Origin of the sequence: Planctopirus limnophila DSM 3776, assembly GCF_000092105.1 — a bacterium.
GTDB lineage: Bacteria > Planctomycetota > Planctomycetia > Planctomycetales > Planctomycetaceae > Planctopirus > Planctopirus limnophila.
In genome coordinates this window covers 2,825,071-2,940,413 of the sequence record NC_014148.1, presented here as the reverse complement: position 1 = coordinate 2,940,413, position 115,343 = coordinate 2,825,071, and the positions used below count along the sequence as shown (strand labels likewise).

Below are 115,343 nucleotides of genomic sequence, written 5' to 3'. Positions count from 1 at the left end.
TTTCCCATCGCTTTGTTTTAAAAAAACGAAGCAGACATCTGGCACACGTGCATACGGTATCATAGCAGTGCCATCGATCCGTTGGCACCCAGGCGCAATCAGATTGGGCGAAGCGGTCACAGCTTCGGGAAATGCCGGGCCGTCGAAGACTCGAAACCCGTTTATCTGGGACGAGACAGTGTCAAACTGCCAATGACTGGAAAAGGTTCGTCATCCAGATCGAGTTTGACAGTAATCTCTTCACCATCGATATCGAGAATAGTCATGACACAGTTTTCGAGGCGAATGACATCGCCAACTGCGACTTCCATTTCGCAATAGTGCACCACGAGTTCTCCGAAGAGCGGGGCTCTGCCCATGCCGCTGGCAGGTTCGAAATTCTCCAGCTTTGAGAGAATATAGCCACCTGGTGATTTTTCACCAATCCCTCTTCTCAATCTCTGGAATTGCTATCAGTAAACCGGCAGGGGCTCACTGATTTATGAGAGAATCGTGATTCCTTCGTGAAGTGAGATCAACAAGTCTGGTTAACCATAATTGACTCGTGAAATGCACTCGTGAAGCAGCAATTCCAGCTTCTGCAATCGTTCGGGATCATTGATTTTCTGATGACGCCTGTCGGTGATGTAAAACACATCGACCACCTGATCCAGATGCGTGGAAATTTTGGCCAGCACAATCGAGAGTTCAAGCTCAAACAGCTGGCGACTGATCGAGTAGAGCAGCCCGGGGCGATCATGAGCGAAGATATCTACAATCGTACATCGCTCAGACGATTCATTATCGATCAACACCTGCTCAGGAAGATCGGAAAACTGGCCCGCGATCAGTGGCCTGGAAAAGATCATGCGCCGCCGGCGTTCAACAAGCTGATTGACATTGGTTTCACCCGTCAGCACACCCCGGATTGTGCGGCAGACTTCATCAAGGCGGAACTGGGGAACTTCATTTGAGTGATCAATATCATTCACCCGGAAGCTGTCGATGATCACGCCTTCCGTTGTAGTCGAGATCTGGGCAGAAAGAATTTCCATGCGCTGGGAAGTCAAGGCCCCGGTAATCTTATGGAAACATCCTTCGGCAACACTTTCCCGAGTGATAATTCGATACTCGACGGAGTTGGTTTCGGGTTCATAACGGCCTGAGATATGAATTTCGTCAGGTCTGCGCTCCATGACGATTCTCAGATCCGATGAAATTCTCTCGACCGAATTTCCCTGCAGATAATGGCGCGGAAGAGTGGTAAAGAGTTGCTTGACCACTTTGGCAATTCGCTCTTTTTCTTCCCCTGTTGTCGGACGGGAAAGTTCATCCACCACCGCTGAGAGAACTCTCGACTGGAGATCAATCATTTGCGGCATATCGCTGTTGCCGGAAAGTGCCTGCATCGCACCACTGAAAAGGTTATCCAGCAGTTCGGCCTTCCACTCGTTCCAGACTCCGGGGCCAACTCCCGTGATATCTGCCGCCGTCAAGACATAGAGCATTCTCAGACGATCGACGGTACCCACATCATGAGTGAAACGGAGCAGAACATCGGGGTCAGTGGTGTCCCGCCGAAAGGCCAGATGCGCCATCATCAAATGTTTGTGGACGAGAAAGACCACCGTATCCCGATGATACGAGGCCATGCGAAACCGCTGAGCCGCTTCGATGGCCAGTCGTCTGCCAACTTCCGAGTGATCTTCTTCGTATCCTTTGCCGGCATCGTGCAGCAGCAGTGCAAGAAACAGGACATCACGATGTCGAATTTCACGAAAGGCTTCTCCAAGCGGCGATTGTAACTCGGCGAAGGACTCTGCAGCTTCGATGGCCCTCAACGTGTGTTCATCAACAGTAAAGTGGTGGTACTGATTGAACTGTAACAGGCATCTGACATGCCGGAAGCAGGGCAGTACCAGTTCAAGCACGCCTGTTCGATACATGCTCCGCAAGATTCGGCTCACGCAGCGAGAACGGCTTAAAATATCGAGGAAAATCCTGCCCGCTTCGACCGTCAATGTTTCGGGGAGTTCGCGGGTTCTGGTACTGACAAACTCTTCGAGATCGTCAGCAAAGGGGACCTTGTACATTGCGGCCGACCAGTAGAGCCTGAGAAGGTCTTCCAGCGAAGCCAACTGGTTGCGAAAACGCCGGGGAACATCGATCTGGTCCGGGCTGATGCGATAAATCGTGTCGACCCGGTGAGTGACGACAGGTCTCCAGAGGACATCCTGCCAGCGCGAGGGCAAATGCTTTCTCACCAGTCGTGTGGCCAGCTCAGAGACAGTACTCGTGTGTCGGAAATACTCCTGCATGAATTTTTCGACGGCGAGCTGCCCACCACTGGCCTCGATGCCGCGATCCTGGGCAATTCGTACCTGCTCGCTACGGGTGAGGACATCGTTGGCCCGTCCGGCAGCTAAATGCAGTGTCAGTCGAATCGAGAGCAGATAGTCATAGGCTGTTACGAGTCTTAAAAGTTCATCTCGCGTCATTAAACCAGCTAGACGCAAGGCTTCCGGGTCACTTGAACCAGTTCTCAACTGGCTGAGCCAGCGAATGAGATGGATATCCCTCAGACCACCGGGAGAGCGTTTCACATCAGGTTCGAGTTCCTGGTTGGTGGCACCATGTGCGGCCTGTTCTTTGTCTCTTTCGGCAATCGATGAAGAGAGTATGGTGTGCAGCCGACCTCGAACGACATTCCATTGGAATTTCCGCATCAGGTCATCGAAGAGTGGTTTGTGGCCGACAAGCAATCGGGCTTCCAGCAGTGAGGTGGCAAACTGAGTGTCGTCCCGGGCCATGCGAATGGCATCGGGGATCGAGCGGGTGCTGTGGCCCAGTTTGAGTCCGGCATCCCAGCAATCTCTCACAAATTGTGCGGCAAATTCATGCCACCTCTCACCTCCCGCAGTGCGATGCACAATCAGCAAATCGATATCCGAATAGGGGGCCAGATCGCCGCGTCCGGTTCCTCCCACTGCGATCAGGGCAATTGCGGAGGATAATTCCGCACGAAACTCAGTCGGGTATTCTGTGAGGATGCCGTTCCAGAGTTGGTTGAGGAGATCATCCACCTGCTCGGAAAACCAACTGGTGATCTGCAGGCCCGTAGAGTGCTGGGCAATTCGTATGGAGATCTGCTGTCTGAGTTCGTCCAGCCGTTGCCGGGCAGCCGGCAGGCGAAGTGCACGCTCAGTAGGCAGAGTTTTGCAGGAGGCTGTAGTCATGAAGCGTCAGTGGCAGCAGTTGTTTCGTCAAAGTTGATGTTCAGGGAAAGCCTGATAATCGTCACAGAAGAACCATCGAGTATTCTCGACAATAGGGAATTTAGCACAAGTGAAGATCGCTCTGACGAAATCGGCCGATTTCAATGCGAGAAAAATAGAAATTGGAGGACGACGAATCGCTGGAATCGATTCTGTCCAGCAGGCAGAGACTCAAGAGCCAATAAAAACAGCGGCGTAATGATTGTGAATACCAATCATTCGCCGCTGTTGACGGTGATCAATGCATGATCGCGGATGGCTCGATCGGAGGCTAGATCGCTTCCGGTCCGGTTTCGCCTGTACGAATTCGCACAACTTCGGCCAGTGAGGTCACGAAGATTTTTCCATCACCAATTTGCCCGGTTCGAGCCACATTCGTAATGGTCTCAATGGCCTTGGCAACTTCAGTGTCAGAAACAACAACTTCGAGTTTGACCTTGGGGAGGAAATCGACGGTGTATTCGGCGCCGCGGTAAGTTTCCTTGTGGCCGCGCTGACGACCGAAGCCTCGAACTTCAGTCACGGTCATCCCCTGGATTCCGATCTGAGTGAGGGCGTTCTTGACGTCTTCAAGCTTGTAGTGACGCAGCACTGCTTCAATCTTCTTCATGCGACCAATGCCTTCCTCTGAAAGAACGGAAGCCGGCAAATCCACCCGCACTGGTGGAGTGCCCCGGCGTTTCGGACAATAGGTCCGAATGTGACGACTGCTCAGCGACTGATAGCCATTTTTGCGGTGAGCAGCCAACGTCCGCAAAACTGACAGATATCAGCGAGATTCGTCACTCCCGCCGACTATACACATAACTCAGCAGGTTTTGTGCCCGATTTTAGTCCAAATTTTGAAAGAGGGTAGAACTTGATGGCGATTTGGGGGGCTTCGCATCAACTGGCTGCACTGAGAGGGTTGGCCCGCAACGATTCAGTTGAAGACTTGTCAGACTGCTTCGTCACCCATTTCCCCAGTGCGAATTCGAATCATTTCATCGATATTGGTGACGAAAATCTTGCCGTCGCCAATCTGGCCCGTCTGTGCCGCAGCGATAATCGTACTGACAACCTTCGGCTCCTGATCATCAGAAACCACGATCTCCAGCTTGACCTTCGGCAGAAAATCCACTGTGTATTCCGCTCCACGAAACGTTTCCCGATGACCTTTCTGTCGCCCGAAGCCACGAACTTCACTGGCGGTGATGCCCTTCACACCCACTTCGGTCAATGCCTCTTTAATCTCCTCGACCTTGAAATGGCGAACAATGGCTTCAATTTTTTTCACAAGACCATTCCTTCACGTGGAAATCAGGGCAGGGAGATCTGCAAACAAACAATCAAATTCAGCAACTAAAGACTGCTGAACTGCTGGGATCACGAGCAAACAAGAATTGCTTGCTGCTTGGACGGATTTCGATAAGGATCGAGCATGAATTGATCCACTTCGAGTCCTCAATCGCTGATTTGCACTGAAAAATGCGTGCCGCTGAATCAGAAGGCCGTGTTTTGACGCTGATCACCGTCCTAAGTGAGGCTCAGTGTTGGTGAGGTTTCAGTGGAAGATGTAGCCTTCCTCGCCATGCTCTGCGATATCCAGTCCCTGGAGTTCTGCCTGTTGAGAGACGCGTAATCCCAGGCTGGAATCGATGATCTTCAGTAAAATGACCGAAATGAATGCTGCATAAAAGGCCGTCACCAGGGCCGCAATCACCTGATAGAGAATCTGCTCGGGATTTCCATCAATCAGTCCCAGGGGTTCTGTGCCTCCTTTCATCATGCGGGTCGCGAAAACACCCGTCAGAATGGCACCCAGCAGACCTCCCACGCCGTGAATTCCGAAAGCGTCCAGCGAGTCATCGTACTGGAAGGCATTTTTCAGGCGGGTACAGGCGAGGTAACAAACGGCTCCTCCCATGATTCCCATCAGTAATGCACTTAATGGAGAGCAGGTACCACAGGCGGGAGTGATCACGACTAATCCAGCGACAGCACCTGAGCATGCTCCCAGCAAAGTCACTCGGCCATGGCTCAACCACTCCATGAAAGACCACCCGAGAAGACCGGAAGCTGCGGCCATGTGAGTGGCTGTAAATGCTGCCACAGCAAGGGGATTCGCTGCGAGGGCACTGCCGGCATTAAAGCCAAACCAACCCAGCCATAACAACATCGCGCCCAGGGCGGTGTATGTCAGATTGTGGGGGGGCATGGGCTCCTGACGAAACCCCAACCGGTTGCCAATTATAATAGCACAGATGAGTGCTGAGACCCCGGAAGTGACATGCACTACGGTTCCACCCGCAAAATCGAAGGCTTTGCACCATGGGTTCGTGGTATTGAACTCACTGAACCAGCCGGTATCTGACCAGATCCAATGGGCAACCGGGCAATACACGAATGTGCCCCATAACACAGAGAACCAGCAGACCGATGCAAATCGCAATCTTTCGGCAAAAGCACCACAAATCAGCGTGGGTGTAATGATGAAAAACATCATTTGAAACATGAAATGAGACATCCGCGGGATGGTTCCGACGGCAGGAATCGTCTGGCCAGATTCACCATTTGTCGGCAGAACTCCATTCATGGCGACGAAATCGAAGCCCCCAACGAATCCGAACGAGTAGGGGAGATCGGGGGCAAAAACGAGACTGTAGCCATAGAGCAGCCAGATCACTGACATCAGTCCGGTCAGACTGACGCATTGCATCATGATGCTGAGAATGTTCTTCCGGCGAACCAGACCTCCGTAAAAGAGAGCCAATCCGGGAATGGCCATTGCCAGGACCATGGCCGTGGCAATCAGTACAAACGCAATGTCTGCTGCGACAAATGGTTGCGTCGTTGGTGCAGGTGTGACATCATTTGCGGGCACACTTCGGGAACCCCCGATCATCAAGGCCAGAATTGTGATTATTGTTAATCGTGCTGACCATGGGCCCTTTTTTTGTGCAGTCATCGACACGACAACCCTTCTAGCGAGATTTTTTTGAGGTTTTTCAGCGAAACACAAAGCCAACATTTGATGAGTTTAACCTGTTGCTTTGAATTTGGGCAGTAAGTGCCACACTTTCAGTCATGGTGAAGCAACACTCAGGGTGTTGTTCAGTCGGCAGCTGATCTGCTGGAGTGACAGTAACGACCTAACCATAAATCGACCGAGAAACTTTTGATGACTTCGTTGGCACTCATTCCCGTCGCGATCCTCGCAAGTTTTATTTCCGGGCAACTCGCTTTGCGGGAAGCGGCACTATGGGGAATTTCCCTATCGAAACCGATTTCGAAGCAGTCGGCTTTCCTGTGGGGGTTGCTCTTCTGGGTGGGTGCTGCCGGATTGTGTATCAGTGAAACCTGGGGAGCAGGAATCAGTAGATCTCCCCAGCAGCTCGCGGTCGAGGGGCATGGGAATCGTGAGAGCGTTGAGCTCGCCAGCGGTAATCTAGAAGCCGATCTAAAGAGAGAATTTTCACAGAGAGTTCACCGGTTCCTGATCGGGGGAATCACTCCTGCCGATGTGATTGCGATTGGATTTGTAACGCTCATTGTCATTTCCATGCGTGTCGATCTGGCAACGATGACCATCCCGGATCTGATCACTGTGCCGGGGGTGATTGCCGGGTTCGCCTTCGCTCTCGTATTTCCACTGGTTGAACTGGTGCCTGTCTGGGGAGTGTCGTCTCTCGATTCAACGTCAGCGTCATTTGCTGCCTTAACAAGTCAGAGTTCTTTTTTCGGCGAACAGGGAAGGGCGATACTGCGATGGTTCGCTGGGGTTGTTTGCGGGGCGGGAGTGATCTGGCTGATACGACTTGGCGCTGGCTGGTCTCTGCGAACAGAGGCCTTGGGATTTGGTGATGTCACTTTGATGGCGGCAGTGGGCGGGTTTTTAGGGTGGCAGGCCACTCTATTATCACTGATGCTTTCCCCCGTCATCGGTATCGGACATGCCGGGGTCGCCCGCTGTTTTGGAAAAACCGTGCTGATTCCCTTTGGCCCCAGCCTGGGAATGGCCGCTTTTGTGATCGCCTGGAACTGGAGTTGGGTCTGGCCATGGGCCTCGACTTATTTGAATGACCCAGTGATGCTGCTTGTCCTGGGAGGCATGTCTCTGGGGGGATTTGCTGCCGGTATGCTGTTGCTGAGAGTCGAAAAAACGCCTCTCGAACATCCGGAAAAGTCGCGTGCTAAATCGAGAAAGTCAAAGCGCCGCCGAAAATGAGTTTGGATCTAACTCTGGCGAAACTGGCATTAATCCAATGCGCGGTCACTTAGTGCTGCCTGAAATCGGGATCATCGATCCAGTTTTTGACCCGCTGCGGATCATCGAGCAGATCCTGAAGCTCATCGACTTCTTGCTCCCATCGAGTTCGTTCGAGGGCAGGATCAATTTCGTAATTGGCAGGCGTTTCAGGTGCAGAGGCTCCAGGCTTTTCTTCGGGAGGAAGAAACCTGCTCTCAGAGATCTCTTTAGGCAACTCACGGAGAATCTGGCGTGGATCGACGTTTTCAAACTCATCGAGCCAGAATTCAAGATCTTTCTGCTGACCGATCGTGGCTGGAGGTGATTGTTCGTCCGCATGTGGCTCATGCTCGCGCATCAGTTCACGCTGGGTATAGACACGAAGAAACTCTTCACTATCAATCGAGCGTCCATGACGTCGTTTGACAGCCCGCTGCAATCGGTGATCACTCGATACCAGCAACAGTTGTCGGCTGGCCGAATGATTGGAGATCAAGATCTCAATATGGTCATCGGCTTCGGTTCCAGGGTCAGCAAATTCGACATTCATACCACGATAGATGTGCCGACGAATACTTCCCGGCGGTGCTTCACGGGCATCGAATACAACGGTGGCTCGTTGCCGTTCGTCTTCGGTCAGGAGTTCGCTCACCCTGAGCAGCAAGCGGTTTCTGCAGCGTTCAAGATCGCCTCTGGCATACCGGACACGCGCAATTCCTGCGGCGTGCATCAGGTTGTAGCCATCAATCAGATGGTAGTATCGTGCCATGACAAATCATCCGCGTGCTCACAAACTCTCTGGCACACAATTCATATTGAATTGATGCACTTAGAGCCTGCACATGAATTATTGGCGCGAGAATCGAACTTCACCAGCAACGATGGTCTTCATGACGCGACTTCTCAGAGTTTTTCCCTTAAAAGGAGTGTTATGACCTCGTGAATAGAATTGTCTGGTATCAACAATCCAGTGAGCTGCGGGATCAATCAGTGCCAGGTCTGCTGGCCGCCCGATATCCAGCGTCCCCGCTTCAATCCCCAGGATTTTGGCAGGATTCACAGTCAACAGCCGTAAGAGATCGGGCCAGTCGAGGAGTCCCCCATCCACCAGAACAGTGGCCACCACAGCCAGTGCCGTCTCGATCGAACTGACGCCAAATGGCACCTGATCGAACTCGCGACTCTTCTTCTCAGAAGCAAACGGTCGATGATCCGAACTGATCGAATCGATGGTTCCATCCCGCAAACCTTCAATTAATGCATCGACATGCTCCTGGCTGCGTAGTGGAGGTAGAACCTTCAGATTCGTATCGTAGGTCACCAGTGAAGCATCGGTCATTGCCAGATGATGCGGTGTCACATCGGCTGTGACGCGAATTCCCATCCCTTTCGCCCGTTTGAGTTCTTCGACACTGTTTCTTGTCGAGATGTTCATGAGATGGACATGTCCGCCGGTCAGTTCTGCTAAAGCGATATCCCGGCCTACAATAATCTCTTCGGCAGCGGCAGGTATTCCACGTAAGCCGAGGACCGTGGAGTAATAACCTTCATGCATCAAGCCACCCGCCGAGAGCGTGGCATCTTGAGGAACAGCAAAGATCGGACGATTCAACATGCGGGCATATTCCAGAGCCCGCCGCATAATCTCGGCACTTTGAACGGCTCGATTCGCATCCGTAAAGCCGCCAGCACCGCCCGCAGCGAGTTGTCCCAGATCGGCGAGTTCTTCTCCTTGATGATTACGGGTAATAGCACCTAAGGGCACCACCCGGCAATAGCCCGCTCTTTCGGCCTGGAGAATGACAAATTCAGCACTGGCCCGGTTATCAACGACCGGGTTCGTATCGGGAAGGGCCGCAATCGTCGTAAAACCACCAGCCAGGGCGGCTTTTGTTCCTGATGCCGTTCCCTCGTCTTCTTCACCACCGGGATCTCTCAAGGCCACATGCAGGTCGACCAGTCCTGGCGAGACAATCATGCCTTGAGCCATGATGACTTCATCGGTCCTGGGGATCCCGGTTGTGATTTCTGCAATCACACCATCTTCGATCACAAGATTCAGCAACTGATCAAGTTGATTGGCGGGGTCGATCACGCGGCCCCCTTGAATCAGCATTGTGGCCATGAATGACTCCGGGGATCTCTTACCAACAGGCTCAAAATTCAGTGATGGCACTATACAGCGTGGCTCATTTCTCGATGCCACCTTGCTTTTTTCGACTTATGTAGAAGTCAGGGCTTGTTCTCTCGCAAGTTGCATCAGATACAAAGTGGCCATGCGCACAAACAGACCATTTGTCACCTGATCGAGAATCACGCTGTGCGGGCCATCGGCTACATCAGGCGTCAGTTCGACGCCACGGTTGATGGGGCCAGGTGCGAGTATGAGAACATCACTCTTCGCGCGGGCAATTCGCTCAGATGTCATCCCATAGAACTGGGCATATTCATAAATCGAAGGAAAAAACGCGCCACGCTGTCTTTCGAATTGAATTCGTAACAGATTGATTACGTCCGTCTGTTCCAGAATCTCATCGAGCCGATAACTTACTTCGACTCCGAGTTGCCGAATTTCAGCCGGGATCAAGGTGGCTGGGCCGCAAACGATGACTTTAGCACCGAGTTTTTTCAGCCCCCAGATGTTCGATCGGGCCACTCGACTGTGCAGGATATCTCCCACCAGTGCGACCGTTAAACCTTCGATACGGCCCCGCTGTTCACGAATTGTGAATAGATCCAGCAGACCTTGTGTCGGGTGTTCGTGAGTGCCATCACCGGCATTGACCACACCAGTACCAAGATGTTTGGTCAGCAAAAATGGTGTGCCTGAAGTGCTGTGGCGAACCACCATGTGGTCAACACCCATGGCCTCGATGTTTCGAGCCGTGTCAATGAAGGTTTCGCCCTTCGAGAGACTGCTCGCTGCTGCGGTAAAGTCTACGGTATCGGCACCGAGCCGACGCGCTGCCAGGTTGAAACTTGTTTTCGTGCGTGTGGATGGCTCAAAAAAGAGGTTACAGATCGTCACTCCTTTCAGCAGGGAATGCCGTGCTTCTCCATGACGGGCCATCTCTTTAAAACGGGCCGCTTCATCGAGAATGGTGGTAATCTCGGCTGCGGAAAGATCTTCCAGCCCCAGCACATGACGCCGCGACCAAGTTGCTTTCATGAGGTTTCAACTATCCTGAATGACTGGAAACTCGAAGCAGAACGCAGCCCCAACCGCTAGAGACTATTCGCCGGAATCAGTTGTTTGTTCATCTCCGAGAGTAGACGTTTCGGGAGGGTTGGCCTGATCTGCGGGTATGTCTTCGACCTGTGCTTTCGGCTCGATATCAAGCTTCTCCTCGATTGTTTCCTGGCAGAGATCGGCGGGAATGCGTGCCATCGACGCGACGCGATCGCCTTCAGTCAGCTTAATAACTCGCACTCCCTGTGTGTTACGACCGATTTCGCTGATTTCCGCTGCTCGCACACGTTGAATCTTGCCGCCCGCTGTCACGATCAGCACGTGGTCACCCTCCTGGACTGCCAGAATCTTGACCACTTTCCCATTGCGTGGGATGACTCGAATATCCCGGACACCCAGACCGCCACGTCGTTGACGCCTGTAGGAACGGGATGAAGAGCTTGATTCGTCGCCCTCTTCGCCAGCTGCCTCTTCAGTATCGGTCTCTTCGGGCAAGGCTTCGGCGATCTCTTCGTCGGCCACAACGCCATCTTCTCCGGGGATCACGTCTTCGACGACGGGAGCTGATTCGATGAAGCCGAACGGAGTTCTCTTTCCGTAGCCTTTTTCGCACATCGTCAGGAGAGTCATCGCCGGGTCAGCGACAACCATCCCGATTACTTCGTCGTCTTTTCGGAGTTTGATACCGCGAACGCCACTCGTGTTGCGACCCATGGCCCGGGCATCTGCCTGAGAAAACCGGATGGCCATCCCGTTGGCTGTGGACAGAAGAATATCTTCCTGAGCCGATAGAATGCGGGCCTCGATCAGTGCATCCCCATCCTTCAGGTTGATGGCAATGATCCCCCCCTTGGTGGGACGTTTGTAAGCATCCAGCGAGGTCTTTTTGACAATCCCTGCCCGGGTAGCCATGACGAGATAACGATTTTCTTCAAACGTGCGCGTATTGACACATGTGGCGACCTGCTCACCTTCCTGAAGCGAAAGCAGGTTGACCAGAGCGCGGCCTTTACTTGTGCGGCTCTGCAGGGGCAGATCGTAGACTTTCTGCCAGAATACGCGTCCTTTATCCGTAAAGAACAGCAGCCAGTCGTGGGTGCTGGAAATGAAAAGATCCTGGATGGCGTCTTCATCATCGGCTTTCGCGCCCATGATTCCGCGTCCACCGCGATTCTGCGCCTGGTAAGTGTGAATTGGCAGACGTTTGATGTACCCGCGCTGGGACAACGTGACGACCATCATCTCTTCCGGGATGAGATCTTCCTTATCGACGTCGCTGAGTTCATCTTCAGAGATCTCTGTCCGGCGGGCGTTGCCGTACTTGTCGCCAAGTTTCTGCATTTCCTCACGAATGACAGCTCGAATATGAGCTTCATCACTCAGCAGATGGAGATAGCCGAAAATGTCTTCGATCAGCCTTTGGTGTTCACCGCGCAGCTTCTCCTGCTCCAGATTGGCGAGCGAGCCCAGCTGCATCGACACAATGGCTTCCGTCTGGTTGGCGGAGAGTGAATAGGTTTCACGCACTCCCTGTTCAGACTGGAATTCCATAAAACCGGCATCGCCCAGAGCACGGGCGACCATGGCGGATGGAACAAGTATCGCTTGCAATCGTTCTTTCGCTTCAGCCCGGGAGCCTGAAGATCGAATCGTCTGGATGACTTCGTCGATGTTCAACTGGGCAATGAGCAAGCCTTCGATGGTGTGCTTACGCTTGCGGGCTTCTGCCAGTTGAAATTCGGTTTTGCGGCGAATGACAGTGATTCGATGCCGGATGAATTCTCCAATGAGTTCCTTGATGTTCATCGTCTTGGGACGATTTCCCGACAAGGCCAGGAGAATCACGCTGAAAGTCGATTGCAGCGGTGAATACTGGAAGAGCTGATTGAGAATCACTTCTTTGTCAGCATCCCGCTTGAGCACAATATGCAGGCAAACCTGCCACGCCGGTGTGGTGCGGTCTGTCAGATCGACAATGCGGGAAATCCCTTTGATTTTGTCGTCGCGCACGAGTTGTTCGAGTTTCTCTCGAATACGGTCGCGGGTTTCGAGATAAGGGATCTCGGTCACTTCAATAATGTCGGTGTTTTTCTCTGTGAGAAAGCGGGTTTTTGCCCGGAGTGTCAACGTGCTGCGGCCTGTCAGATATCCCTGACGAATGCCGTACCTGCCACAGATGATCCCTCCTGTGGGGAAATCCGGGCCAGGGAGAACTTCCATCAGTTCATCAATGGAAGTCTCAGGGTCTTCGAGCAGGCGAATGACGGCCTGAGAAACCTCAGCCAGATTATGTGGTGGAATGCTCGTGGCCATACCCACTGCAATACCGCTGGAACCATTCACCAGCAGGTTCGGAAATCTCGAAGGAAGCACCACTGGTTCGCGGTTGCGCTGATCGTATGTCAGCACATAGTCCACGGTGTCTCGCTTCAGGTCGTCCAGCATCTCGGAGGCCACAGCTGAGAGCCTGGCTTCAGTGTATCGCATGGCGGCAGGTGGCAGACCAGCCAGCGAACCAAAGTTCCCCTGCTTATCGATCAGCGTTTCCCGCATGTTCCAGTTCTGTGCCAGACGAACCAGTGTCGGGTAGATGGAGCCATCGCCGTGGGGGTGATAGTTGCCGCTCGTATCACCACAGATTTTTGCGCATTTGACTCGCCCGGAGTTTGGCCCCAGATTCAAATCGTTCATGGCCACAAGAATGCGGCGCTGAGAGGGCTTGAGTCCATCACGCGCATCAGGAAGTGCCCGGCTAATGATCACGCTCATCGCGTAAGTGACATAGCTGGTTCGCATTTCTCCCTCGATAGCCACTGGGAGAATTCGATCCGGTTGCGGCGTAAAACTGGCCGACGGCACGTCCCCGTTTGACAATGCAAACACTCCTGAAATGAGCACAGTGATGCCGAACTCTGTCCGGCGCTTTCAGTGTCGTCGTAACCCCATGCAGGATATTTGGTTATGGAATCCTGCAGAAGAGTTGAATACACTGCTTCAATGAACCTAAAAGGATACCATGTCGGGACTTTCGTCACAATTAACTCAGCAGCTCAAAAAGCGAATGTTCCATTGACCTGCTGCGGAGAGAAAATGAGAGCCTGATGGCTGGGGCAGATTCACCAAAGCCATCGCTGAGGCTTTTCTTTAGAAAGCCAGAATGTCAGGCTGAAGAGACGTGATTTCAGGCATTCATCCTGATGGCAGAAACGTGGACTTCAATCAGTGCTTGAAGAACGAGTCTTGAGTGGGAACCAACAAATTCCTGAGCGCTCAATTGGTGTTCGGTCAATCTGATCAGTCATTGAGATTTCTTGTGGATGGAATCACATGTCGAATCAATCAGAAGGAACTTCAGCGCCTCGATCAGATTCGACGACCGCACCGTCTGACGAGAATCACTTGAGCAAAACTTCCGCGCTACCTGTTAACGAGGAGGAGTTGGGTGAGACTCTTGTACAGAATTCAGAACTGCTTCAGAAAAGCTGCTGGTTGAGTGAACAACTCATCGATGCTCAGGCGTTGATCGCTCCTGCTGCAGTACCGGGTTTTCGGATTCTCGAAAAGCTCGGAGAAGGGAAGTTCGGCTCGGTCTGGCTGGCCAGAGAGACCAATACAGGCAAGCAAGTCGCCATCAAGTTCTACACCAATCGCCGAAACATCGATTGGGCACTTCTCTCGCGGGAAGTGGAAAAGCTGGCGGTTCTCTACACCTCCCGGCAGATTGTCGGATTGCTGGAAGTCGGGTGGGATTATGATCCGCCTTACTATGTGATGGAGTATTTGCCAAACGGCTCATTGGCCATGTTGCTGGAAGAGGGGCCACTCCGTCCGGCAGAAGCCGTTCACATGGCGAAGCAGATTGCCAGGGGGCTCGTGCATGCTCACGGCAGTGGAATTCTGCATTGCGATCTGAAGCCCGCCAATATTCTGCTCGATCAGGATCTCGAACCAAGACTTTGCGATTTTGGACAATCGCGACTGGTCGAAGAACAAAGCCATGCCCTGGGGACACTCTTCTACATGGCTCCCGAGCAGGCAGATCTCAAGGCCATTCCTGATGCACGTTGGGATGTCTACGCCCTGGGTGCGATGTTTTATCACATGCTGGTTGGTGAGCCCCCTTATCGGTCAGACGAATTTGAGAGCTTGCTCAAGCAACAAACGTCACTTGAGGGACGGCTGGCAGCATACCGGCAATTTGTAAGGGAACATCCAGCACCCAATCGACATCGGACAGTTCCGGGTGTTGATCGCCAATTGGCCGACATCATCGATCGATCTCTGGCCATTGATCCCGCACGTCGATTTCCAAACGCTCAGGCATTCCTTGATCAACTCCAGATCCGAGAGACGCAACGCTCTCGACGACCTTTATTTCTATTAGGGATTTTGCTGCCAGTCATTCTCTTGCTGTGCATGGCACCTTTGGCAGTTGAGGCCATTCGGGTCTCTGTCACCACAGCCCGTGTGAGACTGACCGATCGGGCACTGGAAAGTGATGTGGTTTCCGCGAATTTGCTCTCCCGTTCGATCGAACGGGAGATCCTGGATCGTTTTGATGAACTGCTGCGAATTGCCCAGTATCCACGGGTCCAAAGAACAGTGGCGATGCTGGCTGATATGCCACCCGCTGAGAGAGGTGAGCTCAATGAATTAATGACATCACTGAAAATGGAAGTTGATGATCGTCATCGGGCGGAAGGGCGCCAGTTGGACGATAGCTGGTTTCTGCAGAATACCACAGGAGTTCAGATCTGGAGGGAACCGGCCAGCGACGTCAGCCTCGATGAAAACTTCGCTCATCGAGATTATTTTCACGGTCTGGGCGAAGAGTTTTCTCCCGGGCAACTACCGGATGATCTTCAGCCAATCTCGAAACCCCATCTTTCGATGGTCTACACCAGTGCTACGACTGGCCGGTACAAAGTCGCACTCTCAGTGCCGATCTTCGATTATGACAAGCCCGATCAAGTGATTGGCGTGCTCGCCCGCTCGATTTATCTGGGAGAGTTACTCGTTGAATACGATGATCTCTTGCGGGATCAGTACGCCAATGGTGTCAGTCGAGTGATTGCACTGGTCGATCATCGCGAATGGAAATTGCTGGCTCACCCGTGGATGGATGATGAGCATCTGTCGAAACTGACACTCCAGCAGTTTTTATCGCTCTCGCTCGATCCGGATGCGAGAAATCGGCTTCAATCATTACTCAAACTTAATCCCGGCTCGATTGAAGCAGCTCAGTTTGATCGAACACAGGATTATGTCGATCCTGTTTCTCAGTTTGATCCCGAGCAGTATGGCGGTGACTGGCTGGCAGCCTTCAGTCCCGTCGCCAGCACGAACTGGATCGCCGTTGTTCAGGAACGAAAAACCGATGTGAATGCTCCTGTTGAGGAAATGCGTACGCGATTGTTTCAACTGGCTTACTGGGGAGTGGTGCTGGTTTTCGGAATCGTCGTGACCACCTGGTTGACTCTCATCATGGCGCTATCCGAAAGACCGGCCAAACGCCGCCGATTATCAAAGTTCGGGTTGTCTGGACTGAGTTTCCACTCATCGAACTCTTTAACGTCTGAAAGTTCAAAAGATGCGAAATCATCCGGGCCTGTCTCAGGATGAAGACAGATCCCTTTGAAACTCATCGCGGCCTATCCACGAATTGTTGTCTGGAGTTGGTGCAGGCGAGGGTGGTTAATTGATGCTGGATTGGGCTTGAGGCTGGGTAAGATTTGAGGGCAGGGATGTACGAAGTCATCGCAACGAATGCTGAGGGGCACCTGTGGGGGCGATTTTCTTTGCCAGCGAACAGGCCGCTGATTGTTGGGCGGGCTCCGGAATGTGACATATCCATCCCGCATGATCGTTACGTTTCTCGGAAGCAGGCCACACTCCAACTGCAGAGTGATCATGTCGTTGTCCGTCGGCTCATGGAAGCCACCAATCCTGTTTTTTTTCAAGGCAAGGAGATCGATGTCTGCCGGGTCGAGATCGGCCAATGTGTGGTCGTAGGCAGTACGGTCCTGCAGGTTGTCGCACTGCAGGAGAACGAGGCGGTTCAAGGCCTCACACCCTCAGCCGCAGAGCCAGCTGTCTCGCAGGTCAACTTCAGTTCACAAGCACTGAAGAAAGTTCGTTACCCGGATGCGGAAAATCGAATTGAAGTATTGACGCATTTGCCTGAAGTCATTGCTGGTGCACGGACAGAAGCCGAACTTTTTGTCAGGCTGTGCAAACTGCTGTTGCGAGGGATCGTCAATGCTGAAGCGGCAGGGATTGTTGAGCTGACAAGAGATGATACGGTGCGTTTATTGCACTGGGATCGTCGTCGTGAAACGGCTGGCGAGTTTCGACCCAGCCGTCGTCTGGTGCAGGAGGCTCTGGCTTCGAGCCAGCCCCACAGCGTGCTCCAGGTCTGGGATCCCCAGCAGACGACTCAACTGGATCATACTTTCACTGTGGATTTCGATTGGGCAAGTTGTACTCCTGTCGAAGGGCTTTCACTGCAGAGGACTGGGTTTTATCTGGCAGGCCAGCGAAATCTACCAGTCAATGAAACGGCATTCGATCTGGATCGCACTCATCTCGATGCCGACGTCAAGTTCACAGAACTTGTCTCACAAATCATTGGTGCAGTTCTGAAATCGAGGCGCTGGGAGAGACAGCGATCTGGACTGAGACAGTTTTTTGCTCCTCCGATTCTGGCAGCACTGGGCGATGATCTTGATACTGCGCTCCTTGAACCGTGCGAATGTGATGTCACGGTGATGTTTTGTGATTTAAGGGGCTTTTCGCAAAAAGCGGAAGGTGCCAGTGATGATCTTCTCGGGTTACTTGATCGTGTCAGTCGGGCTTTAGGAGTGATGACGCAGCAGATTCTTTCGCATGGCGGAGTGACGGGTGATTTTCAGGGAGATGCCACCTTAGGATTTTGGGGATGGCCATTCCCTTCGACCGATCTGGCTGTGAATGCCTGCCGGGCCGCCCTGGCCATTCGCTGCGAATTTGACAGTAAACGGGGCCGAAAAGACCACCCGCTCTCAGATTTTGCCATGGGAATTGGCCTGGCTCATGGGCGGGCCGTGGCAGGAAAAATCGGGACCCTCGAACAGGTGAAAGTGACCGTTTTCGGGCCTGTGGTCAATCTGGCCAGCCGGCTCGAAGGGCTGACGAAACAGCTCAGAGTTCCGATTTTGCTCGACGATCCGACAGCACAACTGATCAGACAACGATTACCTCCGGAAATCGGGCGGCTGCGCAAGCTGGCCCGCGTATTGCCATATGGCATGGATCGACCTGTGGTCGTCCACGAGCTTTTACCCGGAGAAAAGGATTATCCACTCCTTTCTGATAGCCAGATTCAGACTTACGAACTCGGCGTCGAAAAGTTTATCGCAGGGGATTGGGAGGAAGCGTACCGGTGCCTGCATTCCATGCCCAGCAGTGACCGGGCACAGGATTTTCTGATTCATCAGATCGCGATGAATAATCGTCAACCTCCCAAAGATTGGGATGGAACTATTCGGTTCCCCGGAAAGTGATGAGTTAAAAGACGTTGTCGTCGATTGTTGTCTGCACGCTCGCTCAGCAGATGTGCCATTGAGGCCGGGCTCGACTTTTTGGTGATTTGTCATGAACCTGAATTTTGTTTTGAGCCAGCTATACTGGGGACCACTGGACTAGCCAGCAGAATCGATACAGATCGTCAACTGGCGATGTTGCACCGCGAAGACATCCCGGGATTTGTGGAAAAAAGTCAACTCAAGGCCGGACGCTGGCCGTTCGTGTTGTAGGATTACACAAGCACTTCCTGATCCTGTCGTGCCGAGTGTCTGTCATCATGGGTGATACTCCAGACTGATAGCCATTCGAATCGAGTTGAACTTCCCCATTCCATCATTTTTTGGGTGCATTGCTTTCGATGAATGAGCTCCCATCGAACGACCGCCCGCGCGTTCTGGTGATCGATGACGATCCTTTGTTTCGCAGTCTGATTACGACTTTACTTCGCAAAGAGTATTTCGTGGCTGTGGCAGCTGATGGAGCCGAAGGTTTCTACAAGGCTGCCGAACATCCACCTGATATCGTCCTGATCGATGTCCAGATGCCCGGTTGGGATGGAATCAAGACTCTCAAGCATTTCCGAGGGCACCCCAGCCTGTCCCATGTCTCACTGGTCATGCTGACTTCGGATAGTACGCGCGACACGGTGATGGCAGCGATCCAGGCCGGGGCGCAGGATTACATCGTCAAAACCAGCTTTTCAAAGGAAGATCTTTTCAACAAGCTGGCCAGGCTCGATCCGCGGCGAAAAATGGTCATGCAGAGAGTCGAAGCTCAAGCGGCGGCCGCTCTTGGTGTTTCCCGCGCGACAACAGCCTCACCGGCCACTGGCTTCGCTGCCCAGAGGCCAATCACACCGGTCGCTCAGGCTGCAAACATTCCGGTTTCGCCGCTCTCAGCAACTACTCCTATGGCGACGCAGACAGCGGTCAATTCGCGAACAGTTCCCCCTCCCAGTCATCGCGAGGCCTTCGGTGTCACAGCTCGAATGTCTGAATCTCAGGCTTCACGACCTGAGGTCACCAGCGGGGCCTCGGCTCTCGTCACTGCTCACACAGAGATGGGAGCACCGGCTCGAACTGGTGAACATTCGGGTGCTGTTGCCGCTTCTGCAAAGCCGGCTGCTGAAGACCAGAACCGAGAGACGCTGCTTCGCGATCTGATCGATAACTGGGAATGACACAGTCACCCCTGAATCCCACGCGGGATGATCGTGTAGACTGGCCGGGCACCATCGTGTCCTGTCGCTTATGCGCGATCATGCACGTTCTTCGATCGGCTTAAACAGCCACGCTGCATCGCTCAGCTCCCTTTCCCCGATGAATTTCATTACCATCGCAGGCTGGCTTTCGCATACGATACTTTATGGTCTTCAGGCATTTCTGCTGGTCAGAGTGGAATTGCAGAGCGACAGTAACTTTGTGTGATCTTTCGAAACGGACGGATCACCCAAGATGACATTTTGAATTATGGTTCAGATCGTGGGAACGAGCATGAATTTGTCGGATCAGCCTGTCTCAATCAGCCGTTGCCATTTCCGGCTTCTGGGATACCTGGGAGCTTTGTTTCTCACCATTTCGGGCTGTGGTGCGGCCGCATATGAAAATCGAGTCGAAGAAACCGCCAAGTATTTCCGTTACCTGGAAATTCTCGATCAGAACCTCGGGCCTCTCTGGCGTGATTCCGGCATTGAGCTCAGGGTTCCCAAACAGTTTCAACTCATGCCAAAGCCACAAGTCCCTAAGGCTGAAGAGGGCAAACCCGCACCCGTCGTGATTGATCATCGACAACCGGATTACATGAACTTTGAGTTTCCAGGATTGATCGGTGCCTGGCAGACAAAAGTGAATGCCACCGTGAATGGGGCTGCTGCAGAGCGCAAAGCCTACATCTATGTGATCAGCAATTACTCGATGTTTTCACAGGCCAATCAGATTGCGAAGGCCCCTGAATTTTCGCAGAGTTTTCTGGATCGATTCTGGCAGTCATTATCGATTCCAGAAGATCAAAGACGTGCCCTTCAGGAAAAGTATCCGAAGGTGCAGGGCTATCAGCCCGAGAAGAACTTTACTGTCATCAACCTCAGGCCCAGCCAGCCAATTGATGGTGTTCAGTACCTGTTTGATGTCTACCTGATTCAGCAGCAGGACGTTCAGGTGGCTGTGATTGTGGCGACACCTGCGGATTCGGATGCCAATATCTTCCTGGGCAAAGGCATACCGCTCATGCTGGAAACGATGGCCCTGACTGGTGAAAAGCCACGTGCTGGCGGTAAACCCGCAGCTCCCCAGTCAAACGCATTTTAGATCGATGGAAAAGGCCACGATTTCAATTGGAAATCGTGGCCTCTCGTCAGGCGAAAATCCTGTTTAAGAGCGAACTACAGCACCGTGGTGCTCCAGACAGGAATTCATCACGTTCTTCTGGATTTCATCGACCTCTTCACTGGTTAATGTCCGTTCAAAAGAGCGATAGACCAGTGTTGCCAGATAGGACTTTTGTCCTTCTCCCAGTTGTTTACCACGGTATTGACCGCTGAAGCGGACGGCTTCCAACAGTGGCCCAGCTGCCAGCTGGATGGTCTTTTCAAGATCAATCCATTGGACTTCTTCAGCCAGTGAAAAATTCAGATCGCGAATCATGGACTGATACTGCGGAATCGCACGGAACTGCGGAGCTGCCTGAAACAGTGCCTCCAAAAGTCCCATATCGACTTCTGCAACAGTCACCTGATCTTTCATGCCTGCGTGCTGGACAATCTCCGGATGCAGCTCTCCGCACCAGCCCCATCGCTTACCATTCAGCCACAGTTCAGCACCTCGATAAGGGGCAAATGACTCAAGTGAGGATTCGGTTGTCTCCAGGCGAATATCTGATCGGCAGGCCATAGCGACTGCTGCCAGAATCCCCTTGAGATCCAGAAATGGCAGACCACTGACACAGCCTAAAACTGCGGGTTGCTGAGCACAATCCGCAGTGATTTCGCTTCCCAGATAGACACGGGCAATTTCGAAGAGATGCGCGTCATGATTTCCACGGCGGATATTCTCCCGCCGGACGTTGAGGAGCGAGGGGACGAGACTTTGCCGCAATAAATTCTCGTTGCGCCGCCGCGAGTGATCGACCATTAATGAGGTTGTCACACTCCGGGGAGCAAACCAGTTCTGCTGAGATTCGCTGGTGAAGGCTACTGTCATGGCCTCGAAAAAACCAGATCCCACCAATGTGCGACGAACCTTCTCTGCCACTCGATCTGCTGTCGTTTTACGGCTGGAGCAGAGGGGCACAGGCACATTTTCGGGGATGTTTTCGTACCCGTAAATCCGGGCCACTTCTTCAATCAGATCAATTTCCCGAACTAAGTCCCGGCGGAACGACGGCGCCAGCACAGTGATTGTCTGGGGCGTACTGGAACTGATCTGGCAACCCAGAAGCTGCAGAATTTGCGAAACTTCCGTGGATGGAACTTCGATCCCTAGAATTTCGGGAATACGGGAGAATCTCAGCTCAATCGGCTTTCCAAATGCAGAGGCAAGTTCACCCGCAATGACTTCTCCAGAAAGAACTTCGCCACCCGCCAGCTCCTGGATCAGCGAAGCGCAGCGAGCATTCGCCCAGGCAACCCCATGCTGATCAAGTGCTCTTTCAAATCGATAGGACGAAGGGCTGAAAAGTTCGAGAGAGCGAGAGGTGTTTCGCACGCTCAAAGAGTTGAAACTGGCGGATTCCAGCAGGATTGTCGTCGTTTCGTGAGATATTTCGCTCTCAAAGCCACCCATGACCCCTGCCACAGCAACGGGGCCTCGCTGGTCGGCAATCACACCCATTGTGGAAGTCAGCCGGTACTCGCGCTGATCGATGGCTTTAATCGTTTCACCGTCGCGAGCCTTGCGGACGGTCACTTGTGAACCAGCCAGTTTCTGGAAATCGAAGGCATGCAAAGGCTGGGCACACTCGAACATCACATAGTTTGTGGCATCGACCACGTTGTTAATGGTGGCGATCCCGAGACTTTTCAAACGATCAACCAGCCATGCCGGACTGGGCCCGACTTTGACGCCACGAATCACACGGGCGACGTAGACGGGGCAAAACTGTTGATCCTCGATCGAGATTTGAATGTGGTCGGCGGCTTTATCAGCACATTCTTGCAGCTTGATTTCGGGCTGGCACATCCCTTGCTTGGTAATGGCCGCAATTTCACGAGCCACACCGAGGTGTCCCAGGCAATCGGGCCGATTGCTGGTGACTTCCAGATCGATCACCGTCTGAGAATCACGCTGCTCAATAAACTCGAGGTTAAGCCCGGCATGTGTCAGGCGATCCCCGAGTTCTTCAGGTGAAAGGCTGATATTCACGTAGTCTTTGAGCCAATCCAGATTCACCAGCATCCAATTCGCCTCTCGCAGATGTCGATCACTCGATGAACAACTCGATCGACTCACAGCCAGTTCGAGTCATCATAATGTGTGCAGACTTCCGTAGAGTCTAACTTTTGATCGTCTGGCTGCCCAGCTTGCAGGATCAAGAGGGGCTCGCTTCGTCTTCAGGCTTCGTTGTGGCAACGCTTGTCGCTGGCTTTTCCAGCCGTTGAGAAGCGAGCAGATTCCGAGCCTCGATTTTTCGTTCGGATTCTGTCACACAGGCGGCGATGACGAGGTCGCCAGCAACGTTCACTGTCGTGCGGGACATATCGAGAATTCGATCGACACCCATGATAATGCCAATCGCCGAGCCCGGGATGCCGACCGATTGCATGACCACCACAATTAAAGGGAGCGAACCGCCGGGAACACCCGCGGTACCAATTCCGGCAAGGACCGACATCATGACGACTTGAATCTGCTGTGCCAGGCTGAGTTCCACACCCATCACCTGGGCCAGAAACAAGACGACGACCCCTTCAAAAAGTGCGGTTCCATTCTGGTTTCCTGTGGCCCCCACGGTCAGCACGAAGTTCGACACTCGCGGAGGAAAACCCAGATCATCGGTCGCGACTCGCATGGCCGTTGGTAAAGTGGCACTGGAGGAAGATGTTCCGAAAGCTGTCAATAAAGCTTCTGCTGAGCCTCGAAAAAACGTCACTGGTGACATGCGGGCAAAGACAATCAGCACAATCGAATATGTCACAAAAAGATGCAGAGCCAGACCAGCGAGTGCTGTCAGCACAAAACTGGCCAGCACTCGGAGGATGTCGAAACCTAAAGTCGAGGTGATCGCAAAGACCAGGCATCCTGCACCGACAGGAGCCAGCTTCATGGCAAAATTGATGACGACCGAACTGACCAGTTGAAGCCCTTCGAGCCAGCCGATAAATCCTGCTGCCTGTTGGGGATTGGTCGTAAAGGCCATACCACAAACGAGTGCAAACACCATGACGGCCAGCATGCCGTCCCCTTTGGACGAACCATCCACAGCCCCCACCATTTCCTGAAGTGGATTTTCTGGAAACAGGTCAATCAGGACATCACGGATGGGCTTGGTCTGCTGAGATTGCTTCACTCGCTTCTCAGCATCTGTCGAGTACTTCTCAGAGAGTGCGATTCTCTGCTCTTCGCTGATGGCTTTGCCAGGTTGGAATGTGTTGACCAGAGTCAGGCCAATCAGCACTGCTGAGACCGAAAGAATGGCAGTAAATCCGAGTGTCCTCAGCCCCATACTACCCAGCTTTTTCAGATCGCCAATTTCCACAACGGCGAGAGTCAGGGCCGAGAAGACCAGCGGGAGCACAATCATGAACATCAGGCGGAGAAAGAGTTTCCCGAAACCTTCGGCCCAATAGACAGCCGCCTGGCTCCAGAACAGCACTCTCGATTGAAACAGGTTAGGGGCGGCTCGATCGGCAGCGGGAACCAGAACCAGTGTTGCGTAGTAGAGCAGCAATCCTGCCACAATCCCGACCAATAACCCAATCAGAATCCGCCAATGGGATCCGCTTTCTGAGTGGTGTTCCGGTTTGGCAGCATTCACGGACTCTGCGGGAGACGTCAAGAAATCACCTTCGATTCTGTATGGACGGATTTCGAGCCGTCGTTAACAAAAATGTTCAGTTTGGCTTGAGCGCGCCTTCGGAGATTCGGGGAGTCTCCATGACCATCGACCATTTGGAGCGTATCAAAAAATGGTGTCATGAATGCCAAACTAAACTCAGGAATGTGAGATGTAAATTCGCGGCAGGAAACAAAGTTTCAAAAAACTGATTCCAGTGCGAATCTGGGCTGGTGGCGAAGAGTTCTCTTTGTAAGGATGCAGCATAAGTCAGTAAGACATTGCCGTGAGAATTGTCGCTCATAGAAACACTTCACGAAATCGACGCGTGTATTTGTTTCCTGGACACAAATTCTTGAACAGTCATTCAGGGAAGATCTACGTCATGGTTGACGTTCGTTCACAATGGTCTGTTGTTGGGGATTTCGTGCCGACCCATGCCAACTCTCACAAGGATGGTCTGGCCTCCGGAACACTCATGGAGTTCCCTGCCGATCCGATTGCCTGTATGCAGAGGCTGTTCCGGGAGCAGGGCGATTATGCAACTTTGCATGGTGATGGGCAGAAGCTGAGTTTTGTCTTTTGTGCCGAGGGGAATCACCAGGTCTTGAGTGATCCCGTCAACTTCCACTCCCGATTCTTTGCCTTGCGGGGTGGCCGCAACTCTCCTCAGCGTCGACTTTCGAGCGGCTTGCTGAGCATGAATGGCGAAGAGCATCGTCGGAATCGCCGCCTGGTCATGGACGCATTCAGTAAACGGGCAGTACCGCTTTATGCCTCGACGATTGTTAATCTGACAGAAGAACTGCTTTCCAAATGGGAACCCGGTCAGACGGTTGATATCAATCACGAAATGACAGAGTTCATGCTGCGTGTGACTTCGTCGATTCTGTTTGGTGTCGACAATCCGGAAATGGCCTACCGGATTGGTCGTATGACGGATCAGTGGGTTCGTATGAATCATGAAGCCGGGATTGGAGCGATGATTTCCAGCCCGGAAACAGCCGAGCGCTACAATGAACTCCTGGGTTTTGCTGCCGAATTAGATGCCGAAATTGCGGCGATGATTGATCTCCGTCGCCATAAAAAGACCTCCAGCCATGATGCACTCTCGATGTTACTGGCGGCTCATGACGGCGAAGGCTCCATCACCGATGAGCAGTTGATTGGCCATACAGCCTTGTTGTTTGCCGCTTCCCATTTAACGACAGCCCACACGTTTGCCTGGACGATTTTTCTGCTTTCGCAACATCCTCGGGTCATGACAGACCTTCATCGCGAACTGGAAACGTTAGAAGGTGCCGCTCCTCTTGGGGCAGCACTTGATCGACTCGACCTGACAGAGCGGGTGATTAAAGAAAGCATGCGGTGCCTGCCCGCTTCTGCCTATTCCCAAAGGTTCTCGACCTGCCAGCAGAAGCTCGGAAATCTGGAACTCTGCACGGGTGAGACAGTCATTTTCAGTCAGTTTATGACTCATCATCGAAGTGATCTGTATGTCGATCCCTACGCATTTCAGCCAGATCGCTGGAAGACCATCAGTCCGAGTCCCTACGCTTATCTTCCTTTTGGTGCCGGTCCAAGAATGTGTATCGGGGCCGCACTCGGCATGCTGATACTCAAAACCGTCATGCCCATGCTCTTGTCGCGATTCAAATTCCAGCTTCAGCCCTATGCGGAAATCAGCGGGAAAGTTATTTCGACAATGCTCGGGCCGATTACACCAGTCCCCATGACTATTGAAGCACAGGACGGAAAGTTTGAATCTGTCCCCGTGCGTGGAAACATTGGTGAACTGGTCGATCTCAATGACTATGCATCAAACCAGAGTCAGGCTGCGTAGACTTGATATTTAAGACGAGCAGACTTGTCAGAAGTTTTCCAGAAATGCTGACTGTCCGTAGCAAAAAAACTCCGGGAGCAATTGCTCCCGGAGTTTTTTGATTGATCAACCTTCCATCGATGAGGAGACTCTCCCCTCGGAAATCGCCTGGTAGTTTTCATCGAACAGTTGCTTAAGCTTCCTGGCGGCGGTTTCGTAGGCCACCTCATCGTTCCAGATCCGCCGGGGTGTCAGCAGTTCGTCAGGCAGTCCTTCAATCTGCGTGACAGCCTGGATCCCAAAGAACGGATCTGCAGCAGTGGGGGCATTGTTCAAGCTGCCATCATGAATCGAATCAATGATTTTTCGAGTGTAGGCCAGCTTGATTCTTTTGCCGACGCCATAGCCTCCACCGGCCCAGCCTGTGTTGACGAGCCAGACCTTCACGGAATGCTTGCGGATCTTATCAGCCAGAAGTTCGGCATAACGAGCAGGCTTCCAGACGAGGAAAGGCCCGCCAAAGCAGGGCGAGAATGTCGCCTGGGGTTCTTTGACGCCCATTTCCGTACCAGCCACCTTGGCCGTGTAGCCACTGACAAAATGGTACATCGCCTCTTCTGTGGTCAGCTTGCTGACAGGAGGCATCACACCGAAGGCATCACAGGTCAGGAAGATGACGTGCTCGGGATGCCCACTCATCGCGGGGATCTTGGCCCCTTCAATGTATTCGAGAGGGTAAGCACCGCGGGTGTTCTGAGTGATGCTGGCATTGTCGAAGTCGACATGCCGGTGCGCATCGTCGTAAACGACGTTTTCGAGCACAGCCCCAAAGCGCAAGGCCTGAAAGATTTCGGGTTCACTCTCTTTTGAAAGGTAAATGGCTTTCGCGTAGCACCCACCCTCGATATTGAAAATTCCCTTGTCGCCCCAGCCATGTTCATCATCGCCAATCAGCAGACGCTTGGGGTCTGCTGAGAGTGTTGTTTTTCCCGTGCCAGAGAGACCAAAGAGGACAGAGGAACTCCCCGTCTTTTTGTCTTCAGTGGCTGAGCAATGCATGGAAAGCACACCCCGCCTGGGGAGCAGATAGTTCATGACTGTGAAAACGCCTTTTTTCATTTCACCGGCGTATTCCGTACCGAGAATGACGATTTCGCCACGTTCGAGGCTCAGGTCAACGCTTGTCCGACTCGTCATGCCGGTGGTGAAGCGATTGGCAGGGAATCGCCCGGAGTTGTAGATCACGAAATCGGGAGTACCAAAGGTCTCAAGCTCTTCGTCAGTCGGCCGAATGAGCATGGTGTGCATGAACAAGGCATGGTACGGCCGCGAACAGATGACGCGAATTTTCAGTCGTTGCCGGGGATCCCAGCCCGCATAGGCATCGACAACATAAAGCCTCGACTGGGTGTTCAGATAATCGATGGCTCGCTCTCGATTGATCAGATAGGCCCGCTCTTCCAGAGCAAAATTGACCGGGCCCCACCAGACATCCGCTTCCGATTGCGGGTGCTTGACGATTCGCTTGTCTTGCGGAGACCGACCGGTTTTATCTCCGGAGTAAGCCATCAGCGCGCCAGTGCTGCTGATGGATGTTCCCGGGTCAAAGCGTATTGCCTCTTCGTACAAGCGAGACGGACTGGCATTTCGGATCACCGTTTTGACAGTAATCCCATGGTGTGAAAGATCCATGTTCTCAATGGTCATCGAAGACATATCGAATCCTGAAAAGGCCGATGAATTAAGCGTTTTCGTCTGTAGACAAAGGCTTTTGTTCCATCGGTAGATCGCCTGAAGCTAACTGGGGCGCCACAGCGGCCAGGCCAACAACGGGGTAAGTCTCTCGTGGTTTCAGCCCGCGGTCAAAGACCTCCGGGCTGTCTGCAGGCATCGCGTCGACAAACTGACGGATGGAAAGCGTCCATCCGGTTAATACTGTCCAGAACACAGCGAGGAAGATCGCGTTATTGACAATCAGCAATCCGAATGACAACGTCTGCTCCCAGGTGGTCGAGACGCCAGTTGCCGTTGCGGGTGTTGCCCAGGCCGTGCCTGCAGTCATTGCGCTGGAGAGCAGAAACTGGATGCAAAACAGCACGATCCAGGCAATGATGACAGCGAGCAGGCCCATAAGTACTGCCGGGAAAAAGCCGGTTGTCAGATAACTGACAGAGCGGCTGATCGCTCCAAATCCGTCACAATCATCGGCAGCCCAGCATGTTGCCAGAATCGGCCAGGCATATGCGACGAGGAGCAGGACACCACCGGCAATCAGGCTGACAGCAATGGTTAAAGGCGATTCCAGGGCAGAAATCGTTGCTCCCGCCACCGGGATTCTGGTCATGACAGCCAGTCCGGAGAGTCCCAGTTGGCAGGCGAAGTATGTCAACAACAGCAGACTGATAGCCCCAAAGAGTGTCCACCAGCCTCGGGCCGCTTCTTGTAAAAGCGGGATGAATCCCACTTCGCGAAGTGCCAGCGTTCGAGAGGTCGATCTGGCAATCATCAGTCCTGTGAAACCGGATATCCCCCAGTTCAAAAAAACTCCCACCCATGCCAACCATGAGGATGGATCTGGCCACAAGAGTGGATAGGCCAGGGGAGGAAACGTAATCTCGAAAGCGTTCCATGCCAGGAAGTTCGATGTATCCTGTGGAGTGGCGTTGTTTTGAAGTTTCGTAATATCCTCTCGGTACACCGCAGCCTCAGTGATGCTTTGAGGAAGATTTCGCGCCGGAATAAGGGGTAGCTTTTGCCGGCTCTCCAAAGACAAAGATCCCGGGGTCTTCTGCTGAGGCGGAGCGGACAGACTGAGTGAGAAGCCTTGCAATATCAGGCTCGCAACGAGCGCAATTGCCAGGATATTGGGATGAAACGCAATTCCAGCCACAGAGGGGAGGAAGCGAATTGCAAACACAACCCGATCAATCCAATCTCCGGTACTTTGAAAATTTCGCGTTGCCAATCGTCCTGATTCCAATGGCCCCATGAGGCCCTCGCGAGATTTTGAATCTTCAAGTAAAACTCTATTGGTTTTTGAAATGCAATTCTCCGGAAGGTACTGAAAAACCGGCAGCAATACAAAGCTGGACCAAACTCAATTTCAAAGCTGGAAGCAACTTGTTGATTTTCCAGATTCAGCCTGTCGATTTGTTACCAGAAGGTTCTGGTCATGGTAAACTTTTGAATGTCCATGTTTTTGGGGGGAGCTGAGTTTCTCAGTCGGTGAGATGGGAATTGGTCACAAGACATTCTCCCTCGCTGGACAGTTCAATGATGTTCAATTCACGTCAGTTATGATTTGCGAAATCTCTGCAGGGTTGAGGCGGGAAGCATGTCGGAACATCCAGCGGTTGCCCAGAGTGTCGTCCATTTTTCTGCACAGGAAGTGGCTCAATTGGCACAAGAGGACCAGGCGGCAGGTCGGCTTGTCGGCCAACTGCTGGGAGGTTTCTTTGTGATTCTGGTTGCCATGATGGTGGGCTGTGCCTGGTGGACTGCATGGCATTTGCCCCCCTCTTCTGACCCGCAATCTGGGTTGCGAGAGGTTGTGATGCCTGCTGCTGGAAACTGAGTTTTTCATCAGAAAACATCCTCCCATGCAGCCTCAGCAGGCTGCTGTTGACGAATTCGGCAAACTCGCCGACGATCATGACTCCATGAAAAGTGGCTATGTCGCGTAAGTTAGTCTGATGGATTTATGAGCGGGGTCAGGGATGATTCGGCCTCACATGCTCGCCTGCTCTACCTGCCTGGTCTGCTGGCTGGCAGGTTTGTTTCCCATGGTGCTGCGCGGCGATGATTGGAAGTCTCGTCATGAAGCGGGGGATCTCTCCATTTTCGCTGAGTTTCCCTTGAGAGATGTGCAGGGGCTCGTGGATGAATTGGCTGCACTCCAGGGAGAGATCGAAGCGACGTTAAGGCTCAAGGCCAATGATCAGCCGATTGAGATCTATCTTTTTGCCAGTCGCGGGTCGTACGTGAATCACGTTTCGGTCCGAGTTCCGAATGCCGTCAATCGTCGGGCATTGTACGTGCAAGGAAAAGACGCCGGACGAATCTATGCCTATCGTCATCGAGAGATGGATATCGATGTGAGGCATGAGGCCACGCATGCTATTTTGCACAATTGTTTGCCATTTGTACCTCTCTGGCTGGATGAGGGATTAGCGGAGTATTTTGAAGTCAGGCAAGCGGAACGCAAGTCGCAGAATCCTCACCACTCATCGACAAAATGGGTTCGCCGATTTGGTGGACGTCCTGATCTGGTCGCTCTGGAAAAGAAGAGAAATCTCACGGACTTTGATGGAGGGGATTATCGAGACGCGTGGTCTGTTGTGCACTTCATGCTCCACGGGCCACCCGCAGCCCGCAAGATTCTCGATGAGTACTTTGAGACCATCAGTGAAGGGGGCGTACCCCAGTCTTTCAGTCAGGCATTTCCAGCTCAGCTTGGCAATTGGGGCAGCTTATATGCTCAGCATTTCCGTTGATCGCCGATGAAACTCCAGGTCAACGCCATGTGTGCCACTCACAATTGGTAGATACAAAAGTCCATTTTCGTCAGGTGCTCATCCCTGTTCAATATGACCAAACCGAAATCGACAAACCGCATTTCGCGGCACTCTTCGTCGAAACTTCGATTGCCCAAAATCCTCTGAGCGTATAACGTGCCAATAGGACTGATATTGTGGAAATTGCAAGGCTGCAATTTCCACCACGGAGGGATTGGCATGTGGTTGGTTATCGATAGACCGTCGGGCGCTCGTTTTGTCAGGGCCAGTCTGCTGACTGGCTGTATTGGATTACTTTTGCTGGCAGTTTCAGGCCAGACTCTGGCACAGCAAGCCCCGGCGGCAGTCAATACCGCAGCAGAAATCAGTGAAGCCCACCCTCTGGCACCTGCCTTAAAGCTCGCTTATGAATCTCGCGAAGCGCTGAAGGATGTGGTTGATTACGACGCGACATTCAGCAAGCGGGAATTGATTAACGGAAAACTGAAGCCACAAGTCTGCTATGTTCGCATTCGCAAGCAGCCTTTCAGTGTCTACATGAAGTTCATCAAGCCCAATGAAGGGCGTGAGGTGATCTTTGTCGAGGGGCAGAACAAGAATATGCTGCAGGGCCATGAGACGGGCGTCCTGTCGATGATCGGGACGGTTTCACTCCCGATTGATGGCCCCGACGCCATGGCTGAAAATCGCTATCCCATTACCATGCTCGGCATTCATAGCCTGCTGGATCAGGTCATCAAGCAGTGGGAGAGTGAAGCCCGATACGGTGAGGTCGAGGTGAATTTCTATCGGAATGCCAAACTGGGCAAAGACATCAATGTGGAGGTGATCGAGTCCACGCACCCCAAGCCTCGGAATCAGTTTCGATTTCACATGACGAGGCTGTTTCTCGATAAAGCCACCAGGCTGCCACTTCGAGTCGAGCAGTATGGGTTTCCCCAGTCGGGCGATCAGTCTCCACCGCTGGTCGAAGAGTATTCTTATGTTTCGTTGAGAACGAATCTGGGGCTGAAAAACATCGATTTTTCGGTGGATAATCCGCAGTACAAATTCAAGTGATCTCCAGTTGGCGTAATCCCGGTTTGCGTCATCCTGAGAGTTCATGGATTTGCCAGCAAGTATGCTGTACCAGCAGCTCTCGTCGAGTGGAAGCAACCACCAATCAAGTTCAGGAAGGCGATCAGTGAGGGTTGTCGAGACGATTGCCGAATGTCGCAAGGAGTTATCTAAGCTGCGGCAATTTGGAGGACGAACCGGGTTTGTACCCACCATGGGAGCGCTCCATGCCGGCCATGTCAGCTTGATGGAGATCTGTCGCCCACAGGTGGAGATTTCAGTCGCCAGTATCTTCGTCAATCCGACCCAGTTTGCACCCACGGAAGATTTGAGTCGTTATCCGCGACCCCTGGAACATGATCTGGAATTGTGTCGAGCAAGTGGTGTGGATCTGGTCTTTGTGCCGACTGTGGCAGAAATGTATCCGCCACTCGCTCAGACCACGGTGTCGGTCTCCACTCTAACCACTCTCTGGGAAGGGCAATTGCGGCCCACACATTTTCAGGGTGTGACCACGGTCGTGACAAAACTCTTCAATATTGTTCAGCCCCAAGTCGCTTTCTTTGGACAGAAGGATTATCAGCAGCAGGCGATTCTCCGGAGGATGGTGCAGGATCTGGATCAGCCTGTCAAAATCCGCACTTGCAGCACGATTCGAGAATCTGATGGCCTGGCAATGAGCAGTCGCAATGCTTATCTGACCAGCGAGCAGCGATCTCAGGCCACTCAGATTTTTCGTGGTCTCGCGAAATCGGAAAGCCTCTGGCAGGCTGGTGAGCGATCCCCAGCCGTGCTGGAACATGCCATTAAAACAACAATTGCTGAAGTCTCGGCACTCGACATCGATTATGTCGCTATTGTCGATCCCGAAACATTAAAACTACTGGATACGATTGATACTGGAGCTGTGGCCCTGGTGGCCTGCCGATTAGGAACCACCCGGCTAATTGATAATCTGCTCCTGGGGAATGCGAGACAGATTGTTGAGAGTGATTGACACAATTTCCGCCACTCCTCCATTCGATTCTGCCAAGAACGTCCAGGCCTTCTGAAAGATGAACCATGCTCCAGGTCTTGTTCCGTATCCCCTGGGATCATCTGACGATTGGGGGCGTGGAGATTCCCACCTTTGGGTTGGGGATTGTGCTCTTCGCCTGGGCCTTATTGGGAACGGCTATTGTTGGTCGCATGGCGTGGCAAGGCCGGGTCTCTGACCTGCTTCGAGATCCACTGGCAGTGGGAATCTGGGGAGCAGCGGGAGTGGCGATCTGGATGGCTCCCACGATTGGGCCGAAGTTTGCGCCAGAGGGGATCCCGTTTTTTGGTTACGGGCTGATGCTGTTTATCGGCTTTACGACGGCCGTTTTTCTGGCAACCAGGCGAGCGGCAGAGCAGGGGTTACCACCTGAAAAAATCTGGGATCTGGCTGTGGCGATTTTTATTCCCGGGTTAATTGGTGCCCGTCTGTTCTTTGCTGTCCAGTATCCCGAGAAGGTTTTTACGGGTCGTACGCTGCTGGAAAATGTGCTGTCGTTTGTGAATTTATCCCAGGGAGGAATTGTCCTCTTTGGCGGGTTATTGATGGGCACAGTCGCCTATTTTGTGTTCTGTTACTGGAACCGGATTGATCCACTTCGGCTGGCTGACATCATCACACCATCGATTTTTGTGGGCGTCGGTTTTGGTCGCATTGGCTGTCTGCTCAATGGTTGCTGTTACGGAGACGTCTGTCATCTCCCCTTTGCCATTCAGTTTCCAGGCTCGAGTGTTACCTACAGTGAATTCGTGTACCGGGGTGTCATCAGTCCTGTTGAATTGGCCACTCCCTGGCTGCAACCAACGCAAATCTACAGTGCGATTGATGGATTTATTATCGCTTTGGCAGCGTATTTGTACTATCCGTACCGCACCCGGCATGGCGCCGTCTTTGGCCTGGCGGTGCTGACGTATTCCATCACACGCTATCTGATTGAACTCCTGCGAAGCGACGAAGAGGGGCAATTTTCGACCTCGCTGACGATTTCGCAATGGGTAAGTTTAGGTGTGGGAATTTGTGTTTGTGCACTTTTGGTATATGTGTTCTTCTGTGCACAAAAGTTGCAGCGAAAAAGACTCACGGAGTCAGTTCCCGGTTGAGTTTTTATCAAGTTGCCTAAATCGTGCGGCCACGAGTGGTTTCGCTGGAACTTCTCCGGGGAAAATCAAGACTCACATTCCAGACAAGCGGAGTCCTCTGCTATGTCGCGATCGGTAATGACGACTGCTCCAGTTCCTTTCTGGATTGATTGAGTTCCGTGCAGACGCTCACTGACGAAGAATTGATTCAAGCCGCACAAACCGGTCATACGGAGGGTTTTACCCTCCTTGTGAGGCGGTACGAGCAGCGTCTATTCCGGTCGATGACGCGGATTTCGGGCTCTCCGGAGGATGCTGAAGATATTTGTCAGGAAGCATTTACGCGCGCCTGGCGAGCGATCTCCAAATTCCGTGGTGAATCGCAGTTTTATTCGTGGGTTTTTCGAATTGCCTTGAATCTGTTGCGGTCATCGAAAAGGCAATTGAAGGCTTCGGTCTCGCTGGATGCCGTGCGGGATGCGATCGGCGATGATCTGGAAGATCAACGTGCGGATGTCGATCCGAGCCATAGCCTGCAGGTGAGAGATCAACAGCGGGTCGTGCAGGAAGCCATGGACGCCATGGAAGAGTCGTTTCGAACAGTGCTGGTGCTCACCGATCTGGAAGAGATGAGCTATGAAGAAATCGCTCGTGTCGTGGATTGCCCGGTAGGGACAGTCCGCAGCCGGATTCATCGGGCAAGACAAGAATTTCGAGGTCGAATGGAGCGGCTGTTAAGGCAGGAACAAAGAGCCTGTTAAAACTGGCAGTTGGGTTGGAAACAGAAGCATGTTGAGACCGGAAGAAACTGAAGCAATCTCCGCCTGGGTGGATGGTGAATCCTCCTCCATGGAGTCGTTGGAAATCGAGAAGCTGTTGAGCAGTTCGGCCGAAGCACGCGACCTGGCTGAAGTCTTTCGTCACCAGAAGTCGCTCCTCAAGGACGATGCGATCCTTCAGGGCAAAAAGTTTCAGTGGAAGCCGCAATTCTCGACAGCCTCGTTGAAGCAGTCGGGTTGGTCGCGCGAAGCATGGGCGGCCCTGTGTGCGTCGCTGGCGACTGCGGCTGTGTTCGCAATTGGATTTCGGCCAACGGGTCCGGGATCTTCATTTCTTGCCGAAGGGGTGATCGCCGATAACCAGGTTTCTCCTGCGTCTTCCGGCTTTTTGGATAGACTTGAAGGTCAATGGATCAAAGGTGATTCAGAGTCATTGGCCCGTGGCGGGGTGGGAAGACTGGAATCATTTTCCGTAGAAGTCGGGTCGGCCAAACCTGTCGACCAAAATGTTCCTGCCACCAGTCGAAAGCAGGATCAATTCGCCCATGCCCCGGCACCTGTACCCGGTGCGATTACACCGCCTTTGGTTGCTGCCAGAAACTCGACCGGTGCATCGGACTCGTTTTTCATGGATCAGCAGGCCGCTCGAAAAGCGGGAGAATCCAACCCGGTAATAACGCATGATTCTCAGGTTCGTGTCCCGGCCAATCGGGTTTCCATAGGTGATCTGGTGCCCTATCTCGCTGCTGCTCCCCGGATGGTGGCAGTGCTGGAAGTTGATGCCAGGCAACCGGAAGCCATGTCACTGAAAGTTTTAGATCGGCTGGCTGAGAACTCGATTGTTGTTGGTGATTCGGCTGCAGAGATCAGGCAGAACCAGATGATCATGCATCAGCCGGTGCATGCCTCAAATGCCGACCATCAGTCACCGTCAGGTGGCAGCGAGAATTTTGCAACGAATACATCTCCAGGTATGGCAGCAGATGCGAAAGTGCTCGACAAGCCGGTGCAGAATGCGCGCCCCTACCGAGTTCTTGTTGAATCTCAGGAAGTTTCGCCAGTCAATGAAAACTCGAGTGCGATCGTGGCCATTTATCTCGATGTGACCAAATCGAGCCTGGCTCGAGTGTTGACTGAACTCGAACAGGACGGATTACTCGCCGAGGCTCGACTCCGCTCACCTTTAGAGTTGGAGCCAACCTTGGAACTGACCAGGAGTGTGCGAACACCGGCGGCCACCGATTTTGTTGCTGATTTGAAGCCAGCAACACCCGTTGCGCCAGGTGAATCCAACCCTCAGATTTCTGCTGAAGCTGTGATTGCCATGGGAACTCCTGCAAGAGCAGGGCAGCCCCTTGAAACCGAGAATGTCCAGAAGTCACTGAGTGAGATGCAACCTGCTCAAGAAGAGCATTTTCAAGCGGGTCTTCTGAATCTGACGGAGCGCTGGTTTACTCAGCAATCTGGTGGATCTCCAGAGCATGGCCTCGCTCTTGCAGTCACCGAGAATCAATCCGCACAGACAACCAATTCCATGAAATCTGCAAACTCTCCAGAGCGCATGCTTCGACATGTTCAGAACGATATCACGGAAGATCAGAAACTTGAGCAAGAACGCGTTCATCCTCCTCTGATGGTTGAGGCAGTACCGATCCCGCTTCCTCAATTGAATTACTCGACTGGGCCAGAGTCTGGGATTGCTCCAGAGAGTCACGCCGGTTTGACTCGTCAAATCGCAGGAATGGCGGCGCCAAATCAGCCATCGCTGGCGAAGAGGAATGATCCCCAACATCTGGCTGAAAGCCCGGTGGCTGCTAAAGAACAATCTCCATCAGAAGCCAATCTGAACACCTCTTCGAATGGAGTTTTGAACGATCAGACGACGCGGCGAACTTCTGCTCTACCAAAGTCACCACAAATGGATTCAGGGTATGCGTATCGGCAAGCTGTTGAATTTCGCATGCCAGAACCCGGGTCGGACGTGTATCGGACTTTATCAGAGAACCACGCCCAGCGTTCAAGAAACTCTACAACGATGAATTTTCACGCTGAGCCGTCAGCAGGTCAATTGCCTGGGCCAAATGCCCCGATGGCAGCGGCATTGCCTGTCCCTTTAGCGACTCCGCCGGCTGCGGGGAGCATTTCCGAAACCATCAGCGCTCTAACTCCCGAGAACCGCACGATCGTCACGGCAGACCAGTCTGCGGAAGATTCGCGGTCGAGAGAGATGGAGACGACATTGCCACAGGACGTTTCTGATCCTGATCGTGTCCGTTTATTGCTCATTCTCAAGAATCAATCGGCCAAACCATAAAACGCCAGGGCGTTGTCATGGAACAAGCGTCGTTGCTGTTCGATGGGACGAAGAGCGACAATTTCCTTAAGAGCTGATATCCATCGCTTAAGAGACGATCTGGTCGTGCAGACGGGCCAGTCACTGGCAAACATGACCCGATGAATGCCAAAAGTTTCTACTGTGGTCTCAATGACTGGTTTCAGGTCGGCAGGTCTCCAGTTTTCATCTTGAGTACTCGCGACGATTCCTGAAATCTTGCAGACGACGTTTTCCTGATCGGCAAGAGCTTTAAGGCCATCCTGCCAGAGGCTTCGCAACTCTGGGCTCCCTCCGTGGACGGGCATGTTGCCACAGTGATCGAGGATAAAACGAGTGCCGGGACACGCTTTGGCGACCAACGCCGCATCCTTCAATTCACCGGGTCGAATACAAAAGTCGAAGCTCAGGTTGTGCTGACCCAGTTGCTGCATGCTGCGAATAAACTCAGGTTGAGTGCAGGTTCCTTGCGGCGTGTCATCCGCATGCAAGACTCTGCGCACCCCCTTGATCCAGCGGTTCTTGCTCAAATAGGAAGCCCATTTTTCAAAGCCCGGTGTGCCTGGGCAACCAGAGACGACAGCGCCACACATCAGATTTTGCGGGTCTTCGCACAGCGTAGTGACATACTCGACTTCCCTCGTTTGCTGCTCAAAGACGACATCGACTTCCATGTAAACGCTTTTGACGATCCCTAAGCCTTCAGCCGCTGCCTGATAATCGTGCGGTCGATGGCTCTTCCCGAGCGGTTGTGTTGCGGCTGAAGCCTCTGGATCGGTTTTCAACCATCGCAGCTTAAACAAATCGAGATCCCACAGGTGCTGGTGCGTATCGATGATCGGGAAATCAATGTCGGTAGAAGTCGAGCTCGCAACCATTATTTCAAGAACTCCATAAAGAGGCTCTGGTCGAGGTGATGTTGTTCTGATCGGAGGAGTGGGAAAAATTCATGTCCGAGAACGAACACCTTGTCCGAGACATCAAAATACTCAGCACCAACGATCGTTGCAGCCATAAGGCGTTTCCCCAAATCTCCCGGGATCATGAAAACGGCAGTTTTTGCTGCCAGAGATCAGGTCTGGGAGCTGGCTTTTCCCGTGTGACGTTCCGGTTAGGTAAACTTTAACGGTCACTCTTCAAATTCTCTTCGTAACGGTTGTGACTTCAGCAATCAGTTGTTGGTCTGCGTGCCGATTCCCCTCTCAGGCAACGAGGAGGACTTTATGACGGCTGCGACGACAACACTTCAATCTTCGGTGGATATCACTGTTCAGCCACCGGTTCCCGTGCCCACCATCCGGCTGGCTCTGTTGGCTTTTCTCGTTCTCGGTGCGGGAGCAACGCTGACTGCCGGTTTAGATCTGATGGAGTCCAAGCATTGCCAGGGGGCGCTTGAAGCACAGATTTCGGTGGTACGTGCCGAACGTTCTGCACAGATTTCGCAAGTACACGTCACGCCGGGGGCTGTGGTTGCCGTTGGTCAACCATTGATCACTGTGCTTGATCCGCATGTGATTGAGCGAATTGCAACTCTTGAGCAGCAACTGACTGAGGCCAAAGCCGAAGTTGAGCGCTCAAAGGCGGAAGCGGCTGTCGATCTCGAATGGCGTCGAAGAGAACTCAAAGCTGCGGAGTTCGATGCTCAATTGCGAGCCGCCGAGCTTCTGCAATCTCAGTTTCAAAAGCAGGTGGAGCATGTGGCCTGGCAGGATTACCTGAAGCGATTGAATCCGGTGACCACGTTAGTGAGTCTGAAGGCCGAAGCCGGGTCGATCATTTTTGACAAATCGCTTCCTGATGAGGAACGTCTCCGGGCACTGGTGGCTCAGGATGCCGCAGCGACCACTGTGGAGGCCATTTCTGTTCAATTGCAGATCTGTGAGAAGCGTTTAATCGATCTCAAAGAGCTGGATAAGGATCTGGTTCAGTTAATCCAAAAAGCTCATGGTGTGGAAGTCGCGAAGGCTAAAGTTCAACGAATTGAGTTTGAACTCTCGGATCTCAATGCGAAAAAGCAGGGAGTCACCATTCTCAGTGAGAATTATGGCACAGTCAGTGATTTGAATCTTAAGGCGGGAGATCTCGTGACTGCGGGCCAGAAATTGCTGGATCTCGTTGATCAGGATCGCAGATATCTGCTCGCATCGATTCCATCAAAAGATATCTCACAGGTTTCGAAGGGGAGCAAAGTCGAGCTGATCTTCCCCGGCAACCAGATGCGACAAGGAACTGTTGTCGATATTCCTTTAAGAGCCGAAAGCGTCGTGGCGAGCTCTGTGCATGATGTACCGATCGATGTGCGGGTGGAAGCCAGTGGACGCGAATGGCCTGACCTTCCCCTGGGGACGCGAGTGCGTGTGAATTTTGGTCGGAAGCTGTAGATCGCGAGAAGTTCGAATTGGCGTTCCAAACGTGAGCACGGCGTCGAACAAGAACTCAAGGACCGACGGATTGTCTTCAGAAAATCAGTCGACTTTGCATCTAAAAAAGTCAGCGAATGGCCCGAGAGAAATCTCGGGCTTTTTCATTTTTGATAAACTGTCTTTACAGAAAAGCAAGATTTGTTTTTTATCTTCGAAGATCGATCTCGAAGGTGGAGTAAGGCCTGAATCTGCATTTTTGTAGCGTGGGCCCCGGGAGTCAGGAATGCAGATATCTAACCAGGTTGTACTGGTCACGGGTGGAGGAAAAGGGATTGGCGAGGCTCTGGCGATTAAAGCCTCCCAGCAATCCCCTCGTGTGGTGATCGTGGCAGATCGAGACCAGAGTTTTGCCGAATCTGTTGCGGCACGTTGTGAGTCCGTCGCTGAAGCGATCTGCTGTGATGTCTGCGTACCCACCGATTTGGCAAAACTGACGAATCACATCACCGAGAAATACGGTTCGATCGATATCGTTTTTTCCAATGCCGGCGCAACAGCTAAGGGTGGGCTTGAAACCTCTCTGGAAGACTGGAACAAGCTCTGGCAGATCAATGTGCTCTCGCATGTCGAGCTGGCACGATTGACGATTCTTCACATGGCTCAAAAGGGGAGTGGTGCATTTATTGTGACCGCTTCAGCCGCTGGAGTTTTGACGGAAATTGGTTCATTGGCATACTCCGTCACCAAGCATGGCAGTCTTGCCATTGCCGAATGGCTTTCAGTCCATTACCGACGACAAGGGGTGCAGCTTCATTGCCTTTGTCCTGCGGGAGTTGCGACGGATTTTCTGGACCTGGATGACCCGATTCATCAGTTCCTGCACATGAGTGCCTTGACCGCTGAGCAGGTCGCTGAGGCCGCTTTTGAAGCGATCGAGCTCAATCGCTTTCTCGTATTACCGCACAAGGAAGTTCTGGAATTCTTCCAGTTCAAAACGCAGGACTACGACCGCTGGCTGCATAACTTTTCGCGGGTGCAGGAGCGGCTAGCCAAACTGGCTTCTAAAAATCAGAGTTAGACTTCGGCTGAAGAGAGTGGTTTGCGGCCGCCAAAAGCGGCAAACGAGACATTCTTATGCAGAATTTCCAATGACTCAAAGCCGACAGCACTCAGCTTGAAAAGCTGATCGACGACAGGTTTGGGCGTATCTTCTTTGGCGATGTAGTCGAACACGTGCTGGCAATAGGCAGCATCTTTAAGCTGGGTGAGATAATCGCCGTAGATCGACTTCATGACGAGTTCGATTTCGCTGGTTGAACTGGCGACCAGATCAAAAATCCAGAACCAGCCGCCGGGCTGCATCGCTTCATAGATTTTGCGGAAGACGAGGGTCCACTCGTCATCAGTTCGTAAATGATGCAGGACGGCCGCAGCGACCACGAGATCAAATTTTTGTGGAGGAAGCTTCAGCTCTCGAATATCGCCCTGGATGGAAGAGATCGTTTTAGCGGTGGAGGTTTCCAGTCGAGAGCGTGCCCGGTGGAGCATGGGTTCGCTCAGGTCGATTAAAGTTACGTTCATCGTTGGGATTGCCTGGAGCAACTTCAACGAAAAGTTACCGGCCCCACAGCCAATATCCAGCAGCTCTTGAGCACCCGGTATGGTTGCTTGAGTGGCTCTTGCAATCAGATCGAGGCAATATGCCGCATCAATGGTAGACGTCTGGCCTGTCTCAAGATTTGAGAATCGCTCGACATCATGATCGAAGCGATTCCGGATCTCTTCAACTGTGGATTTGCTGGCTGCAGGATGCATGGCTTAATCCTGTTCATCATGGGCGCTGGCAGGGCCGGCATCAAAATCCTGCTCGCCATCATAGAGCGTTTCTTCATCTTCGAAATCATCGACTTCGGAATCGAAGACTTCCTGCATTTCGTTGCGGTCATCCTGGTTTTGCGGCTTAATGCGACCAGCCGAATCTGTCTCTCGACTGCGGAAATACAGCTTGATAGGAACTTCCTTGAAGGGGAGCTCTTCTCGGAAGACGCCCAGCAGGTAACGCTTCCAACTGTCGTCCAGCAGGTTGGCATCATTACATTTTAAGACGATGGTGGGGGGCTCAGCAGCCACTTGAGTCGCATAGTACAGCTTAACGTTACGATTCTGCCGCATCGGTGGCGGCCAGTTCTTGACCGCTTTTTTGACCAGCCGATTGAGTTCGCCTGTGCCAATACGCATCAATGCCTGTTTGAAGATTGACTGTGCAAGATTGATCAGCTTTTTGACGTTCTTCCCGGTCATCCCGGTAATGAAGGCCAGAGGGACATGCCGCATGCTGGCAAAGTTCTGCAGCAGGTACTCATTCCAGGCTTCCATTTCCTGGTCGCCATGCAGATCCCATTTATTGACCACAAAAATACAGGGTTTGTGATACTCGTAGATTTCATGCACCAGTTGTTTATCGACGCGTGAGATGGGCTGCGTGCAATCGAAGAACATGAGCACGACGTTCGCGCGCCGGATACTGCGCTTGGCTCTGGCCAGGCCATACCACTCGATATCGTTCGCCAGAGACTTTCGCTTGCGAACCCCGGGTGTATCAATCGCGACGAACGATTTCCCATCGAGTTCAAATCGCACATCGACACTGTCGCGCGTTGTACCGGGAATTTCGCTGACGATCATTCGCTCCGTCTCAGCCAGCGAATTCACGAAGGTGCTTTTCCCCACATTACGGCGACCAACAATGGCCAGTTTCAATTCGGGTTCGGCTGTATCCTGTTCCCCATCCTGCTGCTCGTCGGCATTGGCATCAGGAAGATTTTCCAGGATGGCAGCCATCAGGTCATTGCGATTTCGGTTTCCTTTAACACTCGTGACCACAATCGGGCCATCGGCCAGAGCGTAGAAGGGCCCCAACTCAAGATCGAGCTTCGGTGAATCGCACTTGTTAACCACCACCAGCTTGCGTGTGGAAATCGGGCGCAGCCTTCGTGACACTTCGAGGTCGAGTGCCGTTAAACCGGCTGAACCATCGACGACAAACAGGATCAGATCCGCTTCCTGAATCCCTACGTTGATCTGATAGTCGATCTCGTTACTGAGGTCGTCAACATCAACAATGCCAATTCCGCCGGTATCCACCAGTTCAAAATAACGATCCCCTTCATGCATCAGATACATGACTCGATCACGAGTGACACCAGCGGTGGGGTCGACCACCGAGATTCTCTTCTGAGCCAGCCAATTGAGAATTGAGCTTTTGCCGACATTGGGTCGACCGACGATAGCAACTTTGGGAATCGACATAAAACAGTTTCACTTCGAGCACTTAAGCAGACAAATTCTGGAAATCGCGTGAGCACTTCCCGCAGGAGTGGGGTCTCGACAAACCAATCGTCGAGTCTTCAAGCGGCTATCTGATTTCGTGGCCGCTTTCGTAACGATTTGTGCATTATCGTCTGATCCAACGGGAGAAGTTGCAATCAATGCAATGGTGAATCAGACAACTCATTTTCGCTAAGAATAACGAATCGATACGAATTTCGCATCTGCCGGGCTGATTTGTGATTCGGTTCAATCGAAGTCAGAATCTCGTTTGGGTTTGCGGTTCTGCCGGCTATTCGTGCCATCCTTTCAACCCGGATTGAATCAGCAAGAGCGGTTGGTGGAAAACTCAGCGCTCAGGTCGAAGAGCGAATTTTCCTTTTAGGTGGACGATTTATGCCTGAGAGTAGGGAACGGTGGCGATCTTTTGCCGAAGAGATCAGGGAGTGGGGGCCTCAGGGTTCCCGAAGCGCCTGTACTTTGGCTGAGGCGGAGAGCTATTGTCGAAAGCTGGCCACGGGCCATTATGAGAATTTCCCGCTCGTTTCGCTGCTGTTACCTAAAAAGCTGCATCAGCCATTTTTTAATGTTTATGCCTTTTGCCGCTGGTCTGATGATCTCGGAGACGAAATCAACGATCCCGTTCGATCACTGCAGCTGCTCCAGTGGTGGCGCGAGCAGATGGTCTTATGTCACCAGGCGGCCAGCAGTCAGGAGTTATCCGGGGAAATCTCTCTCGCACATCCAGTGATGATTGCTCTGCAAAAGACCATTCAAGAATTCGGAATTCCTTTACAGCCGTTTGTTGATCTGATTTCCGCGTTCGAGCAGGATCAGTGCCAGACGAGATATGAGACTTTTGAGGATCTGCTGAATTATTGTGAGAGGAGTGCGAATCCTGTTGGGAGACTCGTGTTGTACCTCGGCCGGGATGTTTCGGAGCAGAATGTCTTCTGGTCAGATGCGATTTGTACGGGATTGCAACTGGCAAATTTCTGGCAGGATGTCGCGCGAGACTATCTGATTGGCAGGATCTACCTTCCCTTGGCAGAGATGAAGGAGTTTGGTGTTTCTGAGGAGACGATTCGAGAGAGAATTTCGACCGAAGCGTTTCAAAAGTTGATGACTTTTCAAGTGGAGCGAACGCGTCTCTTCTTTGAAAAGGGAAAGCCACTTGTGAACCATGTCACCAACGATTTGAGGCTGGACGTCGATTTGTTTATTCGCGGCGGAGAATGCATTCTCGATAAGATTGCCAGGATCAAATATCGAGTTCTGGAAACCAGGCCCAAAGTCACCAAGTGGGATGGCGGACGATTGCTGATCATGGCGCTGGGGCGAAGTCTTCGGAAAAGGTTTTTTGGCTGATTTCAGGTAAGGGTAGCGACATGTGCGTTCGTTCTCCTGAACAGCACTCATTCCAAGAAGTCAGCACGCAACAATCGAGAGACATGTTAGATCCCAAAGGCTAATCCCCAGCGCAGAAACAAAATTCCATTTGTTTTTCTCTTTGGTGATCGTATTGATTAGTGAAACAGTCTGCGGAAATCCAGAGGTCTTATGGCTCCTGCCCCTGCATCCGAGAGTTTACCGCAGTCTGCTCGCCAGCTCAGCGTGGCGGAATCGTTCCAGTGGGCCGAAGAGGTCACCAGGCGATCCCGATCCAATTTTCGCTGGTCTTTTTTCACACTGGATCGTCAGCGGCGGCAGGCTATGGAAGCCTTATACAGCTTCATGCGACTGACTGATGACCTGGGGGATAACGAGGGGCTATCGATCTCTGAGCGAACTGAGCAACTGATCGCCTGGCGAAAAATGCTGGACGCTGCCCTGGCTGGCGAGAGTCAGCCACATCCTTTAATGCCGGCTCTGGTGGATACGATTTCCAGGTACCAGATCCCAGCCTGTTATCTGCATGATGTGATCACTGGAGTCGAGATGGATTTACATCCAGTTCAACTCAAGAGCTGGGCCGAACTGGAAAAGTATGCCTATCATGTCGCGGGAGCTGTGGGGCTGTGCTGTATTCACATCTGGGGATTTCAAGAGGATCAAGCACAGGCCCGGGCACTCGCCTGTGGCAGAGCCATGCAGTACACGAACATCCTGCGCGATGTGAACAGTGATCTTGCTCTGGGGAGAGTTTACCTACCAGAAGAATTACTGCGTCAGCATCGATACTCTCTTGATGACTTGCGGCAAAGGGCGTACACGGCACCGTTTGTCAGTGCGATGCGAGAGTTTGCCGAGGTGACCAGGGCTAACTACAGGGAGGCAGCACTGCTGGTGAGTGAACTGGAGCCACCGGGCAGGCCGATTCTTCGGGTGATGCTCGATACTTACCAGACTTTGCTGGAACGGATTGAACATGCAGAGTTCCGTGTTTTCGAACAGCGAATTCGTGTTCCGGTCTGGCAGAAACTCTGGTTTGTAGGCCGCACCTTCCTGCCAGGTGGATTTCGCAGGCCGTGATTCGGTTGCCATGATGGAACAGCTCTTGTGTCGCATGCATGCGCCGAGCCAGACATGATTTTGATTTGGTTCAAAACAAAAAAAGCCCTGCAAGGATCAAAATCCGTGCAGGGCTTTTTTGAAAACAAATAGCGAGAAACAATCAGCGAGTGAGTTCGCTGGCGTCTCTCAGTTGAATTGGCGAATGACACCGACCAGCACGCCCAGAACTTCGACTCGATTCGAGTAGATCGGCTTCATGGTGCTATTGGCAGGTTCAAGACGAATTCGAGTTGGTTCACGATAGAACCGCTTGAGTGTGGCATCCACGCCATCAACAAGGGCCACTACGATTTCGCCATCACGGGCATCGGCTTGGCGCTTGATGACCACGTAATCGCCTTCAGCAATCTGATCTTCGATCATGGAGTCACCTTTGACTCGCAGACAGAAATGATCTTCTGAATCGAAGAGATGGCTGAAATCGACTCGTTCTTCCTGCTGTTCTGCCAATACAGGGATACCGGCAGCAATCTGGCCCGCCATGGGAAGAGTCATACGGGAAGCTGGGCTGTCAGCCAGTTGAATCGCCCGCGACATATGAGATTCACGAGAGATCAGCCCTTTTCGTTCGAGGGCCTTCAAGTGACACATCACCCCGTTGGGAGAACGAATACCAAAGTGAGTCCCGATTTCTCTGACAGTCGGACCGTATCCTCGATTCATAATCTTGTCGCGGAGAAAATCGTAAATCTCTTTTTGCCGCGTCGTCAGATTGACCTTCATGCTCATGCCATCCTGTGTTTAGGCATTGTCTTTCGACATTTCATGGTGAATACACGCCAGCAATGAATGCAAATCGTCGCCTGTTACGAAGTGTTCTCTTGCCGGTGATACTAGCAAAAATCCTAATATACTGACGTGAACGTGACAAGTGAGTATCGACACCTTTGTCCACAGGTGACAAATTTCTTTAGTGAAAACCAGAATGGATACTTATCCAGATAACAAAGATGTCATCATTCAATAGCCCGGCCAAATGTATACAGTGTTTTCGAAGATCTCTTTCAAAAGATCTCACTTTTTCCGCACAAAACCGGGAAATTCACAGACTAAGCCTGCTTCTCTTAACCGTCAGTCATTCCATGTACTTCGGTCTTTCCACCCAAGAAACGAAACAGCCACGGTGCCCGCACAACATGCGAACATTCGTGGCTGGATCAGCTTACGGTAGAAAACGAGACCGAGAGATTAGTTCTGGTTAGTCTCCTGGGCTTTGGCTGCCCGCAAATGCTTGAGCAGCACTTCTCGTAATTCTGGTTCGAGAATCGAGGGCTGAACCTGCGTAGAAATGACTGTTCCCTGAGGATCGATCAGCCAAATCGTGGGCAATGTATTAATGCCGTAGTGAGTGGCCAGTGGATGATTCCACCCGCGCTTGGCTCGCTCTGAATGGAAAATCTGTGGCCAGGAGACACCTGTTTCCTCCAGGAATCGATCGACTGCGGATTCTTCGAGATCCAGATTGACACCCACTGTGACGCAGTATTTCTCGTATTTTTTCGAGATTTCCAGCAGTTGGGGAAGTTGATCGCGAAAAGGTTTGGAAGCTGTTGACCAGAAGACCACAAGAACGGCTTTGCCGCGATACTCATCCATGGTGATGAAATTGCCATCCAGAGCCGGCCCGGCGAGTTCGAGTGATTTACCTGGGAGATCAATCCGGCGCAGGACGTTGGTGATTTGCTGTGCTTCGGGAGTTCCTGGAAATTTCTGCTCGATGAGGCGGTAGCAGGTCACGGCTTCTTCGAGTTGACCGTTCATTTCGCAACTTGTGGCGGCAGCTAAGAGGAACGGCAAGCTTTTGGCCGAATCCTTGGGAAAGCGTGTCGCATACAATTGCGACTGTCTGGAGAGTTCAATCAGCCAGCGTGGCTCAGTTTCTGAAGAACGCAGTGCATTGGAATGTGCCAGGCTGACAACGGTCTGCTGGGCTTCGGCAGCGGCATCTGACTCCGGTCGATTCTCGAAAAAGACGGCAGCAATGTCATACAGGGCCGACGTACTTTCGGCATCTCCTTGCAGGGCGAGTTGCAGATGGCTTTCGAGGAGGTGATGGGCTGAAACGGTAAAGAGTCGCTCCTGAGCTTTGTCTTTCGCTGTGACTGCCAATGCCCCGGTCGCAAGTTCGATAATCTGTTTGTTTCGTTCTGTGCGGAGTTTCTTCTGCGTTTCCATTTGTTCCCGGAGTTTTTCCTGAGCCGCCGGGTTATCGGCGGCGGCAGTCTCAATCACAGGGTAGGGGAGCAGGCGAATTCGCAGAATTTCACGAACGGCCCATTCAGGTGAGCCTTTCTCCGGTTCAGGAGTCTCAGTGAGTGGTTCGAGGGGTTCTTCAGGTTCATCGTCGTCCACGTTTCCGGGGGTTGCCGCAGTTCCCGGGGCAGGAATCGAAGCCACTGGCAGGGCACTTCCTGGATTGTTTGAAGTGACCGCGGACGGTTTGGCACCGGGAGAGACAGCCTCGGAGGCTGAGTTTGTGCCCACAGATGTTGTGCCGGCAGTGTCGCTGCAGCCAGCAGCTGCGAAGGTCAAAAGGCTCAATATCAGTGCATAACTGCAGTTTATTCGAGGCATTCGTGACATCCTTGTCGAGAACTTTGGCTGCAGAGGTTTATCCAGCACCTCTTTGGCGAGCCATACGTTCTACGGCAAGAACTGCCGATTCGACAAGAGCGGTTGCAGAATGTTCTCTGAAAAGGAACACTCGGTATCCAAATTCGCGTGGTATTCCCGAATGTCGAGAGAGCTGAGATGACCAGTCTGACTGTCGAAAACTACCTGAAGGCCATGCTTCAGATCGGCCTCAAGCATCAGCAGCACTGGGTCACAACTGGTCAACTGGCTTCCGAGCTCAATGTATCGCCTGGCTCGGTTACCAGCATGCTCAAGACCCTCAGTGAGGCGAATCTGGCGGAGTATCGACCTTATGGCGGAGTCGCATTGACTGAAACCGGGAAAACTCTGGCTCTGAGAATGCTGCGTAGGCATCGTTTGATCGAGCTTTTTCTTGTGCAGACATTGAAGTTGACCTGGGATCAAGTGCATGAAGAAGCCGAGCACATGGAGCATGCCGTCAGTGATTTTCTGGTTGAGCGAATTGATGAGTTTCTTGACCGACCAGTTGCCGATCCTCATGGCGATCCCATACCGGCCTCTGATGGTGTCATGCGAGGCGTGGAAGAAGCCACGTTTCCTTTAGCAGAAATCTCCTGTGGTGAATGGTTTCGTGTCAGTCGGGTGGTGAACCAGGATCCTGCGTTTTTGAGATTTTTGACTGAGTCTGGAATCGAGATTGGATCGATTGGGATCGTTCGCAGCAACAGTCCTGAAGCTGGCATGGTTTCGTTCGAACTCTCAGGCCGACCGCTCAATCTTGGCCACTCAGCTGCTGCTGATCTGCAGGTGGTCGTTTGCAAGCCAGAGGCTCAATGACTCGCGCCTAACTCCAATCGCTGACTGAGAAGGCCGATTCTCAACAAGTTATGCAGCCTGCGCTGTGTGCTCGCGATTGCCTGAACTCGTGAATTGGTCGGGGCTTCGGCGTAGTGATTGACCGTGAAGGAGTCGATCGGCCACGCTTCCTTCAATCCAGGCATGGTAACTCCACCACGAAAGCGCAAATCCGATTCCAGCAACAAGTACAAACTGAATAGTCGCTGGCAGCGATGTCCGCACGGCACCAATTTCTAAAGCCACAATCAGCGGATGATGAACCAGATAGATCCAGAAAGAAGCTTTTGCCAAACGAAAAAACAGCGGCGGAAGTGGGGGCAATTTGGTGGCCATCATCCAGCAGGTGAGTGTCCAGAAAAATGCTGTCGCCGCCAGCAGGATGCCTGTCAGCCAGCGGTGTGGCGAGGTCCAGGTCTCGTTGGCAGAGCTCAGCATTTGGGGAGCATGAGTGAGTTGATAAACCGCGATCAAGGCGGCTATGGCCGTCAATAACGAAAATCCAAGAACTGCAGGATGATCGAGAAACCGAGGTTGGCCGAGTGCAGCCAGGGTTATGCCAAGTAGAAAGAACTCAGCGGAGTAAGCAAACTTGGCAGGATCTGGAAGAAATCCGTGCTGAAATCCGGTCACAACATCTGGTCGCCAGATGAGAGTCAGGCTGACGATGCCTAAAAATGCGAGCCCGCAAAGTATGGCTCGCAGGGTTCCTGGATTCTTTCTTGAAATCGAAAGCACGGATGCTGCCTCGCTCGATCGTTCAGGGGATGAAATCCACGGCTGAATTTTCCAGAGGGCAAGTGGAAGGCTCATCAGTAGCAGATACTGCAAATACCACAGGTGGCTGAACCCCCAGAGTTGAGCGTAATCACCTGTTAACTTCAGGCTTCGTAGTTTGACGGCTGGTAACTCTCCGCTGAGAACCCAGCCACCAATCCACAAATACATTTCGATGGGCAGGATGATCATGCAGCCTGCGAGGAAAGGTCTTCCCAGTCGTTTGAGTCGAGATCTCATGAATTCGACGGCACTGCGGTTTTTCAGACTCTGCCAGCAGCCGTAGCCACTCAGACAGAAAAACAGTGGCATGATGAACGACTCGATCCACCAGAAGAGTCCGTCGGCGAGACTCGAAGAGGCTGAGGACCGGGCCGGCCAAGCCAGTCCCTGGAGGGGATGATGCAGATAAGGGATCGCTGCATGGAGCACGACCACCAGAAATGCTCCACCACCGCGGAGGGCATCCAGTCCCCGATCCCGGTTGGCAATGACAGGCGGCGGAAAAGTGTTCGAGCCCACCATGGCTCCTGGAACACGCAGCATAACATCCCTGTTCGACGAGTTAGGAAGAGCCGGGAGATATCAGAATTTCACTGATACGGGCAGATCAGATTTGCGGACTCGCGGCAAATTCTTCGTCGCGCAGAAAGCGAAGCTGCAGTTTTTTCTCGACGGCACTCAGAGGTTTCCAACTGCCTTTTGCGACTCGATCTGGCGGCTTGATTTCATGTCTGAACAGCCGGTTTCGCTCATATTCCGCCACTTCATCAGTTGATGATGTGTATGGCTATCTCTTTGTGGGACAATAATTTATCGCGAATTCTTGCTTTTATTGCTTCAGGTTCTCAGGTTCTTTGGTATTTTAGAAAGACATGCAAATATTATGTGTTTGCAGTGTTGTTCGATCTCCGGATTGAGAACATTCTGGATGATCCAGCCCAGCCATCGGGCATGGTCGTCAATCGAAATTTGTTGCTCTTGCGGTGCAAAAATGTTGGGCCGTCTTTTATTGAAAGTCAGTTCGGCGGCTCACGGTCTGCTCACCTATGATTTTTGTCCCTGGGCAAATCGATGGGTCTATTGGGTCAAGCACCCATTGTCCTTTCTCTCGCTGACAACCATCGCTGCGATCGCCTGCGCGATCTGGATCAATCCTTATTCGTTTATTGGAGTTGCGGGCGCGTTATTGATCCTGGCAGTGGGGTATGTCTGGCCCTACCTGAGTATGTGGGGGGTCTCTGGGGAAATTGAATTTGAACAGACTCATTGCAGTGAAGGGGAGTCGGCTCGAATTCAACTCGTCGTCAACAATCGCTGGCCATGGCCCGTCTGGGGTCTGAAAATCGTATGTTCGTCATCTCCACAGGCAGGTCTGGCCACAGGTGAAGGTCTTCCGGTCAAAAAAGAAGTCTGGGCATCGCTGGCATCGATCCCTGCCGGAACTCATTCAACGTTTACGTGGGAGTGGTTCCCTTCAGTTCGGGGTGAGTATCCCCGAGTGATTCCATGCCTGGAATCTTCATTTCCATTTGGCTTTCAAGTCGCCTCTCGAAAACTTCAGGTCAGGAATCGACTGATTGTCTGGCCTAAGGTGTGGACTTTGACATCATTGCTGGATGCGATTGAAGTTTTTCCCACTGCCGAAGTCTTTTCCGATCATCGGGTCGGTGATCAAGGTGATCTTCTCGGGACGCGGGCTTTCCGGCAGGGTGATTCGCTACGCCGCGTCCATTGGGCACAGACAGCCCGGCATGGGCAGATGATCGTTGTCGAAAGGCAGGCCTCGATCCAATCCAGGGTCGAAATCGATCTCCCCACAGATCGCTCAGTGCATGCAGGAAGCGTAGACGATTTCAATGCTTCTTTGAACTGGGCAACGCGTCTGGCAGCCAGCCTCGGTTTAGCCTATCTGGCTGCAGGCAGCACTGTGACCGTTCGTGTGGGCCAACAGGCACTCACTGTGGAGAACAGCACCAAAGGCAAAGCGAAGCTGTTGGATGCGCTGGCGCGAGTTCAAGAAACGACAGATGGCCGTCATGTTGGGCATCGATGCGATCGCCGGGGATTTCATCTGGCAATTGTGACTGACAAATGTGTGCAGGGGATGCACCTGCCTCATGAAGTTTCCGGGCGGATGATCGTTATTCGAACCTGTCACGAAGGGCATTGCGAAGACCAGCATGCTCACGACGATGCCTGTCTGCGTGGACTCTGGCTGGATCTGAACCCACATTTGGGAGAGCAGTTTCAACGCGAATGGAAGAGAGTGTGCCATGCCGGCTAACCAGCGAGTCAGCACGCTGCTCACATACACGCTTGCAGCGTTATCGAGCATGACTTTTGAGGTTGTGCTTGGTGAACCCGAGCGGGCGATCTGGCTTTCATGCGTCATCGGGATTAGTAAAGTTGTTCTGGCATTGTTGGCTGGATGGCTGCTGAAATTCAGTTTGCCAACTTATTTTACCAGGCCAGAAGGGCAGGATCACTCACTCCCCATCATCAGCGGGTTGGTCGTGGCCCTATTGGGTATCGAACTCATTACGCGGGCACAACTGGGGCTTTGGCTACCTCTGGAACTGCTTCTGCTCCTGGCGTTGCAAGCCGTCATGCTGGCACTGGTCATCATCAGTGGCTGGGGGAACTATCACGGCATGGTCGCGGTGATGTCGACATTTTTGATTCTTTTTTCGGCAGCACTTGGCAAGCCCTGGTGGTTGCAGATTCTCGTACTGGGATATCTGGCTGCCGGGATCTGGTGGCTGATGGGAAAACATTGGGAGAGTCTGCATTCCCATCTGATCTCGTCCAGTTCCAGGAGGTTTCCGCGCAGCTGGTTATTGATTGTGCCTGTGCTCTTGGGATTGACGATGCTCGCCATTCCGCTGGGTTATGCGGGTGTGACAGGCTCGCTGTCGGGGTTTATGCCCAGTTCAGGTGGAAATGGAGACTCAAGCCCCTGGGCGCGAGGGGGTGTCAATGATGGCGACACCGTGATTGCGGGAACGGAGAACGTCAAAAGTTTTGCCCCGATTGATGACGCACCGTTCATGACATCTCATGACCCGAGTCTGTACGACCTCTTTGATGATTCCTATAACGAACCCATCATTCCCAAAAATCAGGATCGAGCTATCGCTCTGCCTCGACAGTTTCGATCAACTGCCGAGCAGAAAATGGCCAAGGCTCAGACGGGTGGCCGTCCTTTTTCCATGTTGAGAAAATCAGAGACGGAAAATAAGACTCTTCCCACCAATATCTCGACGGACGCCGTAGCATTTTTGGTCGGGCGAGTCCCACTGCATCTGTCACTGCAGACTTTTGCAGAGTTTGATGGTGTGGTCTGGCAGGCCGAGGCTGAGCCCTCGATCGCATCGATGCAGGGAACAATCCAGACGATCCAGGGGAAGCCCTGGTTTGTCCTTCCGGCGGAAACTCGCCCAATGGGGTTTGGCCAGAGTGAACTGCATGCCATCAAGCTTGTGCAGCTCGATACCAATGCGATTCCATCGCCACCCGGTCTTGAAGCCGTGATGATTGATCAGTTAACGGATGCCACTTTTTACAAGTGGGCAGCCCCCGGCCGATTACGGCTTGATCGCGAGAGATTGCCTGACCTGACGGTCATCCATCTTCAATCAGCACCTGTGGCAGAGAAATCATTGCGATCGAGTCCGACGAACTTTCCAAGCGGTGCCATGCAATATCTGGGAATGCCTGATGATGATCATCTTCTGCGTTTCGAAGAGTTAGCGGAGCAGATAACCAAGCCCTATCCTCGTGGCTGGTCTCAGATTGCCGCTATTCGAGATTACGTGCGTTCTCATTACCAGCTTGATCGAGAAATTCGCCCCCCTGTCGATTGTGAGAATGTCCCTGCCTGGTTTCTGTTCGATTCCAAAAGAGGAAGCGATTATCACTTTGCCGCAGCGACAGCGATGCTCCTGCGAGCTGCTGGTTATCCCTCCCGGTTAGTCACAGGCCTGTATGCCCGGGATGATCGATACGATTATCGATTGAGGCATACAGCGATTCTCAAAGAGGATGTGCATACTTGGGTCGAGATTCATGCAGGTCTCAACTGGTGGGTCACCGTCGAGCCCACTCCCGGCTACAAAGTCTTGCAGCCGGTTCCCACCATCTCCGAATCGATCATGTTGGCGATCTGGTGGTTGTCGCGGACCATCTGGCAGAATTTTTTCATTCTGTTGGCGTGCTTCGTGATGACTTCTGTCGCATTCTGGCAGCGCCATCATCTGCTGGCGGAATGGAAGGCGTACAGGTGGCGGAAATCTTGCCATCGACTGAATCGAGAAGCTCTTCTGGAGGCCGGGAAAGTCCTATCGTTGAGACTCAAAGCCGCATCGTGGGATAAGCCAGATTCCTGCACTCTGGGACGCTGGCTTCAACAGATCCGGCGAAGCCTGAAGACCGCAGTTTCAAGAATCGATGGCCTCGAATCAGCATGTGCCATGGATGAATCACTGACGAAAACACGTGAAAAAATGCGGATGCTGGCTCCGTCGTGTCTGGAGTTATCGCGATTATTCGAGTGTTTTGCAGAATTGCACGATGCGGCTCTTTATGGCCCTGAGGCGTATTTCGAGAGGCTTCCATTCGCTGAAGCTCAATCACTACTGGCCCGGCTGAAGCAAATGGATGGCGATTGGAGCAGTTGGAGACTCAAACGCGTGCTCAAGGTTCTGGCTCAGGAATCTGAGCGAAGTCAGGCATTGAGCGAAGCCAAAAATCAGCCAGGTGAATTCACGGAAGTTTCATCCTCAGGTGTGGTGATTTCGGCAGATACTCGAAAAGCAGCCGCCAGATTCAGACTGAATCAGGATCAGCTCATTGTCAGTGCTTAATCAATAAACTTGTAAGTTTCGAAATCAATTTAGTCTCTAGGAATGGATAACTTCTGTGAATAACGCCGTCATCGACAATTCATCGCGATGGAGTCGTTCTGCGAATGAACACGATCCTGCTCATCGTATGAATCCCGCCGGGGAAAGTGATCTGGCGAACTTCCGTCAGAAGATCGATCAATTAAGAGGCCGGTTGAATTCCGCATTGTTGGGAAAACCGGCTGTTGTGGAGTATGTGCTGGCTTCATTGCTCGCACAGGGGCATGTGCTTCTGGAAGATAAGCCAGGGTTAGGGAAAACAACGCTGGCCGTTGCCCTCTCTCAATCGATCGGCAGCCGATTTCGCAGAGTTCAGTGTACTCCCGATCTGCTTCCCAGTGATCTGACGGGTTTCAATATCTACAACCAGAAAACCCAGGAATTCGAATTTCAGAAAGGCCCGGTATTCACCGAAGTGCTCCTGGCCGACGAAATCAATCGCGCCACTCCACGAACCCAGAGTGCGCTGCTGGAGTCCATGGCCGAAAAGCAGGTGACGATTGACGGAATGACTTATCAGTTACCGGCAACCTTTTTTGTCATTGCGACGCAAAACCCGCATGAACAGCACGGGACTTACCCCTTGCCTGAGGCTCAGCTTGATCGCTTTGCCATGAAGCTTTCGATTGGTTATCCCCAGGAGGATGATGAAGCTCGCATGCTGGCAGCGGCAGTCAAGTCGAGTCCAGAGCAGGGTAAGTCCGTCAGAACCACTGCTGATGAAAGCTGCCTGACCCCTGTCGAATTGCTCCATTTGCAGCAGTTGACGGCAGCGATTCATGTGCAGCCGAACGTGCAGAATTATCTGGTTCAGGTCGCCCGTGCCTCTCGTCATCATCCTCGTATTGCCTTGGGGCTGAGTCCTCGTGCGCTGCTCATCTGGCAACGACTGGGGCAAGCCTGGGCATGGTTACAGGGCCGGGATTTTGTTACGCCCAGCGATCTTCAAGAGGTCGCTTATCCGGTACTGGCTGTCCGTCTGGTGATCGATGAAGACTCGACTGAAAAAATGATCACAGAACTGATTTCATCGGTACCAGTCCCTTGATTGTGAATCTGCGAGTGCGATCAGGAGCTGTTGAGTCGTTTTAAGCCTTGATACTTTTTCGTCGTGAGTGACTTATGATCGTGCTGGTGACATTTCTGATTCGTACATTACAAGCCGCTGTCGATGCCGCCCCCACTTTGCTGGCTGGCTGTTTTTGTGCTGCATTTCTGCATGTCGTCGTGGGACGATCTCGATTGCACGCAGCATTTTCGGGTTCAGGCTGGCAGGGGGTGGTCAAGGCGACCATCTACGGTTCTCTGGTGCCAGTCTGCTCGCTCGGTGTGATCCCCCTCTTATTTGAAATGCGATCTGCCCGGGTGAACATGGGGCGCATTGTCGCCTTTGGAGTCTCGGCCCCACTGCTGAATCCGATCACTGTCTGTTATGGGTTGACGGTGCTCACTGTTCCCATGTTCTTGACCGTTGTTGGTTGCGCTTTACTGATTTCGATCAGTGCAGGGCTGCTGATTGAAAGATTTTCACCTGAGAGCGAGCCAGATTCTTCCGCTCTTGCCAATCCGGAAGATGAGCGGCATGTCCATGTTTATGGCCTCGTTCGCATGCTCAACCTGATGATCATGACTCTCCGCATGCTGGCTGGGCCGGCACTCGCGTGGGTCATTCTGGGAATGGTGATCTCAGGCGCGACGGCGGCAGTAATTCCGGCTGACAGTCTGGGTCACGAAATGGTGCATACAAATCTGTGGGCACCTTTGCTGATGATGGCCGCTGTGACGACGCAATTCGTCTCACCCGCAACGGGGATCATGCAGATGGCGGCGATGGAGAAGGTGCACTGGTCACTTGCAGCAGCGCTCATGCTCCAGACAGCAGGTGTCGGGCTGACAGCCTCCAATCTGATCATCTTCAGCCGCGTCCTGGGTTTGAAGAAAATGCTGGTCGTTCTCGGAATGATCTTCTCCTTAACTCTGGCCATTGGATTTGCTGCCAACGAGACCTTGCCGCGGATTCCGACAGACGACGATGAAACACATGCTCTGGATAATCTCTCTCAGCCATTTGGGACTTTTTCAACAATTCCGCCCTTCCAGCAGATCTGGGCCAGTGCCACGACCTTTTCGAGCGAGGCCAACGCCTGGGCCCTGGATATCGTGCTGATTGGCGTTGTGGTCGGTGGTGTTTTGAGATGGCGGAAGATTGGCTTGTTCTTGCCACAAGCCGTCTTGCAAGCCAAAGAAGAAGCGGCGGAAAAGACTCGGAACAACAGCTTCAATCGCCCACTTTCACCCAGAATATTAAAAGGCTTAGGTCTTGCTGCCTCGACGGCTGGCCTCTTGCTGGTGGTCTATATTTACTATCCACCCGCTGAAGAGGTGTTCGATGAGATTGGTGCAATTCGTGCTGAAGCTTTGACAGCGATCAATCAGGGGCAATGGGGGATTGCCGAGACTCGATTATCCGCCTGGAATCAGCAATTGAGCAAACTGAAAACCAGTGAAATGCTCAGGGGAAGGTTCACGACAGAGGCGAGGGAAGAGGCTGTCCGCAAACTCGGCCTCAGGTTGAAAGAAGTCCAGGAGGCCATTCGGAAGAATGCGGCAGAGGAAGCGAAAGAGCTTTCCAGAGATCTCTTCAGCATGAACAGCGAGTGCCGCCGAATCTTTCTGAATCAGGATACGAAGACTGCTCTCTAGTCATCCTTTGCAAGTCCTGACGAGGTCTGTGAGGAGCTGGTAAAATGGCACCTCGATCAGGAATCAGAAGTCGAAGATTCTGTGGTGACTTCGCTGGGTTGCTCGATTCTCAATCGAAGGATTTTTCGTTTATCTGCTTCAATAATCGTCATCTTGAGATTATTCCAGTCGAAGATCTCACCCGTCGACGGCATACGGCCCAGTTGAGAAAAGACAAAGCCTCCAATGGTGTCGAATTCGCCATCTTCGGGAAGCCCATAGAGAAACTGTTCGTTCAAATCGTCGATATGCATCCGAGCATCGATTTCGACGATGTTTGGAGCAATCTTCTTAACAGGCGACTCACCTTCGAGAGTGTCATACTCGTCGGCAATCTCACCGACGATCTCCTCAAGGATGTCTTCCATTGTCACGAGACCAGCGACACCGCCGTACTCATCGAGAACAATTGCCAATTGAAAATGCTCCCGCTGCATCATTTCGAGAAGGGCAGCGATGCCAGTTGTTTCGGGGATGTATTTGGGTTCGCGGAGAATTTCGCTCAGTTTCGGGAGTGAATCCCGTGCGCAGGCAGGGTCGAGAGCTTTGAGTAGATCTTTTGAATAGAGCAAGCCCACAATCTCATCCGGGCTGTCGGCCACGACGGGAACGCGGGAATGACCCGATGAAATCAGTTTCTGGCGAGCTTCTTCCAGAGAGGCCCCCAGAGGGATCGAGAACATATCGGTGCGCGGGGTCATGATTCCGCCCACATCTTCGTCCTGCAGCTCCATCACCCGGTGGATCATCACGCGGGCCCCCTGTTCGAGGTAACCCTCACGCTGCCCCTCATCGACCACAGTACGTATTTCATCACTTAAGACCGAGGCATCATCTTCTTCGGGTTCACCGCGTCCTACGAGACGATGGGCCATGCGATCGAGCCATTTGGCCAAAGAAAGTAATGGCCACAGTAGATATTGAACGCTGTTGATCACTGGCCACCAGCGGTCCAGAAATGGCTCACTGGCAACCCGTGCGATACACCAGGGAAGAATGTCCGCAACGAGCAGTACCGCCAGAACCAGGAAGACGTACTCGGCCACAAAATCCCAGGGAAAACTCTGGGTTAATGCTGCTTCCTGGGCACGAGGCCAACCGATTCCAAGGCCAACGGAAGCCGCCACGCATAAAGTTGATAATGATAAGAGCAACTCAAGCCCCAGCAGGGCCGATTCCTGTTGCCTGAGAATTTCGCTGAATCTCTGGGAACGTCCCCTCTGGTTGCAAATTTCTTCGAGACGGCTGTAAGAAAAATCTCTCAGTGCGTAGCAACCCAAGGCGCTCCAGCACGCCACCAGCAGAAACCCGCCGATTGCAATCAGAACAATCATCATGGCAGCGAGACCAGGCTCCTTGGATAATTCAAAGTTCGATCATTCCCTGGGAGCAAAATCTCTCCCAACATTTTCAATCAGTTCTGGAGTTGCTGAGATAGGCACTGATTCAACAAAACCGTCGTACCAGTCAATGAAGTCGTGGGGTCAGTCTGATGGATCAACCTGAGGATCGAGACCTAATGGCAACAGATAAAACCGCTCGCGTTCACGCATCCTGTTTCGCTCAGATGCGACGAGATCGTCATATCCACAAAGATGTAATGATCCGTGCAGGCAGTATAACAAGACTTCCGAAGCGATGCACCAATTGTTCTCGGCAGCCATACCCGCTGCGGTTTCCACACTGACGATGACTTCGCCAATCAGTGGTTCAGGGAAATCCGGATCCGCATGATCGTGATTATGCGAGACTGAATCCTCACTTCCATTCAGTACGAAGCTGATGACATCCGTGGGGTAGTCATGATTCAGAAAGTCGCGATTGACCTTGTGGATCTGCTGGTTATCGACAAGGGCAATACTGATTTCTGCCTCTGGAAAACCTTCGGTTTCGAAAACATGTTTTAGTAATGTCTGGATAGGTTTCGGGTCGATCGAGGCGATTGATTGATGATCTGTGATTTCAATATCAATCATTTGCGCAAAGTCTTGTCCAAAAGAAAATTTATCTGGGTCATGTTCATCTGGCTCATGGAAGAGAAGTTGATGGGCTAGGCCGTTTTCTGGTCAGGGTATTTGATGCGGCCGTGGTAAATCGAAATGAGCGATTTCACCAGAGAGTCTTCCACAATCGCCAGCTCGGTCAACGTCAGGCCGCTTTCATCGAACTGGCCGTCGAGCAGCCGCTTGAGCAGGATTTCGTGCACCAGCGTTTCAATGCGTTTGGGAGTCGGTTCGCTGAGAGTTCGGCTGGCGCCTTCGACAGCGTCCGCCAGCATCATAATTCCAGTTTCTTTCGATTGAGGCTTTGGCCCAGGATATCGGAAGGATGATTCTTCAACCTCGGTTCTCACCTCGGCAGACTGTTGCCCTGCATATCGGGAAGCCTTGTGAAAGAAATACTCCACAAGTGTCGTACCATGATGCTGTTCAATAAAATCAATCAGCGAGTCTGGCAAATGGTGCTGGCGTCCCAGGTCGGCTCCATCTTTGACGTGACCGATGATAATCAAAGTACTCATGGCGGGGGCGAGATTTTCATGCCGATTCAACTCACCCGCTGTCATGTTTTCCACAAAATACTGGGGCTTGAGCATCTTCCCGATATCATGAAAGTAAGCTCCCACCCGACATAATAGACCATTGGCGCCAATTGCATCGGCGGCTGTTTCGGCGAGTGTCGCCACACCAATTGAGTGGTTGTATGTGCCCGGTGCCCGGCGAACGAGCTCCTGAAGTAAAGGGTGCGAGACATCGCTCAATTCCAGCAGACTGATGTCTGTCACCACGCCGAAGGTCGATTCAATAAATGGCAGGCTGCCAGCCACAAGATAACCTGCGGCAATGCACCATCCCGCACCTCGCAATGCGTGCCAGAAGAGTTCGTGGTCGACCCACAACCTGTCGGGTCGCTGACTGACAATGACACCCATCGTCATCGTCAGCAAAAAGTAAGTTCCGGCAGTGGCAATCCCAACTTTGATGAGTTTGGATCGGGAAGAGACCTGACCAATACTGACAATGGCCACGCAGATGGCACCAAGAATCGCGACAAACTCTCCTGTATCGAAACCATTCGAAAGCACCAGGATCAAGGCCAGGCTGAGCCCTGTTAGAGCCGCGATGACCTGCTGATAAGCAATTGTCAGCACCATGACAACGCAGAGCAGGGGAATCAGTTCCGCTCGCCACGGATCGAAAGACATCCAGCGGGCAAGGGCGATTGCCAGGAGCAAGCTGCTCAAGTAAACGGTCAAGCGGGCAGTGCTTTTGACCAGTCTTGGTTCGGAACGAACAATGTAATAACCATTAACGGCAGCGAGAACAGAGAGCAGCAGAAAGACGACGACAGCCCTTAACAGGCCTTCGTACCAGGCGATCCCAGCCGCGATCTCATCGAACTGAGCCTTCAGAATATTCAATGTTTCGGGACTGATGTTTGTTCCCGGGGCAACCAGCAGTGTTCCCCGTTTATATTTATCGACAATGATTTCGGTCTGCAGCCGGGCTTCATTGAGGGCCTGTCGCGAGCGTGCTTCATCAAACTCCAGAGTGCTGGGAGCTCGATTGACCAGCCAGCGTTCCAATAAGGGTTGCAGAGGTTGCAGCAGATCAAAAGATTTCCAGCTGCGTCCCAGTTTGCCGGTGCTTTTGAGCACTTCTTTCAACAGAACCTGAGTGATGGCAATATCCTGCTCATCGGCTGGATTTTCATCAGGAATGATATGAATGACGGCATCTTCTCGGAGATCGTGAAGTGCCAATTCGGATGGATCCAGAATCCCTGTCTGACGCAAAGGCTCAATAAACTTGGTGAACTCACCAATCATCTGCTCAATTCGCTGCTCACCTGTTTCCTCGGAGCCGAGTGTTGATTTGAGAGTCTCCCAAGCCTTGAAATTATCCCCCATATTGCCATTCATATCGATGGATAAACCAAAAGATATGAGCACATCGGCAGGCACATCTGCCGGCTGTTTGGCATTGAGAATCGCGAAGAGTGATTCCCTTAATTCATCGATCAGAGTGCGCCAGGCGGCGGTATGGGCCAGGTAGACCGGTGGAGTTTCCGCTTCGTTCCTTTGCCTGGCCATTTCGGTTTTTTCGTCATTGAGACGACCGAAATCAATGCGGGCGACAATTCCATCCCGGCTGTACTGCCCCTGCCGGTAAGGGAAGGGGGCCGTCCAGCCCTCGACACAGACCACCATCAGCACGAGCGAAATCATGACCAGAAGCAGACGAAGCAGGATGTCTGCCTGGCCCATCTGTTGCGAAAAACGATTCAGTAATGAACTGGAACTGCCCAGGTTGGCAGCTCGACCAATGCGTGTCTTGCGAGGCGAAAACAGTGGCATAGATGTCATTCCCCGGAAGCGGCACCTTTGGGAAAAGTGCCGCCTCTGATTTCGGCTCGTTTTCTATCAAGATGAGATTTCAGCCCATATCAGGTCTGAAACTCATTGAGAGAGCGAGCGGAAGTTGATCGGGGTTTCACTCCTGCACAGCGGTGCTGTCTTTTGGATCCGGAGGACTGTTGTTTGCAGTCTGGGCTTCAGTTAAGGCAGAACCGGCAATAGGGTTGGGCGTACGTTTGGCCTCAAATTGTGTTCGAGGACGGAAGTCATTCGACTTTCCAGTATCGTAAGCCGCAACGATACGCCTTACCAGTGGGTGTCTGACAATGTCGCCTCCAGAAAGCTCGATGACGGAGATTCCTTCGACATTTCTCAGCCGCTGGACAGCATCGGCAAGGCCGCTGGTCACGTTGTCCGGGAGATCGATCTGGGTGGCATCACCTGTCACCACGATTTTTGATCTTTGGCCCATACGGGTCAAAAACATCTTCATTTGCACAGTGGTTGTATTTTGTGCTTCATCGAGAATGATAAACGTGTTGTTAAGGGTCCGGCCTCTCATGAACGCCAAAGGTGCGATCTCGATCACATCGCGATCGAGGTATCGCTGCACTGTGTCAAAATCAAGAATGTCTCCCAAAGCATCCAGCAGTGGTCGCAGGTACGGATTGACTTTTTCGAGCATATCACCCGGGAGAAAACCGAGCTTTTCGCCGGCTTCAACAGCCGGTCGAACCAGCACAATCTTACGAACCTGCTCGTTTCTCAGAGCGTTCACTGCCATAGCGACAGCCAGATAGGTTTTGCCGGAGCCGGCCGGGCCCGAGCAGAAGACCAGATCATGTTGGCGGATCGCTTCAATATAAGCCGCCTGCCCCTGACCCATGGGGAAGACTTTTTTGGCTTTATGGAAGACATCAATCGATGATTCCGCGCCCAGCATGGCTTCTGCATTGCGCCGATTGAGCACTCGTTCAAACTCTTCGTCTGAAAGCATGCCACGTCTTTCGATGGTTCCCCGGAGTTCACCAATGATATCGCTGCCTAAATCCACCTGCTCGGAGGGCCCGGATAAGCGGATTTCGTCTCCGCGAAAGACCACTTCGATACGAAGCTTCTCACGCAGTTTACGCAGATTGCGATCATTCGGGCCAAAGAGCAGTTTGAGATGCTCGTGATTCTGAAATGCGATTTTGCGATCTGTCATCCTGATTCCGCTTCAATAACGTCTTTATCGTCGATCGGCTTTCGGTCTGCTTCGAAGACAAACTGCGATCTTCCATGGTACACGCTCTGAAGGAGCGATAACGACCGCATTGACATTTTCTTGTCATAAGTCTGATTAATTATTGCCAAGCTAATGAGAATGGCCATCTTGAAACCAATTGGCCAGCCTGATGAGAAATGCCGCCAAGTGTGCTCGATGACTAAACGTTTTGTCCTGTTGGCAGTTCATTCATCGCCAGTCTCTTGTGTGTCCAGGGATTGATGTCTGGTGGCAACTTCTGCCGTCAATGGACACATGCGGGCACGCCGGGTTCAAAATTTTTTCTTTGAACCCGCATTTCGAGTCAAGAATGTTCCACACAGAGACTCTTCAGCCAGAAATGAACACCCCAGCCATGATCCTGACGCTTTTCTTGATGCAATTGCTATCAAGTGCCTTACCCGAATAACTCGATTTTACTGATACGCGGGTTGGTGCCGCCGCGTGCGGTCGTGGGCGGAAACCAGGCCAGGATGGCCGGTCTACGAAACGACAGGGATGTTTGAACATGTATGAAGCGTTTTTCCATCTGGCTCGCCGACCTTTTGTCGGGACACCAGATCCGAATTGCTGGTTTCCGACTGAGCTTGTGCAGCAGGCTCACGATGCGATCCTGCTGGGGCTGCGCGAAAGAGCAGGGGTGGCGATACTCAGTGGTGCGGCAGGTGTTGGAAAAACGTTGTTGTGCGAGCGATTTGCCCGTGAGTTGGGAAATGATCATCCCGTCGTCTTTCTAAGGCATCCTCGTTTTGCGACGCGCCGCTCGCTGCTGCAAACCATTCTGGGCGAGTTGGAACTCCCTTTCAGTCGCTTGAGCGAGCAGGAGTTACGACAGGAGTTTGAACGTTTCCTGAATCAAATGGTCGAGCAGGGGCATCAGTTTTTTCTCATCTGTGATGAGGCTCATCTGCTGGAAGACAAGATCATTGAAGAATTGAGAGCCTTCAGTGATCTCCATTTTCATGGGCAATCGGTCGTCAGGTTACTGCTGGCTGGTCAACTGGAGCTCGAAGAACGTTTAGCGACTCCGGAACTTCAATCTCTGGCACAGCGAGTCACGACGCATTCCGCATTGGAAACGTTGAATCGTGCTGAATCGCATGAGTTTCTGGATTATCGTCTGACATGGGCAGGTGGTCGGCTCGAAGAATGTTTCACGCCAGATGCCCTTGCCCTGATTGCCGAAGTGAGTGGTGGATCGCCACGATGTCTGTGCCTGTTGGCCGATCATGCCCTGCTCCTGGCCTTTGCTCTGGGAGAAAAGCCAGTTTCTGTCTCAATCGTCGAAAACGCACTGAACGACCTCAAGCATCTGGCTTTGCCATGGCAACTGAAAATGGTGCGCAGTGCTGAGCTTTCTCTGTCGGGTCTGGCTGATGAGCAGGCCAGTCTGCAGGAAGCTACCGACTCGATCATCGACAAAGCTCTCAATGATGCCGTGAATTCTCCGGCTGTTATCGAAAACGACACTGAATCTGCGAGCCATCTGCTTGCTGACAGCTCTGCCATTAATCCTTTGCAACTCGTTGAAACTGGGAAAATTTCCGAGAGTCAGGCCGTTGATGACTGGGATCAACTCGAACTCTCTTCGATTGAGATTGGTGCTGGAGTGGAGACAGAAAATCATCCGGCAGCAGTGCCTGATCAGGATGATTTTTCGGCGATTGAAGAAGAGTTCGCAGAGGAGTCCTCTCGACTGGCGCAGTCTTCCACAACCGGCTTGCCAGGGAAGTTTGATGACTGGTCCGCCATGAGTTCTGAACCTGAACTCAAGGGGCAGCACTTTTCAGCCCAGGTTGTCGAGCGACAAGAAACGTCCATTCATCAGCAAACGTTTGACGACATCGCCATGGATGATTTTGGCCAGGAAGATGTTGCCAGCCATGAGATAGAAAGTCATTTCGAGGATCCTCAGGCGAGATCCGACGAGCACGCTTTGAGTGATGCCTTACCAGCATATGCAGGCCACCACGAAGACAGCGATGCTGCGACTCATGACTCAGCCGTTCCAGTTTCGGAACAGGAAGCTCTCGAACAGCGTCTTGAAAGGATGCTGGCCAAGTGGCGTCTGGCCACGGATCAGGATCAGATCAAAGGGCCGCACACGCCATTTTCCAGTCAGTGGAAGCTGTTGGATCAGGTCGATACTCCTGAGTTGCCACAGACTTCGACGGGTCCTGGTTCGAGCAGCCTTAGCTCGAATCACGGAGACATCGGTGCCATTGGTCTTTCGAATGATGAACATCCTGCTTTGTGCGCAGCGGAAGACCATTTGAAATCGACCTCATCATCGAATGTGACATCGGATCTGAAGGGTGCCGATCGTCTCGAAGCAGAATTCATAGAGACCGAAGTTCCATCCAGTCTGTTTGTCCATCCTTCCTGGGGTGTGTCACAAATTCCTCAGGATTTTGTCCCCTTTTCAGATCCTACAAAACTGTTCGAGGCTATCGAGAATCATGAGCGACCGATTGAAGTTGCCATGACCAACGATATGATTCCCGTGATGCCGCTTCCCGAAGCGGAACAGGCGGTGACCAGCGCTGCCTCTGAGTCGGCGGGGCCAGACGAAACAACGTCTCCTGATCGCTTGATCGATTCTGAGCAGACAGGAATTGCCGCTGCCATTGATCAGATTCTGCCTTGGATCGATGTCGCGGAAGGCCGCCATTCAGAACTGGTAGCGGAACAAACTCAGGAGTTGGATCGGAAGTATGCCGAGATCAGCTCGATGGCAGAGCATCGTTCGGAAATGTCGCCTGCCGACCGACAGGCTGCACGACTGGCAAAGTATGTGGCTGGTGACCTGGATGAGATTCGAGAGCGGGCACTGGCTGCTGAGGCGATGGATCTTGCCGAGGGAACACGGGCGGCTCTGAATGTTCTCTCTCAAGGTTCAAACTTGGGCAGCAGCCAGTTACCCCAACAGGAAAAGATTCCGGAAGAGGCTCTGGAGCCTTGGGAAGCCGATCTGGGTGGGGCAGAAACCGAATCCGAGGACTGGCTGAATCCGGCTGATGAATCTTTGCTGAGCGAAGATCCGTTGTCACACGATGAGTATGATCCCGTACTTGATGCTGATGACAAGATCATGAACGGGATGAATGAAATTCAGCAGCAGGCATTTCATCCCCAGCAGGATGCCGAGAGAATTTTCTCGAAAATGGATGGCCATACTGAGCAGGAAGCAGGGGAGGCGATTGATACCCCTGAGCTTCAGCCGACTTTGGCAACAAGGTACAGAAACCTCTTCAGTATCTTGAGACGCCGAGCAACCGGGCAGCGTCGCTAGTCGAGTTCCAGATTCAAACTCGATGCTGGTTCCAGAAATGGCTTTGTCTGCACCCGAGGGCTATTTGTGGAATCAGAGACAGCATCATCTGTTTTTGAAAGAGTTTCGTGATGCTCTTGAAGAGCAGTTTGAGATGCTTGCGTTTGAGTCCTGGCCCAATCGATAAATTGAGAATTCAGCTGGTCGAGATCAACGGTTTTCGTCAGTTGACAGAGAATGATGGCCGAATCTTTCGCGGCAGTCGACCGGCGTAATCTCCTATAGAACGATTCCAGTACTCCCTGTTGCTGCAGGTAAATGCAGAACAGCCTCGAGTGGGCATATTCGGTGGCTGGAGAATTCGACGCGGCAAACGGCTGGCTGATCAATGTTTTCAGCGCAGGAGCCTTTGACCGATGGAGTGCTTCGCGGAAATGTTGATATCTCCAGTTAGGCAGACCTTTGAGTGCTGTGCCTGTCTCGTTGAATTCACATTCTTCGTGCAATGAAGCGAGGCCTTCATCAAACCACTCAGGACAGTTTTCAAAATCACTATGAATCAGTGCATGCGTCAGTTCATGAGCTAATGAACCGATCCCGGTTTCCAGATTGATGGCGATACAGTGATCATCTCGCGAATAAAAACCTGCGTATTCGACAGGTCTGAATCCTGGCCAGCGAGGACGGAGTGAATTCCAGCGTGCCGCCGATTTCACCAGAATGATTTTGATGGGTTTGTTGACTGGTGCGTCAAAATAGCTGACGGAAAGGGCATGGTGGCTCGGAAGCAGGACATTCGCATAGATCCACTGCAGATCTTCCATGGAACTATCGCTCGCCAGGACAAAAGGGGCTCGAGCGAGGATTTGAAAGTCGGTACCTAATTCAATGCGCAGTTGATTGGCAGCTTCCTGTACGTCTTTGGTGATTTCTTCCTGGGGCGGGGACTCCTTATCGAGTTTTTCGGCGTTGTGATCCCTGTTGAACAAACTGGAGACTGGCTGCCACCATCCGGATGAGGCTGGCGAAGCTGCCAGTGTTGACGGATGGTTTTGCCAGGCAGATGTCTCATGCGAGAGGGCCGGAGGTCTGGTCAGCCAGAAGCAGCACCCGATGATCGCGAATGGGCCGAAAATCAGCACCATATGTCGCGTTCGTTGATGTGCTGGGGCCGTAGCCATAAACACCAGATCTCAAATGAGCAGGCAAAATTGAAGAGCGGATCCTCACGTCGAGGGCAATAGTCATTCGCTGGGAGTAAGTGTCCGAAGAGAGGATTCATCAATATTCAGGTGGAATGTTTCCGAATCATCGATTTCCCAGCACATCGTTTTCACTGTGCAATGTCAGATCAAATATGACCGGGTATTTTCAACAGGCGGCCTGTTTCTGCTCGCTTTAGGAAAAATGACAAAAATCCTGAGGAAAGCACCGGGTAACTTTTCCACCACAGGAAGGCTCTCCTGACTGAAAGAATCGAAAGAATCGTTCAGGTCATGGAATGGTCAGGTAGACTGGGCAAAAAAAGTTAAGGCGAAACTGACCGATTCCCCCCTAAAACTTCCTTTTCCCAAACTGCTGATTCCCCTAGGCTAGATGCTCATGCAAACTAGACAGGTGCCTCAAAGTCCCAGCATTCTTGACATAAGACCTTGCGTCATCGAAGTATGCGGTTTTTTGATGAGATGATTTCATGGCCTGTGAACTTGAATCATGGTGGCGAAACGAGTTGATCGTTGAATACCGTGCTGCCTGATGGAGAGTGAACAAGCCGCCTCTAACGTGGCCGACTTATAACTGACGGAACCTCATGTACGCACAGAATTACAAGCATTTGGGCGCTCATCCGGAAATTCGTGATGGGGTTTTAGGGACTCATTTTGCTGTTTGGGCACCGAATGCCCGCGAAGTCAGCGTGATCGCTGATCTGAATTTCTGGAGTCATGGGCAGAACTGGTTGCAATCCAGTGATGATGGCGTGTGGCGGGGCTTTATTCCCGGGATCAAGCCCGGAGATATTTACAAATACAGCCTGAAGACGGCCTCCGGCTTGAGACTCGAAAAGTCTGATCCCTATGCCTTTGCAGCCGAGTTACCACCACGGACTGCATCTGTCGTTTCCGATCTTTCGGGCTTTCGTTGGAATGACGAAAAGTGGATTCGTCAGCGGGAAATGAAGAATATTTATGAGCAGCCCATCTCGGTTTACGAGATCCATCTGGGATCGTGGCGGAGGCCAACGGATGGGCGACGGTATTTCAATTATCGTGAACTGGCCGTGCAACTCGTCGAATACGTCAAGCCATTGGGTTTTACCCATCTGCAGTTGCTGCCAGTGACGGAGCATCCTTTTGATGGCTCATGGGGCTATCAGACCACGGGTTATTTTGCGCCGACCAGTCGATTTGGAACGCCTCACGACTTCATGTTCTTCGTCGATTACTGTCATGAGCACGGCATTGGTGTACTCATGGACTGGGTCCCCGCTCATTTTCCGACCGATGCACACTCGCTCGGAAATTTTGACGGGACCGCCCTTTATGAACATGCTGACCCCCGCAAAGGATTTCATCCCGACTGGGGCACTCTGATTTTCAATTATGGTCGCACGGAAGTGGCTGATTTTCTGCTCTCCAGTGCCCGATTCTGGATGGACGTCTACCATGTGGATGGCCTGCGGGTCGATGCCGTGGCCTCTATGCTGTATCTCGATTACTCGCGAAAAGCCGGAGAGTGGATGCCGAACATGTTCGGCGGGCGTGAGAATCTGGAAGCCATTCAGTTTTTGAAAGATTTGAACGTTGTTATCCACCAGGATTTTCCTGGCGTCCTGATGGTGGCTGAAGAGTCGACGTCGTGGGGTGGTGTTTCCCGCCCTGTTTATACAGGGGGGTTAGGTTTCGGCTTCAAATGGGATATGGGCTGGATGAACGATACTTTGCGGTATTTCCGCAGAGATCCCATTTATCGCCGGCATCATCAGAACGAACTCTCATTCCGGATGGTGTATGCCTTTACTGAGAACTTCATGCTGCCACTCTCACATGATGAAGTGGTGCACGGCAAACGCTCGTTAATCAGTCAGATGCCCGGAGATCATTGGCAGCAGTTTGCCAATCTGAGAGTTCTTTATGGCTATCAGTTCACCACACCAGGCAAGAAACTGCTCTTCATGGGTGGTGAAATCGCCCAGTGGACCGAATGGAATCATGATGCTCAACTCGATTGGGAACTGACCAAATTCCAGTTTCATCACGGCATCCAGAAACTTATTGCGGATTTGAATCAGCTCTATCGATCCGAATCGGCATTACATTATGGCGATTGCGATGCAGAGGGCTTCTCATGGATCAGCGCTGATGATTATCAGAACAGCGTTTATTCCTGGGTGCGCTACGGCAGTCATCCCGAGAATCTGCTGGTTGTCATGATGAATCTCACACCCATTCCCCGGCACAACTACAAAGTGGGTGTCCCGTTAGCTGGCTTCTACAAGGAAGTCCTCAACACAGACTCCAGTAACTACGGGGGTTCGAATGTAGGGAACTCGGGTGGTGTCTACAGCGAAATCGGACAACTTCATGGGCATGGCCAGTTTATTCAGGTGACATTGCCACCATTAGGCATGATTGTGCTGAAACCCATCACTCGGCCAGCGGCTGTACTCGAAGCCACGGCAGGAAAAGTGGCGGCAGATTGAATCGCTGCCAAATGCGCTGATCACGTGCCCTGACAGGGAAGAGCGGCGACATGGCTGCTCAAGCTTTACCAGGACGGAAGAGTTTCTCTGAACAGATCTTTCGGATTCGTCCGTAAAATCGATTCATGTTTCGCCGGACTTGCACTTCTTGCCGAATCCAAGGCACTCGGAACCTGCTCGCCTCAGTTTTGAGGGCAAGTTTCTGATATTCCCTCAAGAATATCGGAGACGATCGTGCATCGTGACCAGAAAATCGGTCTCGCCCTGGGTGTCCTGCTGATCGGAGCAGTGGCGGCATTTTTCTTTCGAAACGAACGCTCAACAATGGATGGAGTTCCCGTGATCTCCGACGTTGTTGAACTGGATGCTGTGATTGCCGAGAAGAACTTCAGGCCTTACCTGGGAGATTCCAGCCGCGCTTCAGACCGGACGGTCGCCCGTCCCGTCAATGATACACTCATCATTCCACCGTTAAATGATCCGTGGGAAGGATCTGCGTCTGGCAAGATCGAGGCACCGGTAGCGCCGACCGACAATCCTAAGCAGGCAATGAACCGTCCGTCTGACGAAACGACTCAGGATTTGCCGGCTATTCCCTGGCCTGATGATGTGCTGGAAGTGGAGTCCGTTGCGCCAAAACAGACCGGTAGTTCACCATCAGCTAATGGAACTCAAGGCTTTCGAAGCGAACGCCAGGACCAACGTGGACTGACTGAGGCCACTGGCGATATGTCGCCTGCCAATCCAACGGGAATGGATCGTTATCAACGATCAAGTGGTTATCGTCCGGGAGATGCTGGCAGCTCAGATTCTGAGGCCGTCACGATGGTGACTCATGTCGTCAAAAAGGGTGAAACATTATCGTCGCTCTCACAAAAATACCTGGGACGCGAAAGTCGTTATCTGGAAATCTTTGATGCCAATCGAGACCAGTTGCGGGATGCTCATGGCGTGCGTACCGGAATGACACTCAAAATCCCTGTCACCAGGAACTCGAGAAACATCGCGGAAACTCCTCGGCAGACGAGGGACGATCCTGCATCCCCAGCGCCTGCCAATGGAGAGAAACGATTGTTTGTGCCCTTCAAGCCGCGTCCTGCCAACGCCGCCACCTGGGGGCCAACGACGGAGTTACCGGAAGCGGCACCCCGTCGCCTGAGTCAGCAACCACCCGAATCCAGCGTGTTGAGATAAGGATATCCTTGGGCTTTTGGCATTCGATTCCCTCACATTCTTCAATGCCGCAACGCGAAGAATTTGACTGATCCCAACGAAGACATCACTTTGTTGATGCGATCCATCAGCAGGAGTGTGCCTCCAGGAAATGTTTGGGGATGCCGATGCGCGGACGAAGAAGTTTCGTCTGCGGGCAAAACTCGGCGACCGCAATCACTTCCCGGTCTTCATTCAGGATGCAGACATGGGCAGGAATCTCTGGTTGACTCTCTGCCGTTGAGTGCAGGGCCTGCAAAGCATCACCTGAGATGTTTTTGCCATGCTGCAGATCTACGACGGCCTGGCGCGTGGCCACCCAGCGCTGAGATTCAGTAAATGCCAGCATGGGGTGGAGCAACAGCGGCTGGAGATCAGCCAGGCTGAAGCCATTCGGCAGGCTGTCGAGCCGCAGTGCGCTATCGAGGTGAAATGGTCCAATATGTGTGCGTGTCAGTGCGGACATATAGGCTCCGCACTGAAGTTTCTCCCCGAGATCTCTTGCCAGGGATCGAATGTAAGTGCCACTGCCACATTCGATCTGCAATTCGATGTCCGGGTTGGCGTACTTTGTCAACGCGAGTTGATGAACCTCAACCGTTTTAGGCGTCAGCTCAAAATCCTGCCCAGATCGGGCCAGGTCATAAGCTCTTTTCCCCGCCACATGGACGGCACTGAAGCGAGGGGGAATCTGCTGAATCTGGCCACAAAAATGAGTGAGTTCCTGTTCGATCAATTCGCGAGTGAGATGTTGCGTATCGACCTGGGTCGAGAGTTGTCCCTCGGCATCGTCTGTTTCGGTGGTTTGCCCGAGATGGAAGGTGGCAGAATATCCTTTGGGCAACGCCTGAACGTGTTCCGTCAGACGAGTTGCCGGGCCGATTCCAATGACCAGAACACCTTCTGCGAGTGGATCGAGAGTTCCAGCATGCCCGACCTTCAGGGGGCGAACAGCACGTTCGATTTTGCTGACCACATCGCGTGAGGTCATTCGCAGTGGTTTATGGATATTGAGAAAGCCCCACTTCATGGTGGCGAATATCGTTCTGAAGAGACATGTTTAAGGGTTAAGGCATGTTCGAGGGTTATGGCAGACAAAAGCCCTTGTCATAATGTTCATGACAAGGGCTTCGAGGGGTGGCTTACCGGGATCGAACCGGCGACCTCCAGAACCACAATCTGGCGCTCTAACCAGCTGAGCTAAAACCACCACGCAGAACAGTTGCACCGTTCTGTCTATAATTTATCTTCGATTGAGGCAGCCAGCAAGTCAAAAGCACAGGGTGGTCTCTGAGGACAATTTTCTTTTGACTGGAAAATCTGGCATTTCCCGAATCAAGTTCTTTGAAACGGGATTGGGAATAGCCCGTCCACTTTGACACAATACAATCGAACTCATTCAGTCTAGCAGGCTGACGACGAGAAGGCACTGGACGTGCTTTCATATTGAGCTGTCGCGAGAAGCGTCATCCCACCGAAAACGGCAGGAGCAACCGGAATTGATTGAGACGACATCGGCAGTGTTGAAAATCGATCACCTTGTGACGCAGTTCCGTACGGAGAACGGCTACTTTACCGCAGTGAATGGTTTGACACTGAATATCGGAAAAGGGCGAATTCTCGGACTCGTGGGAGAATCTGGTTCAGGCAAGTCAGTTACTTCGCTCTCCATCATGCGGCTGTTACCAGAAAGCAGCGCCAGGATTGCCGAGGGCACGATTACATTTCTTGGCAAAGATCTGGTGAGATTACCCTCGCGGCAGATGCAGGAACTGCGCGGCCATGACATCAGTATGATTTTTCAGGAGCCGGGGACATCGCTGAACCCGGTGTATAAGGTCGGAAGTCAGGTCGCCGAAGTATTGTTACTTCACAAGCAGGCCACCAAAAAGAATGTCATGCAGCGAGTGATCGAGCTTTTTCATGAAGTGGGAATTCCCAATCCAGGTGAGCGAATTCACAGCTATCCTCACGAGATGTCTGGTGGCCAGAAACAGCGTGTGATGATTGCCATGGCGCTGGCTTGTAATCCCCAGCTGCTGATTGCCGATGAACCCACGACGGCGCTTGATGTCACGATCCAGGCACAGATACTGGGGTTGATTCGAAAATTGCAGCAGACACGGCAAATGTCTGTGTTATTCATTACTCATGACCTGGGTGTGATTGCAGAAATTGCGGATGATGTTGCCGTCATGTATCGAGGGAAACTGGTCGAGCAGGGGCCCATTGAAAAGATCTTCACGAATCCGCAGCATCCTTACACCCGAGGATTGCTTGCCTGCCGCCCGACGCTTGAGTCACAAAAGAAGCGGTTGAACACAGTAGCGGACTTTATGGACGTCGTGGAAAACCAGGCGACTGGTGAGTACACAATCGTGGAGAAGCATGCCAACAGCGAACGATTGGTGCTGGCGGAGAAGAATGCCCGGGATCGCTTGTTTTCTCCCAGATCCGAAGTGATTTCGTTAGGCTACGATGTCTCGGCGATTCCTGAGACCCGATTCATTCCGGAAGGAACCAAGCCTCTATTATCGGTACGTGATCTACAGGTCTATTACCCTGTACGCACTGGTTTCCTGCGTCGAGTCACTGGGCATATTAAAGCTGTGGATGGAATCAGCTTTAATGTGTATCGAGGCCAGACATTGGGGCTTGTTGGAGAATCAGGCTGCGGAAAAACCACGACGGGAAGAGCCCTGATGCGGCTGATTTCATTCACGGGTGGAGAGTTTGACTTTAACGGAATCCCGTGGAGCCAGTTATCGGAGCGAAATTTAAGACATCATCGCCGCAAACTGCAGATTGTCTTTCAAGATCCTTACGCATCGCTGAATCCTCGCATGACTGTCGAGGCGCATTTGACGGAAGCGATGGCTGTGCATCAGCTTGGTGCCAACAAAAATGACCGCCGCGACATGGCAGCACAATTGCTTGTCGAGGTGGGTCTCAAAGAAGAACATCTGCCCAGGTATCCGCACGAATTCTCCGGTGGTCAAAGGCAACGGATTTGTATTGCCCGGGCACTGGCTGTGGAGCCGGAATTTATAATTTGCGATGAGTCGGTGTCGGCACTGGATGTCTCGGTTCAGGCGCAGGTGCTCAATTTGTTGAAAGATCTGCAGGAAAAACGCGGGCTGACTTATATCTTCATCAGTCACGATCTCAGTGTGGTGAAGTTCATGTCGGATATGATTGCCGTCATGAATCAAGGGCGTCTTGTGGAGTACGGCCCGTCCGAACTGATCTACGCTGATCCGCGGGATGAGTACACCCGGCGTCTCATCTCCGCGATCCCTCAGGTCTCTGAGGAAAAACTCAGGCAAAGGATTGCGGCTGGCAACAAAGAAACTGCTTTATGATGAGCGATTTGCAGCACTTCGTGCTCGCCTTTTGCTGCATCCTCCTCTTTAAGGGAGCGTCTCTGGCTTGTGCATGCCGGCAAAACGTACCACAAGAACCTTCTGCTTGGGTTGCAGTTGTTTAGGCTGGCCAAAGAAGTTGCCCCCCAAATTGGTTTCTGCAGCATTAGTGCAGGAGGCGACGGCCATTTCACCCGTATTGAGGGTGACAGAAAACTTCTGTGCATAACAGGTTTCGACCAGTTTTCCGCCCCGAAGTTCCCAACCGGCATCTGTCGGTGTGTGTCGCATCTGCTCCTGCCCGTGGTGGAGTTCTGGGATGAAATCGAGGCGAACCCAGCCATCCTGCAGTCGATGTGGGCGCAGCTTCAGGACACACTGAAGTTGCTCAAAGGTTTTTGAGGTCGTTTTTCCGTTTTCATTCAGGCTGACTTCCATAGGATCCAGCCATGATTTGACATCAATATCAGTGGTGGCACCCGATTGAACGACCACTTTTCTGCGAACGCATTGACTGAGTGAATACTCATCTTCGATCTGCCGCGACATTCCCAGCAGTGCTTGCAGCATCGGAGGAGGCGAGGCACCGACAGTGCCAATCCGCAGCCCGTTCTGTTGCATCAACTGCCTTAAGCCGGGTGCTGCCGCACCGACTTCATCAATTTCCCGCCAGAGTTGCTCACTGACAGTCGGGTCTGAGGCCGGGCGTTCGACAAATAGGATTTCCAGTTGAATCGAGTTCGCGGGCGCGTTGATTGGAGGGAGTGGATTCGTACTCGATATCGATTGTTTTTTGAGAAGCTGATGTGCCTCTTGTGTAAGTCCTGGCACCAGCACACAACCGGCAAAAACGGGGATCAGCAGGGAAGTCATTCCCAGCAGAAAGACCCCACAGAGCCGGTATGAGCAATGCCAGTTCACGGTAAGTTTTGTCCTGAGATCGAGGGATGTAATTTTGAGGAGGGGAGCCAGCGATCAAAACGATCAAATCGAGAAGATGGCAGTAATCGTCAGCAATTGTGTGAGATATCGCCCAGCGGACAGGCCATCTCGCAGAGACATCGAAGTGGATTGAAGCGGGGTAGGGAATTGTGGCAGGTGAGATGAATGGCAGAGAAAATGGTTACTGAGCAGTTAGTGTCAGACTGCCGAGGAAAAAGGCTTTGAAGGGAAAGGATTTGGTTGAGAGGCGAATCAGTGCTTGTAGAAAGCAGATATCGTGGGGGAAAAAGGATCGAGCGGAGGTGCGAAGAGATTTTGCGGAGTAGTGCTTCTAAAAAGTGACACAAAACATGTCAACATCAAAAATCGTCGCCATATCTCGTTTCAGAGGGGGTGGTTAACATTTCAGACTGTGCGGAAGTCTGCGGGAATGCGTGACATTTCAAATGGCTTTTCAGTCGAGATCTGGTTGAAAACGGAGATTAGGTTGTGACGATTCAACCGAATGCCTAGAATCGCAAACGTTTCGAAGTGGCCTGCAAGGCTTTCCATGCGGTGGGATTTTGGAGTTTGGCATGTCGACGTTTCTGTTTACGAGCGAATCAGTCAGTATGGGGCATCCTGATAAGGTATCTGACCAGGTTTCGGATGCTGTCCTCGATGCATTGTTAGCCCAGGATCCTCGAGCTCGTGTTGCCTGTGAAACGTTATGCACCACAGATTTTGTATGTCTGGCTGGTGAAATTACTGCCAATGCTCAGGTCGATTACGAAAAGGTCGCCCGCGAAGCCATTCGGCAGATTGGCTACACCAGTGACGACATCGGCTTTAATGCCGCAACCTGCGAAGTGCTGGTCAAGCTGCATAGCCAGAGTGCAGATATTGCGATGGGTGTCGACCGCGATGGTGCCGGCGATCAAGGGTTAATGTTCGGGTATGCCTGTGATCAGACACCAGAACTCATGCCTCTGCCGATTGCACTCTCTCACCGAATTATCAATCGCTTGACCGAAGCTCGCCAGAGAGGTGAAGTCAACTGGTTAAGGCCAGACAGCAAGAGTCAGGTCACTGTCGAATACGATGCCAAGAACAATGCGGTCGGGATCTCGGCAATTGTGGTTTCGACACAACATGCCGAACATGTTTCGCAAGATGAGATTTCTGAGTTTGTGCGTTCGGCTGTGATCGGGAAATCTGTCCCGACATCCCTGCTTAAGCCATCCACCAAGTATCACATTAATCCGACTGGTCGATTCGTAATCGGTGGGCCACATGGTGATTCCGGACTGACAGGCCGCAAGATTATCGTCGATACTTACGGTGGTTGGGGTCGTCATGGTGGTGGAGCCTTCAGTGGCAAGGATCCCACGAAGGTGGATCGCTCTGCCGCTTACATGGCTCGCTACATTGCCAAGAATATTGTAGCAGCTGGTCTGGCTAAGGAATGTGAGTTGCAACTGGCTTACGCGATTGGTGTGGCCGATCCCGTCAGCGTGCGAATCAACACCAACGGTACTGCCCTGATTGCTGAAGGCAAGATTGCCGAGCTGGTTCGCGAAAACTTCAAGATGACTCCGCTGGGAATCATTGAGTCGTTGCAATTGCGTCAACCAATCTATCAGCGAACAGCCGCTGGTGGCCATTTTGGTCGTAATGAACCGGGCTTCACATGGGAAGCCACAGATAAAGCCTTGAAACTCCGAGAGCAGGCGGGGCTGGGATCGACCTTACCGCCAGTCGGCCATATTGCTTAATGAAATGATCACCACCCCGGCCTTGTGCGAGCAAAGCCGGGGTTTTCTGCTTGAGAGTGAATGCCGGAATAGTTGCCATGGATGGCCTGTTTCAATTGATGCATCGATCGAGGCCTGTCATGCAGGTCTTTCTTGCAGCATTAAGCACCGTAATCAGTGTCAGCGTCTTTGCGATATCTGCTGATCGATTTCCGGTGATCGCGTCGCTTCTGGCCGGAATCTGCCTGCTGATCTGGCTGGTGCTGACCATCACCCGGCGTGTTGACTCAGAAGTCGCATATCAAAGTTGGATGCTGGTCGCGGCTGGTGGTTTCAATGCGGCCTGCTGGTTGAGCTTCGCTATCAGTTCGGGCTCCCCTTTTTTTGCCGGCGTGTTGGCAGGGCTGATACTGATTGCGTTTCTCGGCCAGTCGCTGGCTTCTTCTGTTTACTATGCAAACATGAATCTGGTTAAAGACCAGCTGGATAAATCTGCACCGGCTTCCTCAGAGGTGGTTACTCAAGGTCTTTTGCCAGCGTTTGATAAACAATTGGCTCAGGCCGCTTATGAGGCTCATCCGCCAGCAGATGCTCATCCGTATGAGATCGAGAGAAGCCTGGTCGGAAGTCTCTGGCCAGATTCCGCAGAAGATGATCTGCCAAAAAATGATGACGAGACAACGACTCCCGACGATTCTGTGAGTCATGTTGTCCGCTTTGTGTACGATGATCGCGAAGTTCAGGAAGGGCACTTGCGGATTGAGTTTGAGCAGGGAGCGAGGGAGTCTCTCTTTCATTTGGTGTTTTCACCGCCGTTTGATCATGTGCCTTGCATTGAGATGGAGGACACGACTGCCGGCGAACTTGAGCTGGAGCCACTGGTGGTTTATCGATTTGGAGCGAGAATTAAAGCTCGTCGATCAAGTTCAGTTGAAATTCCTTCGCTATTCGAGATTGCCTATCAGGCTGCTGCTCCACGCCGGGCTGCATGAGACTCTGCTGAGTCGAGTCATTGCCTGCGATGGATCAGGTGGGCAATAGAGATGATTGCTATCGAATCTCTCGTCATCTCGCAGTGGAGAGAAAGGTCATTCTTCGATTCGCAGATAAACAGGGCTAAAGAGCCCGGCAGGAAGTTTCTGAGTCAGCAGTTCTTCGTTGACGGAAATCAACACTCTCAGCTTCGAGAAAATGTTCTGTGGTTGAGGGAGCAGGAATGAATGCTGTTCACTCGTTTCGTTGAAAGTGCCGACAAGCTCGGAATTGAACTCAACACTCCCCGTTCCGCGCATTCCAGAGAACTCGACAAATACCAAGCTAGCTGCTGGAGCATTGATGAGGTCTTGTTGAGCCTTGGGCTGGGTTTGAATCCGGGGGTAATGGAAGCTTCGGGAATACTGCACTTCACCAGCTTCGTCTCCATGGAGGCGGGTGTATTCGACAGGCATCTTTGCAGAGCCTTGAAATTGCTGGTTTTTCGTCAAACTGGTCCACAGATAGTCCCATGGGCCCTTCAGGGCAATGCGATGGCTGGACATGAGTTTCCTACAGCGAAAATGGCAATTCGTGGACCCGTGAAAATTCGTCGGGAAGTCCATCAGGTCCCGATATGTTGGCTAGAATTCAAAGTGCGTAAGCGGTAGCATGCAACGGAGTTAAGTTTTCCATATTGGTTGACACAGATCATTGAAAGCGTCGACACCTTTTTTGTCTGGCACCGGGTGTTCACGATGTGTCGATGATTCGAGTGTTCTGGATTCTCGATATGCATGATGCATCGATCGGACAAAAGATTCGAGAGTCGATGATGCCCGAAGGTCTGCCGCTGGATCTTCTGCAAATGGCAGAGACGCACCGAATTGCCGAAGAGGCTCAAGTGATAGAAAAAATTGTCGAGTCGACATCATCTGAGATCACATCCTCATATGAGACCAGTCCGAGTTCTCAGAAAACCAACGGTCATCTTCAGTCAGTTTCCCATGGTGAACCAGCACCCGGTGGCGAAGTTGTGAAGAAGCCCGTGAGAACTGCAGACCCTCAATGGCCAACGCGGACATCACAGCTTTTGGGTTTTCAGATCCTGGGTGTCGGGGCGTATGTTCCCGATCAGGTCGTAACCAATGCCGAGCTTCAGGAGCGTTGTGGCATTGATCCCGAGTGGATTGAACAGCGAACTGGAATTCTCTCGCGTCGTTATGTGGCTGAAGGGCAGGCCACCAGCCACCTGTGCATTGTGGCCGCACAGCGGGCAATGGCCGATGCGGGAATCACAGCCGACGAAGTGGATCTGGTCGTTATTGGGACTTTCACACCTGATCATCTCTGCCCATCGACAGCCAATCTCGTGCAGGCCCATCTGGGTATTGAAGCTCCAGCCATGGATCTGGCGGCGGCCTGTTCAGGATTTACTTATGCGTTAGCAACGGCAGCTCAGTTTATTGTTACTGGAAATAGTCGGCGAGCTCTTGTGATTGGCGGGGATTGCAACAGCCGCATTGTCAATCCGCGGGATCCTAAGGTGGCACCGTTGTTTGGAGATGGCGCTGGTGCTGTTGTCCTGGGCCGGGGCGACGAAAAGCAAGGTCTGGTGCGATATCAGCTCGGTTCGGATGGCTCCGGGGCGAGTCTTCTGGATCGGCCTGCTGGCGGGACACTCCACCCCTTCACGGAGTCTGATCTTCGTGAAGGGAAAACCTATCTGCAGATGGACGGCAGGAATGTTTTCAAATGGGCCGTGAAAGCCGTCTGTAACAGTATCCTTGTTACACTGGAACAAGCTCAGGTTTCCATTGAGCAGGTTTCCATGTTTATTCTCCATCAGGCCAACCTGCGCATTATCAATCATGTTGCTGAAGATCTGGGGATCCAGCAGGATCGTATTTATAACAATCTTGATAAGTACGGAAATACATCGGCTGGCTCAATACCTATTGCCCTGGCTGAAGTGATTGCCAGCGGACGCCTGCAGCGGGGTGAACTGCTGTTGATCTGCGGTTTTGGAGCTGGGTTAACGTGGGGAACCTGTCTCTTGAGATGGTGATGTGCCCGTTCCCAGGCAGTTTCTGTATCTGCAAGGCTGTACATGACCCTCTCGTGCTTTGAAGTTCTCCGCCTGAAAATGGGTTGTTGAGAGCCTGGCATTCCCATCTTTCTTGAGGTTACTGGGTATGCCGCAAGTTTTTATCGCGCAGGCTTACTGGTAAATTCGGCCAAAACACAGCTGATCTGCTTAGTGTAAATATCAGACATTTGTTTCCCTGATAGGGGGAGAGAAGCCGGGTCAGACTGCTAAAAAATTCAGTTGAATGCTTGAAAGCGAGTTGAATAGTCAAACTCTACTACGCTTTTCGCCAACAGGGTTGTTGTGAACAGTAATTCTGTGTGTCTATAGTTTATTCAAGTGTTTTTGTAGTCGTGGTACTTAAGCTGGAGCAAAGGACTCGATTCAGCTGGCTAAGTCGGATGTTTGTTGATTGGCAGCAGCAAGTAGTCGTTAGATAAACCGGAAAATCTTCTAAAAGCCATGGGCTATTCATTCAGTAGCCAGATAGGCTTGCAAAATGAACGATTGGGCTGCACTATAGTAAATGACAATACCAGCACTCTTGATAGTGATTCATGAAGTTGCTGAGTTGTGATCAGGTTCCCGCAGGTTGTGGCAGCATTCTGAGGGATATTTCCAGTCAATATGTTCTAGTGCTGACTCGCAAAAAATGTGAGCAGTTGCTTCTCAGGAGATTCTCATGGCTAAGGCAAAGTTTGACAGTTCGATCAACAAGTCTGCACTCTATCGTGAAACCATCATTGCCTTGGGTGGGCCGGAAAAGGCCACCAACGCTCAGGTGAAGAGCAGTATTGAGTCGCAGTACGACGGTTGGGAATGGGGTAGTAATCCTGCTGCCGCCATTGGTCAGGTTCGAAAGTCGATGTTGGCTGCCGATGGCAAGCCAGTACCAAAGCGAACCAAGAAGGTTGCCAAGAAAAAGACCGGAGCCAAGCCCGGCCGTAAGCCCGCAGTGAGCGTTGCCACGAGTGGTTCGTCATCTGCCGTGGCTGTAGCTGCGGCACTGAGCTTCCTGACAACCTATAGCGATGCCGAAACTGCTCTGAGCAAAGCCCGCGAAATCGTGCAGACCGTGGGCCCGGAGTTGGCGAAGCAGATGGCCGACATGCTTGCTGGCCACTAGAGATAATCTGACAGCTTTGCGGCTGTTGGAAAAACCATGAATTATCGCTTGCCCGGTTAGCAATTTCATTTGCTGACCGGGCAAGGTTGTTTTTGGCAGGGATCCTGTGAGAATATACGATCGAAGCGAATGGCAGATGTTTGAGTGAGGGAGAAGGCTGTGCTTGTCCAGATGGAACTTGTGCGGATCATCATCAGCGAGATCAATGATCAGCAGGTCATTTATCTGAAGGAAGTCGATGGCTCGCGAGCCTTCCCGATTCTGATAGGTCTCTTTGAAGCGACCAGCATCGACCGGCGTGTGCGAGGCGATGTACCGCCCAGACCACTCACTCATGATCTACTGAAGAATATTGCCGAGCAATTGGGGGCTGAAGTGCAGGATGTGGTGATCAATCATCTGGAGGATCACACTTACTATGCCTCGATTCGCATCCGTCAACAGGGGGAACTGATTGAGATTGATAGCAGGCCCAGTGATGCCATCGCATTGGCCGTACATTATCAACCTTTTCTTCCCATTTATGTGACAGAATCGGTTCTACAGGATGTGACCGGCTGATCAAATGACTATGTGACAGAATAAAGCAGGCCCGGAAGTTACTACAAACTTCCGGGCCTTTTATCTTCTGGTGATCGAGGAGTCTGCTATCCACTTTCAGGAAAGCATTTCGAATCCGTGTCGTCAATTACTTGCTCAGTTTGCTCAACAGATCGAGAGTGGCCTGCCAGGAGGTTTTGTCCGCCTGTTCATCGTACTTCATGCCTTCGATCCCATGTTTGCCGGCATCGGGGACAGTGAAGCTATGACGAACCCCCGGGAAGGAAACAAACGTGAGTTGATTGTCGGAACCTTTAAATGCTGTCTGGAACTGCTCGACGACGTCTTTGGGAATAAAAGCGTCATCAGCTCCATGAAAGACGAGAACTTTTGCTTTGACCTGGCCAGCTTCTTCAGGCGTGACTTTAGGGAGTGCCCCGTGATACGAGACAACGGCATCCAGGTCGCTACCCTTTAGGGCGAGTTGAAGAACTGTCGATCCTCCAAAACAGTAGCCAATCGCCACCAGATGCTCGGGATTCACGTGCTCGTCTTTCTTCAAGACATCCAGGGCAGCATTTGCGCGGGCCAGCCATTCCTGTTGATTGGAACGTACACTGGTTGCCATGGTCCCGGCATCTTTGGGGTGCTGAGTGGTCTTGCCTTCGCCATACATGTCGCATGCAAAAGCAACGTAACCTGCCTCTGCCAGTTTTTGAGCGCGATTTTTGGCATAGTCGTCTAATCCCCACCATTCATGAACGACAAGGACTCCCGGGCGGCGTCCCTGAATCTCATCATTCCAGAAGAGTGTCCCTTTCGATTTCACGGTGCCGGCCTGATATTCGATCTCTTTCGAACGGATTTCCGCGACGCAAATAGCGTTCGAAAATGAGGTTATCAGGCATAGGGTCGTTGCGAGCAGAATTCTTGGTGACCACATGGGTTTGTATCCCTCCTGAGATAAAGATTCGGGGTTTAAAGTTGAGCTTCGGCAGAAGTATTCACCATCTCTTGAGCATAGTCAGAGAAGAGTTCTGTTCCAATTCTGACGTCTTCTCGATTTGAGTTCGTAATCAAGGGCGCCAGTGTCTGGAAAACAACTTCTGGCAGTGGATCCGAAGCTCAATGTGGAGTCGACCTGATAATCAGGGGTTGTTTTAAGACCAGCCGCCTGCTCAGCGTGCCAGCCAGCCGCCATCGATATCGATGATACTGCCATGCATGTAGTTGGATGCACTGGAGGCCAGAAAAACGCACAAACCACCCAGTTCCTCGGGTTGTGCCCAGCGCCCTGCAGGGATACGGCTGAGAATCTGCGGGCCTCGAACAGGATCGTTGACTAATGAGCCCGAGAGTTCAGTGAGCATATAGCCCGGACAGATGCAGTTGACGTTGATCCCTTGAGCTGCCCACGAGTTGCAGAGTGATTTTGTCAATCCGGCCAACCCATGCTTGGCGATGGCATAAGCGGGGATCTGCCAGCCACCCTGATGGCTCATTACCGAACCAACATTAATGATTTTTCCAGAGCCTCGCTGGATCATCGATGGGGCGACCTGTTGGGCGAGATCGAAAGCGGCTTCAATATGAACCGCCAGCATGGTCTGCAGGTGAGTAAGAGGATACTCCTCAGGAGGAAAGCGGGCTGTTAAACCCGCGTTGTTGACGAGGATATCGATTGATCCCGCAATCAATCTGGCTTTTTCTACAAGACCAGTACGGTTTGCCCGATCACTGAGATCGCACGGGAGGAAGTGGAAACGTCGGCCCAGAGAGAGGATTTTTTCAATGTGTGCCTGTGTGGGTGAGGTTCTTGAGACACAGACGATATCTGCACCCGCTTCTGCCAATGCTAAAGAGATGGCCGCTCCCAGCCCTCTGGAACCACCCGTGATCAAAGCGACCTTGTGATCCAGCCGAAAGAGATCGAGGATCATGTCAAAAGGTCTCCTGAAGTGCTGTGGCTAGAGGGCGATACGCGGCAGAATCTCGGGGATGAGGCGGGCCAGTTTAGCACCGCCACGTGCAGCCACTTCCAGAATTTTATTCAGTTCCACCGGTTCGAGCGCATCGGGCAGGCAGAGATCTGTCACGACAGAGAAGCCGAGAACGCGTAAGCCCGCATGGACTGCGACGAGGACTTCGGGAACTGTCGACATCCCCACGACATCGGCTCCCATGAGCTTCAGCATGCGGTATTCAGCACGGGTCTCGAGATTTGGCCCGCTGACTGCGACAAACACACCTTTGGGGCAATGTATGCCAAGTTCCAATGCCACCTGGCGGGCGACTTCCATGTGCTGGCAGTCATAGGGGTGGCTCATGTCAGGAAAACGAGGGCCCAATTCTTCATCGTTAGGGCCACGCAAGGGGTTTTCGGGCATGAGATTGATGTGATCTTCGATAATCAGCACATCCGAGAGATCCAACTGTGGATTGATGCCGCCGGCAGCGTTGGTCACAAGGAGTGTTTTCACTCCCATGGCCTTCATGACACGCACTGGAAAGGTGACTTGTTCGAGAGAATACCCTTCGTAGTAGTGAAATCGACCTTCCATGGCGACGATAGGAATGCCGCGCAGGCGTCCGCAAACCAGCCGACCCGCATGAGATTTCACTGTCGAGGTAGGGAAGTGAGGAATGTCGCTGTAAGGAATAGCGATATCCTGCTCGATTTGTTCCGCCAGGCCACCCAGACCAGTTCCCAGAATCATGCCTACGGCAGGTTCACCTTGCCAGAGCTGGGAGATTTTGGCAGTGGCCTGGTCAATGCGTGATTTCAGTTCGGACATCTCGATTTCCGGATGAGTTCGGCTCAACAGGCGCATGAAATGCCACGTGAGCCATTAACGAGTAGAGCAAAGAAGGTGGAATAACAAACTCAGGGAGAGCCTGCAAAACGGCAGACTCTCCCTGAGAAAATATCAAATCTTGATTTCAGATGCTGCGCGAAGGAAATGTTCCAACTCGAAAACTATCGGTTCGCAGCGGTCAAAAGCGGTCACAGTCAATCGTATGAGTGAGGCCCAGTCTGCTCAACTTCAGCAGGCTGAATCACCATTCCAGCGCTGTGTTCAATCTCATCGCAGGATTCAGCATTCGCTGAGAGTTCGATGATTAGTAGTCATCATCATCGTCGTCGAGATCATCATCGTCGTCGTCATCGTCGTCATCGTCATCATCAAAATCATCGTCGTCGTATTCGTCATCGAAGTCTTCTTCGTCATCGAAGTCATCGAGATCGTCATCGTCGAGGTCATCGACGTCTTCATCGTCGAATTCATCATCCTCGTCGTCTTCTTCGTCATCTATGTCTTCATCCTCATCCTCGTCTTCATCGCGAGCGCAGACGGGCGAGGTGATGAAGGGAAGATCGAATTCCGAAGTCCACGAGGCTGCGAACAGAGGATTCAACGTGTCTGGCGAGACTGCCAATACTGCCAAGCTCATGAATACGAACCTCAATCCTATTGGTGTCGTTCCTGTATTGACTCAAAGTCCGATCTGACGAGTTTTGAGTCACATTGTGATGTTAATAACAAATGATCGTCGTATCGCAGGTCGGAAGATTTCCTGCCACTGGTATTCGAGCAGACCGTCGATGTCAAGGCTCATCTGTTGGCCGAAAATTGAGAATTTTCGAGAGAACATCAAAGTCGGTCACCAGCCATACACAATCACAGTTCGGTCTTCCGAGCGCGGTCACTATAATCATGCTGGGTCAATGAGCAAGTCTGAGTCGTGGTCGTCATCAAGAAATTATTATGATTTTTTTGCTGTGACTCGGCGGAATTCGGAAAAAGTTTCTCGCAATACTTCTACAGCGGTGGAAATCTGTAAGTCAGGCATGTCTCAGGGAGATACCTGAAAATCGGTGAAAACACAAATTGCAGCCAATAATTCTCAGGAGTTCAATTTCTGACAGGTCGAGAGAAAGTTTGCTGATTAGCATTTCCAGTTGAATTGTCTGCATTTTACGCGATGGGAGAATCCATTGTGGGATGCGAGTTGAGGCTGACTCGTAACCTCGGCTGGCGCTCAACGTCCCACGGCCCCGCCAAGAGAAGTTGATGTTTACGCGATGGCAAGCACTTTCGTGACTTCTCACAGCCAATAAAACGACTTCGGCATCGTGAAAAATGGCAGTGTGGTTCTAAAATCAATTGTGACGCGAGTTTCCAGTTTCAGCGTGAAGGCAGCACTCATGTGGACAGTTCCCAAGAATGCCGAAAGCGGGATGTCGACTGTGTTGTGCCCACCATCACCTGCTGATGACGGAACATCCTGCGGTGAATTGGAGGCTCGCCCGTTTCTGGTGGATCAAGAGGAGAACGAGGCTGGGGATGTTGTTGGTATCTGTGCAGAAATCAGGCATCCGATGGTGGTTGCTTCCGGGATACGGAGAATTGTTTTTCAGGTGGGTGGAGTCAGTTGTATCGGTTTAGCAATTGCAGGTGTGTTTCTTCCTGTGTTGCCGACGACTCCTTTTCTCATTCTGGCCAGTTTCTTGTTCTACCGGTCATCTCCCGAACTGTACCTTCGCTTGCATCAGCACCGCTTTTCGGGGCCGCTTTTGCGAAAATGGGAGCGTGACCGGGGAGTCAGTTTCAGAGTAAAAATGGGTGCTGTTGGAATCGTCCTGCTGATGGTGGCGCTCACACTGCTGTCAGGTCGCATCAGCTCTCCAATGCATTGGCTGATCATGGGATTGGCGAGTATCGGTATTATGGTCATCCTGCTTCTGCCATCCCCACGTCGACAGCCAGTTTCTTTGGTACGAATCGAGGAATTCGCCAGCAAAAAAGTGGGCTAACGGTTCCTTGAGACTGACAATCAAGCCGACGAATTTCAGCCGCTGGTGCGAAAGTGCCGTTTGAGAGCAGGTGATCACCCCGAAAAGCAGGTGATGCTTCAGCAATGACGGGTGAGATTCCCCAGCCAGGACGACGATTCTGACGTGAAAGAACTGGCGGTCGTCAAACTGGACTTCCTCGATTGATCCCAATTTCGTACGAATCAACCAGGAGCATTTGCGTTGATTGAATGCAGGCGATGCCTCTGTTGATCAAGGGCGATGCTGCGGTCGCCATGCATCACGATGGTCCAGCCGATAAGTCCCTGAGCGCGAGCTGCGGATCACGTTAGACTGACGGGTGATTAGAAACTGATGAAGTCTGCGAGGGCGGGGTGGTTCCATGAGCCAGCGACACGCACTGATGATCGACGATAATCGCATCTGGATTCGACATCGCGGGCGTGTCTTTGGTCCGTTTGACTACGAGTGGAGCCCCGATTTTTGCGGAGCCGAGTTTCACTATTCGGGACAGAAGTTTGGCGAGTATTGCAGCGTCGATGAGATTTACGTCGATGCGAAAGATCTGGGGCTGCCCCGCGCTGTTTCAGAGGTGGCGGTGCTCGTTATTGGCAGTCTCATTTGTGGAGTTCTGGCAGGCGAAGTTCTGGCTGAACGGATCGATCGCATCAACCAGTGTTTAAGTCGATATGGTTTTTGTCGCTTTCTGCCCGTGGAAATGCATCAGCCGTAAATCTGGCCAGTGTGGGTAACTTTTCCGATTCCGGGGGATGTGATAGAACGCTGTCTGGTGGCGTCGGGGTCTGTTTCCACCAAAGTTGCGATTCGGTTTTTCACCGATGCCTCCCCGACGATTTGGCTAAGCCTGCCGACATGATCGCCGCGACCGCGAATCGTCCTGTGTCACTGGTGGAGAACGTCTCGTCAGACAGACAGCCTGTCCGTCGTGATCTGGCTGCGAGTATGGGTGATGGCGCTTCCTACGGAGTAATGGTTGGAATCGGCGAGACGTATGTTCCTGCTTTCGTCCTGGCGGCTGGATTGGGCGATGTCTTTGCAGGCTTGATTGCGAGCGTTCCCGTGTTTTTAGGGAGCGTGCTGCAATTGATTTCACCAGCAGCGATTCGAATTCTGAAGTCGAACAAGTTGTGGGTCATGCTCAATGCTTCGATTCAGGCAGCGTGCTTTATTCCTTTGATCGTTGCGGCGACGTATGGAGCGATTTCTCAGTGGCAGGCGCTCTTCATCACATCAGTTTATTGGGCTACCAGTCTGGCGACAGGCCCGGCATGGAATACATGGATGGGGGCCGTTGTTCCTAAGTCTGTACGTCCTCATTTTTTTGCGAAGCGGGCACGTTTCAGCCAGGCGATGACGCTGGCGGGATTTCTGGCAGGAGGGTTTATCCTTCAGGCGGGCACATCCTCCTCTGCGCCGACCAGAGCTTATGTGCTGCTGTTTCTGATCGCGGGGATCAGCCGGGTGATTTCGGCATTCTGCCTCTCTCGTAAGAGTGAGCCCCAGCCTGTGCGACTGGTCGATGATCTGCCATTCATGCAAAGAGCCATGAGTTTCGGTCAGGGAAGGGCAGGGCGGCTGTTGTTGTTCGTGGTCTGTATGCAGGTGGGCGTCTGTATTTCGGGGCCGTTCTTTGTGCCCTATATGCTTAAAGGATTGAAGCTGACCTACATTGAGTATGTGATATTGATCGGGACCTCATTTGTGGCCAAGTTTTTAACTTTGCCCTACTGGGGGCGGCTGGCCAAAAAAGTGGGTGCCCAGCAACTCTTATGGATTGGTGCCATTTGCATTACACCGCTCGCGGCTGCCTGGGATGTCAGTTTTAATTATGGCTGGCTCGTTCTGGTGCAGATCCTGGCTGGAACGGCCTGGGCCGCTTACGAACTGGCTGTGACGTTGCTGTTTCTGGAGGCGATTCCCGAACATGAACGAACCGGGACGCTGACGATTTACAACGTGGCGAATAATGCGGCTTTGCTGGCAGGCTCTTTGATCGGGACGTTCATGCTGCGATCAATGGATGTCACCATTGAGGCATACCTTTGGGTATTTGCAGCTTCGACAGCCGCCCGGGGAGCGAGCCTCTTGATTCTTGCGACCGTACCAAAAATGAGTTCGGGTGTGGTTGAACCCACGTTCCGACCATTATCTGTTCAGCCTTCGATGGGTTCGATCGATCAGCCAGTCCTGGCAGGATTGCCGGCCGATGCCGAGAATCAGTTGGCTGAGAACGAGCGTCCATCTTCCGGAGAGAGCGATGCGAACAGCAGCACCTCCTTGAAGAGCAATTTTTCCTGCGGAGATACTGGTAAAGAGCCCGTTTGAAGAATCGGATCATTCTCAACGTGCTTCTTCACTGCAGGCATGACGTGGAAATTCGGCAGAATCGTCTTGCAGCAGGCGATTGCAGCTATCTCAAGAGTTTACGGAACGAACGATCGATTCATTCCAGACGGCAGGCAACCGTTCTTCTGATTGATCGAGAGGTTGCGATGGAGGAGATTGACATCGCTTCCCGGCGGATGGCAAGATTAAGTGGGGTGCATCCTTACAGCGAGACGAGTTTATGAAGGCAGAATTGACGCCACTGAAAGGTGGCCCTGTGATTCCTATCACGCGAGACATTACGCTGATCGGCCGTCAGGAAGATCTGTGCGATGTCTTTATTGATAAAAGCAGTATTTCCAAGCTGCACTGTCTTATTGTCCGGACTGACGGATTGCTGTTCATCCGCGATCTGGGAAGTACGAATGGCACGAAGGTCAATGGGCAACGGGTTGTCAGGGGAGCACTTTTGCCGGGGGATGAACTCTCACTGGCCAGCGAGAAGTTCCGCGTCACCATGGGGCCAGCCGATCCCGTGGTTCATCAGCAGGAAGCACATACTGAGGTCATCGAAGTCGCTATTCCTGAGGATCGGTTGAAGCTCTCCCCGGAAACACCACTTCCTGCGAACATGCCATCTCGGAGTGACGTCAAGCTGATTGAAGAATAGCCTGAAATGTCCGGTTCACATCACATGTGCGTCGACAGGCGGATTTCTATTCTTTCGAGTGATGTGATTTACTCGCTGCGTGGGCTGGGTTCGAGCGGCCTGATTGAAGAAATCTCATCGAGACCGATCGGCGAAGTGGTTGTTAATTGCTCTGAGTGAGAGTCGCGGTAGACCAGTACGATTTGCTCACCACGGCTCAATCGACCATTGATATAGCCCGAAATTTCGCACCCATTACCAAGCGAAACTTTCCACTGGCGAGATTCATCAAAGCCAAGCTCCGTATGTATCACCCCTTCAAAACGCTCCCAGGCCCAGGGCCATAAGGTGGCATCTGGCGAGATCTGCCCGGCGAGATCAACCCAATTCAAGGCGGCAAGCCGAAGTTCGGCAATAGGGGCAAAGCGGCACCAGGGGCGCAACACGTGCTGAATCCAATGCTTTCGGGATTCCACAAGACTGACAAAATCAGTGACGTCAGAAACCTCTCGTGGGGAGTTGGTCGCCAATCCTGACAGTGGAACGAAAGTGGATGACGCTGCAGCCATCGATGCTTCCAACTCGTCCATGAACTCGCCACCTTCCTTTCGTTCACTCAGCAGGCATACAGGTTCAATATGATATGCCGACGATGGTTCCAGTTTTGGCTTCAGCGGGCTCGAACTCAAAACCAGATTAAATCCGCCTGGAGATGAAGGATTCTACGAACGTGTAGATTTCCTCAGCGATTTCTGTCTGCGAACGGAGAATCGAATTCTGGAGGCAGGGGACGACATGCCAGAGTGGGTTATTCGCTGCCAGATTTCGATATTCAATCAGTACGCGTTCCAGATAATGCTGATCGGCCTCATGAAGATCGGCCTTCGATGTCGTGTAATCCCGCGCCTGCTTGCGATCAATCAGTGTTGTCGCAGTTTCCGCAGTGGTATCCAGAAGCACCACCAGATCGGGCCTGGGCATTTGATAGAGATGATACTCGACGTGCTCAATCCACTGCTGCATTTCCGCTCGCAACTCGGGCTGGGCCTTGGTGAGTTGATGAGCCAGATTCGAAGGAATGTATCGATCGCAAAGTACAATCTTGCCTTCGTTCAATGCGGATTGGAGAAGATCACGACTCTCGAAGCGATCGCCGGCATAGAGCATTGCTGCCAGAAAAGGGTGAACCTGCTCCAGAGTGCCAAATCTTCCATTGAGAAAATCGGCTACGCGCTGTCCGAAGAATGTGCTTTCGTAGCGAGGAAAGCTCAGCGTAAAAACGTCTCGTGATGTTGACTTGAGACGTTCGTGGAGGAGTTTGGTCTGGGTTCCTTTCCCCGCACCGTCGATTCCTTCAATGACAATCAATAACCCGGAAGATGGATGCGGACGATGTTCGAGAACCACCAGGACAACCGCCTTCTTTATGGAGCTGTTTCTACCGTTCGAAAATCTTTCGATGGAAGAATATCGAGGATCGTCCTCGTTGCTGCAACTCGTCAGGTGGCCTGCAACTGGCTGATTCCCGAAGGAACATCGATGGCCATCAAAAAGTAATCCTGCAGGCGACTCAGTTTCAGCACATCGGCAACTCCACCATTGGCGGCTGCCAGGACCATACGGCCATCTTTACGATGAAGACGCCGATGAAGAGTGATTAACTTTCCGAGAGCTGCGCTGGTCACAAAGGTGACACGTTCCAGACTGACCACAAGTTTACGGCAGTTAAAAGTATCGATTAAGGACAGAAGTTCCTGCGACATCTGTTCGAGGTTTTCGTCCTCAGTCAATAACTTGCGGCTAATGGTGGCGACAAGCACATCACCGTTAGGCTGCAGGTCAAAAAAACTTGCTTGAAACTCAGGTTGACTCATTCGAACCACCTTCGCTCTGCCTGAATTCACAACAAGGAACACCGCCAACTCGGACAGTAGAGTCGAGGTGTTTCTTACACTTGCAAGACTTCTGCCCCTTGACCCCAAAGCATACCCTGCCGCACGCCAATCACCAATGTTTCTCTCAATTGTCCTAAATCGGAGGCATTTCCCGCGAGGATTACGGGACAGTAACGCTCGTCGGTACCAACGACTAAATCAGGATGGTCAGGATGAATGGACTCGACCATAACCTCGATTCTGGAACCTTTCAGATTTTCTCCAAAGGATTGCACCAGTTGGAGTTCGAGATCTTCGAGAGCCTTAATCCGAGCATTGATCACATGTCCATGGACACGGTCCGGGAATGTGGCGGCTGGAGTTCCTTCGCGGGCACTGAAGGAAAAGGCATGAATTTTTGTGAATCCTACGTTCTGGCAGACGTCGAGAGTTTCAGCAAACTCTTCGTCGGTTTCACCGGGAAATCCGACAATGACATCTGTGGAAAAACCTGGGTGAGGCAAAGCTTCTTTGAGTTGATCGACAATGTCGATGAATTTTTCTTTGGTATAGCGCCTTCTCATTCGCGACAGCACGGCATTCGAGCCACTTTGCAGGGCAGGGTGGAACTGAGGACAGAGGTGTTCGGCACTACTGACAGAGCTGATGAATTCATCCGTCATTTCAGCCGCTTCAATGCTCGATAGACGCATTCTCCAGTGACCAGCGATCTTGTCGAGGCGGTCAATCAGGTGCCAGAGCCTGATGCGGGGAGCACCGGCTGTTCTCCTCCTGAGATCCACTCCGTAGTGACCGATGTGGACACCGGTCAGGATGATTTCCTGATATCCATTGGCGATCAGCTGGCGAACTTCCCGCTCGATATCTTCGGGTTCGCGACTGATCAGATGGGGACGCACCTGAGGAATAATGCAGTAAGTGCAGCGCAGAGCACATCCATCCTGAACTTTCACATATGCCCGCTTGCGTCCCTCAAACCGTTCGATCCCTCGTGGAAATTCAACCACCCCATATCGCTGGAGAACATCGGGCAATTCGCGGCGATCAGTGACGACCTCATGCACTGAGGGGAGTTGGCGAAACGATTCCGGTGATCTCGTCACACCACAACCAACGACAATCGTCCGTGTCCCTGGATTCGACTTTGCTAACTGGCGGACGACTTGCCGCGATCGGGATTCACCGTTCGCTGTGACAGTGCAGGTGTTTACGAAGCACAGGTCGGCGATTTCGTGTTCATTTACTTCGCGATATCCGTGCCTGGCCAGCGCTTCTTTGACAAGTTGAGTTTCGTACTGATTTACCTTGCAGCCAAGCGTAACGAGACGGCAAGTTCGCGAAGGAGTGCCAGCTGAATTCGGTTCGAGAGACGACATTGGCAGCAAAAAATCCTGATAAGCGAAGCTATTTCAAATCGATTGTAGACGAAACCTTGGTATTGGCTTGAATGACCTTTTGGCAATGTGAATAGCTGCCAAGACGCAGAGCTTGATTGTGCAGGCAACAGAACCTCGTAGAACTCATGATGCGATTCATTTATCCGCACCATCGGGCCAATTTTGCTCGCTGGCGCCGTTCCTGATCAGCAAACTTCACCGACTGGAGGTCGTATTAGATCTGAGACAGCCGCTCAACAGATGAGCGGCTGCTCTGATTCAGCTGTGACTTATGATCGGCTGTGACCTATGTCCAACTGTGACTCCATGTTCGGCGGCGTTCACCTGATTCAACTGCGATATCTGTCACCTCGCCGATGATCGTCGCGGCGCGGCCTGGAGGAGCGATCTCCTTCAGTGGATGCTGGTGTTTTGACGAGCATCCCGATCGCTTCTTCCCAGGTGGGGATATCGTCGTAGTTGGCAGGAGTTACTGGATCGTGCGAAGCTTCATCAACAGTTTGTGAAACCGTTGCTACCGGTCGCCTCGATGGAGGAACTTCGAGGTCGCGTGGAGAACGTTCAGTGTAGTTCTCATCACTCACCGGCCGACGTGACCTGTGCCTGGGCTCATCAACAAACTCGTTGTCCCGATCACCGATAACAGGATCACTTTCTTTTTTGACACGAGGCGATTCGCTACGGGCAGATTCTGCACGGGGTGGCCTGGCTGGTCGATCAGTGCGTTCATCTGAGGCTCTGCGCGGACTACGGTCACGCCTTGAACGATCCCTCGCTGGTTTGTCCGCAGAGCTTTTCTCTGTTCGTGGTGCAGGCCGTTCGCGCTCCGAGAGCTCGAGCTCGGGTTCATCTGGATCAAGTGCGCGACTGTCTTCGAGATGCTCCTCAAGCTCATCACTGTCTGTACCAAACTCTTCGGCGACCAAAGGATCGCGCGAAGTTTCGCCAGGCCGATTTCCTGGACGACGACGACGGCGGCGACGACGACGAACTTCACCTTCCTCAGAAATCTCAGAAGATTCTGCGACGAAGGCGACGTCATCGATTTCTGTCACGTCGTCCAGTTCATCATCTTCAGCCAGAGCGTCAACGGGAACTGGTCGTCGTGGTTGTGAAACCGGTCGAGGAGGGCGGCGCGATGGAGATCGCTCAGAAGTTCCTGCGGACTCACTCAAGCCTGAGCCAAATTCGTCATCATTGGCGGACTGATAAGCGGCACGCTCCGTTGCTGGAAGTCGTTCTTCAGCAACTCGTCTCTGGCGTGGTTGACTGGAGGGAGGATACGAATCGTCTCGAGCGGCTTTGGATCGTGGCACTCCTGAACTTGAATCAGCAGCCCCGGAATGAGCTTCAGCCGATCGGGGTCTCCGTTCATGCGGAGTCCCTTCGCGAGTGCCAGACTTTCTTTCAGAACGTCTTTCTCCGGACGCTGCCGATGAGGATGGGCGACCACTACGCTCAGATTCTCCTCCGGAATCTCTGGAGGCAGAACGGCGACCTCTCTTCTCAGCCGCATGGGGATCTGCGAGTTCACGTGCCTGGCGAGAATTCCTCGCGACTTCGGCTTCGAGCGTCTTGAGCAGATCTTTCGGGCGAGACTCGCGGGATTTGCCTTGTGGTTCGTCCCAGTTCCAGCTTTCGAGGGCATCCCAGTAGTCATCACCCTGTTCGGCGATCGTCATGGGGAATTCATCGGTTGAAGGAGCGTCTTCAAGTTCGTCCTCGTCAAGCTCACTATGGGTGGTCTCGACGCGACTGGTTGTCTCCTTGGTGACAGCTGGTTTTTGAGGAGCACGGGGTGCAGGTCTGGCCGGACTCACTTCCCGAACCTCAGCCACAGCTTCAAACTCTTCGGCTTCTTCCTCGATATCGGAGTCGAACAGGTCGCTTCCAAACGCGTCGTCGACCACTTTCTTTCGCCGAGCAGGAGCCGGTGAGGCCGGTGCAGGCAGTTCGGTGATGGAGGGCGTTTCAATGATGGGCTCTTCCAGAGGAAGAGTTGCGGCTGTGGGGATCGATTCGTTCAACTCGTCAGGATCTGGCAGATCCAGTTCATCGTCGACACCGAACTCAATACCGAACAAATCAGAAGCAAGTTTGCCCCAGGAGTCATCATCGTGGGCCAAAGGGCGTTTTGGCGGGTTCGTCATATCTTCTCGCAGTCCATTGATATGCCGGAAGCGATCACAGGAACGCAGGACGCTGCGCTCAAACCGGACTGCTTGCCACGGCAAACAAGATCATCCCATAAGCGGCCCCGAACCGCAAATGTGATGTGGGTGACTACGACCGAAATATCGCAGTAAACGGGACTTGAGTAAGATTTTTCACGAGGGACGGGTCTGTGTATGGCGAGCCTGCAGGATTTCTGATTGCCGACGAATGGCTGATTGCAGAATTTCTGCGTATTTGTCGGGCTCATGAAATCCCGTGGATCGAGCGAGAAGTTCAGCTTCCGTATTGATGACGACGGTCGCCGGGAGGGCTTCGACATCGAGAATCTTGGCCGCTTTATCGTCCTTGTCAAAATCGAGTTTGACGGGTACGAATTCGCGCATCACAAACTGCGCAAGCCGTTTTTCCCCAAGGGTTTCCTTCTCAAGTTTATGGCAGAATCCGCACCAGCTGGCACCGAAGATAATCAGCAGGGGTTTTTGCCTCGAAAGGGCCTGCTGATGGGCTGGTTTAAGTGCCGTAAACCAGTTGACCTTCGAGGTCTCGGAAGCCATCGATAACTGGCTCAGCAACGGTTGTGCTGCACAAGTGCTGACAAATGCCTGCAGGAATGTCCGGCGATACATGTTTTGGCCCCCAAAAATGAGGGCGCACCAGACAAGTATCAGACGCCAGCCCTCACTTGGGGAAATATCGGCACAACTGCCAATCGCACTATCTTCAATTTTGGCGAATCACTCGACTGGCAGCTTTTACCTGCAAAGTTCTGCCAGTTCGTCATAACCTTCTTTGGCGTTGATGCTTGCGAGGATTCAATCGACCTCGATCTGCCGGTTGTGGGTGGTTGGCACACAACATCTCAGGGAATCACGGAGTTTTTTCTGCTCGCAAGCAGCCAAAGTTGACCGATTCTGCCAGTACGCTGACAAATCTCAATCAAGGCGATGGTTTATGGAGCCCCTGGAAGTGTGATTCCCGGTGGGGTGGGTGCAGCCGGTTGACCGGTGGTTTCTTCAGCTTTTTTGGGTTGAATGAGTGTTTTACGACCCTGTTGCAACGCGTCGAAACTGTCAGAACTGATCACATAGTACCAATCCGCAAAACGCTGATTGAGCTGCTTGACCTGTTTTTCGCCAAACATTTTCTTCGTTTCCCATTCCTGCAGCTCGTCCTTGTACTTGCGAGTCTCTTCCATAAAACGGGCCTGTGCTTCGGCGGCGGCTTTCTGGGCAGCGGCGATGTCATCAGCACTTAAGGTCGTATTGGCTGGAGCGGTCGCACTGGCTGGGCCATCGGCTGTCGTGGCGGAATCCGCAGGTTTTACACCCTCCGGCATGACAAACGGTTTGGGTTCAACAGGCGGTGTGGGCTTGGGCCCTAAGGCCTCAGGATTAAACTGTGCCATCACAAACAGATACCGATTCTTCGCCTTGGAAGGATCGGTACTGGCTGGCTGGGTGGCCTTGGGATCGTTCGAATTCTCATCGACCTTCTTCGTGTCGGTATCTTTGGATTCGTCTCGATTGGCGAAGCCAAATTCCACTTCCTCTTCGGTCCCGTTAAAGACATTGCCAAACCGCAGGACATAGACCACACCCTCGTCGGTCATAGACACGAGATCACCTTCTTTGGAGTAGATCTCGGACGTTCCGTCTTCCGATTTGACAGGGAAGAAGCCACTGGAAAGTAAATCCATTTGAGTGGCTGGGTCGATGGCAATGCCTTTGTCAAACTTCAGATCGCGGCTGAGTCTCGCTGGCTTGGGGCGGACACCGACAATTTTCAGATTGTCGAGGCCATCGACCAGTTTTTTCATCTCGGTCTCATTCACTTCCTCTTTGGAAGGGTCAAGACCTGTCATGACCCAGGGGTCCGTCGGCTTTTCTCGGGTCAGTTGATTCGTCTCGCGGCCCATCAATCGACCGCGGTTCTCATCCACTGTGTATTTATCGATAATAATGGTCTTGATGTTATTCGCTTCAAGTTTGAGCAGGTCAGGCTCAATCCAATCGGCAAATCGAGTTGAGAGATTGATGTTCAGCTTGGCTGCATAGACATTCTTGTCATTGGAGTCGAGTGGACGAATGTAAAACTGGCCATTGTGGCCGGGAACAGCTTTACCAATCACATAGGAGGCCAGAACTTTACCATTCTCGTCTTTTAGGGTGATTCGCTGGCCGCGACCGGTCAGTTGAGTTGTATCCTCGGAGAGCGGGTCGATGACATCGAAGTCACCATATTGAGAGGGCTGCCGACTGATCAGCTTCTCACGTTTGATGCCAGACATGGACACAGCGGTTTTCGCGAGGCGGTCTTTGCCATCAGCCGGATAGTTGTGTCTCGATGGAATTCTCCAGACGCCATCTTTGAAGTCGACGGCAAAAACTCGGGCCTCGGCGGTTTCCTTATCATAGGAGACAACCTCCAGAGATTTCGCATCCGAGGCGTTAGTGAATTCCGGGAAGAATTCCTTACCGACCGAGTCAAAATCCTTGGGGGGCTTGGGAGTCGATGGCCCAGCGAAAAGTGCGGCCACCAGAGCGACTAAAGCCACACCGGCAAAAATTAGAGTTCGCTGTGTTTCTCGCATAGTGATGACCTATTCAGACAAACTGACTTCAATGGGGATTTCAGCAGTTGGCTGTCGAGTTGAATTTCTTGGCGGAATGAGAGGCTCTATACCTCTGTTACTTCCAGATGTTTCTCGACCTGGAGTGAACTGAAAAACTTCATGCTGTAAGTTTCTCAAACCAGGTCGAGGGATGCTTTGTTTTGATAAACCCTTGCGAAAGATGCTTTAGGACTTAATCCGGCGCGAGGGGGTGATGTCATTCTGTTCGTTGCGAAGTCTGATCATTAATACGAGCAGACCGAGGATTGCGGGGGGGATCGGAGCGAGCAGAAATGCAGCCAGGAAGAAATTTTGCTCGACCACACGAATCTGTCGGTCGGTTTGTCGCTGATTTTTTTCCAGCTTCTGCTGTTTCAACTGTTCGATGTTACTTTCAGCGACCTGGACTTTCCGCGTTTCGCTTTCCTGAGCAATGGAGAGCGCCTGCAGCTTCGCAATATCATCGAGCGAATCATCCTTGCGGATCTTTTCGACTTCCGCTTTCAAGCGTTCTTTGGCCTGATCGAGTGCCTGCTTGGCCTCTTCGTTCGCTTTTTGCTGCTCGTCGGAGCGTTGCTTGACGAAGGGAGCGGTCTGCCGTTCGACGGCAGTTAATGTCCGAGCTTTTGCACGGCGTTTGCGCAGATCGATGAAGGTCTGGTCATCAGCCAGCAGATCGACGGCATTCAGCACGAAGGTCACGTTGTCGAGATCAAGATTCAGCAGGCGGCGTTCGCGAACCTGGAAGAACCAGTCAGCAATCAGGTCAGTATCCGCCACGTAAATCACATTCACAGGCGGGCCGCCAGCGGCGGTATCACCCTCAATTCGGCATGCGACGATATGGGAATACTCATCCTTCATGCGGGGGGGATCCTCCACAATCTGCAGTCCGCCGCCAAAGAACCCGGGCCGCACCAGTTCAGCCCAGCCAATCAATCCGGAATCGGGTCCCGTCTGCATCAAAGGCGTGACTTTCACGTTGGCTTTATCACGCTTACGAATGGTGCCCGAGAAAAACAGCAGGACTTCCTGCAAGCCGCTGGTCACGGGGCTGGTCATCGAGAAGGCGTTCTTGACGCCACTTTTGGTACTGATCGCCACAATTTCCGGGCGAACGACGTCGGAGAATTCGGGGTGTAGGACTTTGATCGTATTGTCAAACACGACCTCGTCATAATTCCATTGAATCCCCAGCAGGTTGACCAGAGACGTCGCTTTACCACCATCGGCCTTGGGTTCGCCAGGAGGTGACATGCCACCCATCATTCCTCCTGCGCGAGGTCGCGGCTGGCGAGGTGCCAGTTCGACATTGGTCGCAGGAATCGGATCGTCAAAAATGAGCGTGGGTCGCCCTTTGCGAACATAATCGACGAGGTTCCCCATATCGGGTGTCGAAAGTGATGAGGGGAGCACTGCAATCAGGACGTCATATTTTTTGTCGTCGATCGCCGCAGCTGGTGAAACCGATTCGACGTTGTACTGCTTTTTGAGTTCCGTGACGATCCGCCATTCGGGCGAATTGCGGAACGACTGCATGTCGAACCCACCCATCAGTTTGGCATCTGTTTCCAGAATGCCGACCGTCTTTCTTTTCTCTTCCGAGACCGTCTGAATCGAACGCGTCAGTTCGTATTCAATGGGAAGTGCGACATCAAAGAACGGGATCACCACTTCATTGGCACCACTGTTGATCACTGCACCCAGATAGACATCTTCCATCTGAATGCGACCACCACGTTCGGATTGAACTTTGCGGGCCTCGATGCCGAACGCCTTGGCTTCTTCGGCGGCTTCACTGAAGGGTTCAACATCGACAATGCGAACGGAAAGTTTCCCTCGACCAATCTGTGCGTACTGGCCCAAAAGCCCAATCAATGAAGTACGGACAGAAGCATATTCGCGTGGCACTTGCCGACTGACAAATGCCTGGATTGTGACAGGCCGATCGGTATTGATAGAGGTCAAGGTCTGACGCGTGGTCGGACTGATGGTGTAGAGTTTTTCCTGGGTAAAATCGAATGCAAAGTTAGCATTCGCCAGAATCAGGTTGAGAGATATCAAGGCGACTGCCAATGAGACGGTTCGAATCAGATATTGCCAGCCCATCGCAGAACCATTCTTGCCTCCTGACCAGTGTCGATAACCGATCAAGACGCGGTTGATGTAGAGCATGAGAATGGTGAATGAGCCGAAATAGACGAGCGATGAGAAGCGGACGATCCCGTTGCCAAACGGCTGGAAGTGATATCGAATCCCGAATGTTTCGAGTGAAAGTTCGTTTCCAAAGAGTGACGAAAACGGAGCAGGGATCGGGACATTCATAATGAAGACGGCAGGCAGGCAGAGCACCAGGCCGATGATGAAGGCGACTGTCGCACTGCTCGTCAGATAAGAGGCGAGCATCCCGGCACTGAGCAGAGCACATCCGGCCAGCCAGAAACCGAGATAATTGGCAGCGAGTTGCCAGATATCCGGATTCCCAATCATCAGCAGTACAAGGCAGTGAGTCAGTGAAAAAATCAACGTGACAGAATAGACCCCAATCACTGCCAGATACTTACCAAGCAGGACTTCGATATCCGAGACGGGCAAGGTAAAGAGAAGTTCATCTGTCCCGAGCTTACGTTCTTCCGACCAGACACTCATGGTGATGGCAGGAACCACGAACAGTAACAGTTGGGGAAAGTAGAGATTCAGTTGAGCGAGGTTGGCCTGATTATAGGTGAAAAACTCCTCCCGGAAGGCGAACCAGGCACCAGCCGAGACGAAGACCATAATAAAGAGATAACCGATGGCTCCCGAAAAATAGCTCCAGAAGTTACGCTGGAAAATGGAAAAAATGACATGAGACCGAAGCATAGTTGCCAGTTCCCTCAGCTCGAATTCGGGCAGTCACCTGATTCGAAAATTCAGTGATGCCACCCGATTTGAAGACCCTACGACATCGAAGAAAGACGTTGATCGTCAGCAACTCACAGAGTCAGAAAAGACGTGCCTTAAGGGGTGCGTCCACCGACGGTCAATTGGCGAAAACGAGTTTCCATTTCGGCATTTGCGACCATTTCTGATAGTGAGCCGTTAAAGACCAGCCGACCTTCATTGATCAGCACCACATGAGAACAGACGGCTGTCACTTCCGTCAGAATATGCGTTGAAAGGAGGATCGTTTTAGTTTTGGCCAGACTGAGAATCAGTTCGCGAACATCATGGGTTTGATTGGGATCAAGACCGCTGGTCGGCTCGTCAAGAATGAGAACTTGTGGATCATGGAGCAGGGCCTGAGCCATACCGACGCGCTGCCGATAACCTTTGGAAAGCTTGGAAATTGGCTTTCGCCAGACAGAGGTCAATGAGCAGCGGTTCGCCACATACTCCAGACGACTCTGCAGTAATGAGGCGACCATACCGCGTGTCTGACCTGCGAAACGCAGCATCGATTCGGGTGTCATCTCCAGATACAGTGGCCCGTTCTCCGGGAGATAACCTAAGAGCGGAGCCGCTGCCAGACGATCTGTCTCCATGCAATGGCCAGCTAAAAATGCTGAGCCTTCGGTCGGTGCCAGATAGCCAGTGAGCATCTTCATGGTCGTCGATTTACCGGCACCGTTAGGCCCGAGAAATGCGCAGACCTGCCCCACAGGAACCGAAAACGATACGTCTCTGACGGCTGCGAACTGGCCGTAAAACTTGCTGAGGCCACGGGCCTCAATCATCGGTCGACCGGTAGTTGTTGGCTGCGAGGCCGCTTTTGACACGGGTTGATTTTCCGCAAATGTCACCATGAGTGATATCCTTCTGGATGACAATCGTGCATCAGACTCAAATTTTGACTTCGTTCTCTATTGCAGACGATCAGGCTTCAGGGCCAGTTCAAAGCACTCTGCCAGAAGAATGACTGAAGCAAAATACGAAGCAGGAATCAGACTGACAGTTGATCCCGACCTGGCAAAATGACCTTCAGAGGAAAATCACATTTCCAGAGAACCTTCTTTTAGAAGGTTACTCTTCAATGAATTCCACTTCGCCGTCGCTGAATTTGACGTCGAAGCGCGTTCGCAATTCGTCAAACCACCTTTGCTGCAGTTCCATGCTCTGACCCTCTGTCAGATATTGATACGTCGTGGGCAAATTAAACTGTGATTTTTCTGGAATAAAGGATGTCGCCAGATACTCAGAACGCAGTTCTTCTAGTGAAGTCAGTCCCGAATCGGGGAGGCCGGCTCGCTTGGTGACTTCGACCAGATAAACAATCGATCGATCCTGATTGAGAGCAGCACCGACCTGACCAGGCTGGAGGTCCTGGAAAACCGTTCTCATAAAATCATTCCCGGCTCCGGTCACTCCGGTAACATTCGAAAGAGCAGGTCGGAGGAAGGCCTTGAAGAAACTCATCTGAGGATTGCTGGAATCGACAGTCATCCAGGAGAAGGCATTGGTATCGCGCAGTGTGATGACGGGTGACTCTGGCTTGCCCGTGATGGTTTGGTCCTTCACAATATCAGCTAGTGGCTTGTTACCTTCTTTGGCCAGCTTTACGAGTTCCGAGGCACGCTTTTCAGCGAGTTCACGAGCTTTTTCTCGCTTCCAGGCTTCCACAACCATGTCCTTGACCGGGCCATCGGATAGTTCGGGTACTCTTGACGGCTTGCGTTCGATGACCCAGTAGATGAAGTCCCGGTTCACCAGGCGATCTTCCGCAAATCGAGATCGGAAAGGATCAATCTTGAAGGCCGCTGTGTGGACGGGGACTGGTTGCTGGTTTGGATTTCGATCCAGAGTCGTTTCCAGCGCGACACCGATATGGCCAGCGGTTTTTGCACGCAGTTCCATCTCCGAGAGGTGGGATGTTTCTTCATACTTGAGCTTGTGCTTGCCGGCGATCTCTTTGACTTTTGTGGCGATCTCGGCCATGGCGGCAGTACGCTTGGCTTCGTCAACTTTGTCGCCTTCGACAGGAGTCGGGTAGAGCCGCAATGCGGTTTCAATTTCGCTGGATGCGTTGCTGATCGCCGCTCGCATGGCAGCGAAGGCACGTTCTTTGAGAATCATTTCTTCGATTTGATTCCGGACATCTTCAAAGGGCTGAATCGCATCTTTGGCGACTGTCCCGGGAAGATTATCGAGCACAGTTCCTGCAGGCAGAGTCGGGTCAATCATCAGCGGCGAGGTGGATGGGCCATTCGTTGCTGGCGGGGTGGCCGTTCCTGTGGCAGGAGGTTGTTCCGGAGTTGCTGGCTCTGCGGGTGTGGCCTCACTTTTGGCGGGTGCATCAGCCTTTGCAGGCGTGGTTGCAGGGGCCGCCTCGGGAGTTGACGAAGGTGCCGTGTTCCCCTCTTGAACGACAGGTACAGCAGCCGACTCTTGCATCAGACTTGCCAGAGGATCGGGTTCCGGGCTGGGCTTGATTTCTGGTGCTGCGGGACTTGCCGGTGCTGGGGCAACAGGTTCCGTTGGTGATGGGGCGGTGGGTGATGGAGGAGTCGATTCTGTTGTCCCGGCAGGAGCAGGAGACTCTTTTGCAGGCTCTGCTTTCGTTTCCGGCTCCGATTTTTTCTCAGGAGCTGGGGATTCTGGAGTTGCTGCAGGTTTTTCGGAAGGCGTGCCTTCGGTGGCAGGCTTACTGCTGTTTGCAGGGTTCAGTGCACTGGCTGCGTCTGCGGCCGGTGCGGTGCCATCTGCTGGAGCAGTCCCCGTCGAGGGCATGTCATTCGGCAGATTGCGAGCCCTGAATCGAGGCTTATTCTGCTCGTAGAAGAGTCGCAATTCGTCTTCTGTCGGGCGGACGACTTCATTCTCGAAGACTTCAAAATCGGCTGCCAATGAACCGAGAGAGACTTTCGGAGGCTGCAGAAATCCCGGTGTCCCGGTGGGTGTAGGGAACTTGTCCTTATACTTATTGAAGAATGCAGTGAGTTCGGCATTGGTCGGTTCGGGAAGTTCGCCGACGAAAGCCACGACAGGGAGTGCAGCGACGCGCAGCTCTTCCTTGAGATTGAGCTTCTCAAACTCGGCCCAATACTGATCTGGTGTGGGCGTGAGAGTGGTGACAACACCCTGGCGAGCAACTGGTGGCCGCAACAGGCGGGCTGCGAGATTTGCGGTCAGCTCGCTTTTGATCACTTCGAACAGTCGGCTTTCGTCGATATTCAAGCGACGAATGACTTTGCGGAAATCCTCAGCACTCAGCTTTTCATCCGTAATGCGGCGAATGAAGCGGTCCACAGCAGCATCATCGAGCACGATATTCTGCTGCCTGGCCTCGGCCAGAAAGACATCTTTGAGCACCAGATCCGAAGGATCGAGTGACCCGAAATAACCATCCTGAAACTCGGAAGCGTTCTTCTGTCGATAAACAGGATCCACGACTGTCTGGACAAACTGTTCGGCAATCATGCGATTGCGGCGAGCTGTCAGCAGGTCGCTCTCGGTATAGCTGCGCAGCGTGGTGGTGACCATAGGGACGTCGCCGCGCACGGTGGTCAATCCGATGAGTGCACAGATCGCACCAACCGCAGCACCACCTAAGCCGTATTCCGTCCCTTTGCCGCGCTGGGCACCGACAAACCACATGCCACCGCCGCAGATGAGAGCCATCAGGGCGACCGCTAATGTAATGGGAAGTTCGCCACTTCCCATGGTCGACTGATCGAAGAAGATGAACGAAAACATGGCCATGCAGGTGACTGCGACCATGAATGTTTTTTGATTGCGACGAAACACATCAAACGGCGATCCTGCCATTCTTGCTTCCTCTGCCTGATGTTCAGTCAAACGTAGTTGTGGTTTGTGTCTGTGATGATTTGTTCAGAATCAAACTATTCCGCAATTTGTCTTCCTTTACGTCAACCCCAGTGGTCAGCGCTTGACAGTTGCGGGAACAATTCCTTATGCCTTGGAACGAATTCCCTTGTCTGTTTCTGTTTAGGTGCATGGCAGACAGGGACGCATTCTAGCTTTCCGCATAACCCGCACAAGTTCCACGACTGGCTTAAGCAGCGTTTCTTGACAACCAGTCATTTTCCGCAAGGGGTTCCCAGGTAGGGAGTTCAATGTGGACTTGGTTCCAGACTTCATCAGGTACTCTCCGTGGCAGCAAAGCAGCATAAAGCTCTGGTGATCGTTGAATCTCCCGCAAAAGCTCGCAAAATCGGCGAGTATCTGGGGAAGGACTATATTGTCCTGGCCAGCATGGGGCATGTGCGTGATCTGCCTTCCGGAGCAGCCGAAGTCCCCGCAGAACTCAAAAAAGAGCAGTGGGCGACTCTGGGTGTCAACATCGACCAGCAGTTCGAGCCGGTTTATGTTGTACCCAAAGACAAGAAAAAGACGGTCAAAGAGTTGAAGGATGCCCTGAAAACTTGTTCAGAGCTCATTCTGGCAACCGACGAAGACCGCGAGGGGGAGAGCATTGGCTGGCATTTGATGAAGCTCCTGGAGCCGAAAGTCCCTGTCAGCCGCATGGTCTTTTCAGAAATCACCAAGGACGCCATTCAAAAGGCGATTCGTAACACCCGCGAACTCGACCAGAATCTTGTGGAAGCACAGGAAACTCGTCGTGTCGTCGATCGCTTATACGGCTACAGGCTCAGTCCGCTCCTCTGGAAAAAGGTGGCACCGAGATTATCTGCTGGCCGTGTTCAATCGGTGGCAGTGCGTGTGCTTGTCAGGCGAGAGATGGAGCGGCTGGCTTTTCGTAAAGGGAGTTACTGGGATCTCAAGGCGGCATTAGCAACAGCAAGTTCCGCCCGTTTCGACGCTGCGCTGGCGACTGTCGGCGGCCGGCGTGTGGCTCAGGGACGCGATTTCGATGAGTCGACCGGGCGACTGAAAACCGATGCCGACGTGTTGCTGCTGGATGAAGCGCAGTCGAAGGCTCTTCAAACAAAACTGGAAGAGAGTCCCGACTGGGTTGTCAGTAATGTCGAAACCAGGCTGCAGACGCGTAAACCTTATCCGCCATTCACCACCAGCACCTTGCAGCAGGAAGCCAACCGCAAACTGGGTCTAAGTGCTCGCGAGACCATGCAGATTGCGCAGCGGCTCTACGAAAACGGCTTTATCACCTACATGCGTACTGATAGCGTCAGCCTTTCACAAGAGGCGATCTCCGCCTCCCGTGCCTGCGTGACGAATCGATACGGACAAGAGTTTCTGCACCCGGAAGTTCGTCAATACACGACAAAGTCCAAGTCGGCACAGGAGGCTCACGAGGCCATTCGTCCGGCGGGTGTCGAGATGAAAACTGCCGAAGAATTGAGTCTCAATGGTCGGGAAGGGGCACTCTATGCCATGATCTGGAAGCGCACCGTCGCGACCCAGATGGCAGAAGCCCAGCTTCGATTTCAGACGGTGACAATCGGTACCCTCGACGTGGAATTCCGGGCGACGGGACGGCATGTCGAATTTGCTGGTTTCTTCCGGGCCTATGTTGAGGGAAGCGATGATCCCGAAGGAGCACTCGAAGATTCTGAAGCAGCACTTCCTCCCATGGAGAAAGGTCAAAAGCTGACTTGTAAGGAAGTGCAGGCTCTGGCACACGAAACCAAGCCACCGGCCCGCTACACAGAAGCCACGTTGGTCAAAACACTTGAAGAAGAAGGGATTGGCCGTCCCAGTACTTACGCTTCGATTATCGGGACGATTCAGGATCGTGGCTATGTTCGCAAGCAGGGCAACCAGCTGGTACCCACATTTACGGCCATGGCGGTCACAAAGCTGCTTGAGAAAAACTTCTCGCGGCTGGTTGACCTGCAGTTTACCGCCCGCATGGAGCAGGATCTGGACGATATCGCGAATGGTCAGGCAGAGCGTCTGCCCTATTTGAAGTCGTTTTACTCAGGTGAAACTGGCCTTGATGAGCAGGTCAAGCAGAATGAAGCAGGGATTGATCCTCGCGAAGCCTGCACGCTCGATATTGACGGAGTGAACGCTAAAGTTCGCCTCGGAAAGTTTGGGGCATTCTTTGAAGGGGAGCGCGATGGTCAGCCGGTCACTGCAACGATCCCCGACGATATCGCTCCTGCCGATCTGACGAATGAATTGGCCGAAAAACTGATTACCCAGAAAAGCCAGGGGCCTCAGTCGCTGGGGATTGATCCGGAAAGTGGCCTGCCCATCTTTTTGCTGATCGGGCCATTCGGGCCTTACCTGCAACTGGGGGAAATGAAAGATGGCGAAAAGCCCCGCCGTGTTTCGATTCCGAAAACGCGAGATGTTTCGACCGTCAAACTGGAAGACGCACTCGAATACATGAAGCTCCCTAAGGCGTTGGGGCCACATCCAGAAACAGGTAAGGTGGTCAAAGCCGGGATCGGCATGTATGGCCCTTATGTGCATCACGATAAGACGTACAAATCGCTCGACAAGACAGACGATATTCTGCAGATGACGATGGAGCGGGCGCTCGAGCTGCTGGCACAGGCTAGAGTGCGAGTACCAGTGGCTCCTCTCAAAGAACTGGGCGCTCATCCGGTGGATGGAGATCCTGTCCAGATCTTTGAAGGGAAATATGGCCCTTACATCAAGCATGGCAAAACCAACGCGACGATTCCCAAAGAGCGGGAACTCGATTCGGTCACGTTAGAAGAGGCTGTCCGATTGCTGGATGAGAGAGTCGCCAAGGGAGGTGGCAGTACTGGACGCCGGGGTGGCAAGAAAGTGACCAAGAAAGCTGCGGCGAAAAAGGCGGCTGCTTCGGCAGCGATGGCCACGCCCAAGAAAGCGACAGCCAAAAAGAAGGCAGCCAAGAAAGCCACAAAGAAGTCTGTTTCCTGAGCCAGCACTTCTTTCTGAAAATCAGAGCTTCAGATTCAGGCTGATCTGATTCAGAAGGTGAATTCTGAGATCTGTTCGCGAACTTCCATCAGAGCAAATCCCAGGAGATTGAGGCCTGGCCAATGCTCTGGAGAAGAGTTTCGCGCCTCTTGTTCTGAAAGTCCGATTCCCCAGATGTGATCTGTGGGGCTCGCTTCAATCAGAACTTTCGTGCCAGTCCCCAGGAGGTACTGGCGCAGCGTATGGTTCTGGGTGAACTTGGCCCAGTTGCCATCGACGACGAATCGAAATCGGTGGGCCTCCCAGCGGGCTTCATCGAAGTCGCGGACCTTTCGTCCAGCGGCTTTGGCTTCTTTCGGACTGATGGTCGCCCGGATCTCTGCCAGAGTGGCAAAATCACCGAAGAGTCTGGCTTTGGAGGCCATCATCCAATGTTCTGCCGTCGGATAGACGACCCCGTCGATCGTGAAGGGAGAGGGGTACCACTGGCTCAGGCAGGCGTGATTCACTTCGCCATTTTCAGGTGGAGTATGCCCCCAGAAGTACAGAAATTCGATGGCTGCACCACTCGCATGTTTCTGCCGCAGTTCATGAAGATCACGCATGAATTTTTTCCCACTTGGGGCAGGTAATTGCCGAGAATCCTGAAGTCAAAATCATCGGCACAAGAGCAGCCCAGTGATTCATGAAGTTAGCGCCAGAACGGAGAAAATTATTTTTTTGCAGGTCGCTTTGGATCTTTCGCAAGAGGTAGCTGGACCTGTTTTCCGCTCCAGGATGATTGGTAGATGGCGAGAATCATTTCGACGGACTTACGGCCCTCGGCGCCTGTGACTTTCGGCGTACGCCCGGTCTTGATGGCAGCGAGGAAATCCTTGAGTTGCTCGGCATGATTCTGAAAACTGATCGCCTTCGGGTCACTGGCACCGCCTGAAATCGCCGAGTTTTTCCCATACTTTTCCAGAAGGGCTGCATCCTTCGCTTTGGGTTTGGCGAAGTTCCAGAGAGTGATCTGATCCTGCTCGATGATCGCGGAACCCGTTGTGCCGTGGATTTCTGTGCGTTTGAGCAGGCCGGGCCAGGCACTGGTTGTCGCTTCAATCACGCCGAGGGCACCATTTTTGAATTTCAAAGTGGCCACGCCCACGTCTTCCACCTCGATGCGGTCGTGGGCCAGTGTCGAGGTGATACCACTGACAGTATCGACATCTCCCATGAGCCAGTAAAGCAGATCGACATTATGAATGGCCTGGTTCATGTACGCTCCGCCGCCATCAAGTGCCCATGTCCCTCGCCACGCACCGCTGTCGTAGTACTCCTGGCTGCGCCACCATTTGACGTAAGTATCGCCGAGAGTCAGCCGTCCAAAGCGACCTTCATCGATCGCCTGTTTCAAAGCGAGATTGGCAGGGCTGAATCGTGAAGGGAAGATCGCACACAGCTGCACATGGTTTCGAGTGCAGGCCTCGATAATGGCGTCGCAGCGCTTGAGGCTGATTTCCAGGGGCTTTTCGACGACCACATGCTTTTTGGCATTGGCTGCTGCCACAGCGGGTTCTAAGTGAGCACCGCTGGGAGTGCAGACACAGACGACATCGACATCCGGGCGAGAGAGTAGTTCCTCAATCGTGCTGCAAGCGACTCCACCATGCTCTTCCGCAAACGAAATCGCCTTGGACGGGGTGGAGTTATAGCAGGCCTTGAGGCTTGCTCCGCGAATCGACTTGATCGCTTTCGCGTGGAAATGGGCAATCATGCCACATCCAATAATGCCAAAACCGATTTGAGACATGGTGGATTTCAATCAAGAGTTGGAAGCAGTTGGAATCGTTGAGATTGAATGTTGAAGCAATTTCAGCTGGGGAGGTTAAGCCTGGCGTAACGCTTTTTGCCGGCTTTGAGAAGCAGACCATTCGTGATCGGGATCGCCTGGTCATGAGAACTGATCACCTGGAGATCGTCCCCAAAGTAGGCACCTCCCTGGCTGATCAGCCGCCTCGCATCGGAAGTTGTGGGGCACAGCCCCGCCTGTTTGAAAAGGATTGCGGCTGTCACAGTTCCATTAGAAACAACGGAGGCCTCGATGGTGACTTGTTCAATGTCGGCGGGGAGGGCACCGGCACTGACTTCCGCTTCCCATTGCTGAATCGCTTCATCGCCTGCTGTCGAGGTATGGTATTGGGCAATGACTTCTCTGGCGAGGCGTTGTTTTGCCAGTTTGGGATGACCTGCCAAGAGTTGCTGAACTTCATCAAGGGGGATATTCGTCAACAGTTCGAAGTACATGGGCATGACTTCATCGGGAATCTGCATGAACTTTTTCATCATGGCCAGTGGTGACTCAGCAATGCCGATGTAATTCCCCAGGCTCTTCCCCATGCGTCTTTTGCCATCGAGCCCAACCAGAATGGGGGACATCACCCCTAACTGCTGTTCAAGCTGCTGGTCACGCTGCAGATCGCGAGCCAGCATAAAGCTGTAAAGCTGCTCGGTGCCGCCCAGTTCGATATCGGACTTGATCTCGACGGAATCCCAGGCCTGCATCACAGGGTAAAGGCATTCGTGCAGGAAAATGGGTGACTGGCTGGCATAGCGTTTGGCAAAGTCATCGCGTGTCAAAAGCTGGGCGACAGTCACCTTGCTGCACAGCGTGAGAATGTCGGCAAAAGTCATCTTGGAAAACCATTCACCATTGCGGTGAATTTCGGTTTTCGAGAGATCAATAACTTTACCCACCTGCTTCAGATAATCTGTCGCGTTGGCTTCGACTTCTTCGGCTGAGAGACGTTTGGCCCGGGCCTGGTCGCGCCCACTGGGGTCACCCACCATGGCGGTGAAGTTGCCAATGATCAGCACAGCCTGGTGACCCAGTTCCTGGAACTGCCTCAGCTTTCTCAAAGGAACGGTATGCCCCAGATGCACATCAATCCCCGTGGGGTCGATGCCGTACTTGATTCGCAGCGGACGGCCGGTTTCTCGGCTTTTTGCCAACTTGCGAGCCAGTTCCTCTTCGGGAACCACTTTCTCGACTCCCCGCAAGATCACCTTGAGTTGATCTTCAACCGGGGGAAAGGCAAGGGCGGGCTGAGCGTCGGACATGAAAACCTCGATCATTCGAACGACAGGATCGGGCCGGTGGAGGCCATCATCCATGAATATCAACATGGTTGTTAAGAGAATACATGCAAGGCCGTCAAAGTGACGACCTCGCACTTTGAGTGCAACTCAAGAAGTCCTGACTTTCATTGGAAGTTGATCTTCGAATAGCGTTTCGAGAGCGATACCAGCTTTTTGCGAAAAGGAAACTTCGATGGCTTCGGGTGCTGTGATCGGTGGATTTTGTTGTTCAGGGACTGGAGATTTTTCGGGAGCAGCCGGTTGAGTCGCGTTCACCGCCAGAACCTGCATGATCAACATGGTGGCATTAAAAAATGAGTGCAGGGCCACGACCGAGAGCCAGCTTCTTCTGCGGTCAAAGAGGATTCCCAGCATGAAACCAACCAGCAGCAGTGGCACCGCATCTGGCCAGCCATGCACAGCCGCAAACGCCATCGCAACGATGGGAATGGACCAGTTCCTTCCCAGCAGACGAGTGAGCCAGCCTTGAAGGATGACTCGGAACAATAGTTCTTCAAACAGAGGAGCCACAATCGCAGCTGTCAACAACAGCAGCGCGATGTTGATCCATGGAGAATCGAACGAGAGCATCTTGAGAATCGGATGGCTGTCTTCAGGCTTGATCCACGGGCTTAAAGAAATTCGCAGAATCGCGGCACCAGTGAGCATGAGCGGAGTGGCCCACACCGCTGAAATCAAGTCTTGAACTGGTTCCGGGCTGATGATACCGACTGCGCGAAATCGCCTGGGATCAATGGCCAATAGCAGAAACAGCATGATGATCGTGTTCTGTGCGACCAGAAAGAGAACCTGGTTCATGGTGAATTCGGCAGCAGGTTTTGGTGCGGGACTGATCACATGCAGAATGGCAGGTAAGAGCAGTGACAAAAGGATCCAACTGCAGGCCAACCATGTTGCCAGTGCGGGCCATGCAGCCTGCTGATCGCTCAGCTGGCGTTTAGGAATCGGGCTGGCCATGTCGCGGTCAAGAAAAGCGGCCAGACTCCAGATGGTGCTGGCGAGGCAACCTCCAAAAATTCCCACAACGACAGACATGAAAATCCCGCTGGCAATGGTGCTATTCATTGTCGGGATTCCATTCAAGTAGATACCACAAAGGGGGAAGAGGCCGTTATATTGCTGTTTGAAATCAGACAGGGAGAAATCGATTGACGACATCAACCAGTAAAAATGTCCTCGATGAAATTGTTGAACACAAGCGAGATGAAGTAAAGCTGGCGAAAAGTCGGGTTTCGGCGGCAGTGCTTTCGGCACAAGTGGCAGATTTGCCAGCCACCCGTGGGTTTGCCCGGGCCATTGAGCAGGCTGACGATATTGCTCTGATTGCGGAAGTCAAAAAAGCCAGTCCATCGGCGGGTTTGATCCGTGCAGACTTTGACCCTGTCGCTCTGGCAAAGACTTATGTTCAACATGGTGCCACCTGCCTGAGTGTCTTGACTGACGAACGTTTTTTTCAAGGTTCGTTGGACTATTTGAAGCAGATACGGCGAGCCGTCGATGTTCCGCTTTTGCGAAAAGAATTTGTGATTGATCCGTATCAGATTCTTGAAGCGCGAGTGGCGGAAGCTGATGCGATTCTGCTGATTGCCGAATGCCTTTCTCAGTCGATGATGGAGGAGCTTTTCGGTAAGGCGACAGAACTTGGTATGGATACACTTATTGAACTGCATGATGAAGAACATCTGGAGCGAGTCCTCTCAATTGGCTCAAAGCTGGTAGGAATTAACAATCGTAACCTGAAAACGATGGTGACAGACCTGCAGCAGACGGAACGACTGGCAGCAAGAATTCCTGCGGATGTGCTGCTGGTCGGAGAGAGTGGTATTCGTACCCGGGCTGACGTGGATCGCTTGAAGCTGGCTGGTGCGCGGGCCATTCTCGTCGGCGAATCTTTGATGAAACAGCCGGATGTCGGAGCGGCGGTCGAGGCTTTATTGAAGCCACAATCCCGTCATGCAGTCATCGAATAACAGCAGAGAACCCGCTTTAACTCCATCGAACTGATGGACATACCACCCCCTCGACAGAGTTCAAAACTGGAGAATGTTTTGGAAGAGCATGTGCTGGTCGTCCCCACGAAAATTTTCCACGATCTGGGTCACTTTGAAGGTTTCTGTGCGGAGACAGACAAGTATCTGGCAGAACTGCTGAATCCTGCTCATACGCGGTATGAGCCACGGAGTGCCGTCGAAACCGATCCGTCGCTGAAACAGCTGATTCCTTACTGTATTTTTACACATGGTGGAGAGATCTTTTATTATCGCCGTGGTAGCAAGGGGGGAGAGGGCAGGCTGCACAAGAAACGATCGATCGGAATTGGCGGGCATATCTCGTCGACAGATCCGGCGGGAGGAGAGCGGCGTTATGGCCCGGCAATGGAGCGGGAAATTGAAGAGGAAGTCTTTCTGGAGACAGGGTTTAAAGAGCGTTGCGTGGGCCTGATTAACGACGACTCCAGCGATGTGGGACGCGTCCATTTGGGGATTGTCCACGTTTTTGAGTTAGAAGCGGCAAAAGTTCGCCCACGGGAAGAGTCGATCTTAGAGTCAGGATTTGCCCCGCCGTCACAATTGGTTGCTGAAATTGAGGATTTTGAGACCTGGTCGCAGATTTGTCTCAAGTCTTTGTTCGCAAAAGTCTGACTCCGCGAGAGAGTCTGGCTGTTCAGGCCTGTTGAAAATGACGGTGGCTGCAGTTATTGCCGACCGCTCAAGGGAATTTGAATGGTTGGCCCAAGCGCATGGATGTCTGGAAGCGACAAAGGAGTGTCGAGAATGAGTGATGGTTTAACTCGTCGATCCCTGTTGGGGGCTGCTGCTGTGGCGGTCACTGTTCCTGCTGCGACGAAAGTGCTGCAGGCTCAGGAAAGTGCTGCCCGTGGCCAACTGAGCGACGAAAGTCTGGGAACGCTGCTCAAGGCCATGGGGCTCGAAGCAAAACTGTTCGACAAGCGTTATGACTTTGTTTTTAAAGCGAATGTCAATAACGACGAATGGGAACTTTCCATGAGCACTGTGCTCAGCATGGATCGCTCTGTGGTATGGATTATGGCCTGGCTGGATGAACTTCCACGCTCGGCTGCTGATGTGCCTCGTACGGCACTGCTCAGGCTGCTGGCTGATAACGACAAGCTGGGCAAGGGCAAGTTCTTTGCTTACATCGCCAGCAATCGCCGGTTCGTGTTGCAGCGAGTGATTCCGAATACGGACATCACCTCAGCATCATTCCGTGCCGATCTGGATGATCTGGGAGCGACAGTGGTTTCGACACACCCCCATTGGGCTGTCTCCAACTGGTCGTCACCCACACAGCCCGATCCCTCCGCAACACCCGCCACGAGCACGATTCAGGGGAGTGCACCACAGGGTGCGTCAACCGGATCTCAACCCGGGACTGCTGTGCGCGATGGTGCGACAATTCGCCGTTAATTGAATAACACGGAACGTCATGCGTTCCATGTCTGCTAATGAAAATGTGCCATTGGGGAAGCTCGCCGAAAGCGAAATTCTCCAGTGGCACTTTTCGTTGATGCCCATTCAGCGAAATCGCAAAACAGATTGAATTGCTGATTACCTGGGATGGCTGGGAGTGATCTGCTCCTGATCCTTGCGTTGCATTTCATCCAGCACAATGGGATGCAGTCGACGACTACGGCGGTCGGCAGGTTCATAATGAGAGCGAGCCCAAGCTCTCAGACGAAGCTCTTCGACAAGATCAACATTCGCACCCGAATCAACTTTTGTGGCGGCAAGTGAGGACATTTGGAAGCCTCCAGAAGGGAATCATCGCCAGTTTGGAAAAGAGCGGCAACGAACCATATGAAATGAGACGTTCGACCACGACTACACAATAAAAATGGCTGATGGGTTCGCCAAGAAAAATCACGAGAAAATTGAAAAATAATCTCGAAAATCAAGCCAGATGCTTGACAACGATCTTGGCTGCTCGTCACGACCAGCATACCGCGATTATCTTACGCAGCTTTTTCACTCTTCCCATTGTTGGTATTCGAGTGGCGAGATGGAAAAGCATCGCGATGGGGAAGGTCATCCAGACTGGCCAGCCCCAATTCCTCCAGAAACTTCTTCGTTGTTTCATAAAGGTAAGGCCGGCCTAGGCTTGCGTCTTCACCTGCCAGACGGACATACCCGTCTTCCATCAGTTGTTTGAGAATATCGACACACTGCACACCACGTATCTGCTCGACATCGGCACGTGTGACTGGTTGCCGATACGCGATGATTGCCAATGTTTCTAATGTGGATGGTGTCAGTTGGGGAGCTTTGCGAGTTGTGTTCAGGCGAGTGAGCCAGGGCTGATAATCAGGGTTTGTCAGAAGCTGGTATCCGCCCGCCAGAGGGTAAATCTGATAGGGACTGTGGGTGAACTGATAACTCTGGTTGAGCCAGCGAATCATTTGCTCGGCTTCTCGAACATCTGTGAGGCTGGCTAAGTTGGTCAGCTTTTTGATAGGAAGCGGGCCATCGGCGACAAAGAGAATCGCTTCCAATCTCGCCAGCCGGGATGTTCGTACAGAACTGGCTGAGCCGGGGCTTTGTTCCAGTCCAAAGATATGAGCAGGCGGGCCGGCGGGTGATTGCGGTTGGATCAACCACTGAAATGACGAAGCCGAGTGGCCTTGCTTCCAGCGATGTTCGTGATTGACCTGCCACGAATTGTTTTGCTGAAAGTTTCCCGAAGTGCGAGCCCAGGGCAGGGGCATGCTCATCGTGAGGAACTCCACTCTTCAATCTGCTGAAGAACCTTCTCGACAGCTTTGAGTGGTTCGTTAGCCTCGGCTTCAAAACGGTACGAAATCCGTGGGTTGTCTGCCGGTGTGTATGAGCAGATGAATACGAACACGGAAGGTTCAGCACCAGGTTCGAGGCGGAAGTTTCGAATCTGTAATGCGTGGAGCCTCTGCACGGCATCTTGCCAGGTTAAAGGGGGAGTATCTGCTGGCTTTTCGCGGGATGACTTCTTTCCGCCCATTTTTCCAGGAGTCTGGGGAGCGACAGCAATTTCTGTGTTGCCAGCAGGAATCACACCT

General features: G+C 52.4%; 87 protein-coding genes and 1 tRNA gene (1 of these 88 running past the window's edge). 39 read left to right on the top strand and 49 right to left on the bottom strand.

The window, feature by feature from the left end:
- Positions 1–161 precede the first annotated feature (161 nt).
- The 5 genes from PLIM_RS11730 to PLIM_RS11710 all read right to left on the bottom strand — a co-directional run bounded on the left by PLIM_RS11730 (position 162) and on the right by PLIM_RS11710 (position 6,201).
- Entirely contained in the window at positions 162–437 is a 276-nt protein-coding gene (locus tag PLIM_RS11730; RefSeq protein WP_041401645.1) for a hypothetical protein, read from the bottom strand.
- Positions 438–527: 90 nt separating this feature from the next.
- The gene (gene glnD / locus PLIM_RS11725) at positions 528–3,215 is read right to left on the bottom strand and encodes a [protein-PII] uridylyltransferase (protein WP_013110532.1); all 2,688 of its coding nucleotides are present in this window, start codon (positions 3,213–3,215) and stop codon (positions 528–530) included.
- 310 nt (positions 3,216–3,525) lie between these two features.
- Positions 3,526–3,864 (bottom strand): P-II family nitrogen regulator, encoded by a 339-nt coding sequence (locus tag PLIM_RS11720; RefSeq protein ID WP_013110531.1) that lies wholly within the window; start codon positions 3,862–3,864, stop codon positions 3,526–3,528.
- A 327-nt stretch (positions 3,865–4,191) separates the two neighbouring features.
- On the bottom strand, positions 4,192–4,530 hold the full coding sequence (locus PLIM_RS11715; protein ID WP_013110530.1) for a P-II family nitrogen regulator: 339 nt from the start codon (positions 4,528–4,530) through the stop codon (positions 4,192–4,194).
- 267 nt (positions 4,531–4,797) lie between these two features.
- The gene (locus tag PLIM_RS11710) at positions 4,798–6,201 is read right to left on the bottom strand and encodes an ammonium transporter (protein WP_013110529.1); all 1,404 of its coding nucleotides are present in this window, start codon (positions 6,199–6,201) and stop codon (positions 4,798–4,800) included.
- A gap of 213 nt (positions 6,202–6,414) precedes the next feature.
- Between PLIM_RS11710 and PLIM_RS11705 the strand changes: the two genes are divergently transcribed.
- A complete protein-coding gene (locus tag PLIM_RS11705; protein WP_013110528.1) occupies positions 6,415–7,461 on the top strand; it encodes a prepilin peptidase in 1,047 nt (348 codons plus the stop codon).
- A gap of 49 nt (positions 7,462–7,510) precedes the next feature.
- Here the strand turns inward: PLIM_RS11705 and PLIM_RS22870 are convergent, their stop codons facing one another.
- From PLIM_RS22870 to gyrA, 4 genes are all read right to left on the bottom strand, one after another.
- On the bottom strand, positions 7,511–8,251 hold the full coding sequence (locus PLIM_RS22870; RefSeq protein WP_013110527.1) for an NYN domain-containing protein: 741 nt from the start codon (positions 8,249–8,251) through the stop codon (positions 7,511–7,513).
- Positions 8,252–8,329: 78 nt separating this feature from the next.
- Positions 8,330–9,607, bottom strand: a complete 1,278-nt coding sequence (locus PLIM_RS11695; protein ID WP_013110526.1) for a dihydroorotase — start codon at positions 9,605–9,607, stop codon at positions 8,330–8,332.
- Between the two features lie 96 nt (positions 9,608–9,703).
- Complete coding sequence (locus tag PLIM_RS11690) at positions 9,704–10,651, bottom strand: aspartate carbamoyltransferase catalytic subunit (protein ID WP_013110525.1); 948 nt, start codon at positions 10,649–10,651, stop codon at positions 9,704–9,706.
- 63 nt (positions 10,652–10,714) lie between these two features.
- On the bottom strand, positions 10,715–13,531 hold the full coding sequence (gene gyrA, locus PLIM_RS11685) for a DNA gyrase subunit A (protein WP_013110524.1): 2,817 nt from the start codon (positions 13,529–13,531) through the stop codon (positions 10,715–10,717).
- Positions 13,532–13,999: 468 nt separating this feature from the next.
- On the opposite strand from gyrA, the gene PLIM_RS11680 reads away from it, so the two are divergent.
- The 4 genes from PLIM_RS11680 (at position 14,000) to PLIM_RS11660 (ending at position 20,541) form a co-directional block, all read left to right on the top strand.
- Positions 14,000–16,294, top strand: a complete 2,295-nt coding sequence (locus PLIM_RS11680; protein WP_013110523.1) for a serine/threonine protein kinase — start codon at positions 14,000–14,002, stop codon at positions 16,292–16,294.
- Between the two features lie 122 nt (positions 16,295–16,416).
- On the top strand, positions 16,417–18,213 hold the full coding sequence (locus tag PLIM_RS11675; RefSeq protein ID WP_013110522.1) for an adenylate/guanylate cyclase domain-containing protein: 1,797 nt from the start codon (positions 16,417–16,419) through the stop codon (positions 18,211–18,213).
- Between the two features lie 380 nt (positions 18,214–18,593).
- A complete protein-coding gene (locus PLIM_RS22865; protein WP_013110521.1) occupies positions 18,594–19,415 on the top strand; it encodes a response regulator in 822 nt (273 codons plus the stop codon).
- Positions 19,416–19,728: 313 nt separating this feature from the next.
- Positions 19,729–20,541, top strand: coding sequence for a hypothetical protein (locus PLIM_RS11660; protein WP_013110520.1), 813 nt, complete (start codon positions 19,729–19,731; stop codon positions 20,539–20,541).
- Positions 20,542–20,604: 63 nt separating this feature from the next.
- Here PLIM_RS11660 and pheT read toward each other — a convergent pair whose 3' ends face one another.
- Positions 20,605–22,626, bottom strand: a complete 2,022-nt coding sequence (gene pheT / locus PLIM_RS11655; protein WP_013110519.1) for a phenylalanine--tRNA ligase subunit beta — start codon at positions 22,624–22,626, stop codon at positions 20,605–20,607.
- A gap of 133 nt (positions 22,627–22,759) precedes the next feature.
- Positions 22,760–24,226, bottom strand: a complete 1,467-nt coding sequence (locus tag PLIM_RS11650; RefSeq protein WP_013110518.1) for a dicarboxylate/amino acid:cation symporter — start codon at positions 24,224–24,226, stop codon at positions 22,760–22,762.
- A gap of 382 nt (positions 24,227–24,608) precedes the next feature.
- Between PLIM_RS11650 and PLIM_RS11645 the strand changes: the two genes are divergently transcribed.
- Positions 24,609–26,066 carry a cytochrome P450 gene (locus PLIM_RS11645; protein ID WP_013110517.1) on the top strand — a complete coding sequence of 486 codons (1,458 nt, stop codon included), beginning with the start codon at positions 24,609–24,611 and terminating at the stop codon, positions 26,064–26,066.
- A 105-nt stretch (positions 26,067–26,171) separates the two neighbouring features.
- Here the strand turns inward: PLIM_RS11645 and pckA are convergent, their stop codons facing one another.
- A complete protein-coding gene (gene pckA, locus PLIM_RS11640; protein ID WP_013110516.1) occupies positions 26,172–27,761 on the bottom strand; it encodes a phosphoenolpyruvate carboxykinase (ATP) in 1,590 nt (529 codons plus the stop codon).
- A 25-nt stretch (positions 27,762–27,786) separates the two neighbouring features.
- Positions 27,787–28,962, bottom strand: coding sequence for a hypothetical protein (locus tag PLIM_RS11635; RefSeq protein WP_148227087.1), 1,176 nt, complete (start codon positions 28,960–28,962; stop codon positions 27,787–27,789).
- A 417-nt stretch (positions 28,963–29,379) separates the two neighbouring features.
- Here PLIM_RS11635 and PLIM_RS11625 point away from each other — a divergent pair, with 417 nt between their 5' ends.
- From PLIM_RS11625 to PLIM_RS11590, 7 genes are all read left to right on the top strand, one after another.
- A complete protein-coding gene (locus tag PLIM_RS11625) occupies positions 29,380–29,619 on the top strand; it encodes a hypothetical protein (RefSeq protein WP_013110514.1) in 240 nt (79 codons plus the stop codon).
- Positions 29,620–29,761: 142 nt separating this feature from the next.
- Positions 29,762–30,538, top strand: a complete 777-nt coding sequence (locus PLIM_RS11620) for a DUF1570 domain-containing protein (RefSeq protein ID WP_041401635.1) — start codon at positions 29,762–29,764, stop codon at positions 30,536–30,538.
- Positions 30,539–30,778: 240 nt separating this feature from the next.
- On the top strand, positions 30,779–31,618 hold the full coding sequence (locus tag PLIM_RS11610) for a DUF1571 domain-containing protein (RefSeq protein WP_013110512.1): 840 nt from the start codon (positions 30,779–30,781) through the stop codon (positions 31,616–31,618).
- Between the two features lie 124 nt (positions 31,619–31,742).
- On the top strand, positions 31,743–32,612 hold the full coding sequence (gene panC / locus PLIM_RS11605; protein ID WP_013110511.1) for a pantoate--beta-alanine ligase: 870 nt from the start codon (positions 31,743–31,745) through the stop codon (positions 32,610–32,612).
- Between the two features lie 65 nt (positions 32,613–32,677).
- Entirely contained in the window at positions 32,678–33,751 is a 1,074-nt protein-coding gene (locus PLIM_RS11600) for a prolipoprotein diacylglyceryl transferase (protein ID WP_013110510.1), read from the top strand.
- 158 nt (positions 33,752–33,909) lie between these two features.
- Positions 33,910–34,491 (top strand): sigma-70 family RNA polymerase sigma factor, encoded by a 582-nt coding sequence (locus PLIM_RS11595; protein ID WP_013110509.1) that lies wholly within the window; start codon positions 33,910–33,912, stop codon positions 34,489–34,491.
- A gap of 28 nt (positions 34,492–34,519) precedes the next feature.
- Positions 34,520–36,823 (top strand): helix-turn-helix domain-containing protein, encoded by a 2,304-nt coding sequence (locus tag PLIM_RS11590; RefSeq protein ID WP_013110508.1) that lies wholly within the window; start codon positions 34,520–34,522, stop codon positions 36,821–36,823.
- On the opposite strand, the gene PLIM_RS11585 is transcribed toward PLIM_RS11590, so the two are convergent.
- Positions 36,805–37,719: an amidohydrolase family protein gene (locus PLIM_RS11585; RefSeq protein ID WP_013110507.1), complete on the bottom strand. Its 915-nt coding sequence runs from the start codon at positions 37,717–37,719 to the stop codon at positions 36,805–36,807. The two genes, PLIM_RS11590 and PLIM_RS11585, sit on opposite strands and share 19 nt — an antisense overlap.
- Before the next feature lie 345 nt (positions 37,720–38,064).
- Here PLIM_RS11585 and PLIM_RS11580 point away from each other — a divergent pair, with 345 nt between their 5' ends.
- Positions 38,065–39,222 carry an HlyD family secretion protein gene (locus tag PLIM_RS11580; RefSeq protein WP_013110506.1) on the top strand — a complete coding sequence of 386 codons (1,158 nt, stop codon included), beginning with the start codon at positions 38,065–38,067 and terminating at the stop codon, positions 39,220–39,222.
- Between the two features lie 265 nt (positions 39,223–39,487).
- Positions 39,488–40,282, top strand: coding sequence for an SDR family NAD(P)-dependent oxidoreductase (locus PLIM_RS11575; protein ID WP_013110505.1), 795 nt, complete (start codon positions 39,488–39,490; stop codon positions 40,280–40,282).
- Here PLIM_RS11575 and PLIM_RS11570 read toward each other — a convergent pair.
- Together PLIM_RS11570 and der are read right to left on the bottom strand one after the other, a co-directional pair.
- On the bottom strand, positions 40,279–41,019 hold the full coding sequence (locus PLIM_RS11570; protein WP_013110504.1) for a class I SAM-dependent methyltransferase: 741 nt from the start codon (positions 41,017–41,019) through the stop codon (positions 40,279–40,281). The genes PLIM_RS11575 and PLIM_RS11570 overlap by 4 nt on opposite strands.
- 3 nt (positions 41,020–41,022) lie before the next feature.
- Positions 41,023–42,513, bottom strand: a complete 1,491-nt coding sequence (gene der, locus PLIM_RS11565) for a ribosome biogenesis GTPase Der (protein ID WP_013110503.1) — start codon at positions 42,511–42,513, stop codon at positions 41,023–41,025.
- A gap of 414 nt (positions 42,514–42,927) precedes the next feature.
- Here der and hpnC point away from each other — a divergent pair, with 414 nt between their 5' ends.
- The gene (hpnC, locus tag PLIM_RS11560) at positions 42,928–43,899 is read left to right on the top strand and encodes a squalene synthase HpnC (RefSeq protein ID WP_013110502.1); all 972 of its coding nucleotides are present in this window, start codon (positions 42,928–42,930) and stop codon (positions 43,897–43,899) included.
- 192 nt (positions 43,900–44,091) lie between these two features.
- Positions 44,092–45,003 carry a phytoene/squalene synthase family protein gene (locus PLIM_RS11555; protein ID WP_013110501.1) on the top strand — a complete coding sequence of 304 codons (912 nt, stop codon included), beginning with the start codon at positions 44,092–44,094 and terminating at the stop codon, positions 45,001–45,003.
- A gap of 168 nt (positions 45,004–45,171) precedes the next feature.
- On the opposite strand, the gene lexA is transcribed toward PLIM_RS11555, so the two are convergent.
- Both lexA and PLIM_RS11545 read right to left on the bottom strand, forming a co-directional pair.
- Complete coding sequence (gene lexA / locus PLIM_RS11550; protein WP_013110500.1) at positions 45,172–45,768, bottom strand: transcriptional repressor LexA; 597 nt, start codon at positions 45,766–45,768, stop codon at positions 45,172–45,174.
- 465 nt (positions 45,769–46,233) lie between these two features.
- Positions 46,234–47,619, bottom strand: a complete 1,386-nt coding sequence (locus PLIM_RS11545) for a TlpA disulfide reductase family protein (RefSeq protein ID WP_013110499.1) — start codon at positions 47,617–47,619, stop codon at positions 46,234–46,236.
- A gap of 177 nt (positions 47,620–47,796) precedes the next feature.
- On the opposite strand from PLIM_RS11545, the gene PLIM_RS11540 reads away from it, so the two are divergent.
- Positions 47,797–48,477, top strand: coding sequence for a metal-dependent transcriptional regulator (locus PLIM_RS11540; RefSeq protein ID WP_013110498.1), 681 nt, complete (start codon positions 47,797–47,799; stop codon positions 48,475–48,477).
- A 48-nt stretch (positions 48,478–48,525) separates the two neighbouring features.
- Here PLIM_RS11540 and PLIM_RS11535 read toward each other — a convergent pair whose 3' ends face one another.
- Positions 48,526–49,818, bottom strand: coding sequence for an acyltransferase family protein (locus PLIM_RS11535; RefSeq protein ID WP_013110497.1), 1,293 nt, complete (start codon positions 49,816–49,818; stop codon positions 48,526–48,528).
- Positions 49,819–50,266: 448 nt separating this feature from the next.
- On the opposite strand from PLIM_RS11535, the gene PLIM_RS11530 reads away from it, so the two are divergent.
- From PLIM_RS11530 to PLIM_RS11515, 4 genes are all read left to right on the top strand, one after another.
- Positions 50,267–51,559: a DUF58 domain-containing protein gene (locus tag PLIM_RS11530; protein ID WP_041401630.1), complete on the top strand. Its 1,293-nt coding sequence runs from the start codon at positions 50,267–50,269 to the stop codon at positions 51,557–51,559.
- Positions 51,549–54,137, top strand: a complete 2,589-nt coding sequence (locus PLIM_RS11525; protein ID WP_013110495.1) for a transglutaminase-like domain-containing protein — start codon at positions 51,549–51,551, stop codon at positions 54,135–54,137. Before PLIM_RS11530 ends, PLIM_RS11525 begins: the two co-directional genes overlap by 11 nt.
- Before the next feature lie 55 nt (positions 54,138–54,192).
- Entirely contained in the window at positions 54,193–55,224 is a 1,032-nt protein-coding gene (locus PLIM_RS11520) for an AAA family ATPase (RefSeq protein ID WP_013110494.1), read from the top strand.
- An 80-nt stretch (positions 55,225–55,304) separates the two neighbouring features.
- A complete protein-coding gene (locus PLIM_RS11515; RefSeq protein WP_196349441.1) occupies positions 55,305–56,879 on the top strand; it encodes a permease in 1,575 nt (524 codons plus the stop codon).
- Positions 56,880–56,935: 56 nt separating this feature from the next.
- On the opposite strand, the gene PLIM_RS11510 is transcribed toward PLIM_RS11515, so the two are convergent.
- From PLIM_RS11510 to PLIM_RS11495, 4 genes are all read right to left on the bottom strand, one after another.
- Entirely contained in the window at positions 56,936–58,255 is a 1,320-nt protein-coding gene (locus PLIM_RS11510) for a hemolysin family protein (protein WP_013110492.1), read from the bottom strand.
- Between the two features lie 147 nt (positions 58,256–58,402).
- Entirely contained in the window at positions 58,403–58,894 is a 492-nt protein-coding gene (ybeY, locus tag PLIM_RS11505; protein ID WP_013110491.1) for an rRNA maturation RNase YbeY, read from the bottom strand.
- Between the two features lie 74 nt (positions 58,895–58,968).
- Positions 58,969–61,275 (bottom strand): HD family phosphohydrolase, encoded by a 2,307-nt coding sequence (locus PLIM_RS11500; protein WP_013110490.1) that lies wholly within the window; start codon positions 61,273–61,275, stop codon positions 58,969–58,971.
- A 136-nt stretch (positions 61,276–61,411) separates the two neighbouring features.
- The gene (locus PLIM_RS11495) at positions 61,412–62,482 is read right to left on the bottom strand and encodes a PhoH family protein (protein ID WP_013110489.1); all 1,071 of its coding nucleotides are present in this window, start codon (positions 62,480–62,482) and stop codon (positions 61,412–61,414) included.
- A gap of 568 nt (positions 62,483–63,050) precedes the next feature.
- Between PLIM_RS11495 and PLIM_RS11490 the strand changes: the two genes are divergently transcribed.
- Entirely contained in the window at positions 63,051–65,834 is a 2,784-nt protein-coding gene (locus tag PLIM_RS11490; protein WP_013110488.1) for an ExeA family protein, read from the top strand.
- Here PLIM_RS11490 and PLIM_RS11485 read toward each other — a convergent pair.
- Positions 65,831–66,958, bottom strand: a complete 1,128-nt coding sequence (locus tag PLIM_RS11485; RefSeq protein WP_196349440.1) for a hypothetical protein — start codon at positions 66,956–66,958, stop codon at positions 65,831–65,833. The genes PLIM_RS11490 and PLIM_RS11485 overlap by 4 nt on opposite strands.
- A gap of 665 nt (positions 66,959–67,623) precedes the next feature.
- Between PLIM_RS11485 and glgB the strand changes: the two genes are divergently transcribed.
- On the top strand, positions 67,624–69,513 hold the full coding sequence (gene glgB, locus PLIM_RS11480; protein ID WP_013110486.1) for a 1,4-alpha-glucan branching protein GlgB: 1,890 nt from the start codon (positions 67,624–67,626) through the stop codon (positions 69,511–69,513).
- 234 nt (positions 69,514–69,747) lie between these two features.
- Positions 69,748–70,707, top strand: coding sequence for a LysM peptidoglycan-binding domain-containing protein (locus tag PLIM_RS11475; protein ID WP_013110485.1), 960 nt, complete (start codon positions 69,748–69,750; stop codon positions 70,705–70,707).
- 106 nt (positions 70,708–70,813) lie between these two features.
- On the opposite strand, the gene truB is transcribed toward PLIM_RS11475, so the two are convergent.
- Both truB and PLIM_RS11465 read right to left on the bottom strand, forming a co-directional pair.
- Positions 70,814–71,755, bottom strand: a complete 942-nt coding sequence (truB, locus tag PLIM_RS11470) for a tRNA pseudouridine(55) synthase TruB (protein WP_013110484.1) — start codon at positions 71,753–71,755, stop codon at positions 70,814–70,816.
- Positions 71,756–71,861: 106 nt separating this feature from the next.
- Positions 71,862–71,935 (bottom strand) — tRNA-His (locus PLIM_RS11465).
- A 289-nt stretch (positions 71,936–72,224) separates the two neighbouring features.
- Between PLIM_RS11465 and PLIM_RS11460 the strand changes: the two genes are divergently transcribed.
- Entirely contained in the window at positions 72,225–74,087 is a 1,863-nt protein-coding gene (locus PLIM_RS11460; RefSeq protein WP_013110483.1) for an ABC transporter ATP-binding protein, read from the top strand.
- Between the two features lie 48 nt (positions 74,088–74,135).
- Here the strand turns inward: PLIM_RS11460 and PLIM_RS11455 are convergent, their stop codons facing one another.
- Positions 74,136–74,960: a hypothetical protein gene (locus tag PLIM_RS11455; RefSeq protein WP_013110482.1), complete on the bottom strand. Its 825-nt coding sequence runs from the start codon at positions 74,958–74,960 to the stop codon at positions 74,136–74,138.
- Positions 74,961–75,604: 644 nt separating this feature from the next.
- Here PLIM_RS11455 and metK point away from each other — a divergent pair.
- On the top strand, positions 75,605–76,783 hold the full coding sequence (metK, locus tag PLIM_RS11450) for a methionine adenosyltransferase (RefSeq protein ID WP_013110481.1): 1,179 nt from the start codon (positions 75,605–75,607) through the stop codon (positions 76,781–76,783).
- A gap of 77 nt (positions 76,784–76,860) precedes the next feature.
- Positions 76,861–77,754, top strand: coding sequence for a hypothetical protein (locus tag PLIM_RS11445; RefSeq protein WP_041401625.1), 894 nt, complete (start codon positions 76,861–76,863; stop codon positions 77,752–77,754).
- A gap of 96 nt (positions 77,755–77,850) precedes the next feature.
- Here the strand turns inward: PLIM_RS11445 and PLIM_RS11440 are convergent, their stop codons facing one another.
- A complete protein-coding gene (locus tag PLIM_RS11440; RefSeq protein WP_013110479.1) occupies positions 77,851–78,300 on the bottom strand; it encodes a hypothetical protein in 450 nt (149 codons plus the stop codon).
- Positions 78,301–78,527: 227 nt separating this feature from the next.
- Here PLIM_RS11440 and PLIM_RS11435 point away from each other — a divergent pair, with 227 nt between their 5' ends.
- The 3 genes from PLIM_RS11435 to PLIM_RS11425 all read left to right on the top strand — a co-directional run bounded on the left by PLIM_RS11435 (position 78,528) and on the right by PLIM_RS11425 (position 81,510).
- Complete coding sequence (locus tag PLIM_RS11435) at positions 78,528–79,802, top strand: 3-oxoacyl-ACP synthase III family protein (RefSeq protein WP_013110478.1); 1,275 nt, start codon at positions 78,528–78,530, stop codon at positions 79,800–79,802.
- A gap of 703 nt (positions 79,803–80,505) precedes the next feature.
- Complete coding sequence (locus PLIM_RS11430) at positions 80,506–80,949, top strand: hypothetical protein (protein WP_013110477.1); 444 nt, start codon at positions 80,506–80,508, stop codon at positions 80,947–80,949.
- A gap of 159 nt (positions 80,950–81,108) precedes the next feature.
- Complete coding sequence (locus PLIM_RS11425) at positions 81,109–81,510, top strand: bifunctional nuclease family protein (RefSeq protein ID WP_013110476.1); 402 nt, start codon at positions 81,109–81,111, stop codon at positions 81,508–81,510.
- 127 nt (positions 81,511–81,637) lie between these two features.
- Here PLIM_RS11425 and PLIM_RS11420 read toward each other — a convergent pair whose 3' ends face one another.
- The 4 genes from PLIM_RS11420 to PLIM_RS24560 all read right to left on the bottom strand — a co-directional run bounded on the left by PLIM_RS11420 (position 81,638) and on the right by PLIM_RS24560 (position 84,942).
- The gene (locus tag PLIM_RS11420) at positions 81,638–82,432 is read right to left on the bottom strand and encodes a dienelactone hydrolase family protein (RefSeq protein WP_013110475.1); all 795 of its coding nucleotides are present in this window, start codon (positions 82,430–82,432) and stop codon (positions 81,638–81,640) included.
- A 235-nt stretch (positions 82,433–82,667) separates the two neighbouring features.
- Positions 82,668–83,429 carry an SDR family oxidoreductase gene (locus tag PLIM_RS11415; protein WP_013110474.1) on the bottom strand — a complete coding sequence of 254 codons (762 nt, stop codon included), beginning with the start codon at positions 83,427–83,429 and terminating at the stop codon, positions 82,668–82,670.
- A 27-nt stretch (positions 83,430–83,456) separates the two neighbouring features.
- On the bottom strand, positions 83,457–84,284 hold the full coding sequence (locus PLIM_RS11410; protein WP_013110473.1) for a purine-nucleoside phosphorylase: 828 nt from the start codon (positions 84,282–84,284) through the stop codon (positions 83,457–83,459).
- 325 nt (positions 84,285–84,609) lie between these two features.
- Positions 84,610–84,942, bottom strand: a complete 333-nt coding sequence (locus PLIM_RS24560) for a hypothetical protein (protein WP_013110472.1) — start codon at positions 84,940–84,942, stop codon at positions 84,610–84,612.
- 754 nt (positions 84,943–85,696) lie between these two features.
- On the opposite strand from PLIM_RS24560, the gene PLIM_RS22860 reads away from it, so the two are divergent.
- The 4 genes from PLIM_RS22860 (at position 85,697) to PLIM_RS11375 (ending at position 89,321) form a co-directional block, all read left to right on the top strand.
- Complete coding sequence (locus PLIM_RS22860; protein WP_013110471.1) at positions 85,697–86,305, top strand: YbaN family protein; 609 nt, start codon at positions 85,697–85,699, stop codon at positions 86,303–86,305.
- A gap of 382 nt (positions 86,306–86,687) precedes the next feature.
- Positions 86,688–87,038 carry a hypothetical protein gene (locus PLIM_RS11390; protein WP_013110470.1) on the top strand — a complete coding sequence of 117 codons (351 nt, stop codon included), beginning with the start codon at positions 86,688–86,690 and terminating at the stop codon, positions 87,036–87,038.
- 140 nt (positions 87,039–87,178) lie between these two features.
- Positions 87,179–88,651, top strand: coding sequence for an MFS transporter (locus tag PLIM_RS11385; RefSeq protein ID WP_013110469.1), 1,473 nt, complete (start codon positions 87,179–87,181; stop codon positions 88,649–88,651).
- A gap of 241 nt (positions 88,652–88,892) precedes the next feature.
- Positions 88,893–89,321, top strand: a complete 429-nt coding sequence (locus tag PLIM_RS11375) for an FHA domain-containing protein (protein ID WP_013110468.1) — start codon at positions 88,893–88,895, stop codon at positions 89,319–89,321.
- Between the two features lie 68 nt (positions 89,322–89,389).
- On the opposite strand, the gene PLIM_RS11370 is transcribed toward PLIM_RS11375, so the two are convergent.
- The 10 genes from PLIM_RS11370 to PLIM_RS11320 all read right to left on the bottom strand — a co-directional run bounded on the left by PLIM_RS11370 (position 89,390) and on the right by PLIM_RS11320 (position 104,122).
- The gene (locus PLIM_RS11370; protein ID WP_013110467.1) at positions 89,390–89,890 is read right to left on the bottom strand and encodes a hypothetical protein; all 501 of its coding nucleotides are present in this window, start codon (positions 89,888–89,890) and stop codon (positions 89,390–89,392) included.
- A gap of 106 nt (positions 89,891–89,996) precedes the next feature.
- Positions 89,997–90,707 (bottom strand): dTMP kinase, encoded by a 711-nt coding sequence (tmk, locus tag PLIM_RS11365; RefSeq protein ID WP_013110466.1) that lies wholly within the window; start codon positions 90,705–90,707, stop codon positions 89,997–89,999.
- 92 nt (positions 90,708–90,799) lie between these two features.
- Complete coding sequence (locus tag PLIM_RS11360) at positions 90,800–91,174, bottom strand: STAS domain-containing protein (protein WP_013110465.1); 375 nt, start codon at positions 91,172–91,174, stop codon at positions 90,800–90,802.
- 74 nt (positions 91,175–91,248) lie between these two features.
- Positions 91,249–92,571: a tRNA (N(6)-L-threonylcarbamoyladenosine(37)-C(2))-methylthiotransferase MtaB gene (gene mtaB, locus PLIM_RS11355; RefSeq protein WP_013110464.1), complete on the bottom strand. Its 1,323-nt coding sequence runs from the start codon at positions 92,569–92,571 to the stop codon at positions 91,249–91,251.
- A gap of 350 nt (positions 92,572–92,921) precedes the next feature.
- Positions 92,922–94,826: a hypothetical protein gene (locus PLIM_RS11350; protein ID WP_148227085.1), complete on the bottom strand. Its 1,905-nt coding sequence runs from the start codon at positions 94,824–94,826 to the stop codon at positions 92,922–92,924.
- A gap of 93 nt (positions 94,827–94,919) precedes the next feature.
- Entirely contained in the window at positions 94,920–95,393 is a 474-nt protein-coding gene (locus PLIM_RS11345; RefSeq protein WP_041401617.1) for a thioredoxin family protein, read from the bottom strand.
- A gap of 323 nt (positions 95,394–95,716) precedes the next feature.
- Positions 95,717–97,357: a DUF4340 domain-containing protein gene (locus PLIM_RS11335; protein WP_013110461.1), complete on the bottom strand. Its 1,641-nt coding sequence runs from the start codon at positions 97,355–97,357 to the stop codon at positions 95,717–95,719.
- Positions 97,358–97,564: 207 nt separating this feature from the next.
- Positions 97,565–100,240, bottom strand: a complete 2,676-nt coding sequence (locus PLIM_RS11330; RefSeq protein WP_013110460.1) for a Gldg family protein — start codon at positions 100,238–100,240, stop codon at positions 97,565–97,567.
- Between the two features lie 137 nt (positions 100,241–100,377).
- On the bottom strand, positions 100,378–101,163 hold the full coding sequence (locus tag PLIM_RS11325; protein WP_013110459.1) for an ABC transporter ATP-binding protein: 786 nt from the start codon (positions 101,161–101,163) through the stop codon (positions 100,378–100,380).
- Between the two features lie 217 nt (positions 101,164–101,380).
- Positions 101,381–104,122, bottom strand: coding sequence for a hypothetical protein (locus tag PLIM_RS11320; RefSeq protein ID WP_013110458.1), 2,742 nt, complete (start codon positions 104,120–104,122; stop codon positions 101,381–101,383).
- Positions 104,123–104,467: 345 nt separating this feature from the next.
- Here PLIM_RS11320 and topA point away from each other — a divergent pair, with 345 nt between their 5' ends.
- Entirely contained in the window at positions 104,468–107,155 is a 2,688-nt protein-coding gene (gene topA / locus PLIM_RS11315; protein WP_013110457.1) for a type I DNA topoisomerase, read from the top strand.
- 50 nt (positions 107,156–107,205) lie between these two features.
- Here topA and PLIM_RS11310 read toward each other — a convergent pair whose 3' ends face one another.
- The 4 genes from PLIM_RS11310 to PLIM_RS11295 all read right to left on the bottom strand — a co-directional run bounded on the left by PLIM_RS11310 (position 107,206) and on the right by PLIM_RS11295 (position 111,358).
- Positions 107,206–107,760, bottom strand: coding sequence for an NADAR family protein (locus PLIM_RS11310; protein WP_013110456.1), 555 nt, complete (start codon positions 107,758–107,760; stop codon positions 107,206–107,208).
- A 107-nt stretch (positions 107,761–107,867) separates the two neighbouring features.
- The gene (locus PLIM_RS11305; RefSeq protein WP_013110455.1) at positions 107,868–108,947 is read right to left on the bottom strand and encodes a Gfo/Idh/MocA family protein; all 1,080 of its coding nucleotides are present in this window, start codon (positions 108,945–108,947) and stop codon (positions 107,868–107,870) included.
- Positions 108,948–109,009: 62 nt separating this feature from the next.
- A complete protein-coding gene (gene tyrS / locus PLIM_RS11300) occupies positions 109,010–110,254 on the bottom strand; it encodes a tyrosine--tRNA ligase (RefSeq protein WP_013110454.1) in 1,245 nt (414 codons plus the stop codon).
- 126 nt (positions 110,255–110,380) lie between these two features.
- Entirely contained in the window at positions 110,381–111,358 is a 978-nt protein-coding gene (locus tag PLIM_RS11295; RefSeq protein WP_013110453.1) for a CPBP family intramembrane glutamic endopeptidase, read from the bottom strand.
- Between the two features lie 83 nt (positions 111,359–111,441).
- Here PLIM_RS11295 and trpC point away from each other — a divergent pair, with 83 nt between their 5' ends.
- From trpC to PLIM_RS11280, 3 genes are all read left to right on the top strand, one after another.
- Positions 111,442–112,263 carry an indole-3-glycerol phosphate synthase TrpC gene (trpC, locus tag PLIM_RS11290; RefSeq protein ID WP_013110452.1) on the top strand — a complete coding sequence of 274 codons (822 nt, stop codon included), beginning with the start codon at positions 111,442–111,444 and terminating at the stop codon, positions 112,261–112,263.
- Positions 112,264–112,341: 78 nt separating this feature from the next.
- On the top strand, positions 112,342–112,935 hold the full coding sequence (locus PLIM_RS11285) for a phosphoesterase (protein WP_013110451.1): 594 nt from the start codon (positions 112,342–112,344) through the stop codon (positions 112,933–112,935).
- A gap of 132 nt (positions 112,936–113,067) precedes the next feature.
- The gene (locus tag PLIM_RS11280) at positions 113,068–113,721 is read left to right on the top strand and encodes a hypothetical protein (protein WP_013110450.1); all 654 of its coding nucleotides are present in this window, start codon (positions 113,068–113,070) and stop codon (positions 113,719–113,721) included.
- A gap of 141 nt (positions 113,722–113,862) precedes the next feature.
- Here PLIM_RS11280 and PLIM_RS11275 read toward each other — a convergent pair whose 3' ends face one another.
- The 3 genes from PLIM_RS11275 to PLIM_RS11265 all read right to left on the bottom strand — a co-directional run.
- Positions 113,863–114,054, bottom strand: coding sequence for a hypothetical protein (locus PLIM_RS11275; RefSeq protein WP_013110448.1), 192 nt, complete (start codon positions 114,052–114,054; stop codon positions 113,863–113,865).
- A gap of 212 nt (positions 114,055–114,266) precedes the next feature.
- A complete protein-coding gene (gene scpB / locus PLIM_RS11270) occupies positions 114,267–115,022 on the bottom strand; it encodes an SMC-Scp complex subunit ScpB (protein WP_148227084.1) in 756 nt (251 codons plus the stop codon).
- On the bottom strand, positions 115,019–115,343 hold the end of the coding sequence (locus PLIM_RS11265; protein ID WP_013110446.1) for a hypothetical protein. It continues 518 nt past the right edge of the window; 325 of the gene's 843 nt are visible here — the last part of the coding sequence; its start codon lies off the right edge, out of view; it ends in the stop codon at positions 115,019–115,021. The genes scpB and PLIM_RS11265 overlap by 4 nt, the downstream gene beginning before the upstream one ends.

What these genes read in the sequence shown, in the direction of transcription:
- glnD (WP_013110532.1), bottom strand. Translation starts at nt 3,215, where the DNA reads ATGACTACAGCCTCCTGCAAAACTCTGCCTACTGAGCGTGCACTTCGC.
- PLIM_RS11720 (WP_013110531.1), bottom strand. Translation starts at nt 3,864, where the DNA reads ATGAAGAAGATTGAAGCAGTGCTGCGTCACTACAAGCTTGAAGACGTC.
- PLIM_RS11710 (WP_013110529.1), bottom strand. Translation starts at nt 6,201, where the DNA reads ATGACTGCACAAAAAAAGGGCCCATGGTCAGCACGATTAACAATAATC.
- PLIM_RS11705 (WP_013110528.1), top strand. Translation starts at nt 6,415, where the DNA reads ATGACTTCGTTGGCACTCATTCCCGTCGCGATCCTCGCAAGTTTTATT.
- PLIM_RS22870 (WP_013110527.1), bottom strand. Translation starts at nt 8,251, where the DNA reads ATGGCACGATACTACCATCTGATTGATGGCTACAACCTGATGCACGCC.
- PLIM_RS11695 (WP_013110526.1), bottom strand. Translation starts at nt 9,607, where the DNA reads ATGGCCACAATGCTGATTCAAGGGGGCCGCGTGATCGACCCCGCCAAT.
- PLIM_RS11690 (WP_013110525.1), bottom strand. Translation starts at nt 10,651, where the DNA reads ATGAAAGCAACTTGGTCGCGGCGTCATGTGCTGGGGCTGGAAGATCTT.
- PLIM_RS11680 (WP_013110523.1), top strand. Translation starts at nt 14,000, where the DNA reads ATGTCGAATCAATCAGAAGGAACTTCAGCGCCTCGATCAGATTCGACG.
- PLIM_RS11675 (WP_013110522.1), top strand. Translation starts at nt 16,417, where the DNA reads ATGTACGAAGTCATCGCAACGAATGCTGAGGGGCACCTGTGGGGGCGA.
- PLIM_RS22865 (WP_013110521.1), top strand. Translation starts at nt 18,594, where the DNA reads ATGAATGAGCTCCCATCGAACGACCGCCCGCGCGTTCTGGTGATCGAT.
- PLIM_RS11660 (WP_013110520.1), top strand. Translation starts at nt 19,729, where the DNA reads ATGAATTTGTCGGATCAGCCTGTCTCAATCAGCCGTTGCCATTTCCGG.
- pheT (WP_013110519.1), bottom strand. Translation starts at nt 22,626, where the DNA reads ATGCTGGTGAATCTGGATTGGCTCAAAGACTACGTGAATATCAGCCTT.
- PLIM_RS11645 (WP_013110517.1), top strand. Translation starts at nt 24,609, where the DNA reads ATGGTTGACGTTCGTTCACAATGGTCTGTTGTTGGGGATTTCGTGCCG.
- pckA (WP_013110516.1), bottom strand. Translation starts at nt 27,761, where the DNA reads ATGTCTTCGATGACCATTGAGAACATGGATCTTTCACACCATGGGATT.
- PLIM_RS11625 (WP_013110514.1), top strand. Translation starts at nt 29,380, where the DNA reads ATGTCGGAACATCCAGCGGTTGCCCAGAGTGTCGTCCATTTTTCTGCA.
- PLIM_RS11620 (WP_041401635.1), top strand. Translation starts at nt 29,762, where the DNA reads ATGATTCGGCCTCACATGCTCGCCTGCTCTACCTGCCTGGTCTGCTGG.
- PLIM_RS11610 (WP_013110512.1), top strand. Translation starts at nt 30,779, where the DNA reads ATGTGGTTGGTTATCGATAGACCGTCGGGCGCTCGTTTTGTCAGGGCC.
- PLIM_RS11600 (WP_013110510.1), top strand. Translation starts at nt 32,678, where the DNA reads ATGCTCCAGGTCTTGTTCCGTATCCCCTGGGATCATCTGACGATTGGG.
- PLIM_RS11590 (WP_013110508.1), top strand. Translation starts at nt 34,520, where the DNA reads ATGTTGAGACCGGAAGAAACTGAAGCAATCTCCGCCTGGGTGGATGGT.
- PLIM_RS11585 (WP_013110507.1), bottom strand. Translation starts at nt 37,719, where the DNA reads ATGGTTGCGAGCTCGACTTCTACCGACATTGATTTCCCGATCATCGAT.
- PLIM_RS11580 (WP_013110506.1), top strand. Translation starts at nt 38,065, where the DNA reads ATGACGGCTGCGACGACAACACTTCAATCTTCGGTGGATATCACTGTT.
- PLIM_RS11575 (WP_013110505.1), top strand. Translation starts at nt 39,488, where the DNA reads ATGCAGATATCTAACCAGGTTGTACTGGTCACGGGTGGAGGAAAAGGG.
- PLIM_RS11570 (WP_013110504.1), bottom strand. Translation starts at nt 41,019, where the DNA reads ATGCATCCTGCAGCCAGCAAATCCACAGTTGAAGAGATCCGGAATCGC.
- der (WP_013110503.1), bottom strand. Translation starts at nt 42,513, where the DNA reads ATGTCGATTCCCAAAGTTGCTATCGTCGGTCGACCCAATGTCGGCAAA.
- hpnC (WP_013110502.1), top strand. Translation starts at nt 42,928, where the DNA reads ATGCCTGAGAGTAGGGAACGGTGGCGATCTTTTGCCGAAGAGATCAGG.
- PLIM_RS11555 (WP_013110501.1), top strand. Translation starts at nt 44,092, where the DNA reads ATGGCTCCTGCCCCTGCATCCGAGAGTTTACCGCAGTCTGCTCGCCAG.
- lexA (WP_013110500.1), bottom strand. Translation starts at nt 45,768, where the DNA reads ATGAAGGTCAATCTGACGACGCGGCAAAAAGAGATTTACGATTTTCTC.
- PLIM_RS11545 (WP_013110499.1), bottom strand. Translation starts at nt 47,619, where the DNA reads ATGCCTCGAATAAACTGCAGTTATGCACTGATATTGAGCCTTTTGACC.
- PLIM_RS11540 (WP_013110498.1), top strand. Translation starts at nt 47,797, where the DNA reads ATGACCAGTCTGACTGTCGAAAACTACCTGAAGGCCATGCTTCAGATC.
- PLIM_RS11535 (WP_013110497.1), bottom strand. Translation starts at nt 49,818, where the DNA reads ATGCTGCGTGTTCCAGGAGCCATGGTGGGCTCGAACACTTTTCCGCCG.
- PLIM_RS11530 (WP_041401630.1), top strand. Translation starts at nt 50,267, where the DNA reads ATGTTGGGCCGTCTTTTATTGAAAGTCAGTTCGGCGGCTCACGGTCTG.
- PLIM_RS11525 (WP_013110495.1), top strand. Translation starts at nt 51,549, where the DNA reads ATGCCGGCTAACCAGCGAGTCAGCACGCTGCTCACATACACGCTTGCA.
- PLIM_RS11510 (WP_013110492.1), bottom strand. Translation starts at nt 58,255, where the DNA reads ATGATGATTGTTCTGATTGCAATCGGCGGGTTTCTGCTGGTGGCGTGC.
- ybeY (WP_013110491.1), bottom strand. Translation starts at nt 58,894, where the DNA reads ATGATTGATATTGAAATCACAGATCATCAATCAATCGCCTCGATCGAC.
- PLIM_RS11500 (WP_013110490.1), bottom strand. Translation starts at nt 61,275, where the DNA reads ATGCCACTGTTTTCGCCTCGCAAGACACGCATTGGTCGAGCTGCCAAC.
- PLIM_RS11495 (WP_013110489.1), bottom strand. Translation starts at nt 62,482, where the DNA reads ATGACAGATCGCAAAATCGCATTTCAGAATCACGAGCATCTCAAACTG.
- PLIM_RS11490 (WP_013110488.1), top strand. Translation starts at nt 63,051, where the DNA reads ATGTATGAAGCGTTTTTCCATCTGGCTCGCCGACCTTTTGTCGGGACA.
- PLIM_RS11485 (WP_196349440.1), bottom strand. Translation starts at nt 66,958, where the DNA reads ATGGTGCTGATTTTCGGCCCATTCGCGATCATCGGGTGCTGCTTCTGG.
- glgB (WP_013110486.1), top strand. Translation starts at nt 67,624, where the DNA reads ATGTACGCACAGAATTACAAGCATTTGGGCGCTCATCCGGAAATTCGT.
- truB (WP_013110484.1), bottom strand. Translation starts at nt 71,755, where the DNA reads ATGAAGTGGGGCTTTCTCAATATCCATAAACCACTGCGAATGACCTCA.
- PLIM_RS11455 (WP_013110482.1), bottom strand. Translation starts at nt 74,960, where the DNA reads ATGACTTCCCTGCTGATCCCCGTTTTTGCCGGTTGTGTGCTGGTGCCA.
- metK (WP_013110481.1), top strand. Translation starts at nt 75,605, where the DNA reads ATGTCGACGTTTCTGTTTACGAGCGAATCAGTCAGTATGGGGCATCCT.
- PLIM_RS11445 (WP_041401625.1), top strand. Translation starts at nt 76,861, where the DNA reads ATGGATGGCCTGTTTCAATTGATGCATCGATCGAGGCCTGTCATGCAG.
- PLIM_RS11440 (WP_013110479.1), bottom strand. Translation starts at nt 78,300, where the DNA reads ATGTCCAGCCATCGCATTGCCCTGAAGGGCCCATGGGACTATCTGTGG.
- PLIM_RS11435 (WP_013110478.1), top strand. Translation starts at nt 78,528, where the DNA reads ATGCATGATGCATCGATCGGACAAAAGATTCGAGAGTCGATGATGCCC.
- PLIM_RS11430 (WP_013110477.1), top strand. Translation starts at nt 80,506, where the DNA reads ATGGCTAAGGCAAAGTTTGACAGTTCGATCAACAAGTCTGCACTCTAT.
- PLIM_RS11420 (WP_013110475.1), bottom strand. Translation starts at nt 82,432, where the DNA reads ATGTGGTCACCAAGAATTCTGCTCGCAACGACCCTATGCCTGATAACC.
- PLIM_RS11415 (WP_013110474.1), bottom strand. Translation starts at nt 83,429, where the DNA reads ATGATCCTCGATCTCTTTCGGCTGGATCACAAGGTCGCTTTGATCACG.
- PLIM_RS11410 (WP_013110473.1), bottom strand. Translation starts at nt 84,284, where the DNA reads ATGTCCGAACTGAAATCACGCATTGACCAGGCCACTGCCAAAATCTCC.
- PLIM_RS24560 (WP_013110472.1), bottom strand. Translation starts at nt 84,942, where the DNA reads ATGAGCTTGGCAGTATTGGCAGTCTCGCCAGACACGTTGAATCCTCTG.
- PLIM_RS22860 (WP_013110471.1), top strand. Translation starts at nt 85,697, where the DNA reads ATGTGGACAGTTCCCAAGAATGCCGAAAGCGGGATGTCGACTGTGTTG.
- PLIM_RS11390 (WP_013110470.1), top strand. Translation starts at nt 86,688, where the DNA reads ATGAGCCAGCGACACGCACTGATGATCGACGATAATCGCATCTGGATT.
- PLIM_RS11385 (WP_013110469.1), top strand. Translation starts at nt 87,179, where the DNA reads ATGATCGCCGCGACCGCGAATCGTCCTGTGTCACTGGTGGAGAACGTC.
- PLIM_RS11375 (WP_013110468.1), top strand. Translation starts at nt 88,893, where the DNA reads ATGAAGGCAGAATTGACGCCACTGAAAGGTGGCCCTGTGATTCCTATC.
- PLIM_RS11370 (WP_013110467.1), bottom strand. Translation starts at nt 89,890, where the DNA reads ATGGACGAGTTGGAAGCATCGATGGCTGCAGCGTCATCCACTTTCGTT.
- PLIM_RS11360 (WP_013110465.1), bottom strand. Translation starts at nt 91,174, where the DNA reads ATGAGTCAACCTGAGTTTCAAGCAAGTTTTTTTGACCTGCAGCCTAAC.
- mtaB (WP_013110464.1), bottom strand. Translation starts at nt 92,571, where the DNA reads ATGTCGTCTCTCGAACCGAATTCAGCTGGCACTCCTTCGCGAACTTGC.
- PLIM_RS11345 (WP_041401617.1), bottom strand. Translation starts at nt 95,393, where the DNA reads ATGTATCGCCGGACATTCCTGCAGGCATTTGTCAGCACTTGTGCAGCA.
- PLIM_RS11335 (WP_013110461.1), bottom strand. Translation starts at nt 97,357, where the DNA reads ATGCGAGAAACACAGCGAACTCTAATTTTTGCCGGTGTGGCTTTAGTC.
- PLIM_RS11330 (WP_013110460.1), bottom strand. Translation starts at nt 100,240, where the DNA reads ATGCTTCGGTCTCATGTCATTTTTTCCATTTTCCAGCGTAACTTCTGG.
- PLIM_RS11325 (WP_013110459.1), bottom strand. Translation starts at nt 101,163, where the DNA reads ATGGTGACATTTGCGGAAAATCAACCCGTGTCAAAAGCGGCCTCGCAG.
- PLIM_RS11320 (WP_013110458.1), bottom strand. Translation starts at nt 104,122, where the DNA reads ATGGCAGGATCGCCGTTTGATGTGTTTCGTCGCAATCAAAAAACATTC.
- PLIM_RS11310 (WP_013110456.1), bottom strand. Translation starts at nt 107,760, where the DNA reads ATGCGTGATCTTCATGAACTGCGGCAGAAACATGCGAGTGGTGCAGCC.
- PLIM_RS11305 (WP_013110455.1), bottom strand. Translation starts at nt 108,947, where the DNA reads ATGTCTCAAATCGGTTTTGGCATTATTGGATGTGGCATGATTGCCCAT.
- tyrS (WP_013110454.1), bottom strand. Translation starts at nt 110,254, where the DNA reads ATGTCCGACGCTCAGCCCGCCCTTGCCTTTCCCCCGGTTGAAGATCAA.
- PLIM_RS11295 (WP_013110453.1), bottom strand. Translation starts at nt 111,358, where the DNA reads ATGAATAGCACCATTGCCAGCGGGATTTTCATGTCTGTCGTTGTGGGA.
- PLIM_RS11280 (WP_013110450.1), top strand. Translation starts at nt 113,068, where the DNA reads ATGAGTGATGGTTTAACTCGTCGATCCCTGTTGGGGGCTGCTGCTGTG.
- PLIM_RS11275 (WP_013110448.1), bottom strand. Translation starts at nt 114,054, where the DNA reads ATGTCCTCACTTGCCGCCACAAAAGTTGATTCGGGTGCGAATGTTGAT.
- scpB (WP_148227084.1), bottom strand. Translation starts at nt 115,022, where the DNA reads ATGAGCATGCCCCTGCCCTGGGCTCGCACTTCGGGAAACTTTCAGCAA.